This window comes from Bacillus sp. SN32 (assembly GCF_002837495.1).
Taxonomy (GTDB): Bacteria; Bacillota; Bacilli; order Bacillales; family Bacillaceae; genus Bacillus; species Bacillus subtilis.
This window is the reverse complement of the sequence record NZ_PJCT01000005.1, coordinates 57672-173014: the sequence shown is the minus strand read 5'-3', so window position 1 is coordinate 173014 and position 115343 is coordinate 57672. Positions and strand designations below refer to the sequence as shown.

The following is a 115343-nucleotide window of genomic DNA, read 5'->3' as shown; positions in this document are numbered from 1 at the left end:
TATAAAAATAAACATCAAAAGATGTTTATTTTTACACCATACATATCGACATATTACGATGTGTTTATTTTTTATAATAACATATCGATAATTCGTGATATGTTTATTAATAATTAAGGAGTGAATGTTTTATGTCTAACACTTGGAAAATTTATATTTTAGCCATTGTCAGCTTTTTAGTTGGAACCTCAGAGTACATCATTTCCGGAATTTTGGATCAAATTGCTCATACTCTCGGGATCACTTTAGCTGCCGCGGGCCAGCTTATTACCATTTTCTCACTTGTATATGCTCTTTCTACACCCGTACTTATGGCGTTGACAGCAAGTATGGATAGACGCAAATTGATGATGTATGCCCTAGGTTTGTTTGTGTTCGGTAATGTCCTGGCTTTTGTACTGCCTGGTTATGGATGGTTTATTGCAGCGCGGATCATTATGGCGATGGGAGCAGGTGTGGTGGTTGTCACCGCCTTAACGATTGCCGCTAAAATTGCATCGGAAGGGAAGCAGGGAAGTGCCATCGCTACGGTCGTGATGGGATTTACCGCTTCTTTAATCATTGGTGTTCCGCTTGGAAGAATGATAGCAGTAGCATTAGGCTGGAAGTCTGTATTTGGAGCAATTGCTTTGTTGGGATTGATCGCAATGGTCGTTATTTTCTTTACTCTTCCGCATACTGAAGGGGATAAGCCTGTGCCTTTGCTTCAACAGCTTGCTCTTTTCAAAAAACGGAAAGTGGCTATGGGATTATCAATCACTTTCTTCTGGCTCGGGGGATATTCTGTTGCTTACACTTATTTGTCACCGTATCTCTTGAACATCTCAGGTATAAATGGCAAGCTGCTCAGTGGTGTTTTGCTTATATTTGGAATTGCCAGTTTGGTTGGATCAAAGTTTGGGGGATATAGCACCGATAAATGGGGAGTGTCCTTTACACTCGTTGGCGGGATGACGTTGCATATCGTCACACTGATTCTTCTGTCACTTGTTACTCATTCCTATATCGGAGTGTTGGTGATTCTCATATTATGGTCGTTTGCCGCATGGTCTACCGGTCCGACACAGCAATTTCACCTGGCTACAATAGAACCGGAAATGTCAGGTGTTTTGCTTAGCATGAATCAGTCAATGATGCAATTTGCCATGGCAATCGGCGCAGGTATAGGAGGGGTTTTTGTGGAAAACGTATCATTGGCCTCGATTACCTGGGTTGGTGCGTTAGGGGTTATGATTGCCATTATTGCATCATTAATGATTTTTCATTCACAACCGAAACAGGCGCTAAAGGATATCAATCAATAACACACTGGCTTGTTTTACTTCTTAAAATTCAATAGGATCTAACATCCGCTCGTCAATACAAGCGGGTGTTTTTTTATAAGCTGTTCAAAGTCCGTCCATATGCCTTCCAAGGGAAGACATCGTTCTGTATGTGTCGAAGGCGCACTGAAGCTGAAAGAGATTTCTTAAGGCTTTGCCGGCGGACTGCTGAAGTACGGCACGATTGCCTTGATCGAACAAGGTAATCAGTATTCTCACTGGCAACACAAGAGCATGTAAACCTAAGCATCCGCGGAAACGGCAAGGGAGTTGCCACTCGCGGAGCAAACACTTTATCATCTCACTGAAAGGTCTAGACGATGCGGATAACAGATTCGTATTGTGGAAGTAACCCAGCGCTTGCTTTGTTGGTTTCTGTTGTTCCACTGCGGCTGATCGCTTACTATGATGCGCTGTATCGCGGATTTGATGTTGATAAGCCGCGTAACCTTGCGAAGAGTAAATTTAAAAATAAAAGAATGGAGAATAAATTCTAAAAATGACTTACTTACTGCGTTTGCATCAAATAAATACTGATCGAATGTACAATATAGAGAATTTATTAGAAATCACGAAGAAGTATAGTATCAGCGAGATATGCAAAAAAACAACTTTTTATAATGAAGAAGAGGTCTTTATTTCTACTAGAGACTTTATTTCTCACCCATTATTTAATAAAGGACTGTGGAACAAGCAAATAGTCGTAGTTACAGTTCATTTAACTACGACTATTTTAATTTGTGCAAATTTGGCATATTGGTAATAATTTAGTATGGTATACTGCTATTATATGAGATCAAATATACCTAAAGGAGAGTACTAAGATGAAATTCACAAAGTTATCTATTGAAAATTTTAGAAATTTCGAGAGTGCTACTATCAATATAGATAATAAAAATGTGATTTTCGGTATGAATGATATTGGTAAGACAAACTTTTTGTATGCGTTAAGATTCTTATTTGATCCGGAACTGCGCAGAAATGGTTTTGGGCCTTCGGATTATAACAATCATAATGTAGACAAAAACATATCAATAACTATAACAATTGATCTTAGTGACTTTAATCAAAGTGAAGATACAAAAAAACTTGTTGCCGCAATACACGGTGCACACACCTCGCCTCCGTTAGAAGAGGATTTGTTTTATATCCAACTAAAATCCGAGTTTAATAAAAAAGAGGAATATGGAAATATTGTTCTGTTTTGGGGTAGCGATTACGAAAATTTAGTTGAGATTCCGTCTAGAGGTAATGTTAGTGCTTTTGATAAAGCATTTAAAGTTTTTTACGTTAATCCTTTAGTAAACTTGGACCGCTTATTCAATAAGAACAAAAAACTCTTCTTTGAACAATCAGAAGGACAAAGTGCCGATCAAGATATAATCGATACGATAAAAGGTTTAACTTGTAATGTGAATGATGAAATCGGAAAATTGACTACGATTAAAAAATTCCAAGAAGAAATAACTAAAGAATATAAAACATTAAGAAGAGAAAATGTTAGCGTCGAGTTAAAATCTGAAATGGCGATTAAAGGATTTTTCTCAGATGTAATCCCTTATATCAAGAAAGATGATGACAATGATCGTTATTATCCGACTTCTGGCGATGGTCGGAGGAAGATGCTCTCCTATTCAATTTTTAATTATTTAGCCAAGAATAAATATGAGGACAAGATTATTATATTTTTAATTGAGGAACCTGAGATAAGTTTACATAGATCTATGCAAATATCTCTTTCTAAAAAGCTATTTGAAAACGACACTTATAATTACTTCTTTCTTTCTACGCATTCTCCAGAGATGCTCTATGAAATGAATAATACAAGGCTTATTAGAGTTCATTCTCCAGAGAAAATTAATTGTTGCTCGTATCTATATAACGTAGAGGAACCGTATACAAGTGTTAAGAGAAAGCTAAATAGATCCTTAGCATCCGCATTATTTGCGGAAAGAGTATTATTAGTTGAGGGACCGTCAGAATTAACATTATTTGAAAAGGTACTCTCTATGGTGAAGCCTGATTATGAACTAGAAGGTGGATTTATACTACAAGTTGGCGGTATCTATTTTAAACACTACACAAACGCGCTGAAAGAATTAAATATACATTATATAGTTAAAACTGATAACGATTTAAAGAGGAAGAAAAAAAAGAAAGGAGAATATGAACTAATAGGTCTGAATAGATGCTTATCTCTAATTGATGAGACGAAGTTAGATAATGAATTTATTGATATACCAGAAGGAATGCCAGATAAAGAAGAAAAGATTTTTATCAAAGAAGAAGTTCAACGAAAAAAAGAAGAATTATACTGTAAACATAGTGACATCATAGAAACTCTAAAACAAAATAGCATTTACTTGTCTAGGATAGATTTAGAGAATGACCTATATAAAGTAATAGAAGATAAGATGAAAGAAGTATTTGGTGAAAACCCTGTTAAGCAGTTACAGGATAGCAAATTGTTTAATATGGTAGATTTAGTTATAGAGCTAGATAAACAAGAGTGTGAGGATATATATAATGATGAAAATTTTTATTGTCTCGTAGAATTAACCAATTCTACTAAGCAAGAAGGTGAAGATAATGTTATCTGATAAGGAAATTAGAGAACAAATTTTAAAGGACAATGGAAATGTAATTGTCTCTGCTGGAGCAGGTTCAGGTAAAACCACGTTACTTGTTAAAAAAATTCTTGAAGAGGGAAAGGCAAAAAATAGCCACTATGGTATAGCTGCAATTACGTTCACTAATAAATCTGCTGCTGACATAAAAGAAAAGTTAGGGAGTTATGATCGGTTTAAAAACTTTGTAGGTACTGCTGACTCTTTTGTTGAATCTGAAGTGATAAGACCCTTTATTGTAGATGCATTCGGGAAACATTATTCTGACAATTTTAAGGTAGATTATTATCGAAACAAATTTAGATCTGCAAAAAAGGGTTTAGAGATCTTAAGAAATAAAAATGTCTTAGGCACCTTTGAAAGAGATAGGGATCAGGATAATCATTTTAATAAAATGAACTTTAAATTTCAAGTAGCGGTATTAATATTAGAAAACTCTTTAGCTGCTCGTCAATATATAAAAGCTAAATATCGTAGATTGTATGTTGATGAGTATCAAGATACAGATTTAGATATGAATAAGTTTTACCTGTATTTGAAGGATAAACTAGGGATTAAATTATTTTTTGTGGGTGATTTAAAGCAATCAATATATAAATGGAGAGGTGCAGAACCGGAAAATTTTAGTAATTTACTTTCGGACGATAGTGATTTTAATAAGTATGAACTAACTGTAAATTTTAGATGTGCTCAAGATATCCAAAATTATTCAAAGTTATTTATTGAAAACGAGGTTATTGAAGAAAAAGACGAAATTACTAGTGTTTTAGGAATTTATTCTGATTTTGACTTGCCAGATGTAGTTAACAATATAATGTATAACAAATTGTTAAAGAAAAAGACTTTCGCTATATTAGTACGTAATAATAACCAGGCAAAACAATATAAAGAGGAATTAACGGCATTGGGTAAAGATTTTACATATATACCGCCCAACCCACTTGATGTTACTACTCCAAATGTTGTTTTCTTAAGAGAGCTCGTTAAATATATAAAAAATGAGAATTACTCATTATACGAACTGCAGAATAATATTTATAGGGAATTAAGTAAGGATGAGCGTACCACACTAAAGACAATGGTTGAAAAACTTGAGACCTGTAAAGATAAGGACTCTATTGATGATTGCTTAATAGAGATATATGGACTTCTTGGAATGGGAATCTATGAAGGAGAACTCGATAACTTTTCAAGCGTATTACTTACGGACGAATACGATTCTGCCTTTGACACTCGAGAGAAGTCCTATTATATAATGACTATACATTCTGCAAAGGGATTAGAATTTGATAATGTTTTATATGCTGCGGGGGATCTAAATCTCTGGGAAGATGATTTCTCTAATTTACATTATGTAGCAATTACCCGGGCGATAGAAAAGTTATTTGTCATTATTGATAGTAGAGAGTACGAGAGGGAAGTAAATAAGTTAATTAGAGAAAAAGAAATAGAAAAAATAATGAATGTGATTCAAATATAGAAAGCAACCTTATTTAAGGTTGCTTTTTTAATAGATAGTAGTATAATTCTTCGCTTATCAGGCCCGAATAAATGGTGAAAGCGAGGTTATTACTATGACTCAACCACAGAAATCTATATAAAGGTGTAACTTTTTATATTGTAATAGCTAGATTTACTGCATTGACGGGAAATTGATGCAATACCTGTTTTGGTTGAGGCCTTAAAAGAGGAAGGTTCTTTGCGTAATATCGCGTCTGCCGTTTTAGGTGAGTTTGGGGAAGATGCGGGTGAAGCGGCGGAGGAGCTGGATGTTTATTAAAAAGTCATGCCGAAGATACAAGGATGGCTGCGGCCATTTCACTTATGAGAATCGTGAAGGCCAGTCTGCCCTTTGGCATCAAAATCGCTCAAGAAAGTGAAGGGCAATCATGTTTTTGGGCTTCTTGGTGTATTGCATGGATCGATCCTTCTTACATTGAACCGAAGATGTATGAATGCCTAAAACGCGAGCATGAACACCCTTCAGGAATGGTTGCTCCGTTTGCGGCTGAAGAGGCATTAGGAAAGCTGATTGCTTTTCAGCTTAAAGATAAGGAGGATTGAAAGGATGAACGCTGAACAAATAATAAAAGAATGGCCCTTCATTTGCCCTGGTTGAATCAATCACAGAATGATTTGACATTCTTGTCAGTATGTATGGCAAAAAGGTCCTTCCTATAAGCAGGAAGGTTTTTTTAATCATGAAATATTTTTTTATTAGTGGGCATATTCATCAAATGTTCTGCTATGCTCCAAATGTACACCTTTCCGTAAGGGCAAAGTTAAATGTGAAAATAAAACTGTTCCAAAGTTAATCAGAAATTTATTTTCATATTGTATCCTTTCAGTATCACGTGAAAGGAGCATCATATGAAAACATTAAGGAAAGTCCTAAAAATTGTTTTTGTCAGCTTGGCTGCTTTGGTTTTGCTTGTATGCGTCTCGGTATTTATTTATCACCATTTCCAGCTAAATAAGGAGGCGGCACTCCTTAAAGAAAAAGGCACATTAGTCGAAGTTGATGGTAAAAAGATGAATGTGTATCAAGAGGGAAGCGGGAAGGATACGTTTGTGTTTATGTCTGGTTCGGGGATTGCTGCGCCTGCTTATGAAATGAAGGGGCTGTACAGCAAGTTTTCAAAAGAAAATAAGATTGCTGTTGTAGATCGGGCAGGTTATGGATACAGTGAAGTGTCTCACGATGACAGAGATATTGATACGGTATTGGAACAGACGAGGAAAGCGCTTATGAAAAGCGGAAATAAGCCTCCTTATATTTTAATGCCTCATTCGATATCCGGGATTGAAGCAATGTATTGGGCACAGAAATATCCTAAGGAAATCAAGGCCATTATTGCGATGGATATTGGATTGCCCCAGCAGTACGTCACGTATAAATTGAGCGGAGTTGACCGATTGAAAGTGAGAGGGTTCCACCTGTTAACCTCGATTGGTTTTCATCGATTTATACCTTCCGCTGTATATAATCCTGAGGTGATTCGGCAGTCGTTTTTAACTGATGAAGAAAAAGAAATCTATAAAGCCATTAACTTTAAGCAATTTTTTAATGCAGATATGGAGCATGAGCTTTTGCAGTCTTACCAAAACGGCAGCAAATCTGTGAATCTGCCGGCGCCAAAGGAAACTCCCGTCTTGATTTTAGATGCAGTCTCTGACCAAAATAGACATTCAAAGTATGCTATACAAAACCGAAAAGACTATGAAGCGTTTGCGGCTCAATTCAATACTGCCGATATAAAGGAACTGAGGGGAACACACAGTATTTATTTATATCAGCCTGATCAAATATATAAACTGTCCATGGAGTTTATGAGAAAGGTTCGCTAGGATGAAGGGTTATCATATTTTAATCGTTGAAGACGATGTGATGATTGGTGATTTGCTGCAAAAGATTTTGCAGCGTGAGGGATATCGTGTGATATGGAAAACAGATGGAGCGGATGTGCTTTCGGTGATTCAGAAGGTGGATTTGGTCATTATGGATGTGATGCTGCCGGGTGAAGACGGGTATCAAATGTCTGCAAAAATCAAAGAGCTGGGGCTGGGCATTCCGGTTATTTTTCTCTCGGCCCGCAATGACATGGACAGCAAGCTTCAAGGTTTGCAGATCGGCGAGGATTATATGGTAAAGCCCTTTGATCCGAGAGAGCTGCTATTAAGAATGCGGAATATGCTTGAGCATCATTATGGGACCTTTACGCAAATCAAACATTTGTATATTGATGCGGTAACGAAAAAAGTGTTCAATGAAAGCCTGCATGATGAGGTATTGTTTACTGCGATTGAGCGGAAAATTTTCTTTTATTTATATGAAAATAGAGACAGTATCCTGACAAAGGAACATTTCTTTGAATATCTATGGCAGCTCGAAGATAGAAACCCGAATATTGTCAATGTGCATATTAAAAAAATCAGAGCTAAAATCAATGATCAAGCGGGTGAGATGATTGAAAATATATATGGAGAAGGGTATCGGCTGAATACCGTTGTGAAGAAATGAAGCTCAAGACAAAATATCAGTTGTTATTGTTTACGGCCGTCATTAGTGTTCCGATGCTATTGCTGGCGGTCAGTGTTTTGATGTCTGTGATTTATGACAGCATGTTTAAAACGATGAATCATGGTATGCCCTTTCACAGGTCGTTTGCGTACCCGGCAATGATCGTTGTATTTTTGATATCGCTCTTATTGTTAGCTTTTTTATTTTCAAAGTCGATTCATTCTCTGTTGCATAAAATCAATCTATTAAATCAAACCATTCGGCATTTGGCGAGTGATCAAAGGGTGCCCGATAAAATTGAAGTGAAGCGTGCGGATGAAATCGGGGAACTGATCAAGTCGGTCAATTTGTTAATTGAACGGACGACATATCGTGAACTGGAGCTGAGACAGCAGGAGGAAATCAAAAAGGAGCTTTTGCAAAAACTGCGGCATGACATTAATACACCTTTAACGGCTCTCAGACTGCAGTTATTTTATTTGGAAGACCAATGTCATGGTCAGGCTGTATTCGAATCATTGTATCAGCAAATCGAATATATCTCGGAATTAACCAATGAATTCAATCTATATTCCGCTGAGACGCTGGAAAGCTCTTATATTGTAAATGAAGAAGTGCATCTAAACGAGCTATTAGAAACAGCGGTGAAAAAGTGGGATTATTTATACAGTATGAGTGGGATTGAGCTGCACTATAAGCCGGCAGATCAAGATGTGATATGGATGAGCAACGCGTTATGGCTGGAAAGGCTGTTTGATAATATTTTTCAAAATACGTTAAGGCATTCAAAAGCTAAAAAGATGGAAGTCACGATTGAACATGGCGATGTTTTTATTCGTGATGACGGTATTGGATTTGATCGGAATGAGAGCAGTGAGGGACTTGGGTTAAAGATTATTGAGGATACATGCAGGCTGCTTGCGATTACTTATGAGCTGCATACAAATGATAACGGAACGGGGTTCTTGTTTTCAAAAGAGTGACCCCGCTGATGTTTTTCTTTCTCCTATAAAATTTATATAATAGGGAGAAAGAAATGGGGTGAACAGCATATGTTTAAAAAAATCATCAAAACGATTAAGTACCTCTCAAGCAGTTCTAGTGACCGATATCGCAGACACCGGCATTACAGCAGCAGTCGGCGCAGACATTATCGCAGCTACAGCAGCAGTTCGGGCAAAAGAAGACACTACGACCGTTATGGCGGCAGTCATCGTTACAAACGCCGGAGCTACAGCAGCAGTTAATCCAAAAAAAGTTCTTGTTCCGCTTTTGGGACAAGGGTTTTTTTATGTGACCGATTGAATGGCCCGGTTTAGATCCTCGCGAATGGAAGCGGTGTGCTGATACTCTTCCTCAATGCCCAATAATCTTTTCAGCAGCAAGGTTACTTCCTTTGTCAGTGTTAATTCCTCCAGCCAAGTGCCGTTTTTCTTCTTTTTTCCTTTATATTGAGAGTACAGCAGGAATAACAGCGTTTCTCCGAGATCGAAGAAGTCATCCTGTTTTCGTACCTTTATTTCCTCCATTTCTTCAGGAGTCAATTGTTTGGCAAGGCCGAAATCGATGAGGCAGAGCCTGCCGTCATTGATGATGATATTAGGCGTTCTGATGTCGCTGTGGAAGATAAGGCGATCATGCAGGTATTCTATAATCTCAAGCAGCTGCGAAATCAGTTGTAATGCCATAAGCTCTGTGAACGGCTGTTTTCGAAAAAATAATAATTCTTCTATATTCTCTCCCTCAATGAACTGCATGACATAATAAGCCTGTCCGTCTATGATGAACTCATCTATGAAGCCCGGAATTTGCGGGTGGTGAATGCTTTTGAGAAGTTTTATTTCCTGCTGGAACCGGACTTTTTCTTTTTCCTTTTTCGCTTTTGTCGGCCGAAGCTGTTTTAAGACATAAGGTGTTTGAGTTAGGATATCGGTGCACAAATAAACCAAACCGTAGCCTCCCATACCGAGGCACTCTTCGATTTTGTATTGATTTAAGATAACGCCGTTCTTTAGAGGGCGGTCAAATAGCAGTTTTTTTAGAAGTTTTAATGCCATGTCTGCACTTCCCTTGGTTGTACTGACTATAGTTTACCTTCTAGACTGAGAATAAAAAAGAGCCGGATAACCGGCTCGGTATAAGTTAAAACTGCTTTGTCACGTCGTATTCATAATCTATTTTTGCTTTTACGTTGCTCATCGTCGATCTGGCTGTCGCTAATGTATTATATTTAAAACTCCATACCTTTGCCACACTGAGTTGATCTGACAAAGAGATATCATAAGACCCTGAAGTCGAGCTGTTTACAAGAGCACGGCGCCATTCGTTGTTTTCGCTCGTCATGATCAGGTGGCGTGTATTTCCCTGGCTTGGTGTTTGAGTGGCGGTTGTCTGAACTCTGGTTACAATGGCATCACGCGGTATCCCAGATTGGTTTGTTAAATCAACCTTGATCACGCTGGAGTCAGAACCTGAGGGGCTAAGGCTTGTATTTCCTTTATTTTCAGCAACGCCGCTGAATTGGAACGTTCCGCTGCCTGATTTGATTCGGTCTTCAATTGAAAGTGTAAAATACATGTTTCCGGTATAGGTGCCTCGTGACACTTTCACATAAAAGGTATCTGTCGTGTTTTGGGCGTCTGCATTTGCATAAATAAAAGAAGAAAACGTATTAGGGTTAATGACTTCTGTCCCTTGAAAAACAGGTATTCTATTCTTATCATAAATTTCAATTTTCATCCCTGTATACGCGCTCTGGTATGTACTCCTCACGTATACTTTTTCTCCCTTATTAGCCGTAAAAGTGAAATAGGCTTCGTCTTGACCAGCTTCCAGTATTGTTGTATCGATATTTTTATATTTCCAATAACCGATCGGCATTGCGGTATCAAATGAATTGTTTCCTGTGATAGCAGTAACTCCGACAGCTGATGCCGAATACGTAAAGGTAGATAAGACAGACAGCATAACAGCGAATGGAATAAGCCATTTTTTCACCATGCAAACAACCTCCTTTTATTTCCATCATACATAATAACGATTTAGGTGTAAATAAATGTTTTTTGAGGTTAATATATACATTATCTTTGCCGATAAAAAAGAATAAGAGAGAATACTCGGGAGGGAATTCAATGCGTCTGAATCGGCAATTTATCCGCACTCAGCTGATGGCACAGAACATATTGAGCAAGAATGCGCCTGCCAAACGGGAGAATGCGACTGAAAATCCAGCGGCAGTGCTGGAAAAGGCATACAGCAGGCTTAAGTCACAATCTTCAACTGGGGGAATCAATCAGTTCAATTATTCTAAAACCAGCGTGTCGGGAAGCAGCGGGACGTTCAGCAAAGTGTATCAATCAGCGAATGATCGAACAGTGACAGACACAGGGGAAGAAACAGTGATTCAATCCCAAAACCCCTATGAATCTGAGAGTGATATCAGAATCAAAATACTAGATGAAAAATACAGCAGGATGAATGCGATTAATAAAACAAAGTCTGATCCATTAGGCTATATTAAGGATAAGTACCAAAATTCAAAGTCTCCTTATTTCAGAAGTGATCTGTCAGCTGCAGAAAGACAGGCCGCTTACGATAATGAAACAGAATGGCTATTCAAAGGGAAGGCGCAAAACTATAACCTCCAGGATGCTGCGTTTCGGAATGTCACATTTCATGGGGAAGTGGAAGCTGAGAATGAAAAGGTGTATCAGCGGGGACAGGTTAACCAGCAGCTACAAGTGCTGTTGAATCGAAACCATATTTATATTCCAGAGGGGACAGAGCTGACGTTTACAATCACACCGATTGACTATCAGGTGCGGGTGAGCGGGACAGACGATCAGGCACTGATTAAGCAGATTGAGCAAGTGCTGCAATCTGGGGACAACAGCAAAGAGCTATTTTTGCATATCATGAAAAGCCAGAGTCCTGATTCAGCACAATTTTCTGAAGAGGCCTATCAAAAGTATCAGGCTGCTCGTGAGATGTATGAAGTTACAGGCTACCATTTGAAGGATTTAGAAGTCATTGATGGACGGTACGTCACGCCTGATGGACGTGACTTAATAGATGTATATAAGGAAGAGCTTGAAAAAGATCCAGTGCAGAAGCAAACGGCTTCTTATGCTTTATCTTACTATCGTTCAGAGCTCAGTAAAATCGCGGAAGCCGGGTATAATGCCATTCCGGATTTCATCCTATCAATTGATTACAGCAATGGATCTCTGAGAGATGTGGGACAAAGCAAGAGCTATGGGACCGGAGATACCGGGTGGCTTGAAGCATTAAAGCGTCAAACGGGTGTGAATTATTAAGTAAGCTGTTCATGTAGAACAGCTTATTTTTTATGAGAATCTAAGGGGTGTATTAATTTCAATATTCAAATAATTTTATTATTTTTATATAAAAGATTTTAAAAGAAGTGAACGATTCAAAACTCTGAACAAAGGTGTTTACCTGAAAAAAACAATTGTATTTTCCAGAGAAATTTATTATGATGAAATAAGTAATTTAGGAGATTATATAACAATTTTAAGTTTGAATTTTCTGATTGTTATCACTGATTCATGTGAAGGCAAGCAGGTCTGCTGTTTTCTCATTTATGAGTATTTTGTTAGGAGGAGGAAGAGGAGTGGCAAATAAAGAATTAAAGAGGGGCCTGGGTGCGCGCCATATTCAGATGATCGCCTTGGGCGGTACGATCGGTGTTGGCTTGTTTATGGGTTCTGCCAGCACGATTTCATGGACTGGTCCATCTGTCCTTCTGGCTTATGCAATATGCGGAATTTTTATCTTTTTTATTATGCGTGCGATGGGTGAAATGCTGTATGTCGAGCCGAGCACAGGTTCTTTTGCGACGTTCGGCCATCAATATATTCATCCGATGGCAGGTTATATAACAGCATGGAGCAACTGGTTCCAGTGGATTATCGTCGGCATGTCAGAAATTATCGCTGTCGGTTCTTATATGAAGTATTGGTTCCCGGATTTGCCTGCTTGGATACCTGGTATCGTGGCAATGGTGATTCTTGGTGCGGCGAATTTAATTTCTGTTAAGTCGTTTGGGGAATTTGAGTTTTGGTTTGCGATGATTAAAATCGTGACGATTATCTTGATGATTATTGCGGGAATCGGAATTATTTTCTTCGGTTTTGGCAACGGCGGAGATGCGATCGGTTTGTCGAACCTGTGGTCTCACGGGGGCTTCTTTGCAGGAGGTTTCTCAGGTTTCTTCTTTGCACTGTCTCTTGTCATTGCGGCCTATCAAGGAGTTGAGCTGATCGGGATTACAGCGGGTGAAGCGAAGGACCCGCAAAACACGCTAAGAAATGCGATTCAAAGTATTATCTGGCGTATTTTGATTTTCTACATTGGTGCTATTTTTGTGATCGTGACGGTGTATCCTTGGGATGAGCTCAACTCACTCGGAAGTCCGTTTGTGTCTACGTTCTCGAAAATCGGAATTACGGCAGCGGCCGGCATTATTAACTTTGTCGTGATTACTGCTGCAATGTCCGGCTGTAACAGCGGTATTTTCAGCGCGGGCCGCATGCTGTATACACTGGGTGTCAATGGACAAGCACCGAAATTCTTTAAGAAGATTTCACGCAATGGTGTGCCGCTGTATGGCACAATTGCGGTGCTGATCGGTTTGGCTGTCGGTGTTGTGCTGAACTATATCGCTCCGCCGAAGATCTTTGTCTATGTATACAGCGCAAGCGTGCTCCCAGGGATGATTCCTTGGTTTATCATTTTGATCAGCCATATCGGATTCAGAAAAGCGAAGGGCGCTGCATTAGATAAACATCCATTCAAAATGCCGTTTGCTCCTTTTACAAACTATTTGACGATTGCTTTCTTGCTGATGGTTCTGGTTGGCATGTGGTTTAACGATGATACTCGTATCTCCCTGATTGTAGGCGTAATTTTCTTAGCGCTTGTGGTCATTAGTTATTATGTGTTTGGGATTGGCAAACGCACGCAGGCCAATTTGACAAAAAGCGAACAAGCAGCTGAATAACGATAAAAAAAGAGACATTCACGGATGTCTCTTTTTTTATTTTTCGCGTATGGATTTTCCCTATTTTAGCAAGCTATAGGGTAAAGATAGCAGAAGGAAAGGTGTTCATGAAATGGATGTTACACTCGGTTATTTGCGCGAATCACTTTCGAATCATCTAGAAAATGAAGTCTGCCAGCGTATTTGCAAGAAGATGCTGGCGAAGCGTTATGCAAATGAAGGGGAATTTGTAAAAGACTTAGATGATAATGAAATGTCTTTTTTGAACCATGTATTAGAAAAAGAAATTAAGTATGCCCAGAATGAACAGGATCAAAAACGGGCCAAGGAATTAAACGAGGTGTATGAATTACTGCTTTGAGAAAGGCGGGTAAGAAATGGGAGCAATTGAACGAAGCGGATATACATTTCAGCCGGAGTTTAGCGTTGTCCGTCAAAACGGAGCCATCCATGTGTACCATCAAGGAGAATTTGTGGAAGAAATCGAATTTGAATTTAACGGGGAATATCCCGATCATGATTTGATTGAAGAGCTTGTGAATCATTATTGTTTTGAGCATGAGATTTAGAGCCCTGCCGTGCAGGGCTCTTTTATTTAGGATGTGATCAGGCCATACTTTTTCAGGATATCCACGGTGATGTTTTTGGCTTTTGTGCCGGAATCATCGACATTGGTGACAAAGACATAAGAGCCATGCTCTGTTTTGATGAATCCGACAAACCATCCTAATCCCATATCAGTCAGGCGGGTTCCGGTTTTCCCGTAGAGCGTGTAATGATCGCCTTCCTCTTGAATCATCATGCGCTTGACGGTTTTCATTACCGGCTTGTCAAATGGAAGCTCCTCTTTAGCCAGTTTCTCCAAAAAAGTTTCTTGTTCCAGCGGAGATATTGTAAGCGAGCTTTGCAGCCAAAACTGGTCGATTCCCCCGCTGATATCCTCGTTGCCGTAAGATAGTGTATGAAGCCATGATTTCATCCTTTCCTCACCGATATCCCGCGCTAATGCCTGATAATACCAGATTGCGGATTCGCGCATGGCCGAGCCAAGCGTATGGTCGCGGTTCCATGATTCGAATTCACGCTTGACCCCGTCCCATCGTTTAACATCGTATTCATCTCTTACAGCTTTGACCTGCAAACCGATTAAAGCGTTCACGACTTTAAAGGTGGATTGCGGAGTTTGTCTTTGATTTGCCCGTTTTCTGTTATAGACAAATGTCTGATCCTTTTGTAAATCGTGAAGAATGAAGGTTCCATCCGTATCCTTGAATTCGTCATCGACATTCATTCTGCTGACATTCAAGTGTTTTTCATGAGCAGATGATGCTGCGTGGACGGAGAAGCCGCCGATCCCTGCAATACTCAGCACAAGCACAATATATATCCATTTTTTCATTTTGTTCTCCCCTTTGTTTTGATTAACTACCTTTTCTCTCTTTCGTTTGTTCTTCCTTTAAAAAATAATCAAAAAGCGCTTAAATTTGGTTTTGTAAACAAATACTGTTACTGGGTTTATAGTCGGAAGATAACGTGAAAATAGAGGGTAAAAAGGAAGGCAGGGTAAGCGGATGAATGAGCAGATTCCACATGACAAAAGTCTCGATAACAGTCTGACACTGCTGAAGGAAGGGTATTTATTTATTAAAAACAGAACAGAGCGCTACAATTCAGATCTGTTTCAGGCCCGTTTGTTGGGAAAAAACTTTATTTGCATGACTGGCGCTGAGGCGGCGAAGGTGTTTTATGATACGGATCGATTCCAGCGGCAGAACGCTTTGCCTAAGCGGGTGCAGAAATCGCTGTTTGGTGTTAATGCGATTCAGGGAATGGATGGCAGCGCGCATATCCATCGGAAGATGCTTTTTCTATCATTAATGACACCGCCGCATCAAAAACGTTTGGCTGAGTTGATGACAGAGGAGTGGAGAGCAGCAGTCACAAGATGGGAGAAGGCAGATGAGGTTGTGTTATTTGAAGAAGCAAAAGAAATCCTGTGCCGGGTAGCGTGCTATTGGGCAGGTGTTCCGTTGAAGGAAACGGAAGTCAAAGAGAGAGCGGATGACTTCATTGACATGGTCGACGCGTTCGGTGCTGTGGGACCGCGGCATTGGAAGGGAAGAAGAGCAAGGCCACGTGCGGAAGAGTGGATTGAAGTCATGATTGAAGATGCTCGTGCCGGCTTGCTGAAAACGACTCCTGGAACAGCGCTGCATGAAATGGCTTTTCACACACAAGAAGATGGAAGCCAGTTGGATTCCCGCATGGCAGCCATTGAGCTGATTAATGTATTGCGGCCTATTGTCGCCATTTCTTACTTTCTGGTGTTTTCAGCTTTGGCGCTTCATGAGCATCCGAAATATAAGGAATGGCTGCGGTCTGGAAACAGCCAGGAAAGAGAAATGTTTGTGCAGGAGGTCCGCAGATATTATCCGTTCGGTCCGTTTTTAGGGGCGCTTGTCAAAAAAGATTTTGTATGGAATAACTGTGAGTTTAAGAAGGGCACATCGGTGCTGCTTGATGTATATGGAACGAACCACGACCCTCGTCTATGGGATCATCCCGATGAATTCCGGCCTGAACGATTTGCGGAGCGGGAAGAAAATCCGTTTGATATGATTCCTCAAGGCGGGGGGCACGCCGAGAAAGGCCACCGCTGTCCAGGGGAAGGCATTACAATTGAAGTCATGAAAGCGAGCCTGGATTTCCTCGTCCATCAGATTGAATACGATGTTCCGGAACAATCACTGCATTACAGTCTCGCCAGAATGCCGTCATTGCCTGAAAGCGGCTTTGTAATGAGCGGAATTAGACGAAAAAGTTAAATTAAAAAGCTCTCTTCCTTTATCGAAGAGAGCTTTTTGATTACTTCTTTTTTTCATCGTAGTATTGGACGGGATACATGGAGCCTTCTGAAACCATTTTGTTGTCCTCGATATCTTGCGGGTCAGGGTGGCCGGCTTTATCAACTGGGAACGTTTCCATGTCTGGCTGTTTTGTTATTTTCATCTTCATGCTGTGAATGAATTCTCTTGCCTTTTGGCGATTTGACGGGTCCTTTAATAGATAAGAAGTGATGCCGACAGTTGAAACAGCGAGACCTGAAAGTAACAGCTTTTGTTTCATGGTGATACTCCTTTCTATTTTAAGAATAGTGTTTCCTGTATCATTCCCGTTTTGGAAATAGCTAAACCTATTGTGTTTTTATCATTGGAATTCACAGTAAATTCCATTTAAGAAGAAATTAGTGACTTCATTCCTGTATTGGAAGGTAATATACATTGACTTATTATAGTTTCAGTCAAAATTCGATAAATATTGACAAAGTAAAGTAATCAGAATAATAATATAATTAGCAAGAGAATGTCATCATACATGAAAGGTGTTTACGATATGAATCAATTGCATCGAAGAATGGGAACGTTTTCCCTCATGATGGTCGGGCTCGGGTCGATGATCGGTTCAGGCTGGCTGTTCGGGGCTTGGCGTGCGGCTCAAATAGCAGGACCAGCTGCTATTATTTCATGGGTTATTGGAATGGTCGTCATTTTATTTATTGCTCTTTCTTATAGTGAACTAGGTTCTATGTTCCCTGAAGCGGGGGGAATGGTAAAATATACGCAATATTCACATGGTTCGTTTATCGGTTTTATTGCGGGCTGGGCCAACTGGATTGCGATTGTGTCCGTCATTCCGGTTGAAGCGGTGGCCTCCGTTCAATATATGAGTTCTTGGCCTTGGGAATGGGCGAAATGGACAAGCGGTTTGGTGAAGAATGGAACGCTGACTGGGGAAGGACTAGCATTTGCCTCTGTATTGCTTCTCATTTATTTTCTGCTGAACTACTGGACAGTCAATCTATTTTCGAAAGCGAATTCATTAATTACGATTTTTAAAATTATTATTCCGGGTCTTACGATTGGAGCTTTGCTGTTTGTCGGATTCCACGGAGAAAACTTTACTGGCGGTCAAAGCATTGCGCCGAATGGCTGGGCAAGTGTGCTGACGGCGGTTGCCACTTCAGGTATCGTTTTTGCGTTTAATGGTTTCCAAAGCCCGATTAATATGGCGGGTGAAGCAAAAAATCCGGGGAAATCAATCCCGATTGCGGTTGTTGGCTCTCTTTTCGTTGCGACAGTGATTTATGTCCTGCTGCAGATCGCCTTCATTGGAGCTGTGAATCCTTCTGATATTGCTCACGGCTGGAGCCATCTGAATTTTAATTCTCCTTTTGCTGATCTGGCGATTGCGCTGAATATTAACTGGCTAGTTATTGTGTTATATGCAGATGCATTTGTATCACCGTCTGGAACGGGGATTACGTATACGGCGACAACGTCCCGAATGATTTACGGAATGGAAAAAAACAAATACATGCCGAGTATATTCGGGAAGCTTCATCCGATTTACGGCGTTCCGCGACAAGCAATGTTCTTTAACTTGATTGTGTCGTTCATCTTTTTGTTCCTGTTCAGAGGGTGGGGCGTATTAGCGGAAATTATTTCCGTTGCTACGTTAATTTCTTATATCACCGGCCCGATCACAGTGATGACATTGAGACGGACGGGGAAAGACCTGTACAGGCCTCTTCGTTTAAAAGGCTTAAACGTGATTGCGCCGCTTGGATTTATCTTCGCGTCACTGGTGCTGTATTGGGCGCGCTGGCCGTTAACAGGGCAGGTCCTGTTTATTATCCTGATCGGTCTTCCGATTTATTTCTATTATCAGGCGAAGGCGAAATGGAAAGGGTTTGGCCGGAACTTTAAAGCCGGCGTCTGGATGGTGTTTTATCTGCTGGCCATGATGGTCATTTCTTATTTGGGCAGTGATAAATTCGGCGGCCTGAATGTCATTCATTATGGCTGGGATATGGTTCTGATTGCGATGGTATCACTTGTATTCTATGTGTGGGCGCTGAAGAGCGGCTACCAGACAGAATACTTAAAGGATGCGAAAGAGATAAATTCTCAGCTGCTTAATGGACAGTCAGAAGCTGCTGCCGGAAAAGAATAAAATATAGAAGAAAACCTTGCGATAGTTGTCGCAAGGTTTTTTGCTTTTAATAACTCTTTTTTACTTTGTGGAAAAGATCAGGATAGTTGGTGAACACTCCTGTTACGCCCCAATCAAGCAGGCGATGCATATCAGATTCATTATTGACTGTGTAAGGGTGAAGCAGGAGGCCGTGGCTGCGGATCATACGGACGTTTTCTTGATTTAAAGCTTTATAATCCGGGCCCGCACCGACAGCGTATGTTTTGATTTCTTCCAGGGCAGCATCTGTCATTGACGCCATTTGTTTGGCTTCCAGCAATTGAACGGTCGGCAGGTTTGGCTGTAATTGATGGACTTTTACCAGGCTTTCTTTGCTGAACGATTGAATGATCACCTGGCCTGGCTTAGAATGCTTCCCCAGTAATTTATGTTTCTGCAAAGAAGCGATCAGTTTTTCTTCCATACCTGGGTAGGTGTCAGGCGATTTTGTTTCAATGTAGTAGTTCGCGTGCTTTCCGAAACGGTCTAATACCTCTTCTAATGTAGGAACTTTAAGGCCGACGTACTGCGGCTTTGCTTTTTCCGGATAGGCTTCATTAAACCAAGAACCGGCGTCAAGCTTCTTAATGTCTGCGAGCGTATGGTCTTTCACCCAGCCCGTTCCGTTTGTGGTACGGTCCAGTTTTTCATCGTGCATGACAATCAATTTCCCGTCTTTTGTCATTTGCAGATCTAATTCAATATAATCTGCTTTCATTTTCTGAGCGGTTTCGTAAGACAGAATCGTGTGCTCAGGCACATATCCAGAAGCCCCTCTGTGCGCGACGGTCAGGATACGGTCAGGTGACAGCAGGTTTCCTTTTGACGCTGCCGACACTGGCGTTACCATAAATGAGAGTAAGCCCAGCGACAGAACAAACAAGGCCAGTATTCTATTTTTTCTCATGATTTTTCCTCCTTATAGATAAGCACTACCTGTCTTTCATATTAAAAAACGGATGTAAACGGCGTGTTGGAAAACTATTAATCTTTTATGTGTCTTTCTTAAACATGCTCTGCCCGTTTTCCTGTATTCCACGTCAAAGCCAAGAAGACGATGGCAAGAATGCAGGAAGAGATCAGCATGATAAAGCCGCCGTTCCAATTAAAACGGTCAACGACAAAGCCCATAATGGCGTTTGCGAAAGCGGATCCGCCGATGTATCCGAAAAATCCGGTCAAACCGGCTGCAGTTCCGGCTGCTTTTTTCGGTGCTAGATCGATCGCTTGCAGGCCGATCAGCATAACAGGTCCGTAGATTAAGAAGCCAATGCTGATCAAGGCGATATTGTCTACGAGCGGATTGCCGGCCGGATTCAGCCAGTACACCAATACGGCAATGAAAACACCCGCCATAAACAAAACGCCTGCCGGTGCCCGGCGGCTTTTGAAGAATCGGTCACTGATCCAGCCGCACAAGATCGTCCCCGGTATGCCTGCGTATTCGTAAAGAAAATATGACCAGCGCGAGTCTTCAGGAGAAAAGCCTTTGGCTTCTGTTAAGTAAGTAGGCGCCCAGTCAACCACGCCGTACCGCACGAAATAAACAAATACATTGGCAAAAGCGATGTACCAAAGAAATTTGTTGTTCAGCACATATTGAAAAAGAATTTCTTTTGTTGTTAATTCTTTTTCCTGATTTTTAAAAGCGTGTTTTGGATAGTCATTCCGATACTCTTCAATTGGCGGGAGTCCGCAGGATTGAGGCGTATCACGAACCAATAAAACAATTAAAAATGAAATGATAATGGCGATGATGGCAGGGAAGAAAAACACGCTTTTCCAAGTGACGAACATCGCGATCCCAAGAGTGACAAGCGGAGCAAGAATACCGCCGCCTATGTTATGGGCGACATTCCAGATCGACATTTTTGTGCCGCGTTCACTTATAGAGAACCAATGGGCCATCGTCCTGCCGCATGGCGGCCAGCCCATTCCTTGAAACCATCCGTTGATAAACATAAAAATAAACATGATGGTGACGCTCGAAGTCACCCAAGGCATTGAAACGAATAGAATATTAACGACTGCTGATAAAAATAGGCCTGTCGCCAGAAAATATCTCGGATTACAGCGGTCAGACACCATTCCCATGATGAATTTGCTGAAGCCGTACGCAATGGACACAGCGGCCAGCACCAAACCCAGTTCTGTTTTCGAAAATCCCTGTTCCTGCAGATAAGGAATGGCAAAGGCAAAGTTTTTCCGCAGCAGGTAGTAGCCTGCATAGCCAATGAAAATACCAATGAATACTTGCAGCCTGAGCCGTTTGTATGCCGCATCCATCTTTGAATCATCCAGTCTCTCAATGTGAGGAGCCGGTTTAAATATATTAAGCATTAACAATTATCCCCCTTTGCTGTTTGTGCTGGATGTGTGGCGTGCCTCCTTTCCCGAAAAACAAAAAGAGCCAGAAAACACCCCTTGTCAAAAGGGGTTGGATTCCTGGCTCTCCTCATCTCCATCCAAGCTATTAACTTATCATGATAGCGCTTTCTTAAATTATCATAGTCCGGAGCGAATGTAAACGGGTAATTTTCAAATTGGGCCTTAGGGAAGTAAATATTATCCTTTTACTAAATACAGTTATGTTTTTTTACTAGTAACATAAAAATCTGGAGGGAGGCTGTTTAAAGGTGGATGAATTAGATATCGCATTCTTTATTTTACCGTTAGGAATTATGCTGCTATCGATTGTCGGGACCTGTATTTGTAAAAACCCGTATCTGATGCCAATGCTTAGTTTGGTGATTTCTCTTGTGCTCACCTTTACCATTTTTAATGAATCATTTTTGGGATGGGCTGTTGTCTATAGCTTGGTTTCTCTGGCTTTATCCTATATCACATTGATTGTGGTAAGGAAAAGGAAGGAATCAGGAAATTAAAAAGACCTCACTTTCTAATATATTGTTGACTAAAGCAACTATATGTGATTATAATTGCCTTAGTCAACGATATTAGAAAGTGGGGATTGATTTGAAAACAAGAGAATCATCTGTCGGGTTAAAATTCAGAAAGTTCAATCGATTTTATACAAACGTCCTTGGTTTCCTTAATGAGCACATTTACGACAGCCCGTTTTCCTTAACAGAAACACGGATTTTATTTGAGATTTATAATACGCCTAATTGTACGGCAAAAGCTCTTCAGGATAAACTGGGGCTTGACCGGGGATATGTCAGCAGGATTGTGAAGCAGTTTGAAAAAGAAGATTTGATCTATAAACAGAGGAGCAAAGATGACGCCCGCCAACATTATATTTTTGTCACAGAAACAGGAAAAACGATTTATAAAAAGCTGGAGGAGAAAGCCAACGAACAAGTAGAACTGATGCTGAATGAAATCAACCAAAAGGAGCAGCACAAGCTTGCCGAGGCGATGGCAGAGATTGAAGCGATCCTTTCACAGTCGCTTTCTGCCAGATCATCAGAGATATCGATTAGAGATTATTTTCTTTCGGAGGATCTTCAACTCCTTATTGAGAAACAAAGACAATTTTACGCGGAGGCTCACGGTTGGGATGACACGTTTTTAGCTTATCTTCAGGAGACATTTGACGCTGACATCGAAAAAATATGGATTGCGGAAAGCGGCGGGAAATTTGCCGGCTCTGTCGGGTTGGTCAAGCATGATGAAAAGACAGTCCAGCTCAGATGGTTTCTGGTTGATGCGGATTTTCGGGGCAGGGGGCTCGGCACGCAATTGCTGGAGCATCTGGTTGCATACTGCCAAGACATGAAGTTTGACCGCATTTTCCTTTGGACGGTGAGTACCATGGCTGAGGCTCGTCCGCTCTATGAAAAATTTGGATTCAAGATAAGTGAAGTGAAACAAGAAGCGCCATTATGGGGACAGCAGCTGACAGAAGAACGGTGGGATTTGGAGCTGTCATGAAAAGACTGCATTATGCTTGGGTCATCGTCTCCGTCACCTTCTTGATCTTATTGGCGGTTCAGGGGGTGCGGCTGTCGTTTGGTGCGTTTGTGGAGCCGTGGGAACGGCAGTTTTCAATGGATAGAAGCACCATCTCGCTGATTTCGACGATGAGTTTTATTGTTTATGGCATATCACAGCCTGTGATCGGTCGGCTTGTGGACAAATGGGGTGCCCGGGCTGTTTTGGCATGGAGTGCGTTACTGACAGGAGTCAGCATTTTCTTAACATACCTAGTGACTTCGCCTTGGGAGCTGTTTTTGCTTTATGGGCTGGGTGTCTCGCTTGGAGTGGGCGGAGCATCGAATGTGGCGGCAAGTGTATTGGTCGTCAATTGGTTCAGCAAAAAGCGGGGACTAGCCTTTGGGATCATGGAAGCAGGCTTTGGCGCGGGGCAAATGCTTCTCGTTCCCGGCTCACTCATGTTGACCCATTGGTTTAGCTGGAAGCTGACGGTTGTGGTGTTGGGACTGCTGTTAATCGTGATTGTCTTTCCGGCTGCGCTGCTGATGCTGCGGAACAATCCTTCAGAAAAGAATACAGAGCCGATAGGCGGACTGGCTGCATCAGAAAAAGAAACAGCACCCAAAACAACAGCTCTTTCAGTGGCCGGGATGTTTCGTATGAGGCAATTCTGGTTCTTGATTTTTCCGTTTTTGATCTGTGGTTTTACGACCGTGGGGCTGATGGATACCCATTTGATTCCGTTTTCTCATGATCATGGCTTTTCAACGACAGTCACGAGTGCTGCTGTCAGTCTTCTGGCAGGCTTTAATATTGCTGGCATCTTGCTGTCCGGAATTGTAGCGGATCGGTGGAGCAGCCGGAAAATCCTGTGCTTTTTATATGCGGTGCGGGCGCTGTCGATCGTGATTCTTATTTACAGCCACGAGCCCTACTTGCTTTTAGCCTTTGCGATTCTGTTTGGATTAGTGGACTTTGCAACGGTAGCACCGACTCAAATACTCGCCACCCAGTACTTTCAAAACTACTCGATCGGCCTCATGATTGGCTGGCTGTCACTCGCCCATCAGATCGGATCGGCACTAGGTGCGTATGTGCCCGGCGTCATCTACACGGTAACGGGTGAGTATACACTGGCTTTTTATTTGTCGATTGGAATGCTCGTGCTTGCGAGCGTAATGAATGTGATGCTGAGGGAGCCAGCGGCGGTTACGCGAGACAGTGCGTCTGTGGTAGAGAAGTGATGAGAGCAGAGGATAAGCATCTCTGATTTGGGATTATTCAGAGATGCTTTTTTTGTATTTTTGTTCTAATACGAAGTCGATCATACCGACTATGCGGGCGTTTTCGGATTTTTATTTGAAGCGTTCTGAACGATTATATTAGCGTAAAACCTCAAACATCTATTGGGAAGTTGAGACTATTTAACATATTTTCACAATAGTTGATTTGTAACGCAGCGTGAGATGTCTGTCGTCTACCCATAAACTGTAATTTAGACATTAAGCATCCATTTTACATCCATTCTCCAACAGCTTCGCTTTCGGTTTCATCTCCGAGATGTAGAGGCCTAAAAGCGTAATGGCGCCTCCTAGAAGAGCGATCCATGTCATGTTTTCATGCAGGATCAGGACGGAGGCGGCGATTGTGATAACCGGGACCAGGTATATATAAGCACTGGATTTGACGGCTCCGAGCACGCCAACTGAATAATTCCAAGTGGCGAAGCACAGGGCCGAAGCGCCAATCCCTAAGAAAAGCATGTTGAGTATATTTGAAGCAGATGAAAATCGGCTTAGGTCAAAATGGAAGTCGAACAAAAATAAAGCGGGAACCATAAACAATAAACCATACAAAAATACTCTCTGTGTCAGCTCGATGATGTGGTGTTCGTAAGCGCTTAATTTTTTCATGAATATCGAGTATCCGCCAAACACGAGAGCAGCCCCGGCAGCCATGATGTCTCCGAGCGGATTTAGACGCAGTACGATATTGCCGTTGAACGTAATCAATAAAAGCCCGATCAGTGCCGAGCCAAATCCAATGAAAAAAGTCAGCCGCAGTTTTTCGCCTTCAAGCAGAAAATGGGCCAGCACCGCAGTGATCATCGGAATAATGGCCACGATCATGCCGACATTGGATGCGTATGTATAGGTGAGAGCTATATTTTCTAATAGAAAGTATAAGGTTATGCCAAATAAACCAGCCCCGGCAAATAACAGCTCCTGCCGCCAATTCCTGAACGGAATCATGTTGGGACGGACGAGGATAAGAGCGATAAAGCCCATCAAAAACCGATAAAATAATATTTCCATTGGAGAGAAGTCAGCCAGCAGAACTTTTGTCGAAATAAAGGTTGTCCCCCAAATCAGAATGGTCACAATGGCTGCGATATGCCCCGAAGTTTCTCTTTGTATGTTCATCTGTGAAGCTCCTTTTCAAAAATCTTCATGTATTGCTTCGGCGTCAGCCCCACCTGCCGTTTAAAAAACTTCGTCATATGGCTCTGATCGCTGAATCCTGTCTGAAATGCCGCATCAATCGGCCTTACCCCTTGTTCAAGAAGTTTTTTCGCTTGATTAATCCGGATTGTTTCCATGTAGCTATTAGGGGTAATGCCTTTTTGTTTTGTAAATGAACGCAATAAATGATACTTGCTCCAGCCTGTTAATTCACTCAAATCATTGAGTGTGACATTTTCGGCATAATGCTCTTCTAAAAATTCACAAACCATTTTGACTTCGTCTGATGGTTCTGGAACGCTGCTAAGGAACGTGACATCTGAATAACGGCGGATCAGCTCTTCTAATAGATGAAGAAACAGCTCCTCTTTACGCAAAGCTTGTTTTTCCTCGGATATCAAAATATGCAATTCCTGCAGGCTGGCTGTCAGCTCATGGCGGAATAACACATGCTGGGAGAAATAAGGGAGATGCCCGCAGCCAGTAATCTCTTTCACCGCCTTCTCCATGATATCCGGCATAACATTGATACACCGATAATCAAGCGTCCGGCCGTCAATCTGTTCACAGCTATGCGTGTCACGGGGGTTAAAGAGGAGAAGATCACCTGGATTGATGATATATTCTTGATCCTGACAGGCCAGATACCGTTGCCCTTTTTCAATAAATCCAATCACATAATAATCGTGAAAGTGGTTCGGGAACTTTTGCATAATTCCCTTGAAACGGTAGGCTTCTATATGAAGGTGTGGGTCAAGCTGTAGTGTGCGGGTTTCGTTTTGCATGGGATGCCTCCTGTCGGTGTGGTGGTCTTGGATTAAGTGTAGCATGATTTAGGGGGATTTCTTGTATGATGTTGCTGTTTAGGAATAGAGAAAGCAGACCGTTATTGGTCTGCTTTCGTTACCTTGTATGATTAAGTATTTTAACGTAAATCTAAATATTCCCATATTGCTCGATAATCGCTTTATCTGCACAATACTGATAAAATTCTTCTATTAATTTATCAACATCTTGCTTACGAGCTATTTTTTCTAACCAATCTCCTGGGATCCCATCTAGCTTATAATACATACCTGCTATCGATCCTGTTATTGATGCTACAGTATCAGTATCTTCTCCTAAGTTCACTGCTGTTAGTACAGCCTCGGTAAATGAAGATGTAGTGCCGAAACACCAAATTGCCGCTTCTAAAGTATGAACGACATACCCGTCTGATCGAATTTCTTCTCTTGGTGTATTCAAAAAGCTTTTTTCAAAAATTCTTTTATAATGTGTTAACTCTTTATGGTATATATGTTCTTTTTTGAAATTCTCGTCGAAAAGCTCTTTCACTTCTCTTAAAGATGTATCAATTGAATTGTTATAATATAGCCTTAGTAATAGTTCAACATAAATAATGGAACCAACTATAGCACGCGGATGGGCATGGGTTATTTCAGTGTATTTCTTGATCATCTCCGCTTTTTTCACAAAATCGAATTCCTTATGCAAAATAAACACTAATGGTGAAATTCTCATTAATGCTCCATTTCCGTTATCAAATTCTGACTGACCGCCGCATTTTTCTGGCAGAACACCTTTCCTAAATCGGGTAATTGCTTCAACGGTCGTCCTGCCAATGTCAAACATTTCACCATACGGCGTCCAGTAACCTTCATCTTGATACTGTTTAAATTTCTGCATTAAATCATTTATGTTCCCTTTTTCAATCATATTCTCCATCTGGCACAAGGTCAGAGATGTATCGTCAGACCAGGTTCCAGGAGGTTGATTATAGGTGCCGTATCCTACCATATCCTGCACATGAAAATCTCCTCTTTTTTTGAATTCAACAGGGACTCCTAACATATCTCCTATAATGCCACCGTATATTGTTGGAAGAACTTTGTTTTTTATATTAAGTTTAAGAAAGCTCTTATTGTCATCTTCCCATCTATCTATCATTCTTCTGCCTCTCATTTTTTCACCCACTTAAATTAAGTCTAAAATAATATGTAACTTATTGTTGGTATCAACATGTGCGCTTTTAATAACCATCTCTTGCCCAAAATTTAAAAGTAACTCAGCTTCATTAGGAAAGTGGCTTATCTTTCCGAGATAGGCTGCATTGGTTCCTGCTGGAACATTTATTTCCCATGAGACTTCCATGTGATCAAAGGATGATTCTTTAACAATTGCTGTACTAACAAAACCATTGTCTCTGAAAATCTTTCCAATTAATGATTCAGCATTAATGTCTCCATATTTGTTAATTTCAATTAATGACTCTAAAGGTCTTAGGTCTGTTCCTCTAAAAACTTGTAAATTGTGTGGAACTCGCGCTTTATCCAACCCATTCTTTATATTATAGATTGTATCTAAATCAATGCCATCTAAAGAATCACTAATTCCTCTTAGATAATCATTTATTTTTTTGTAATCATCACCAGTATATTGCTTAATTGCATCTTGTTCACTTGGGGTTAATGATTTAATCCAATCGTCATAATACTTGCTCCCCCATTGGTGTGCTTCCTCTACGGTTTTAATATCACATGTAATTTTAGAATTTTCATTTGGTCCTACGCCACCTGATTTGCTATGGTCGCTGCTATTCATCTGGACAAAGTTTTCAAGTTTCTTATCAAAATCCTTCTCTAGTTTCGGAATAGGGCTTTCAATGTTCCCAACTCCTTGTATTGCAGATTCTAGTTGATTGTTACTTGGCAATTTGAAATAAGGTTTTGCTTTTTCAGTAATGTTCTTTGCTATAGATTTATGATCGTCCACAAAAGCCTTTGTTTCCTTTGTCACGAATTTCCCTGCTTTTGTTGCAGATGCCACTTTTCCGAGTCCCTTGGCGCCAAAAAGGGAAGCAACTGCGTAGGTGATGTAGTGGGAGCGGCTATAGACATCACCATGAACCATATTGTCGTTCCAAGATTTTTTAAATGAATCGACCATGTATTCAAAAGTTTCGGGAGCGCTATAAATGATATTTTGGAGTTCCTGTCCGGCTTTGACTTGTTCTTCGATGCCCATCTTGCCCTGTGCTCTATACGACCATATAGCAAGATCGTAAGCACCGACTGCGAGGTCGCATGCACCGGTAACGATATCCTTTCCGGCATCCCAAAGCCCGACAATTACACCTTTTCCTCCTTCGACAAGCATTTTTCCTGTTTGCTGCTGTGCTTTCATTTGAACGATGCTTGAATAATATTGTAATTGCTCAGCGCTCAGGTTGTCAGTGCCAATCTTTTCTGCAACTTTCAGGTATTCATCAGGATCAGTAGTTTTGTCGAGTTTTTTCTTGAGATACTCGATTTCTTCCTGTTTTTTTGCTTTGATGAACTGCTGAGCTTGTTTGTGTATATCCGCTTTGTTTTGATAAACATCTGTTTCGTGAAAGGCTTTTGCATTAAAACTTATTGGGTTGGTACTTCCGCCTTTGCTGGTGGCACCGGTCAGCGCTTCGAAAAATGCCCGAACCTCATGTTCTACAACTTCGGAGGCCTCGTAATCACTGTTCAGTTTCTCATCAAGGTTATGCAGATGTGTAATCGTTTTTTTTCGTTTTTTATCTGCTTTATCCAGTTTATCGGTGACTGTGGAATTGTCAAAGAGGGACAGCGGTAAAATGTCATCAATAGAATTCAGAATTGATTTAATTTCTTTTTGCTGTGCCTCTATAATACCGTCTGCTTTGACTAGACCATTATACAGTTCGTTATCGAGATAAGATTCCTCGATATATGCATCGTCATCAAATGTTGCTGCTTCAATAGCGGATGGAATATTTTTGAAAAAAGCGATTCTCATGTCAATGAGGTCCAGCCACAGATCCGCCCCTGTCGCTTGTTCCTTATAGAAGGCTTTAATTGCGTTAGCTCCTTTGCCTGTCATGGCATCATCCAAGTTTGCCATCTTTTTGAACTGTTTTTTCAATGTAGCCATGTGCTCTCTCAATGTTTGGTAGACTTTAAGGCGCGTTTCGGCAGTTTCTAAAATCGTACTTACTTCAAGAATCTTCATTTAATACATGTCCTTTCGCCTGAATTTTCCTGTAAATATGGTACCATGGTGAATTTAGGAAAGGAGCGGAAACTGAGAAGTCAAGGAAAAACAGTACTTTTTTACTGATTCTAATTATTCATTTTACTCGCAGATATAAAATCTACTGGAATCAGCTGTCGTACCCATTCTTGGTGGCTTCAAGATCTCAGTTTTTATATTGAAGATTTCAGGTGGTACTGTACGGTATGTGCGGAGTTCGCCAGCCATTTTTTTGTGGAAAGCGTTCTAATCATGCAACTCGTGATGAATTCTTATTTTATCTTTTTTAATAAAAATTTATTTTTCAAATATTTCAGTTATAATGGTTTGGAACAGATAGGAGGGGCAAAGATGTATCAATCAAAGAAGGTTTTATTGTTAGGTTCAGGTGAGTTAGGTAAAGAGGTAGTGATTGAAGCCCAGCGTCTTGGGGTACTGACGGTGGCAGTTGACAGTTACGAGCATGCTCCGGCAATGCAGGTCGCGCATAACAGTTATGTCGTTGATATGCTGGACCCAGAGCAGATCAGAACCATTATTGAGAAAGAAAAGCCGGATTTGATTGTGCCTGAGGTGGAGGCGATCGCGACGGATGAATTGCTGAAGCTTGAAGAAGAAGGGTTTCACGTCATCCCGAATGCCCGTGCGGCCAAGCTGACGATGGATCGGGAAGGCATCAGACGGCTTGCGGCGGAAACGCTTGGACTTGCGACGGCTGGCTATGAATTTGCGAATACATATGATGAATTTATACAAGCGGCAGCACAGATCGGTTTTCCTTGTGTCGTTAAACCATTGATGAGTTCTTCTGGAAAAGGCCAAAGTATCTGCCGCTCTGAAGCGGATTTAGAGAGCTGCTGGGAGACGGCGATGGAAGGCGGACGGGTGAAAAACGGCCGCGTGATCGTTGAGGAGTTTATCCCATTCGAATCAGAAATCACACTCTTAACCGTACGTGCGGTTAACGGTACGGCATTTTGCGAGCCGATCGGTCATGTGCAAAAGGACGGGGATTATATCGAATCATGGCAGCCGCATGATATGACAGAGCAGCAAATAGAAGAAGCGAAGCATATTGCGAAAACGATCACGGATGAGCTTGGCGGATACGGCCTGTTTGGTGTTGAGCTGTTCCTTGCGAAAGATAGGGTATATTTCAGTGAGGTATCTCCTCGTCCGCATGATACGGGTCTTGTCACGCTGGTGACGCAAAATTTGTCAGAATTTGCGCTGCATGTCCGGGCGGTTCTCGGCTTTCCGATTACAGAAATCACACAGCTTTCTCCTGGCGCCAGCAGGCCCCTCAAAGCGCCGGAAGAATTAGCGGATTACTCTGTTGAAGGATTGGAAAACGCACTGGCAGTCCCAAAGACTCAAGTGCGCGTCTTTGGAAAGCCGATAACGAAAGCCGGACGTCGTATGGCAGTTGCGCTTTCTGCTGCTGATACAGTTGAAACGGCAAGAGAGATTGCTAAGAAAGCGTTGGACCAGCTAACGATAAAATAGAGTTTGAGCAGGCCTTGTCATGGTACAAGGCCTGTTTTTTTCTTCCTCCATAAAAGTTTTATCATAAGAATCAGAAACCTGATTATAATGTAAAAGTCTTCCATCAATACGGTGGTTGACACTAAAGGAGGGAGATGACAAAATGAAATTAGTTCCAAGATTCAGAAAACAATGGTTCGCTTACTTAACGGTTTTGTGTTTGGCTTTGGCAGCAGCGGTATCTTTTGGCGTACCGGCAAAAGCGGCAGAGAACCCGCAAACTTCTGTATCGAATACCGGTAAAGAAGCTGATGCTACGAAAAACCAAACGTCAAAAGCAGATCAGGTTTCCGCCCCTTATGAGGGAACCGGAAAAACAAGTAAATCGTTATACGGCGGCCAAACGGAACTGGAAAAAAACATTCAAACCTTACAGCCTTCGAGCATTATCGGAACTGATGAACGCACCAGAATCTCCAGCACTACATCTTTTCCATATAGAGCAACCGTTCAACTGTCAATCAAGTATCCCAACACTTCAAGCACTTATGGATGTACCGGATTTTTAGTCAATCCAAATACAGTCGTCACGGCTGGACATTGTGTGTACAGCCAGGATCATGGATGGGCTTCGACGATAACCGCCGCGCCGGGCCGCAATGGTTCGTCATATCCGTACGGCACTTATTCAGGCACGATGTTTTACTCCGTCAAAGGATGGACGGAAAGCAAAGACACCAACTATGATTACGGAGCTATTAAATTAAACGGTTCTCCTGGAAACACGGTTGGCTGGTACGGCTACCGGACTACAAACAGCAGCAGTCCCGTGGGTCTTTCCTCGTCAGTGACAGGATTCCCGTGTGACAAAACCTTTGGCACGATGTGGTCTGATACAAAGCCGATTCGCTCCGCTGAAACGTATAAGCTGACCTATACAACCGATACGTACGGCTGCCAAAGCGGCTCGCCTGTTTATCGAAACTACAGTGATACAGGGCAGACAGCTATTGCCATTCACACGAACGGAGGATCGTCATATAACTTGGGAACAAGGGTGACGAACGATGTATTCAACAATATTCAATATTGGGCAAATCAATAAATACAGCAAACTAGCCATATTCATGTCTATTTTGTTTTTATGCGGATGCAGTTCGCAGACGCATTCTTCTCAAAAAGAAACGACTATTCCTGTCACTCTTCATGTGGAGGATGCTAAGGGGCTGCCGGTCGAAGGGGTTCAAGTGACGATTGTCAAAGCGCCTGCTTCAGATGAGGAGCCGAGTACAGAGATTGGCGAGATACTCGGTAAAACAGACAAAAACGGAGATATCAAATGGGATACCGGCAGAAAAGGCGATTACTCAGTCGCGTTGACGAAGGGTGAAACATCAGTAACCCATCAGATCTCGTTAACAGAGGATAAAAAAGATCATGCCATTCCATTAGTCTTCAAAGAATAGCAGTTTCCTTGATTTTAAGGGAACTGCCTTTTTTATTTATTGCAGGAAACCAAACTATATACTGGAAATTTATTATGTGAGATAATAAGAAATAGGTATTTTTTCTTACGAGACAAAAGGGGCGTTATCCTTTATTTTATATCAATCAAACCCGGAGGAAAAAGAAGAAAATGATACAAGATTCAATGCAGTTTGCCGCGGTTGAAAGTGGTCTGCGCTTTTACCAGGCATATGATCAAAGTCTTTCTTTGTGGCCGATTGAGTCGGAAGCATTCTATGTTTCTACTCGTTTTGGAAAAACACATATCATTGCAAGTGGGCCAAAGGACGCACCTTCGCTCATTTTGCTTCACGGGGGCCTTTTCAGCTCTGCGATGTGGTATCCGAATATCGCGGCGTTGAGCCGTCAATTTCGTACATATGCGGTCGATATAATAGGAGACAAAAATAAAAGTATACCATCAGCAGCCATGGAAACGAGAGCTGATTTTGCAGAATGGATGAAAGATGTCTTTGATTCTCTTGGACTTGAGACGGCACACCTGGCCGGCCTTTCGCTTGGCGGCTCCCATATCGTGAATTTCTTACTCCGCGCGCCCGAAAGAGTAGAGCGGGCGGTTGTTATGAGTCCCGCTGAAGCGTTTATTTCATTTCATCCGGATGTCTATAAATACGCTGCAGAGCTTACAGGGGAAAAAGGAGCTGAATCATATATCAAGTGGATCACAGGCAACAGTTATGATCTGCATCCTTTACTGCAAAGACAAATTGTGGCGGGCGTGGAATGGCAGGATGAGCAAAGGAGCCTGAAGCCGACAGAAAACGGCTTTCCGTACGTGTTCACAGACCAGGAATTGAAATCGATACAAGTCCCGGTACTGCTGATGTTCGGTGAGCACGAGGTCATGTACCATCAGCAAATGGCCTTTGAGCGGGCTTCGGTATTGTTGCCGGGAATTCAGGCTGAAATCGTAAAGAACGCCGGACATCTGTTATCTCTGGAGCAGCCAGAGTACGTCAATCAACGCGTCTTGTCCTTTTTATGCGGGGGGATAAAATAGTAAGGAACATGAAAAGATTGGCATTCGTTTTTCAAAAGGTAACAAATGTTGTATAATAATAGAATTTGAATGCTGCTTTTTTGGGAGCATTCTATGTTATCATGCTTATTGGAGAAAAATTTTTCCTGTAACGCTATTCGATCACTATCGTCAAATAATATAGATGGTTTTACAATTGGAGGTTTGGTTACACTGTGAATTACATCCCCTGTATGATTACGATAGGAAACTTCATTTGCGGATTGCTGGCGATTCATTCCTTGCTATATCACAACATTCATTCAGCAGTGCTTTTTATTTTTACAGGCATGTTCCTTGATTTCTTTGACGGGATGGCTGCTCGTAAGCTGAATGCCGTTTCTGATATGGGGAGAGAACTGGATTCGTTTGCCGATCTGGTTACCTTTGGGGTGGCTCCTTCTATGCTTGCTTACAGTGTCGCGTTGTATACCCTGCCATTTATCGGGATCTTATGCGCATTGACGTACAGCATTTGCGGAATGCTTCGCCTCTCTAAATTTAACATTGAACAAAGCAAGCTCCCGACATTTATCGGTATGCCGATTCCGTTTGCGGGCATGTGTCTCGTTATTTTAAGCTTCACCTATAACCCGATCCTTCTGGCAATCGGCACTTGCGGACTTTCATATTTAATGGTGAGTAAAATAAAATTCCCTCATTTTAAAAAACATGCGGCAGAAAACCTGGAGTCCGGGAGATGGAATTAGTTCAGCAGCTCATAGCGGATTACGGTTATCTCGCTATTTTTTTGATGTTGGTATTAGGGATTGTAGGATTGCCGATTCCAGATGAAGTAATGATGACCGTTGTTGGCTATTTCACGCATACCGATGTATTGAATTATGAGCTTTCGATATTGATCAGTTTTGTCGGGGCTTTGTTAGGTATGCTGATCAGCTACATGATTGGCAGAAAAGCCGGACGCCCGTTTATCGATAAGTACGGCAAGTGGGTCGGCTTAAAAGAAAAGAGAATGATGAAAGTGGAAAAATGGATGAAGAAATACGGTCCATATTCTCTTATTTTAGGTTATTTTATTCCCGGCGTCAGACATGTGACGTGCTACTTTTCGGGGATCGGCAAAATGGATCTGAAAACGTATGTTGCGTTTGCTGCAATCGGCGCCTTTTTATGGTGCTTTGTTTTTATTACAATCGGAAGGGTTATAGGGATTATTCATGTTTAATACGGCTGTAAAGATTCTGTATCGATCATTGATAGAGCTGACGAATCATCGTCTGTCATCCTATCTGATTAAAGGATTTTGCGAGTCGAAAATCAGCAAACCGGTCATTCCGCTTTTCTCAAAACATTTTCGGCTGAATTGGGATGATGTGGACGGTACGGCTGCTGATTATGGATCGCTGTCCGAATTGTTCATTCGACAAATAAATCTGGAGCGGCGCCCTGTGTCAAAAGAGGCGCATGCGGTGGTCAGCCCTGTTGATGGTGTAGTTCAGACGGTAGGAATCATCAACCCGAATCAAACCTTTACGGTGAAGGGAAAAGATTACTCATTCGCTGAGCTGACCGGCTGTAAAAGCGCAGACCATCAATACAATGGCGGTTACTTCGTCGTGCTGTATCTAAGCCCGAGGCATTATCACCGTTTCCATTCTCCGATCAGCTGCAGGTATCAAAAGCTGGCCGAGCTCGGAAATCGCTCATACCCGGTAAATCAACTAGGCTTAAAATACGGGAAAGATGTGCTGTCGAAAAATTATCGGTTTGTGTACGAGCTGAATAGCGGCAGCCGAAATGTCCTGATGATTCCTGTCGGCGCGATGAATATTAATTCTATCGTGCAGACGAGCACCCGTGCTGAATTGGAGATCGGCGAAGAGCTGGGATACTTTTCATTTGGCTCAACCGTCATTTTGATTTTTGAAAAAGACGCGTTCCAGCCGTCCGCCCATTTAGCAGAAGGCCAAGAAGTTCAAGTCGGAGAACTGATAGGTTACGAAGAGTAAGAAGAGGAGCTTGCATAAACGCAGCGCCTCTTTTTTTGAAGAAAGGTGAGACTTATGGAGAAACAAATCATCAGCTGGATTACAGATTATCAGAACACCGGAGATGAAGCCGTCCTGCGGCAAGTGCGAGAAGTGTGCTGGCCGATCGTTGAAGCGGTTTTGCAAGAGAAGGCAATAGATGATGAACAAGCGAACAATTTGCGCGAAAAAGGAATCGAGCGGTTTCCATTCATCATCAGCAAATACCAAGCGGATGTGCAGCTTCCGGTTGAGACATTTTTACGAAATACGTATCGGTTTTACTTTCATCAGGTGATGAGAGAATCCAGCTAAAGCTTCTTTCAACAGAGAAGCTTTTTTTGTTGGCAGGAAAAGGAAACTTTTTCTATATCTATCTCGTAATGACTAGAGAACCTAGCAGAAAAGGAGAGATAGAATTGAAACGAATGATAGTGAGAATGACCCTGCCGCTGCTGATTGTCTGTCTGGCGTTTTCTTCTTTTTCAGTCTCGACACGTGCTGCTTCTGAAGAAAAACATTGGGAGCGCTGGATTGAACGACATGCACAGCCACTGGATGCTTCCAATGCTTCAAACAAAGACCTTCGATTTCTAAAGAAGGTGCTGAAAGGGAAACGAATCGTTCAGTTAGGGGAAACGACACACGGCGCTGGTGAAATCAACGCCACAAAGGTCAGAATGATCAAATATCTCCACGAAGAGCTGGGATACGATGTATTGGCATTTGAGTCTGGCTTTCCTGATACAAATGCATCCTACCTTAATATGGACCAATTAACCCCTAAAAGCACGATGAAAAACTCCATTTACGCTGTATGGCACACAGAAGATGTCGTTGAATTGTTTGATTACATGAAAGAGCAAAAAGAGAAAGGCGATCCGCTGATCCTTACCGGTTTTGATATTCAAAGCATGAAGAATTCATTCAATGATGCTGCGACTCATTGGGTAAAAGCGGTGGACCCTGAGAAAGCAGAGTTGCTCTCCCAATCAGAAAATGATTTTTCAACATTAGTGACAGACAGCAATACGTTTGATGAATTTTCGCAAAAGAAGGAAAAGCTTGTGAAAAACTATCAGAAGCTGATCAAGTTCACTAAAACACATGCTTCAGAGCTAAAAGAAAACCTTCCAAAAGAGCCGAAAGCTTATGAGATGTTTATGCATTCTCTTCAGCTGAGAATTGACGTAATGGAAACGTATATGCTGGAAGAAATGAAAGAAAAACTAGAGGAGTATCCGGAGAATATTGAGGATTTTTCATTCTTTATGAGAGACCGCATGATGGCTGAACAATTTCAGTGGGTAGCTGACACCCTTTATCCGAAAAAGAAAATCATTGTCTGGGGCCACAATTACCATCTACGCAAACAGAATACGAAGATGATAAAGGACTGGGTACAGCTAAACGGCCCTAACATGGGTGATTATTTGCCGGAGCAGCTGAAAAAACAAACATATACGATTGGCATTTATGCTTACTCAGGTGCGAGTCTTGATAGCTCCGATAATAAGACTGTTAAGCCGGTTACAAGCCCGCCGCCGTCTGGGAGCCTTGAAGCTTTGCTGAAAGCGGCGGACCGACCGGCTGTTTTTGTTGATTTTCTCCATACCAAAAACAAGAAAGGCACTTCGTGGATGTATACCCCCCGCACAGCACTCTATTGGGGATTCACAGAAGAGCAGATGATCCTTAAGGAACAATATGACGGTGTCATTTGGCTGGAGCATATCACGCCATCTGTCATTATCAAGTGAGCGGTGTCCCCTGTGCTATAACAGATGGAGTTCACCTTTTGTTTGATAGTTATCAGATAACTACATCGATTAGTAAATGAATGGAAAATACTTGTGTACCGTGAGAAACCCTTGTGCCGCTTAGGTTTGTAAGAGCTTGGATATTTTTATCAGTCTGGGCGGATCTGTTCATCTTTGCGGCATTTTCCTGTATGATATAGTAAGAGTGTGCATAGCAACTAACTATAATTGAACAGGGTGTTTAAAACATGGAAAAACAATACAGAGTATTACTTTACTATAAATATGTTCCGATTGAAGATCCAGAGGCGTTTAGAGAGCAGCATCTGGCTTTTTGTAAGGAGCTTGGTTTGTTAGGCCGTATCCTTGTTTCTTCTGAAGGAATTAACGGTACGGTATCAGGTAAGGTTGAACAGACTGAAAAATATATGGAAACAATGAAAGCTGATCCTCGTTTTGCGGACATGGTATTTAAAATTGATGAAGCAGAAGGCCATGCCTTCAAAAAAATCTTCGTCCGCCATAAAAAAGAGCTTGTAACGCTTCGTCTTGAAGATGATGTCGATCCGAACGAAACAACAGGCCAGCATTTGAAGCCTGCAGAATTTTATGAGAAGATGCAGGATCCAAACACAATTGTCATCGACGCGCGTAACGATTACGAGTATGACCTTGGCCATTTCAGAGGTGCGGTCCGTCCTGACATCGAAGCCTTCCGCGAATTACCTGAATGGATCGAAGAACACAAAGATATGCTTGAAGGCAAAAAGATTTTAACGTACTGTACAGGCGGCGTACGCTGTGAAAAGTTCTCAGGATGGCTGGTGAAGCAAGGCTTTGAAGATGTAGCACAGCTTGACGGCGGAATCGTGACATACGGAAAAGATCCAGAGGTGCAAGGCAAGCTTTGGGACGGCCAGTGCTACGTATTTGATGAAAGAATCAGCGTGCCTGTCAACCGTGTCGAGCATGTGATTGTCGGTAAGGACTACTTTACAGGAGAACCGTGTGAGCGTTATGTGAACTGCGCAAATCCATCTTGCAATAAAAAAATGATATGCACACCGGAAAATGAGTATAAATATATGCGCAGCTGCAGCCACGAATGCCGCACGAACCCAAGAAACCTGTATGTGAAAGAGCATAATATGACAGAAGAAGAAGTAAACGCAAGACTGGCAGCGATTGAAACAGAAGATCACGCTGCTGCTGAATAAAAAAAGAACACCTCGGATTGAGGTGTTCTTTTTTTCTATATGCTTTCGGTTTGGCTGTTTGCGGAAACCCATTCTTTTTGGCGGAAAGCCTTTTCCCATTTTGATACCACGATACAGGCGATCGCATGTCCCGGTACGTTCACGCCCGTTCTCGCCATGTCCATGACGCGGTCAACACCCGCGATAATGGCAACGCCTTCAGCCGGCAGTCCTACAGCATTGGCAGTCGCCAGAAGAACTACAAGCGATCCTGAGGGTACAGCTGCAATGCCTTTACTGGTCATCACAAGCACAAGCATCATGAGCAGCTGCTGGGACAATGTCATGTCTACTTGAAAGGCCTGTGCGAGAAAGATACAAGAAACTGATAAATATAAGCTGGAGCCGTCACAGTTCAATGACAAGCCGGAGGGAACGACAAATGATACCACTCGTTTGGGACAGCCGTATTTCTCCATTCTATCCATCAGCTGAGGGAGAATGGTTTCAGTGCTGGTGGTGGAAAATGCAATTAAAAACAGATCCCATATCATTTTCAATACTTCGAAATACTTAATCTGAAAGATGAGACCGACAAGCGGAAAGAGGACAAAGAGGATCAGGAACAGGCCAAGGAATACGGTGCCAACCAGCTTAAACATAGGGAGGAGGAGTTCAATGCCATATTGGCCCACAGAAGCTGCCATCAGGGCTAACACGCCGATAGGAGCAGTGACCATGACGATTTGCGTGAGCTTGAACATAATCTGAGCGGTAGATTCAAAGAACTTCATTACTGGTTCAGAAGCTTTGCCGATACCAGCGGCGGCGACACCAAATAAAATGGCGAAGAAAATAACAGCAAGCAAATCATTTCTGGCCATGACATCAATAATGTTTGTAGGGATAATATCCAGGATCATTTGCTTGAAATCAACAACTTTGTCTGTGTAGCCGGAAAGTTCATGAATATCTTTTTTTGCCAAATGGGAGAGGTCAAGCCCGACACCTGGTTTTAAGACATTCGCTAATAAAAGTCCAAGCCCTAATACCAACGTTGTAATCACTTCGAACCAAATGATCGTCTTGATACCGAGGCTGCCCATTTTTTTCATGCTTCCGCTTCCTGCGGCTCCAATGACAATGGTAGAAAACACAATCGGCACAACAATCATTTTAATCAGGCGGATAAATCCATCTCCGACAGGCCTCAGTGCCATCCCGAAATCAGGAAAAAAGTGGCCGATCACTGCGCCGACAGCCAAAGCGATTAAAATTTGAAACGCGATTAATTTTTTCAAATGAATCCCCCTTTAGAACGATAGAATTTAGGCATATTCATATCATTCGTGATTCAAATGCAAACACCTTTTTTCAAGTTATTTTATTTTGACAGCGCTTTCATTATGTTGGCGAAAAAGTCCCCCGCAGCAGGGGGGACTTTTTTACTTCATTTGAATGTGCTTTAGATCTTCTTCAGAGGTATTTGTGAAAATAACCGGTGTTATGGCTGAAGCGGCATGCTGCTTGATGTAATCGAGATCAAAGGTGAGAAGCAGTTCGCCTTGTTTGACGGCTTGTCCGCTTGTGACATGTGCTTCAAAGCCTTCCCCATTCAGTTTGACGGTATCAACGCCGACATGAATCAGGATTTCAGTGCCGCCGGCGCTCATAAAGCCGATGGCGTGTTTTGTCGGAAAAATCGAGACGATCTCGCCGTCCGCAGGTGCAACGACTTTTCCTTCTGATGGTATAATCGCAAATCCCTCGCCCATCATTTTTTCTGAAAAGACTTGATCAGGCACATCCCCTAAAGAGACTGTTTCTCCTTTAATCGGATAGATAAAGGTCTCACCGGAATCGGGCTTCTGCTGTTTGTCAGTTACCGTGTCCAGCGCGGCGGCGGTGGCAGGGACGCCTCCGGCCATGATTGTTTTGATGTCGTCTTTTAAGGCATCGGACTTGGTTCCGAATATTGCCTGGAAGTTGTTGTTGACCTCCAGCACACCTACTGCACCAAGCCGTTTTAATTCATCCTTGCTGACTTGGCTTGGCTGATGAACGGTCACACGAAGCCTTGTGATACATGCATCCAGGTTAGCGATATTTTGCTGTCCGCCCAAGGCCTGCAGCACGTGAAAGGCAAGCTGGTCTTTTGCAACTGGAGCTTTCTCCTCATTCTGACCGTCTTCATCTGTCTCACGGCCGGGCGTTTTCAAATTCCATTTCAGAATCGCAAATCGGAACAAATAATAATAAATGAAAGCAAACACGATCCCGACAGGAATGACAACCCAGCCGTTTGTAGACAGTCCGTAGTTCAAGACGTAGTCAATTCCGCCGCCTGAGAACGTATAGCCGTGGCGGACATGGAATAAATCACAAACGACAAAGATGACGCCGGCAAGAATAGAGTTAATCAAATAGAGCACAGGCGCAACGAACAAGAAAGAAAACTCAACCGGCTCTGTAATTCCGGTCAGCATAGATGTGAGTGCCGCAGAAATCATCACGCCGGAGATCATTTTTTTCTTTTCCGGACGCGCGGTATGGATAATGGCAAGAGCAACTGCCGGCAGACAGAAAATCATGTAAGGGAAATCCCCCATCATAAAGCGCCCGGCTGTCGGGTCTCCCGCGAAAAACCTTGTCAGGTCGCCGGTTACGGTGTTGCCTGTTGATGGGTCTGTGTATTCTCCCATCATAAAATAGAAAGGCGTATAAAAAATATGATGCAGGCCAAAAGGAATCAGCAAACGATAGATCGTTGCATAAAAGAACAGGCCGACTGTTGAATCGGCAATTAAACTGCTGGCTGCGTTAATTCCGTTTTGGATCAGCGGCCAAACGAATGAGAAAAAGACGCCGATCACCAATGAACTGACGGAAGTAATAATCGGGACAAAGCGTTTTCCAGAGAAAAATCCAAGGACCGGATGCAGCTCGATTGATGAAAACCGCTTATATAAATAGGCGGCGAGAAGCCCGATAATGATTCCTCCGAAAACCCCCATATCAATCAGGTGCTCGGCTCCTTCATACGGAGGCTGAAGGCCGAGTAATTTTCCCATATTGTCGAGGGTGACGGTTAAAATTAAGTATCCGATGACAGCGGCAAGTCCGGCTACACCTTCTCCGCCGGCTAATCCGATCGCGACCCCCACGGCGAAAATCAGCGGGAGATTATCGAATACAACGCCGCCTGCATCCTTTATAATAGGGATGTTCAGTAAATCCTTGTCTCCGAAACGGAGCAAAAGACCTGCTGCCGGCAGGACGGCAACCGGAGTCATCAACGCGCGGCCAAGCTGCTGCAGAATTTGAAATGCCTTTTTAAACATGACAGTCTCCTTTTATTGTTTTATGAGCATGGAGCACTCTTTAATTTTTGAGCTGCTTTATAATCGGCGATAACGGTTACATGATTGTGTTTTTGAAGAATGGAGGCTGGTACTTCTGTCGTGACAGGACCTTCAGCCATCTTTTGAATAGCGTCTGCTTTTTCCTCGCCGCTTGCTAAAAGCACAATATGTTTGCTGAATTCCATGATGGTTTTAATGCCCATTGAAATCGCGAGTCTCGGCACCAGCACCGGATCACCGCCGAAGAATCTGGCATTTGCCTGTATCGTGCTTTCCGAGAGCTTCACAACACGTGTCCGGTCCTCAAAATCAGATCCCGGTTCATTGAAACCGATATGGCCATTGGCGCCGATGCCGAGAATTTGGACATCAATGCCTCCCGCCTGGCGGATGAGATCCTCGTATACTTTGCATGCCGCCTCAAGCTGCGGATTGTCTCCTTGCGGGATATGAATATGATCAGGCTGCATATTGATATGCTGAAAAAGATGCTCATGCATAAAATGGTTATAACTTTGCGGATGAGATGGAGAGAGACCAGCGTATTCATCCAAATTAAATGTAGTAACCTTTGAAAAATCAATTTCGCCTGCCTGATAGTCTGAAATCAACTGCTTATACAAGCCGACCGGTGTGCTTCCTGTTGCCAGGCCGAGAACGGCATCTTTCTTAGCTTGTATTTGTTCTTTAATAATGGCAGCGCTTAACTTACAGAGTTCTTCGTAGTGCTCGGCGATCAGAATCTTCATGTGACACCCCCTCAAAGAGATAGACAAGCACCTTATTTGTCATGACCAATTTATGATACTTGTCATTACGAATTTAGCACCGCCCTTATCAAACTGTCAATATTAATTTCAGAAAATTTGTTATAAAAGAAGGATACAAATCTTTCATATTGGGATGGCAAATGGTATTATGGTCTCAATTAAAAAGAACGGAATGCATACAGAATGGGGAGAATGAAATGACAGCTTTATATTCTGTTATCAAGTTTAAAATCATTGAGTTAATTAAATCGGGCAAATATCAGGCGAATGATCAGCTGCCGACGGAGAGTGAGTTTTGCGAACAATATGATGTCAGCAGAACAACTGTGAGGCTGGCTCTGCAGCAGCTAGAGCTTGAGGGATATATTAAAAGAATTCAAGGAAAAGGGACATTTGTATCGGCGGCAAAAATACAAACGCCGATTCCGCATAAGATTACGAGCTTTGCAGAACAAATGAGAGGCCTTCGTTCTGAATCAAAAGTGCTTGAGCTTGTGGTGATTCCTGCCGATCACTCCATTGCCGAGCTGTTGAAAATGAAAGAGAATGAACCTGTCAACAAGCTTGTCAGAGTCAGATACGCCGAGGGGGAACCTTTGCAGTATCATACCTCATATATTCCCTGGAAGGCGGCACCGGGGCTGGCGCAGGAGGAATGCACCGGCTCGCTGTTTGAATTGTTAAGGACAAAATACAATATTGAAATCAGCAGGGGCACGGAATCGATCGAACCGATTTTAACGGATGAAACGATCAGCGGCCACTTATTAACCAATGTCGGAGCGCCTGCGTTTTTATCAGAATCCCTTACCTATGATAAAAATGAAGAAGTGGTGGAATATGCGCAAATTATTACCCGGGGAGACCGAACGAAATTCACCGTTGAACAGTCATATCATTCATAAAGCAATGTGTTTTAAGAAGGGAATGGTGGTTCTATGTTTTTATTGACGAATGGAAAAGTGCTGTGGGGAGCAGTGATTGCTGCATTCATCCTTTCAATTGTATTTTACCCTTCTCTGCCGACGCAGATGCCGATTCATTATGATGTTGCGAACAGTCCGGATCTGACGGTTAACAAGCTGGCGGGGACTGTGATGCTGCCTGTTTTGATGGTGGTGTTTGCATGGGCGCGGAAGATCAATTGGCAATTAGTGTTCGCAGTGTATATTTTGCTGATTTGCCACATTGTCGTCCTTTGTTTAGCGGTCTAAATCAAACAGCCAGAATAAAACTGGCTGTTTTTCTTTAATTTCAGCTTCATCTGACAATGAATGTGGTGTATAATAGCTGATGATCCTAAAGAATATTCTGAAATTTATAGGTGTGAAGCGGCGTATTATTAAAGGAAAGGCTGTATACTTTTTGCAGCTTTAAAAAGACTGAATATTTAAACAATTATGTGAAAGGTGTGCTGATTAGATTGAATAAGCTTATTGAACGAGAAAAAACTGTATATTATAAGGAAAAGCCCGACCCGTCTTCCTTGGGGTTTGGACAATATTTTACAGATTATATGTTTGTGATGGACTACGAAGAGGGGATTGGATGGCATCATCCGAGAATTGCGCCGTACGCACCGCTTACGCTTGATCCGTCTTCATCTGTTTTTCATTACGGCCAGGCTGTTTTTGAAGGATTAAAAGCATACAGAACAGACGACGGCAGGGTGCTGCTGTTCCGTCCGGATCAAAATATCAAACGGCTGAACAGATCGTGTGAGCGCATGAGCATGCCCCCTTTAGACGAAGAGCTGGTGCTTGAGGCATTGACGCAATTAGTTGAGCTGGAGAAAGATTGGGTTCCAAAGGAAAAAGGAACGTCACTGTATATTCGTCCTTTTGTCATTGCCACAGAACCGAGTCTCGGTGTGAAGGCATCCAGGAGCTATACATTTATGATCGTGCTTTCGCCTGTCGGCTCCTATTATGGCGACGATCAGCTGAAGCCGGTTAGAATCTATGTCGAAGATGAGTATGTGCGGGCGGTCAACGGAGGAGTCGGGTTTGCAAAAACGGCTGGAAACTATGCCGCCAGTCTTCAGGCACAGCGGAAAGCGAATGAACTGGGCTATGATCAGGTACTGTGGCTGGACGCCATCGAAAAGAAATATGTGGAAGAAGTAGGGAGCATGAACATCTTTTTCGTCATAAACGGGGAAGCTGTCACACCTGCTTTAAGCGGAAGCATTTTAAGCGGGATTACACGTGCGTCTGCGATTGAATTGATTCGAAGCTGGGGCATTCCGGTTCGTGAAGAGAGAATATCGATTGATGAGGTGTATGCGGCCTCTGCACGCGGAGAATTGACAGAGGTCTTCGGCACAGGCACGGCAGCCGTCGTTACGCCTGTCGGTGAACTCAACATTCATGGAAAAACGGTGATTGTAGGAGACGGGCAAATCGGGGACCTCTCGAAAAAGCTGTATGAAACGATAACAGATATTCAGCTTGGCAAGGTGAAAGGCCCGTTTAACTGGACAGTGGAAGTGTGAAAATCGAAAAAGAACCTGCCCGGAGGCAGGTTCTTTTTATTTTGAATGAGTCATATCAGCAGTCGGCTGGCTTTTGCGGTTTTTCACATAATACATTGCATAGCAAATGGCCATAAACGGAACGCCGCAATACAGTGCGATTCTTTGATTCGGATCAAAGGCAATGCCAATGACGGAAGCCAGGCATAACAGAAACGCTGCAATCGGCACGAACGGATACAAAGGGGTCCTGTATTTCAAATCAGTAACCTTGTTTCCCGCTTCGATATAACGTTTTCTGAACATGAATTGAGAAGCAGCGATACCCATCCACACGACTACGACGGCAAAACCGGAAATCGACACGAGCACAACGTATACAGTGTCTGGCGCAAATACGCTGGACAGCAACGACAGAATGCCGCCGATCATGCTGAACACCAGCGCGTTAAACGGGGTTCCTTTTGACGTCAGCTTTGCAAATGTCGGATGAAGCGTTTTTTCTTTTGATAAAGACCACAGCATCCGGGAAGAAGCGTAGAGTCCGGAATTAGCCGCTGACAGGATCGCTGTCAGGATAACAAAGTTCATGATATCAGCTGCGTATGGTACACCGACTCTGTCAAAGACAGCGACAAACGGGCTTTTGATGACACCTGCATCTTGAATCGGAATCAGCCCTGACAGTACAAAAATTGTTCCGACAAAGAAGAGTGAGAGACGCCAGACCGTTGTTTTAATCGCTTTTGGTATCGTCTTGTCAGGATCAACGCTTTCACCGGCTGCGATTCCGATTAGTTCCGTTCCCGAAAAGGCAAAATTGACGGACAGCATCGTCATCAAAATCGGGACAAATCCATTTGGGAAAAGCCCGCCTTCCGCCGTGAAGTTAGACAGCATCGGAGCGGCTTCTCCGCCTTTGATCGGAATGATGCCGAACATGGCAGAGCCGCCTAAAAGAATAAATAATACAATGGCTAATACTTTGATGCTGGAAAACCAAAATTCTGATTCAGCGAAAAATTTGACCGAAAATGCGTTAAGCAAGAAAATGAACAGCGCAAAGACGGCACTCCACATCCAAACCGATGTATGGGGGAACCAGCGCTGCATTAACAGGCCGGCTGCTGTGAATTCTGATCCCAATGCCACCGTCCATGTCAGCCAGTACAGCCAAGCGACCGTAAATCCGGTGCCCGGCCCTATGTATTTGGCTGCATAAGTGTGAAAGGCGCCGGTCACAGGCATGGCGACTGACAGCTCACCGAGGCATAGCATGACCAGATAGACGATGCCGGCCCCGACTAAGTAGGCAAGTATCGTTCCGGCCGGGCCTGCTTGCTGAATAGTATAACCTGAGCTTAAAAACAGCCCGGTTCCGATGACACCTCCCAAGGAAAGCATAAAGAGGTGCCGGCTTTTCATGCTTCTCTGAAAGTTTGTCTCATTCTTGTTGTGGGCAGAGTTCATCTTTCTCCAACTTTCTATCAGCGATTTATTTCCTCCTAATAAAAAATCTCATGTCAGGAAGTGACACGAGACTCCGGCGAACCGGCTTTAAGTTAGAATATACAAACTATTCCGATAAGTCAAGTTGTTTTTAAAGAGCGGGCCCAAGCCGCGATTTCTTGAATATCTTCGGGTTTTGTCCGGCAGCAGCCGCCAATCAGTCTCGCCCCTTTTTCATGCCAGGTGCGGGCGCTCGCCCCGTAAGATTCTGCGCATGCTGCGCCGTTCCACGTTTTTGATTCCGGATCATATTGCTCACCTGAATTCGGGTAGACAATGATCGGTTTTGACGTGTTCTTTTTTAACTCCTCTATCAAGGAAGGGATATGCTGAAGCGGCGTGCAGTTGATGCCGAGTGCTGCAATTTGGCGGTGTCCATCAAGCCACGATGCGCAGTCAGCGGCAGGTGTTCCGTCACTGATATGCAGGCCGTCTTTAGCACTGAAGCTGATCCACGCATACGTTTCAGGAAATTCCTTCAACAGCTGAACAATCGCTTTGGCTTCAGTCAGACACGGAATCGTTTCGCATGCCAAAACATCAGCTCCGGCTTCAATCAGCGCCTTCATCCGGGGACGATGAAATTCAATCAGTTCATCTTCTGGTATTGCGTAGTTGCCGCGATATTCAGACCCGTCTGCAAGATAAGCGCCATAAGGGCCTACGGAAGCCGCAATGATCGGTTTTGGCCGATTCAAACGGTTCTCTTCAAGCGACCAAAATTCATCGCGTGCTTCAGCTGCTATGCTGACGGACAACTCGATGAGCCGGCGTGCTTCCGCTTCGCTCAGCCCGCGTGCGGCAAAGCCTTCAAATGTAGACTGATAGCTGGCGGTGATTGCACAATCGGCGCCTGCCGCGAAATAATCAGTATGAACTTGTTTAATCAGCTCCGGCTCTTCCATCAGGATTTTTGCCGACCACAGACTGTCGTTCAAATCACAGCCCTTGCGTTCAAGCTCGGTCGCCATGGCGCCGTCTAGCACAATAAGCGGGTATGTATCTAATATGTGTTGGATAGGATTCATAGAATGTACCGATGCCTTCTTTCAGATTTTTTTGAAAAAGATATGAAAATCGTAATGGAGGCTTACGTGTTTGTCAATAAACGCAAAAAGAGAAAGGTGTTCAGCCCATATGTCTGAACACCCTTTTCTTATGATATTTGTTTGTTGTGCGTGTCAGTCTTTGTGTCTGAAACCGGCCAGCACTCAATGCCATTGTGGTTTTTGAGCACATCTTTATAAAAGACCGGATCCTTGCCTGCTTTTTTCTGGCGTGTATAGTCTTTCAGCGCCGTAAAAACGACCTTTGATAGTAAGAAAATCGCGATTAAATTCACGATGACCATCAAACCCATGAACAAATCAGCAAGATCCCAGACGAGCTGGACTTTGGCAACACAGCCAAACACGATCATTGCCAGCACGCCGATACGGTAGACAAAAATCAGTTTTTTGCTTTTGTTCAAAAAGCCGATATTGGTTTCGCCATAATAATAGTTTCCAATTAGAGCACAGAATCCGAATAACAAAATCAGAATCGCGAGAAAGCCTGATGCCCATGATCCGACATGGGAGCTGAGGGAGGCTTGTGTCAAGGCGATTCCGCTCAGACCCGGAGTATGATAGGCATCCGAAAACAGGATGATAAAGGCGGTGCTTGTACAAATGACCAGTGTATCTGTCAGTACACCAAAAGCTTGGATCAGCCCCTGTTTGACGGGATGGCTTGTTGTGGCGGTGGCAGCGGCATTCGGTGCGCTTCCCATTCCCGCTTCGTTTGAAAAGATTCCCCGTCTGACGCCTTGCATGAGTGCCGCGCCCAAAGCCCCGCCGGCGGCCTGATCAAAACCAAACGCATTTTTCACGATTAGCGCAAGCACACCTGGCAGCTGCGTAATGTTGGTGAAAATGACGAAAAATGCAACTCCGATATACAGGACAGCCAATACGACGACAATGGATTCAGCCAGCTTTGCAATGCGCTTGACTCCGCCAAAAATAATCGTGCCGAATACAGCAATTAAAATGAGTCCCAATGTCAGGCGGTTTGTGCCAAACGCGTTTTCAAAGGCAAGGCTGACTGTATTGGATTGAACCGAGTTGAAGACGATACCGAACGATAAGGTGATTAACACAGCGAACAGCGCGCCCATCCACCTTTTGTTCAGCCCTTTTTCCATGTAATACGCCGGCCCGCCGCGGAAGCCGTTTACATCTTTTACTTTATAAATCTGAGCCAGTGTGCTTTCCACAAAGCTGGATGCTGATCCGATAATGGCGATAATCCACATCCAGAAGATTGCACCGGGCCCGCCGAGTGCAATGGCGATGGCAATGCCCGTAATATTTCCCGTTCCGACACGGGCCGCCATGCTGATGCAAAAGGCTTGAAACGGAGAAATGGTGTTTTTCGACCGGGAAGCAGCACCTTCTCTTAATACCCTGACCATTTCTTTCAGCATGCGAACCTGTAAAAACTTAAGCCTGAACGTAAAATAGATTCCCAGAGAAAGGAGCAAAACAATTAATAGCTTTGACCACAAAAGATCATTTGCGATACCCACGATATGTTCCAGGATTTGCTGCATAGAATCACCTCTTTTTTCATATTTAAAAAATGCTGAGCTCCCACTCCTGCGCCATATGCTTCAGCAGCATACCGCCAGTGAGGCTGTTGCCGTATTCATCAATGGCAGGCCCGTAAATGCCGATGCCGCATCCGGATTGAAAAGGCTGTTCTCTTCTGGCGCTTGGAGGCACCAGCGCCATGATGCCGCCGGAGACGCCGCTTTTGGCCGGCACGCCGACAAACGCCGCATATTTGCCTGAAGCGTTGTACATGCCGCACGTCAGCATTAATGCCTTGGCCAATTTTGCCACATCTTTTGGAATCACCTGCTCGCGTCGAATCGGATGATACCCGTCATGAGCAAGGATCAGGCCGATCAACGCAATATCTTCTGTGGTGCTCTCCATAGCGCATTGCTTCAAGTACACCTCAAGTGTTTCTTCTACTTCAGCTTCTAAAAAGTTTGTTTCTTTTAAATAGTAGGCCAGCGCTCTGTTGCGGTGGGCGGTTTCCCATTCAGAACGGAATACTTCCTCATGAATTCTCGGCCGTTTTCCTATCAAAGTTTCCATCACCGAGTAAAGAAACTCTAGCTTTTCGTATGCCGATTCTCCGGGAAGAATCGAAGCGATGGTGAGGGCGCCCGCGTTGATCATGGGATTGAAGGGCTTTCCCGGCTTGTTGATTTCGAGCCGAATGATTGAATTAAAGGCGTCGCCTGTCGGCTCGACATCTACGCGGTCCAGCACATAGGGAATGCCGCGGCTCATGCAGGCGGCAATAAAGCTAATCACTTTTGAAATGCTTTGCAGGGTAAAAGAGACGTTCCAGTCGCCGGCGTGTATCATCGTTCCATCAGGCTCCAATACACAGATGCCGAGCTGTGAATCATTGACTTTTCCTAAAGCGGGGATATAGTTTGCGCTTTGTCCATTGGCGGCAAAAGGGCGATAGTATTCAACCCAATCATGAAGCTGTAACGCCGGGTTTATGTCTTTCTGGTGCTCTTTTATCAATTCTTTCATCGAATTCCTCCTCACTGATTTTTTTCTTAAAGGACTGAGGTGTATCAAAACGAAGGCTAAAGGGGCGTTAAACGCTTTCATAATAGCGGAAGGTATAATTACTGTATAATGGAGACTACAGAATCATACAAAATACGACAAAAACATTTTGAAAATAAGCAGTAAGATTTATAAAAACCTCATGTTCTGGGTCAAAAGCAATTTGCAGGTTTTCTCCCGATTCCCCAAAATAAAAAGCGAGGATGTGATCAACATAAAACTGGAACGGTTTATTGAAAAAGACGGATATATACTGGCCCTCATGCTGATTACGGTGCCGCTGGCCGGTGAACTGAAATTTTATCCCCTCAATGAAGAATTCCGGGTCAGCTTTGGGGCACCGGTTTTTTTCTTCTTTTTATCATTGTTGCGGCATGTGCCCGCTGTGCTGCCGGGTTTTCTGACTGGAGCGGCTGTTTTCATCTTTCGCGTCTTTCTGGAATTATGGGGCGGAGGACACAATGGGCTGACTCCGATTCTGTATGATCAAGCGTCTGGCTTTTTCTTTTATATGACTTACGCCTGTCTGTTTTCCATATTAAAGGCCAATCGTTTCCGTGAACGGCCGATTATGCTCGGTTTCATTGGGTTTATGATTGAAGTTGTGTCAGATTGTGTCGAGCTGGCTGTGCAATTTCTCATTTTTCATACGGTTGTCACGCCTGAGAAAATCACTGACATTGCGGTGATTGCGATTTCTCACACATTTATTGTGATGAGCTTTTATAGTGTGCTGAAGCTGTATGAAACACAATCGAGAGAAAAACAGACAAGGCAGCAGCACGAGCACATGCTGATGATCGTTTCCAATTTATATGAAGAAACGGTGCACCTAAAAAAGACATTGAAAACGACAGAGAAAGTGACAAACGATTCGTATCAGCTCTATCGGGAAATGAAGGGCAAGGATGTTCAGCTGAGCGGCAGAATCTTGAGACTGGCCGGAGAGATTCATGAAGTGAAAAAGGACAACCAGCGGATATTCGCAGGGCTTTCAAAACTGATTTCGAATGAGAGTTTGAGAGATTATATGAGGGCTTCTGATTTGCTGCAGCTCGTGATTCGAATGAATGAAAAGTACGCTGAAGCACTAGGGAAGCAGATTGATTTTTACTGCTCGATCGAGGGAGAGCATGACGAATATCACGTATTTATCGTGCTTTCGATCATTAATAATCTAACAGCAAATGCTGTAGAGGCTATGGATGAAGAGGGAATGGTCAGCCTGAGGCTCCGTAAGCCAAATGAGAGTATGGTAGAATTCCAGGTGGAAGACAATGGCCCCGGGATTTCCGAGAAAATCGGAGACATTGTGTTTGACCCGGGCTTTACTTCAAAATATGACGAATTTGGCACGCCTTCTACAGGTATCGGACTTTCCTACGTAAAGGAAATCGTGACAGAGCTAGAAGGGGATATCACGTTTGATAATCAGCAGCGGGGAGTGGTGTTTGCCATCAGGCTGCCTGTCCGGCATTTGATTCAGAAAGGGTGAACCAAAAGCTATGCGTTTTTTTATTGCAGATGATGACCGTGCGGTGCGGTCAATTTTAAGGCAGATCATTGAGGACGAAGATCTCGGGGAAGCTGCTGGTGAAGCAGACGACGGAAGCCAAGTGGAAGGGCATATGCTGCAATTTAAGCAGATTGATATTTTATTAATCGATCTGTTAATGCCCGGAAGAGATGGCATTGAGACGATTCGTCAGATCCAGAATACGTACTCCGGCAAAATTGTAATGATCTCTCAAGTGGAGGCGAAGGAAATGGTCGGGGAAGCGTACTCGCTCGGCATCGAATATTTTATCCATAAGCCGATTAACCGCATTGAAATTGTCACGGTTCTCCAAAAGGTGAAGGAGCGGATCGAGCTTGAACACTCGATTGGAGCCATTCAGCATTCTCTAAGCCGGCTTGTCAATCGGACTGAACGGAAAGCGCGTCCCCAGCAGAAGAGTGACAGCGGTTTAAAAGAGGCAGGAACATTCCTGTTGTCCGAGCTGGGCATGATGGGAGAAGGCGGCGCACATGATCTCATGGCGGTCCTGCAGTATTTAGCAGAACACGAGCAATCCGAGCCGCACGAAAAACAAAGCCCTTCGCTAAAACAAATATTCACCCAAGTAGCGGTACGGAAGCTGGGGACAGGAGCCTCACAGACGGAAGTCAATCGCGAAATGAAAGCCTCGGAGCAGCGTATCCGCAGAGCGATTATTCATTCGCTGCACCATTTTGCTTCACTGGGCACAACTGATTTTTCGAATCCAAAATTTGAAACCTATGCATCGAAATTCTTTGATTTTCCGGTTGTCAGCCAGAAAATGAAAGAACTCCAATCCAAGGATGCAAAACCCCTTGCACCTGCTAGAATAAATATGAAAAAATTCATCCACGTGTTTTTTTTGGAAGCAAAGCTTTTGCATGAGACGATGAAACAAAGAAGGATATAAACCAAACAGCCGGCTGACCTGGCTGTTTTTTTGCTGCGCAGAATCCCGGCCGGACAGTGATTTACCGCTTTTTTATAAAATATCAGAAAATAAAGATATTGACTTATTGTTTATTTGTCTTACAATTAAACAAAAGGATATATGGGGAAGGAGCGGATGTGAAAGGAAAATTAATAAAAGCGCTTACAGATAGAGGCTGTATACACAAATAACAGGAGGTTATGTTGATGAGCCGTATCAGAAAAGCACCCGCTGGAATTTTAGGTTTTCCGGTTGCTCCTTTTAACACACAAGGAAAACTGGAGGAAGAAGCTCTTTTTCAAAACATTGAGTTTTTGCTGAATGAGGGCTTGGAAGCGATATTTATCGCTTGCGGGTCTGGTGAATTCCAATCTCTCAGCCAGAAGGAATATGAGCAAATGGTGGAAGTCGCAGTCTCGGCAGCCGGAGGAAAGGTGCCGGTCTACACGGGGGTGGGCGGCAACCTCAGCACAGCGCTTGATTGGGCGCAGCTGTCGGAGAAAAAAGGCGCCGACGGCTACTTGATCCTGCCTCCGTATTTGGTGCATGGCGAACAGGAGGGGCTGTACCAGTATGCGAAAACGATTATTGAAAGCACTGACTTGAACGCAATTCTTTATCAGCGCGATAACGCCGTTCTCTCTGTTGAACAGATCAAACGTCTGACCGAATGTGAACAGCTTGTCGGTGTCAAAGACGGGGTAGGAAATATGGATTTGAATATCAACCTCGTCTATACGATCGGCGACCGCTTAGGATGGCTCAACGGAATGCCGATGGCTGAAGTGACGATGCCGGCTTATCTGCCGATCGGGTTCCACTCTTACTCTTCAGCGATTTCAAATTATATCCCGCATATTTCGCGAATGTTCTATGATGCATTGAAAAACGGAAATGACGAGCTTGTGAAGGAACTCTATCGGCATGTGATTCTGCCGATCAACGACATTCGCAAACAACGAAAAGGCTACGCCGTATCCTTAATTAAAGCCGGTATGGAAATCATGGGTTTGAATGTAAGGAATACAGCCAGACCGCCTGTCGGCCCGGTTGAAAAAGATCATTATCAGCAATTGGAAGCAATTTTGAAGCAGGCGGCTGACCGTTTTCCGAAAAAAGCCGCGACGGTTTGACCAGAAAAAACACGAAAGGGGCAATGGGCATGTCTGTGATCACGGAACAAAACACGTACCTCAACTTTATTAACGGAGAGTGGGTTAAGTCTCAATCAGGCGATATGGTCAAGGTCGAAAACCCTGCCGATGTGAATGACATTGTCGGATATGTACAGAATTCAACGGCTGAAGATGTGGAACGTGCCGTCGCCGCCGCCAATGAAGCCAAAACGGCTTGGAGAAAGCTGACGGGTGCCGAGCGCGGCCAATACTTATACAAAACAGCGGATATCATGGAGCAGCGCTTGGAGGAAATCGCCGCCTGTGCAACGCGTGAAATGGGTAAAACATTGCCGGAAGCGAAGGGAGAAACAGCCCGTGGGATTGCCATTCTGCGCTATTACGCCGGAGAGGGCATGCGAAAAACGGGTGACGTCATTCCGTCTACTGACAAAGACGCACTCATGTTTACCACCCGTGTTCCGCTCGGTGTGGTCGGCGTGATTTCTCCGTGGAACTTCCCAGTGGCGATTCCGATTTGGAAAATGGCGCCGGCATTGGTATACGGCAATACCGTTGTCATCAAACCGGCGACAGAAACAGCTGTGACATGCGCGAAGATCATTGCCTGCTTTGAGGAAGCGGGGCTCCCGGCAGGGGTCATCAATTTGGTGACAGGCCCGGGTTCTGTTGTCGGTCAGGGGCTTGCTGAGCATGACGGTGTAAACGCCGTTACGTTTACCGGTTCAAATCAAGTCGGAAAAATCATCGGGCAAGCCGCTTTAGCGAGGGGAGCCAAGTACCAGCTTGAGATGGGCGGCAAAAACCCTGTCATCGTAGCTGATGACGCTGACCTTGAAGCTGCGGCCGAAGCTGTCATAACGGGGGCCTTCCGTTCAACCGGCCAGAAATGCACCGCGACAAGCCGTGTCATTGTACAAAGCGGAATTTATGAGCGCTTTAAAGAAAAACTGCTCCAGCGCACAAAAGATATTACAATCGGAGACAGCTTAAAAGAGGATGTCTGGATGGGACCGATTGCCAGCAAGAATCAGCTTGATAACTGCCTGTCATACATTGAGAAAGGCAAACAGGAGGGGGCTTCCCTTTTAATAGGAGGAGAAAAGCTGGAGAACGGAAAGTATCAAAACGGCTATTATGTTCAGCCTGCCATCTTTGACAATGTGACATCTGAGATGACAATTGCCCAGGAGGAAATTTTCGGTCCGGTGATCGCCTTGATCAAGGTGGACTCGATGGAGGAGGCGCTAAACATCGCTAATGATGTGAAGTTCGGATTAAGTGCATCCATCTTCACGGAAAACATCGGCCGAATGCTTTCTTTCATTGATGAAATCGATGCCGGGCTGGTTCGGATCAATGCAGAAAGCGCAGGTGTTGAGCTGCAGGCGCCTTTTGGCGGCATGAAGCAGTCGAGCTCCCACTCCCGAGAACAGGGTGAGGCAGCGAAGGACTTTTTCACAGCGATCAAAACCGTTTTTGTGAAGCCGTAATGGTGCTGGAAAGAGGCATGCGTCTCTTTCCCGGCTTTATCACAGCCAGCATATGATTCTCTACTTTGAAAAGGAGAAGATACTATGAAAAAAGACTTTGCGAATGTTACACCGGCGGGCAAAAAAACGTCCGTGCGCTGGTTCATCGTGTTTATGCTGTTTCTTGTGACCTCTATTAACTACGCGGATCGAGCGACGCTTTCCATCACCGGAGATTCCGTCCAGCACGATTTGGGATTGGACTCGGTCGCCATGGGATATGTCTTTTCTGCCTTTGGCTGGGCCTATGTCATCGGACAGCTTCCGGGCGGCTGGCTGCTGGACCGTTTTGGTTCAAAGACTATCATTGCGTTAAGCATCTTTTTCTGGTCGTTTTTTACGCTGCTGCAAGGGGCGATTGGCTTTTTCTCCGCCGGCACAGCGATTATCCTGCTGTTTGCACTGCGTTTTCTGGTTGGTTTATCAGAAGCGCCTTCATTTCCCGGAAACGGCAGAGTTGTTGCCTCATGGTTTCCAAGCTCCGAGCGCGGGACAGCTTCAGCCTTTTTTAATTCAGCACAATACTTCGCAATCGTCATTTTTTCTCCTTTAATGGGCTGGCTTACCCACTCTTTCGGCTGGCATTCCGTCTTCGTTGTCATGGGTATTGCAGGCATTCTTCTGGCTGTCATCTGGCTAAAAACGGTGTATGAACCGAAAAAACACCCAAAGGTTAATGAAGCTGAGCTTGCGTACATCGAACAGGGCGGCGGGCTGATTTCCATGGATGACAGTAAAAGCAAACAAGAAACAGAATCGAAATGGCCGTATATCAAACAGCTGTTAACGAACCGCATGCTGATTGGTGTGTACATCGCGCAATACTGTATTACGACTCTCACCTATTTCTTTCTCACATGGTTTCCGGTATATTTGGTTCAGGCCCGCGGCATGTCTATTCTTGAAGCTGGGTTTGTCGCTTCCCTGCCGGCGCTGTGCGGATTTGCCGGCGGCGTCCTTGGGGGCATTGTGTCAGACATCTTACTCAAAAAAGGCCGTTCACTGACCTTTGCAAGAAAAGTGCCAATCATTGCCGGCATGCTGCTGTCTTGCAGTATGATTGTCTGTAACTACACAGATTCAGCATGGCTCGTCGTTGTCATTATGTCGCTCGCGTTTTTCGGAAAAGGCTTCGGCGCATTGGGTTGGGCTGTCGTGTCGGACACGTCTCCGAAAGAATGTGCAGGATTAAGCGGCGGTTTGTTCAACACTTTCGGGAATATTGCCTCAATTACAACACCGATTATTATCGGATACATTGTCAATGCTACTGGATCTTTCAATGGCGCGCTTGTGTTTGTCGGCGCTAACGCGATTGCGGCGATCCTCAGCTATTTGCTGCTGGTCGGGCCGATCAAACGGGTCGTGTTAAAGAAACAAGAACAAGACCCCGATCAATCGTTGCCTGTCTAATATTTATGAAAGCGCTTTATAAAGGGAGGAAAATGCATGAGTTCACCGATACAAGAGCAGGTTCAAAAAGAAAAAAGATCGAATATTCCCTCAATTTCTGAAATGAAGGTGATTCCTGTTGCGGGACATGACAGCATGCTGCTGAATCTAAGCGGAGCACACAGCCCGTTTTTTACCCGGAATATCGTAATCTTAACAGACAGCAGCGGAAATCAGGGAGTCGGCGAGGTGCCTGGCGGAGAGCATATTCGCCGCACACTGGAGCTGTCAGAGCCGCTTGTTGTCGGAAAATCTATCGGTGCGTACCAGGCGATATTGCAAACGGTCAGAAAGCAGTTTGGCGATCAGGACAGGGGAGGGCGAGGAAACCAGACGTTTGATTTGCGCACCACTGTGCACGCCGTCACCGCACTGGAAGCGGCTTTGTTAGATTTGCTTGGAAAGTTTCTTCAGGAACCGGTCGCGGCTTTGCTGGGCGAAGGGAAGCAGCGTGATGAAGTAAAAATGCTCGGTTACCTCTTTTACATCGGCGACCGAAATCGGACGACCTTGCCGTATCAAAGCGATGAGCAGTCAGATTGTGCCTGGTTCCGTCTGCGCCATGAGGAAGCGCTGACGCCGGAGGCCATTGTGCGTCTTGCCGAATCCGCACAGGAGCGCTATGGCTTTCAGGATTTCAAATTGAAAGGCGGGGTGCTGCGGGGAGAAGAGGAAATCGAAGCTGTTACCGCATTATCGAAACGTTTTCCAGAGGCAAGGATCACTCTTGATCCGAACGGGGCATGGTCATTAGAGGAAGCTATTGCATTATGCAAAGGAAAGCAAGATGTGCTCGCGTATGCGGAAGATCCATGCGGGGATGAGAATGGCTACTCCGCTCGTGAAGTAATGGCTGAATTCCGCCGCGCGACAGGGCTTCCGACTGCGACAAATATGATTGCGACTGACTGGCGGGAAATGGGTCACGCGATTCAGCTCCACGCGGTCGATATACCGCTGGCTGATCCGCATTTTTGGACGATGCAAGGGTCGGTGCGGGTTGCGCAAATGTGTCATGATTGGGGTTTGACATGGGGCTCGCACTCCAACAACCACTTTGATATTTCCCTAGCGATGTTTACCCATGTAGCAGCAGCGGCTCCGGGGCGGATCACGGCGATTGATACCCATTGGATCTGGCAGGACGGGCAGCGATTAACGAAACAGCCTTTTGAGATTTCTTCTGGCTGTGTCAAGGTGCCGGATAAGCCTGGACTAGGCGTCGATATTGATATGGAACAAGTGGAAAAAGCGCATGAGATCTATCGGAAAATGAATTTAGGCGCACGGAATGACGCGATCCCAATGCAGTTTCTGATCCGCAACTGGGAATTTGACCGGAAGCGCCCGTGTCTTGTGCGATAAGTTTGATTGTAAATATTGTCATATCCGCTATTTTGTCTTACAATTGAACAACTGAAGGGAGAGTTGTTCGTGTACGAAGGTTTAGAGGATTTGAAAGTCGATACAGTCAATCGGAAAACATTAGCCAAGCAGGTCATCGAACGGATTGTCCATTTATTATCGAGCGGACAGTTGAGGGCCGGAGACAAATTGCCGACAGAAATGGAACTGATGGACATTTTGCATGTCAGCAGGCCGGTGCTTAGGGAGGCGCTCAGTTCACTTGAAACGCTGGGCGTCATTACGAGAAAAACACGAGGGGGCACATATTTCAACGATAAAATTGGCATGCAGCCATTTTCAGTCATGCTTGCTTTGGCCACTGATAATCTTCCGGCTATCATTGAAGCGCGGATGGCGCTAGAACTCGGGCTCGTGACAATTGCCGCGGAAAAAATCAATGAGGAAGAGCTTCAGCGTTTGCAGAAGACGATCGACGATATTGCCAACAGCACTGACAATCTTTATGGTGAAGCGGATAAAGAGTTCCATCGAATTATTGCGTTAAGCGCCAATAACCCCGTCGTTGAAGGGATGATTCAGTCCCTGCTGATCACCCATGCGAAAATTGACAGCCAAATTCCGTACAGGGAGAGAGATGTAACGGTCGAATATCACAAAAAAATCTACGACGCCCTTGCCAAAAGAGATCCGTACAAAGCACATTACCACATGTATGAACATCTGAAATTTGTCCGTGACAAAATTCTAAAAGGAATGGATGAAAAATAATGGTGAGCAACCGCAGTTGAAACGTAAGAGCTGCGGTTTTTTTAAAACCAATTTAGAAAACGCTTACTAAGATATGAGGAGTGATTTTCATATGGCGATGAACCTCAGGAAGAACCAAGCCCCCCTTTACATCAAAGTGCATGAAATAGATAACTCCGCGATTATTGTAAATGATGGAGGACTGCCAAAGGGCACTGTTTTCTCATGCGGGCTCGTACTTGAAGAGGATATTCCTCAAGGCCATAAGGTGGCCCTCACCGATCTCAATCAAGGGGACGAGATCGTGCGTTACGGAGAGGTGATTGGATTTGCTGATGAGACGATCAAACGCGGGAGCTGGATACGGGAAGCCCTCGTGAGAATGCCCGCTCCTCCGGCGTTAGACGATCTTCCTCTCGCAAACAGAGTGCCGCAGCCGCGGCCCCCTCTTGAAGGCTACACGTTTGAAGGATACCGTAATGCGGATGGCAGTGCGGGGACAAAAAATATCCTCGGCATCACGACAAGTGTTCAATGTGTTGTTGGCGTTTTGGATTATGCAGTCAAACGAATAAAAGAAGAGCTGCTGCCGAAATACCCAAATGTCGATGACGTTGTGCCGCTGCATCATCAATACGGATGCGGTGTGGCGATCAATGCGCCCGACGCTGTCATTCCGATCCGCACGATTCAAAATCTCGCGAAGCATCCGAACTTCGGCGGAGAAGTAATGGTAATCGGATTGGGATGTGAAAAGCTCCTCCCGGAAAGAATTTCCTCCGAAAATGATGATGACATTCTATCGCTCCAGGATCACCGAGGTTTTGCGGCGATGATCCAATCCATTTTGGAAATGGCGGAGGAACGGTTAATCAGGCTGAACAGCAGAACCCGGGTGTCATGTCCTGTTTCGGATCTGGTTATCGGCCTGCAATGCGGCGGCAGTGATGCGTTTTCCGGCGTGACGGCGAACCCTGCCGTGGGGTATGCGGCTGATTTATTGGTTCGCGCAGGTGCAACGGTTTTGTTTTCTGAAGTGACAGAGGTGCGGGATGCCATTCATTTATTAACGCCGCGGGCTGTCAGTGAAAAGGTCGGACAATCACTGATCAAAGAGATGAAGTGGTATGACAGCTATCTTCGGCGGGGAGACGCAGACCGAAGCGCAAACCCGTCACCAGGCAATAAAAAAGGCGGATTATCCAATGTGGTGGAAAAAGCGTTAGGCTCGGTAGCGAAATCAGGCACAAGCCCCATCTCCGGCGTGCTCGGCCCTGGTGAAAGAGCAGAGCAAAAAGGCCTGCTGTTCGCGGCGACACCGGCAAGCGATTTTGTGTGCGGCACCCTGCAGCTGGCTGCGGGCATGAATCTGCAGGTGTTTACGACAGGGAGGGGAACACCATATGGCCTGGCTGCTGCACCGGTGCTGAAAGTATCGACTCGGCATTCCTTATCAGAGCATTGGGCTGATTTAATCGATATCAATGCCGGCCGAATCGCGACAGGAGAGGCCAGTATTGAAGACGTAGGCTGGGAAATCTTCAGGACGATTTTGGATGTAGCAAGCGGCCGCAAACAAACGTGGGCAGACCGTTGGGGCCTTCATAATGATTTGTGCTTGTTTAATCCTGCTCCAGTGACTTGATTCATGTTTTTATAGCAGGAAGATGGAATATGCTGTAAAATGAAAATCAGCGTATAGGAAATGGAGGGGTTATAGCATGGCATTCATTAGATTCCGAGTGACACGAATTCAATAGTGAACAACTCTCGCCTGAATGCGGGAGAATCGGGATGAATCCGCCTATGTATAAGCCCTTATATGGTTATCAAAAAAGAGGGTGGCGTGCCTGCCCTTTTTTGTGCCTTCAAGCATCCCTTCTCTCTACTGCAGGCCTGAGCATGAGAAAGGGGAAATGGGATGACAAACCTTAACGAAATACAGCTTATCACTGAGATTGTCGGGCTTGCACGCAGCCAAGGTTTGACGGTTCATTCTGAGAACGCGCAATTGAATGAAACCGGAATGGACTTTCAAGTTGTATTTGCCAAGGACGACACAGGTATGCCATGGGTGCTGCGAAAACCGCGGCGAAGTGATGTTGTGGAAAGAGCATCTGCAGAAGGCATAACGCTTGCCTTTCTCCGCGCGAATCTGACTGCTGATGTGCCGGATTGGAGAATTCATACATCGGAATTGATCGCTTACCCCATGTTAAAAGGAACGCCGGCTGCTGGAATTGACTTGGAACAAAAGCAATATGTATGGAATATGGATCATCAGCCGCCGTCAGACGACTTTGTCCGCACACTTGCCGACATACTGGCTGAATTACATGGCACGGATCAAATATCTGCTGGGCAATCCGGAATAGAAGTGATAAGGCCAGAAGATTTCAGGCAAATGACAGCAGACTCTATGGTTGATGTGAAGAATAAGCTTGGTGTATCTAGTCAGCTTTGGGAAAGATGGCAAAAGTGGATAAATGATGATGCATACTGGCCTGGTTTTTCTGCACTGATACACGGCGATCTCCACCCGCCGCATATTCTTATCGACCAAAATGAACGTGTCACAGGACTTCTGGATTGGACAGAAGCGAAGGTTGCCGATCCAGCCAAGGATTTTGTTCTTTATCAAACCATTTTCGGGGAAAAAGAAACTGCCCGTTTACTTGAATACTATAATCAAGCAGGCGGCCGGATATGGGCAAAAATGCAGGAACACATTTCAGAGATGCAGGCGGCGTATCCGGTGGAAATCGCCAAGCTCGCTCTGCAAACACAGCAGGAGGAGCACGTTCATATGGCGCTGGAAGCACTCGGTGTAATATCGGATTAAGAATTGACTTCATTTCATGAACCAAGTATTATAAACTTTACAAATAATAGAACGGAACAACAATCGTGAGGAAGAGCAAGTACGCATCAGAATGGAGGTTCAGAGAGTCGGTGGCAGGTGTGAACCGATCCTCCCCTGATGCCGAATGGGCTTCTGAATTGCTTTGCTGAACGGATAGTAGGCGATGCCGGGTTTCTCTCCCCGTTACCAAGAGAGGAGTATCGAAACATAGGTTTTCTGTACTTAGAGTGAACGGCTGTATAGCTGTTAATAAAGGTGGTACCGCGAGACCCTCGTCCTTTGCATAGGACGGGGGTTTTTGTGTTTCTTAAAGGAGGTGACGGCCAATGGACGATGGCTGGTGGTGGCATAGCAGATGAGTTAGAAAGGAGGATATCAAATGGTCATTGCAACTGATGATCTTGAGGTCGCATGTCCTAAATGTGAAAGAGCGGGAGAAATCGAAGGAACACCTTGCCCGGCCTGCAGCGGAAAAGGTGTTATTCTGACTGCTCAAGGATATACGCTTCTGGATTTTATCCAAAAGCATTTGAATAAGTAAAGGAGAAAAGCTGAGATGAGATGAGAGCAGAAGAGCAGAGTAAGATTCGTGAGGCCGCAGCAGGTACGATTTTTTTGCTGATCGGAACAGTTTGTTTTGCGTCTAAATCGATTTGGATAAAATGGGCATACCAAATGGGTGCTGAGCCAGATGCCGTGCTGCTATACAGGCAGCTGCTGGCTGTTCCGCTGTTTTGGCTGATTTTTTTAATATACCGTCCTCCAATGCCAGACGGTAAGAAAAAAGGAGACCTATGGAAGGCTTGTGGCGCGGGAGTGTTTTGTTTTTTTCTGTCTCCCTTGCTTGATTTTATCGGGCTGAACCATGTATCCGCAATGGTTGAACGTATATTGCTGATGAGCTATCCGTTGTTTGTGTTTGGATTCACCGCGTGTCGTGACCGGAAAAGGTCCTCAATTCAGGACCTCTTCGCAGTTCTGGCGGTCATGTTTGGGCTTTTCTTGGCGCTGGCCGGCTGGAATGCTGAGCTTTTCCAGGCGAATATGATTGGAGCTGTATTCATTTTGTTATCTTCGGCCGTCTATGCTGGTTATCTTGTCCTTTCCGGGCATCTCGTCCATCAAATCGGGGGGATCCGTCTCAATGCATACGGGATGACAGCTGCTGGAGCTGCCATGATGCTTTACACAGGGATCAAATCGGGCTGGCATGAATACGCCAATGGCAGCATATCCGCTTTCTATGTATGGTTTGTTCGCGGTAATTGCAGTCGTTACCACAGTGATTCCATTTGTGCTAATGCTTGAGGGCATAAAACGAATCGGGGCACAGCGAGCCGCCGCCATTTCAATGGCAGGGCCTATCCTGACGATTTTCTATGGAGCTTTATTTCTCGGTGAACGGCTCGGGCTTATTCAAGTCATTGGATGCGCTGCCGTATTCTTTGTCATTACGGGCATGGAATACAGGAAGCTGAAAACAGGAAAAAAAGAATAATTTATATAAAACACACACGTTTTTCAATTACAATAAGTGTAATTACGTGTGTGTTTTTTGATTTTGTAAAGGTTAGGTGAGAAGATGCAGCGCATATTGCTTGTAGAAGACGACCACTCAATCAGTGAAATGGTGGATCATTATTTAACAAAAGAAGGCTTTGGAATTGTGCATGCCTTCGACGGAGAAGAGGGCATCCGGCTGTTTCAGCAGGGTTCATACGATTTGGTCCTCCTTGATATCATGCTCCCGAAGCTGAACGGCATGGATTTTCTGAAAATCATCCGGGAAAAAAGCAATATACCGGTCTTAATGATTTCGGCAAAAGACGGAGATGTGGACAAGGCATTGGGACTTGGCTTTGGGGCGGATGATTATATCGCCAAACCGTTTTCGATGATTGAGCTGACAGCTAGAGTAAAAGCCGCGATACGGCGGGCAACGCAATATTCGGCAGAGGAGCCGGCTGTGAATAAGGTGATCCAGATTCACCAGCTTGCGATAGATATAGACAATGTTTCCGTTTTGAAAAACGGAGAGCCGCTCCAGCTGACGTCAACAGAATGGCAGCTGCTGTGCTTATTTGCATCAAATCCTAAAAAAGTGTTTACGAAAGAACAAATCTACCGTTCCGTTTGGAATGAAGAGTACTTTGATGATCAGAACATCATTAACGTACATATGCGGCGGCTCAGAGAAAAGATTGAGGATGACCCCTCCTCCCCTCAATATATTAAAACGTTATGGGGCATCGGTTATAAATTAGGAGAGTTTTAGAATGACAGTGCTATGGGTGGCCGCTGTCATCGCTCTGGCGTGTCTGAATGTGATTCAATTCATAATGAAAAAGAAGCGGGACGGGAATCTGGCTTACACGGCTGACCAGCTTAGCTACATGCTCAGCCGGGATTCGGCAGGACAAATTTTGCTTCCTACAGACGATCATGCGCTCAAAAGCTTGCTTGTTAATATCAATCTTATCGTTGAGAATCGTCAGCAGATCAGCGCCCAATTTGCCAAAACAGAGCAATCCATGAAGCGGATGCTGACCAATATGTCTCACGACCTGAAAACGCCGTTAACGGTCATTCTCGGTTATATCGAAGCCATTCAAAGTGACCCGAACATGCCGGACGAAGAGCGGGAAAGATTGCTGGGGAAGCTCCGCCAGAAAACAAATGAACTCATTCAGATGATCAACTCCTTTTTTGATTTAGCGAAATTAGAATCTGAAGATAAAGAGATCCCGATTACCAAAGTACATATGAACGACATATGCAAACGAAATATCCTGCACTATTATGACGCTGTTCAGTCAAAAGGCTTTCAAGCAGCCATCGATATCCCGGATACGCCGGTGTATGCGCAGGCGAATGAAGAGGCTCTGGACAGAATCCTGCAAAACCTATTGTCCAATGCGATTCAATATGGCGCGGCCGGCAAGTTAATCGGGCTGACGCTGTCTTATGATGAAAGGAACATCGCCATCACCGTATGGGATCGCGGAAAAGGGATTAGTGAAACCGATCAGCAGCGGGTGTTTGAGAGGCTGTACACACTTGAAGAATCCAGAAATAAAGCATTTCAAGGAAGCGGACTGGGTTTAACCATCACAAAACGGCTTACAGAAAAAATGGGAGGCACCATATCCGTCCAAAGCAAGCCGTACGAACGGACTGCATTTACGATCACCTTGAAACGCATGACATATTAATCGTAAGAATTTCTTAAGGTTTGAGAAATAAAAATGACAGGGCTCGCCGCTACAATAGAAAACAGGAAAAGAGAGGGAAGGAGAAACAAAGTTGACTTATATCGTACAAACAAACGGGCTGACCAAAACATATCAGGGCAAAGAGGTCGTATCCAATGTCAGCATGCATATTAAAAAAGGTGAAATCTATGGCTTTCTCGGCCCGAACGGCGCGGGGAAAACAACCATTATGAAAATGCTGACGAGCCTTGTCAAACCGACAAGCGGTGAAATCATCATTCTTGGGAACAAGTTCACCCACACGTCATATGAGGTGCTGGGGAACATCGGCAGCATGATTGAATATCCGATTTTTTATGAAAACCTGACAGCTGAAGAAAATTTAGATCTGCATTGTGAATATATGGGATATCACAATAAAAAAGCCATACAAGAAGTGCTGGATATGGTGAATTTAAAACAAATCGACAAAAAACCCGTCAAAACCTTTTCCCTCGGGATGAAGCAGCGCCTTGGAATTGCGCGTGCCATCCTCACGAAGCCGGACCTGCTCATTTTGGATGAGCCGGTGAATGGTCTTGACCCTATCGGCATTAAAAAGATCAGGCAATTGTTTCAAGTGCTGAGCAAAGAGTACGGGATGACACTGCTGATCTCAAGCCACCTGCTGGGTGAAATCGAACAAATCGCGGACACAATCGGCGTCATTCGGGACGGCAGGCTGCTTGAAGAGGTATCAATGGAGGATGTCAGGGGCCAGAACACTGAATACATCGAGCTTGTTACATCGAATCAGACAAAGGCCTGCTTTGTTCTTGAGAAAGAGCTGCAATTAACCAACTTTAAAATTTTAAATGAGAAAACAATCCGAATTTACGAAGCCGAAGCCTCACAGCCTGCTATATCCAAAGCGCTGATTTTAAATGATGTAGACATTGAATCAATGAACAAAAAGTATACGTCGCTGGAGGATTATTTTATCAAATTGATCAACGGCAATAGCATCAGTGCGTAAAGGAGGAGAGACACGTTGATGAATTTGATCAGAATCGAATTAAGAAAAATGAAAATGGGCTGGTATATCAGAGGTGCCCTCATTGCCAACGTGATCATTATGGGTTTTATGTGGCTGATCAGTTATTCCGAAAAAGCCGATGGCGGGGTTTCGTTCCAAAGTACGGATGAAGCATTCCTCATCATCGGCACCTTCGTCAGAGCGGTATTTATCGTATTTGGCGCTGTGCTGATCGTAAAATTGGTGATTTCGGAATATAAAAACAAAACCATTCTTGTGATGTTCACGTACCCGATCAGCCGTAAAAAGCTGCTCACCGCTAAGCTCATGATCGCGGGCGGACTGACGTTTATCACGATTTTACTTTCAAATATACTCATAGCCGCCGGTTTCTTTTGGCTGAACTCGATCTACCATTTCATACCAGGAGAGCTTACTTTCGAGATCATTTCTCAACAGGCGGTCAAAATGGCGGTTTTCGCTTTTGGCGCCGCTGGAACCAGTTTAGTTCCCATCTTTTTTGGGATGCGTAGACACTCGGTTCCGGCGACCATCATTTCATCTGTAGTAATTGTGATGCTCATCAGCTCAACAAGTCCGGGCTTCTCGATTTCATCTGTTGTGTATATCCCGTTATCGTTAGCGGCATTCGGATTGTTCTTTTCCTACATGGCGATCAGGAATGCGGACAAGCAGGATGCGTAAACAAAGGCGCCCAATAAGTATAAAAGGCCGATGCTGTCAGCACCGGCCTTTCCATTATGAGTCTGTTCTTGTTTCAAGATAATGCTTCTTGCCAATCTCTTTGCTCATCATATAGAAATGGAAGCAATATTCACCGATTGCCATGACGATCGCGCCGAATAAAGCCGCCAACGCAACTTCACCGCCAGTCATCCCCAGGGAAAGCGGCATGCCCATCAGCCAGATCACAAGAAAGGCCAAGCCAAAATCAGCCAAAGTTGCAATCATATTATTCCATCTCGGCAATACATACAGATCGCCCAGCAAATAAGAAATAACCCCTAACACAATCGTCATTAGCAGCGTATCACCAAACGTGAAACCAAAGCCCAGACCAAGCACCAGATACAACACAATAATCGTCATAATACCTTTAATAGCGAGCGCTTTCACATGTGTCATTACAATTCCTCCTTTTGTCATTTGATTTGTTATGTATAATTCCTCAAATGTAAAAAGTTAAACCTTATTTCTTTTCGGAGGCGGGTGCAAATCTGCTGGGGAGGGGTCAATGATGTGAATCCAGGAATTGAGGCTGCGGCGCTTCGACAGCGGAAACGTGAAGCTTGTACTGCACCGGACGCTGCTTTGATGCCCAACAGCCCATTATGTTTGCTGTTTTTAGATGAATAAATTTAAAAACTTCTCCTGTCCCTCCGTCATCACTTCTGAAGTAATGAAATATGATGAAAAGAGATCAAGGGGAGGTGACGTGATGGCGGTCGTGAGAGCAACGAGTGCGGATGTCGATTTGATGGCAAGGCTGCTCAGAGCGGAAGCGGAAGGCGAAGGCAAGCAGGGGATGCTGCTTGTCGGCAACGTTGGAATTAATCGGCTGCGGGCGAATTGCTCAGATTTTAAAGGCCTCCGCACCATCAGGCAGATGATTTATCAGCCACACGCGTTTGAGGCTGTGACTCATGGATATTTTTATCAAAGGGCGCGAGATAGCGAGCGTGCCCTTGCACGCCGGTCGATTAATGGTGAAAGGCGCTGGCCTGCAAAATTTAGTTTATGGTACTTCAGGCCGGAGGGGGACTGTCCAGCCCAGTGGTATAACCAGCCGTTTGTGGCCAGATTTAAGTCACACTGCTTTTATCAGCCGACGGCGGAGACGTGTGAAAATGTATATAACACATTTTAGAGACAGGACACCGTTCAAATTGAACGGTGTTTTTATTTGAAAAGATGCAATGGAAAATATTCCTGTGAGATAATCGAAGAAAAAAGAGCTGACGGAGATGACAGAATGGCAACAATTGACCTGCAAAAGAAAAGTGTAAAGATCGTACTGGAGAAAAAGCAGTTAACGAAGGTGACGGCTCGTGTCGGACTGGTTCTTGATATTACGGGATCGATGAGACCGCTCTACAAAAACGGGACGGTTCAAAATGTGGTGGAGCGGATTTTGGCAGTGGCTGATCAGTTTGATGATAACGGTTTGCTGGATGTATGGGTGTATGATAATGAATTTTCCCGATTAAAGCCAGTTTCAGAAAAGGAGTTTTCGGGCTATGTCGATCGTGAAATTTTAAATAATGACCGCTTGCATAAATTCGGCAGAAATGATGAGCCGCCAGTCATGAAGGACGTGCTGCGCAAATATGTTGCGGAGGAACCGAGCTCGTATCCTGCTTTCATTGTTTTTATCAATGACGGGGGCTGTAAAAAGTCAATCAAACCGATAATTGAAGCTTCTTCTGATAAACCGGTGTTCTGGCAGTTTGTCGGCATCGGAAACGGAAACTTTGATTTTCTCAATAAACTGGATACGCTAGAAGGGCGTGTCGTTGATAACACGAACTTCCTGCATATCGAAGAGATTGACCGCATTTCTGATGATGAGCTTTATGATGCTCTGCTTGCTGAATTTCCATTTTGGCTAAAAGAAGCGAAGGAAAAAGGGATTGTAAGAGAACAAGAGCCTCCTGCTGAAAAGCCGAAAAAGAAGGGCTTTTTCAGCAGATTGTTTTCGAAATAACTGATAAGGCACTGAGTCATTCTACGAAATGGCTCGGTGTTTTTGTTTTTTTAAGATCATGTGAAGAAAAATAGTCCGAATGGGCGGCTTGCAAATGACAGGATATGCAGAAAACGCGTCATTCAGCCAGCTTTCGGCATGTTTCAGCGGCAGGCTTGTGAGGGAAGACCTGTTTTTGATGTTCAGCGCTTACAATCGGTTCACACTTCTTCACAGTCGTTTAACAATGATTTCCTATAATGGAGACGATCAATGAGGAGAGAGGGGATCTTGAATGGCATACGACAGTCGTTTTGATGAATGGGTACAGAAACTGAAAGAGGAAAGCTTTCAAAACAATACGTTTGACCGCCGTAAATTTATTCAAGGAGCGGGGAAGATTGCAGGACTTTCTCTTGGATTAACGATTGCCCAGTCGGTTGGGGCCTTTGAAGTAAATGCTGCGCCTAAATTCTCAAGCTATCCGTTTACATTAGGGGTAGCGTCAGGTGATCCGCTTTCTGACAGTGTCGTGCTTTGGACACGCCTGGCACCAGATCCGCTGAACGGCGGAGGAATGCCGAAGCAAGCAGTGCCTGTCAAATGGGAGGTCGCAAAGGATGAGCATTTCCGCAAAATCGTAAGAAAAGGCACTGAAATGGCGAAACCGAGTCTTGCCCATTCCGTTCATGTGGAAGCGGACGGGCTTGAGCCGAACAAAGTGTACTATTACCGTTTCAAAACCGGCCATGAACTAAGCCCTGTCGGAAAAACAAAAACACTGCCTGCCCCTGGCGCCAATGTGACGCAAATGACCTTTGCATTTGCTTCCTGCCAGCAATATGAGCACGGATATTATACGGCCTACAAGCATATGGCAAAGGAAAAGCTTGATCTTGTCTTCCATCTCGGTGATTACATATATGAATACGGTCCAAATGAATATGTATCAAAAACAGGCAATGTCCGCACGCACAACAGCGCGGAAATCATTTCGCTGCAAGACTATCGGAACCGTCACGCTCAATACCGTTCTGACGCCAATCTTAAAGCTGCACATGCGGCATTCCCTTGGGTTGTAACTTGGGATGACCATGAAGTTGAAAACAACTATGCCAATAAAATACCTGAAAAAGGACAGTCGGTTGAAGCATTCGTGCTCCGCCGCGCGGCAGCATACCAGGCATACTATGAACATATGCCGCTCCGCATTTCCTCTTTGCCGAATGGCCCAGATATGCAGCTGTACCGGCACTTTACGTACGGAAACCTGGCGTCCTTCAATGTACTTGATACCCGCCAGTACAGGGACGACCAAGCCAATAACGACGGCAATAAGCCGCCTTCTGATGAATCGCGCAATCCGAATCGGACCCTGCTTGGAAAAGAACAGGAGCAGTGGCTCTTCAACAATTTGGGCAGCTCGACAGCCCACTGGAATGTGCTGGCGCAGCAGATTTTCTTTGCCAAGTGGAATTTCGGGACAAGCGCAAGCCCGATCTACAGCATGGATTCGTGGGACGGCTACCCGGCTCAGCGCGAACGGGTTATCAATTTCATTAAAAGCAAAAATCTGAATAATGTTGTCGTACTGACAGGTGATGTACACGCAAGCTGGGCATCGAATTTGCATGTCGATTTCGAGAAAACAAGTTCAAAAATATTCGGAGCCGAATTTGTCGGAACCTCGATCACTTCCGGAGGAAACGGCGCCGATAAGCGGGCGGATACGGACCAAATTTTAAAAGAAAATCCGCACATCAAGTTCTTTAACGACTATCGCGGATATGTCCGCTGTACAGTGACGCCTCACCAGTGGAAAGCCGATTATCGGGTCATGCCGTTTGTGACCGAGCCGGGCGCAGCCATTTCCACGCGGGCTTCATTCGTTTACCAGAAAGACCAAACTGGGTTGAGAAAGGTATCATCCACAACAATCCAAGGCGGGGTGAAGCAATCCGATGAGGTCGAAGAGGATCGTTTCTTTGCGCACAACAAAGCCCACGAAAAACAAATGATTAAGAAGCGGGCAAAAATCACGAATTAAGGAGTGAAAATTATGTTTTCAAACATTGGAATACCGGGCTTGATTCTGATCTTCGTCATCGCCCTCATTATTTTTGGCCCTTCCAAGCTGCCGGAAATCGGGCGTGCCGCCGGACGGACACTGCTGGAATTTAAAAGCGCCACAAAATCACTTGTGTCTGGTGATGAAAAAGAAGAGAAATCAGCTGAGCTGACAGCGGTAAAGCAGGACAAAAACGCGGGCTGAATGCTGATGAGGCAGACACCGGGTCTGCCTCTTTTTTTATGAAAGGGAGGGCTTTTTTGAATGGATAAAAAAGAAACCCATCTGATCGGGCATTTAGAAGAGCTTCGCCGCCGGATTATCGTCACCCTTGCGGCATTTTTTCTATTTCTCATCACGGCTTTTTTGTTCGTACAGGACATTTATGACTGGCTGATCAGGGATTTGGATGGAAAGCTGGCTGTGCTTGGGCCGAGTGAAATCCTCTGGGTGTATATGATGCTTTCCGGCATTTGTGCCATTGCGGCTTCTATCCCTGTTGCCGCGTACCAGCTGTGGCGTTTCGTTGCACCGGCGCTGACGAAAACGGAGCGCAAGGTGACGCTCATGTACATACCAGGTTTATTTGCGTTGTTTTTGGCGGGCATCTCCTTCGGATACTTTGTCTTGTTTCCGATCGTGCTCAGCTTTTTGACTCATTTATCCTCCGGCCACTTTGAAACGATGTTTACGGCTGACCGCTACTTTAGGTTTATGGTGAATTTGAGCCTGCCGTTCGGCTTCTTGTTTGAGATGCCCTTGGTGGTGATGTTTTTAACAAGGCTGGGCATCTTAAATCCTTACAGACTGGCCAAAGCGAGAAAGCTTTCCTATTTTCTGCTGATTGTCGTGTCCATATTGATTACACCGCCTGATTTTATTTCTGATTTTCTCGTGATGATCCCGCTTCTTGTCCTGTTTGAAGTGAGTGTCACCCTATCGGCGTTTGTCTACAAAAAGAGGCTGAGGGAAGAAACAGCGGCGGCCGCTTAGTGCAGCGTACCGCCCGGTGACTTCACATCCTCATCATATTGTGCGGCCGTAACAGCGGCGATTCTCAATGCCCGGACAATCGTGTCCAGGCTGAGGCTCGGCGCTGTTTTGTCGATTGTTTGCTGCGGAATGTAAGGAATATGAATAAAACCGCCGCGAATGTGCGGGGATGTCCGGCTAATGTGATCCATTAACCCGTAGAACAAATAGTTGCATACAAAGGTCCCCGCTGTGTATGAAACCGCAGCTGGAATGCCGTGTTCCTTCATCTTAGCAGTCATTCGTTTCACGGGAAGCCCTGTCCAGTAAGCGGCGGGCCCATCTGGAGAAATCTCTTCATCAATCGGCTGATGCCCTTCGTTATCGGGGATTCGCGCATCTGCAAGGTTGATCGCCACTCGTTCCGGTGTAACCTGCATCCGTCCTCCTGCTTGGCCGACACAAATTACGATATCCGGCTGATGTGTTTGAATGGCTTGGCGCAGAGTGTCCAGAGCGGATCTAAAGACGGTTGGAATTTGTTCCGCTGTAATAATGGCTTCTTCTGTCTCGAAGCCATTAAGCCGTTTCGCTGCTTCCCATGATGGATTGACGGTTTCTTTGTCAAAAGGGTCAAAGCCTGTGATCAGCACTTTTTTTCTCATTCTCCCATCTCCTTTTTCTTTTATTCTATTGTTTATTTATGGGTTTTTCATCAAAATAATGTAAAGGAGTGAATCATAATGGAGCATTTGCCGCAGCAGTATCGTCATTTATTCCCAATCTTGCAGACGCATACGATGCTTGCCAGCTGTTCTCAGAGCGCATTGGCAGAGCCTGTATCAAGGGCGATCCAGGATTATCATGACAGCCTGCTGTATATGGGGACGAACTGGAAAGAAGCGATCGAAAAAACAGAGTTTGCGAGAAACGAGTTTGCAAAGCTGATCGGGGCTGAACCGGATGAAGTGGCGATTGTGCCGTCAGTTTCTGATGCGCTGGTTTCTGTAGCATCGTCCTTAACTGCATTTGGAAAGAAGCACGTTGTATATACAGATATGGATTTTCCGGCGGTGCCTCATGTTTGGCAGGCACACTCCGATTATACCGTATCCGTCATTCCATCAATAGACGGTGTGATGCCGCTCGAACAGTATGAAACGGATATTTCGGATGAAACAGTACTGACGTGTGTTCCTCACGTTCATTATCGTGACGGCTATGTTCAGGATATAAAAGCGATTGCCGAGATTTCTCAGAGAAAGGGCTCTTTATTGTTTGTAGATGCTTATCAATCAGCCGGGCATATTCCCATTGATGTGAAGGAATGGGGCGCAGATATGCTGGCGGCAGGCACCCGGAAGTATTTGCTCGGCATACCGGGTGTGGCGTTTCTTTATGTGAGAAAGGAGCTGGCTGACGCACTGAAACCGAAAGCATCAGCTTGGTTCGGCAGAGAGAACGGATTTGATGGGGCTTATGCGAAAGGCGCGCGCCGTTTTCAAACGGGCACCCCAGCTTTTATCAGCGTATCCGCAGCTGTAGCGGCTTTATCGCTGCTGAATTATATTGGGGTTTCTCATATCCGGGATCATGTGAAAACGATCTGTGTCGATGCAGTTCAATATGCCGCTGAAAAAGGCCTGAAGCTGGCGGCGGGACAAGAGGGGATTCAGCCGGGCATGGTTGCGATCCGGGATGAGCGGGCATCGGAAACGGCGGCGTTGCTGAAGAAGAAAAAAGTGATTTGTGCGCCGCGGGACAATGTCATCCGTCTCGCTCCCCATTTTTATAATACGAAGGAGGACATGCGGCACGCGATTGATGAAATCGCGGCGAAAACGATCCACAAGTAAACATAAAAAAAGCCCCTGAACACTAGTCAGGGGCTTTTCATATTAATGATCTACCTTCACGCGCTTCATAAAGAAAGCGCCAATTAAACCGATAATGGCAACAATCATTGCAAACACAAATGCGTGCTGTACGCCTGCTGTCAAAGCTTGCGGGATGACTGCCGGATCGGCAGGGTTTTTAACTGTATTCATATAATCATGCTGGCCTGCAGCCATAATGCTGACCGCAACCGCTGTTCCGATAGCGCCGGCCATTTGCTGCAGCGTGTTCATAATGGCGGTGCCGTCTGGATAAAATTCGCGCGGCAGTTGGTTTAAACCGTTTGTCTGTGCAGGCATCATGATCATAGAAATCCCGATCATCAAGCAGGTGTGCAGGATGATAATCAGCACAGCCGTTGAAGTGGTCGTGACATTTGAGAAGAACCATAGTACAACAGTGACAATCACAAATCCCGGAATGACAAGCCATTTCGGCCCGTATTTATCGAACAAGCGGCCTGTAACAGGAGACATAAATCCATTTAAAATACCGCCCGGCAAGAGAACAAGACCAGATGCAAATGCAGTCAGGACTAAGCCGCCTTGCAGATACATCGGCAGAAGCAGCATAGATGACAGAATGACCATCATACAAATGAACACCATGATAACACCCAAAATAAACATCGGGTATTTGAACGCACGGAGGTTCATCATCGGCTGCTTCATTGTCAGCTGGCGGATTGAAAATAGGATAAGGCCGACAACGCCGACAATCAGCGACACGATAACAGTCGGGCTGGACCATCCCCCGGAGCCTTCACCCGCGTTGCTGAATCCGAACACAATGCCGCCGAAGCCAATCGTCGACAGGATGATAGACAATATATCGATTTTCGGCTTTGTCGTCTCAGATACATTCTGCATATATGCGATACCGAACACAAGCGCCAGCACAAGGAACGGAAGAGAGATCCAGAAAATCCAGTGCCAGTTGAGATGCTCCAGAACCAATCCTGAGAAAGTTGGGCCGATGGCGGGCGCGAACATAATGACAAGACCGATCGTTCCCATTGCGGCGCCCCGTTTATGAGGCGGGAAAATCACCAAGATTGTGTTAAACATTAGGGGCAGTAAAAGACCGGTTCCAAGTGCCTGAACGATCCTTGCCGCTAATAAAAACGAGAAGCTCGGCGCAAGCGCCGCAATGAATGTACCTAAAATTGAAAAGATAAGTGACACGGTAAATAGCTGTCTTGTTGTGAACCACTGCAACAGCAGTCCTGAAACAGGAACAAGGATACCGAGTACAAGCAGGTAGCCCGTCGTTAACCATTGGACGGTTGCCGCTGTAATGTTCAATTCCTTCATAAGGTCGGTTAACGCAATATTCAGCGCTGTTTCACTGAACATGCCGATAAAACCGGCCAACAGCAAGGAAATCATAATCGGCATCACTTTGTATTGCTGAGATGCTTTAGCTGTTGTTTCCAAAATCATTTCCCCTCTCTATCAACTGCATGTAGTATGTCGTTTTTTATCTCTTCAGCAGGTCAGGAATGCAGCTGGAGATATGAAGGAGCGGCGTACTGTTTTTTGCCGTCAAAGATAAAAGGATGCCGCCTTCAATCATCGCGTTAACCACAGTGCTGGCTTCTTTTGCACGGCTCTCGCTGCAGCCAGTCTGCCGCAGTTTTTCCTCATACACAGAGGCCCATTCTTTGTAGGCTTCATGACAGGCTTCGCGCAACGGTTCGCTTTTCAATGACGTCTCAGCCGCTAGCAAGCCCACAGGCAAGCCTTCAATGTCTTCCGTACATGAAAACTGGCAGGAGAGCTCCTTCAAAAAGGCTTGAATGCCTTCCGCTGGATCGGTGCAGGATTCCATGCAGTCCGCGATTTTCTGACGGATATACTCCTTCATCTCATTCACGGCTTCGATCGCAAGCTGTTCTTTACCCCCGGGAAAGTGGTAGTAAAGAGAGCCTTTAGGCGCGCCGCTTTCCTTTATAATCTGGTTCAGCCCCGTGCCGTAATACCCCTGCAGCTGAAAAAGCCGGGTAGCTGCCGAAAGGATTTTCTCACGGGAATCTCCATAACTCATAACATTCCCACCTTACTGAATTGCAATCAAAAATATAGTGACTGGTCTATTATCTTGATTCAATCATCAATTGTCAAGAAAAATTCATTGTATGAAAAGACAAAAAAAGAAGGATATGACAACAAAAAATACTGAGAGAAAAGCTGACTGATCTTTTGACTGAATAGATAAAATGTTCAATGATTAATCATCATATGGATGTAAGGAGAGAAATAGATGAAAAAACAACGAATGCTCGTACTTTTTACCGCACTATTGTTTGTTTTTACCGGATGTTCACATTCTCCTGAAACAAAAGAATCCCCGAAAGAAAAAACGCAGACACAAAAAGTCTCTTCGGCTTCTGCCTCTGAAAAAAAGGATCTGCCAAACATTAGAATTTTAGCGACAGGAGGCACGATAGCTGGTGCCGATCAATCGAAAACCTCAACAACTGAATATAAAGCAGGTGTTGTCGGCGTTGAATCACTGATCGAGGCAGTTCCAGAAATGAAGGACATTGCAAACGTCGGCGGCGAGCAGATTGTTAACGTCGGCAGCACAAATATTGATAATAAAATATTGCTGAAGCTGGCGAAACGCATCAACCACTTGCTCGCTTCAGATGATGTAGACGGAATCGTCGTGACTCATGGAACAGATACATTGGAGGAAACCGCTTATTTTTTGAATCTCACCGTGAAAAGTGATAAACCGGTTGTTATTGTCGGTTCGATGAGACCTTCCACAGCCATCAGCGCTGATGGGCCTTCTAACCTGTACAATGCAGTGAAAGTGGCAGGTGCCCCTGAGGCAAAAGGGAAAGGGACGCTTGTTGTTCTTAACGACCGGATTGCCTCAGCCCGATATGTCACCAAAACAAACACAACCACAACAGATACATTTAAATCAGATGAAATGGGCTTTGTCGGAACAATTGCCGATGATATCTATTTTAATAATGAGATTACCCGTAAGCATACGAAGGACACGGATTTCTCGGTTTCTAATCTTGATGAGCTGCCGCAGGTTGACATTATCTATGGATACCAAAATGACGGAAGCTACCTGTTTGACGCTGCTGTAAAAGCCGGAGCAAAGGGGATTGTATTTGCCGGTTCTGGGAACGGGTCTTTATCTGACGCAGCCGAAAAAGGGGCGGACAGCGCAGTCAAAAAAGGCGTCACAGTGGTGCGCTCTACCCGCACGGGAAATGGTGTCGTCACACCAAACCAAGACTATGCGGAAAAGGACTTGCTGGCATCGAACTCTTTAAACCCCCAAAAAGCACGGATGTTGCTGATGCTTGCGCTCACCAAAACAAATGATCCTCAAAAAATCCAAGCTTATTTCAATGAGTATTGAAGAAAAGAAGGCGAATAAGCCTTCTTTTTTTGGCTTTTTAGGACCAATAATGACCTATGAATCTTAAAATTTCTTTAAAAATAAGCCAAAATTACCCTTTACTTAATTAATTTGGTAACGTAATATATTTGGAGAATTTGTTACAAAAAAAGGAGGATATTATGAAATTTGTAAAAAGAAGGATCATTGCACTTGTAACAATTTTGATGCTGTCTGTTACATCGCTGTTTGCGTTGCAGCCGTCAGCAAAAGCCGCTGAACACAATCCAGTCGTTATGGTTCACGGTATTGGCGGGGCATCATTCAATTTTGCGGGAATTAAGAGCTATCTCGTATCTCAGGGCTGGTCGCGGGACAAGCTGTATGCAGTTGATTTTTGGGACAAGACAGGCACAAATTATAACAATGGACCGGTATTATCACGATTTGTGCAAAAGGTTTTAGATGAAACGGGTGCGAAAAAAGTGGATATTGTCGCTCACAGCATGGGGGGCGCGAACACACTTTACTACATAAAAAATCTGGACGGCGGAAATAAAATTGCAAACGTCGTAACGCTTGGCGGCGCCAACCGTTTGACGACAGGCAAGGCGCTTCCGGGAACAGATCCAAATCAAAAGATTTTATACACATCCATTTACAGCAGTGCCGATATGATTGTCATGAATTACTTATCAAGATTAGATGGTGCGAGAAACGTTCAAATCCATGGCGTTGGACACATCGGTTTATTGATGAGCAGCCAAGTCAACAGCCTGATCAAAGAAGGGCTGAACGGCGGGGGCCAGAATACGAATTAATGAAAAACAAAACCTTGAAGAATGCTATTCTTCAAGGTTATTCTGCTTTCAGCACAATGGTTTTCGCAGCCATATCATGAACGGTTTGTTTTTTCTTCGTAAATGCGGCAGTCAAATAGATCAGGCGGGAGAACACATGCACCCACGCTATCAGGTAACGGACAATGGCTTGCGGGAAGGTTATTTTTTTATATGTTTCGTCCCTCACGATTTGCAGCCCGATGATTTTTTTGCCCAGCGTGCCCTTCCAATTTGTCAGCGGCATCAGCAAAGGGTACACAATCAGCATCAATATGGCGACAATAATGACACCGGCGGACCCATCGCCAAACGTAAATCCGGCTGCCAAAATCACTGCTGCGGCAATGATTACATCAAGTAAAAGAGCGCAGGCGCGCAGCATGAAACCAGCTAGTTCCAATAGAAACACTCCTTAAAATGTTAAATAAATACCTAATGATTGTAAAAAAGAAGGGCCTAAAGTGGGAATAGGTGATAAGCCTTAAATCACAAAAGTTGGTGAAAATGTCATAGGTAAATTGGCATAATCAACCAGCTTATCACATTACCAAATTCTTTTTTAGCCCGAAACCAAGCCCTCAGAAGTTATTTTTGTTAAAATAGAAAAGTTACAACAGAATTCGGAGGGTTTATTGTGGGAAAAGTGAAACGAAATGCCCCTTGCCCATGCGGCAGCGGCAAGAAATATAAAAAATGCTGCGGAAGTAAAGTTGTCGACTTCCCGGCGGAACTAGCGGCAAAAGAAGCGAAACAAATTCAGGAAGACTTAGTGGAGTATGCCTTCACAGTACATAGAGAAAGCATTTCAGGCTTTATCAACCAGCATGATTTTCTTTCTGCTATGGACAGACAGACGAAAGACATCAGCGTATTTAACTTAGGAATCTGGGGAATCTTCTTCCACCCGCTTGCTGGTGAGAAGACAATCTTCGAAGAGTACCTTCAGAAAAAAGGCGATTCGATCACTCGTCCGAAAACGCGTGAGATCGTAGAATCATGGCAGAGCATGACGCCTGCTTTATTGCTGCTGAAGGACCTGAAGGAAGGCATCATTCACTTTGAAGATGTCATTACGGCAAAACAATTCGAAGTGGAAATGGACGCCAGCAATCAAGACCTTCCTCCAGTGGGAAGCCTGATTCTTGGATACCCAATCCACGAAGCGGAAAAAGCAGAATTCTTCATGCAGTTCACGATCTTCCCGGTGAAGAGAACAGAAGCGCTGATCAGCAAGGTGAAGAAATATGCGGATGCCGCTGTGAAGGACGGCAAAACGCCGGAGGACTTCATGAAGCAGGAATTCAACAACGTTCTGTTCGCGTTGTTAGCTGAGAAAGATGAAGAGCCACAAGCAGAGAAAGCGGAAGTAAGCACTGTTGAGTGGGCAAACGACTTGGAGAAAGAAACCGCTGCGGCTATTGAAGAAGGCATGAGCGGGGAAGAGTATCCGACTGAATTGATCCCAGCTGTTATTGACATCTGGAAAACATTCTGCGAGAAAAAATCACCTGTCATCAGAAAGCCGGAAGCTTTTGCAGCGGCAGTTGAATATTATGTAAACGCGATTTCTCTTAACGGCGCGTCCGTTTCCCAGGCTAAACTGGCGAAAAAATACGGCGTTAGTGCATCAACGATTTCCAGCCGTTACAAAGAAATTGAAAGCACGCTGCAAGATGAAGCAGATCGTTTTGCACAAGCGTTATCCTCATAATGAAAAAAACCTTGAAAAGCTTGGCTTTTCAAGGTTTTTTTATTTCTGAAACGGAATTTTGATTTCTAACCGGAAGACGGGGTGGCGGTAGGTAAAATCCAGCCTGCCAAAAGCGCTCTTCACCAGTTTTTGAATGATATATGTGCCCATGCCTTCATGAGCGCCGTTTTTCGTTGAGCGGCCAAACGATTGATAAATTGTATCGAGCACTTTTGGGTCCATCCCGGGAGTGCTGTTTTCACAAGTCAGTACATAAAGCCCGCTGCGCAGTGAAGTCTCCAGTTTAATCTCTGCTTTTTCTCGGGTCTCCGCCGCGCTGTCGAGCGCATTTTCTAATATGTTGCCGACCAAGCTGACCTGATCAGCAGGCGAAAACGGAAGGGAAGAAAGCGGTGTATGCATATGCAGCGAAACACTCACATTCGAGGCGCGGGCTTTTTCTAAAAAATCATAAAGCACCCCTGCAACGTACGCGTTCTCTCCTTTCAAAAAACGGTCATATTGACTGAATTGATCCGCCCAGTTTTGAATATATGCTTGTGTATCTGCCTTGGGCTGAGCTGATTTGATTGCAGTGATATGTTTCATTGTGTCATGATTCCGGCTTCTGACATCAATCAGCATTTGATTGGCGTGCTGTTCAGCTTGAGTCAGCTTATCAATTTGATCAGAAAGCCTTGCCTGCAAAGCAGACTGTCCGATACGGAGCCCTTCACACCCTGCAAATATCGCGATTACACATAATGCCGGCATGATGTCTGTGCCGATCAGCACTACTCCCGCCGACATCACTTGAATCACGGCAATCCATGCACAAAGCCCTGAGGAACAGTGTTTCCACACCCGCTTCGTATTCCAAATGTACAATCCTGCAGCAGCTGCGCCTAAAACAGCGGTGAGCCAAGAGGCGGCTGTACTGTGTGAAAAAGCAGCAGCTCCCTGATAACATATGAAACTAAATAAAATCAGATAAAGACATTGAAAAAGGGTAATCACGTACTAAACTCCTCAAAAATAGTAGTTTTGAAAATAATCAAGCTGCTGCTTAGTGATCATCGCTTTTTTAGACGTTCCCTCAAAGGAAACTGTGAATGAATGCTTGGTATAAGCGGAAAAATGCTTTATGTAATGAATGTTGATAATAAAGGAACGATGCGAACGAAGAAAATCTTTTTCGGGCAGGTCGCCTTTAATATCATTTAATGTTTGATACGTTTGCACCTCTTCGGCGGTTGTCACAATCGTCGTCGAACGCCCCGTCCGTTCTGCGAAAATAATATCCTTCTTTTGCAGGACGTGCATTTCAGACTTTTGCTTTATCAATATACGCCCATTCAAACTCGTTTCCGTTTTCTTTTTCAAGTAGCGGTCGAAGGAAGCGGCCAGACGGTCGGCATAGTACGGCTTCATAATATAATCATGGACGTTCAGGTCAAAGGCGTGAACCGCATAACCGCCGTGACCGGTAACAAAAATCACATCCACATCAAGTGAATGGGATTTGATCAAATCAGCAAGCTCGTAGCCAGACATATGGGGCATCTCGATATCGGCAAGCAGCAGATCAATGTCTCCGTTCTTTACCCGCCTGTAGGCTTCCTTCGCTGAATCGGTGGAAAAGACAATTTCGACGTCCTGCATTCTGGACACGATCGCTTCCAGCTTCTCTAAATCTACTCGATAATCATCTACAAGTCCGACTTTTACCATTATCATTCCCCTAGTTACATAGAATCATCTTTATTCTATCCCATTTCGCGACATAAAAAGAACTCTTTGCGACAACTTTATCCAACTAATCCAGCTTTTCGTATATAGTCATTACTAGAAATAAAGATAAGGGAGATTGTGACATGATTACACTGACCGATTGCAGCCGCAGGTTTCAGGATAAGAAAAAAGTAGTCAAAGCGGTGCGAGATGTAAGTTTAACAATTGAAAAAGGAGAAGTCGTCGGCATTCTCGGAGAAAACGGTGCCGGCAAAACGACGATGCTGAGAATGATTGCTTCCTTGCTTGAACCATCACAGGGTGTAATCACAGTAGACGGCTTTGACACGGTCAAGCAGCGTGCTGAAGTCAAAAAAAGAATCGGTGTCTTATTCGGAGGAGAAACCGGGCTTTACGACAGGATGACCGCTAAAGAAAATCTCCAATACTTCGGCAGGCTGTATGGGCTGAACCGCCACGAGATCAAAGCAAGAATAGAAGATTTATCGAAACGGTTCGGCATGCGCGATTATATGAACCGGAGAGTGGGCGGGTTTTCGAAAGGCATGAGGCAGAAAGTCGCCATTGCCAGAGCGCTGATTCACGATCCGGACATCATTTTATTTGATGAGCCGACAACTGGGCTTGATATTACGTCAAGCAACATCTTCCGCGAATTTATACAGCAGCTGAAAAGAGAACAAAAAACGATTCTTTTCTCCAGCCACATTATGGAGGAAGTGCAGGCGCTCTGTGACAGTGTCATCATGATTCACAGCGGAGAGGTGATTTACCGAGGGGCGCTTGAATCACTATACGAGAGCGAGCGCAGTGAGGATTTGAATTACATCTTTATGTCTAAGCTTGTCAGGGGGATTTCTTAAATGCTGAGCCATATTTATAAAAAAGAAATGATCGACGCTTTGCGCGACAGAAAAACGATTTTACTCACAATCTTAGTGCCGATGATTATGATGCTTGGACTTGTCTTTTTTTATGAAAGCATGCTGTCCGACAAAGGGGAGCAGTACACGCTGGCTGTCGGCCATTCGCTTCCGCCCGCACTGGAAAGCAAGCTTAATGAGATTGACGAAATCAGCGTAAAAACATTTGCAAAGCCTGAAGAGGCAGTTGATGAAGGAAAAGCAGATGCCTATCTGAACGTCCCGAAAGAGTTCGACTCATATGTCAACAGCATGACACCTTTTAAGGTTGATGTTTACGGCAATTCAATCGATCAAGGGTCTTCAAATGCCATGCAGCTTGTGCAGTCTGCCTTAGATCAGTACAAAAATGAAATTGTGCAGCAACGTTTAACAAATAAGCGCATTGATCAATCGGTCATCCAGCCATTTACGATTCAGCAAAAGGAAGCGGATGAGGAGAAAGGGACTTCCGCTATTATGCTTTCCGCCATTCTGCCCATGCTGATTCTGACTTCCATTGTTTCCGGCGCAATGCCGATCGCTCTTGATATCATGGCCGGTGAAAAGGATCGGAAGTCAATCGAGGCGCTGCTATTAACGCCAGTCAGCAGAAACAAAATGCTGGTCGGCAAGTGGCTTGCGGTTTCCACTTTTGGCGTGGCTTCAGGTGTATTGGCTTTGGTGTTTTTGATTTTGTCCACCGTGTTATTTACCGAAAATTTAAAAACGGCCTTCCAGCTGGGAGATCATATGTGGAGTGTAATCGGCGCTTCAGCCTTAATCATTGTGCTCTCTGCATTGCTGATATCTGCGATGGAGCTTTTCATCAGCATCATGTCCAGCTCGGTAAAAGAAGCGCAAAGTTATATGTCTCTCGTCGTCTTTTTGCCTGTATTCCCGATGTTTTTCATCTTCAGCAAGGCACCGAACCAATTTGACTTATCATACTTTCTCATCCCGTTTCTGAACCTGCATGCGTTATTTAAACAGCTCTTATTCGGGATGGTTGATCCGGCTGCCATTTTATATACGTCGGGAACCATCGCCGTGCTCATCGCCATCTTCTTTTTACTAGCCAGAGCCTGTTTCCTGAAAGACAAATGGGTTCTTCCAAAATAAACTTGCGAAAGGAGAAATACACTTTCTCCTTTTTGTATATCCTGAAAAAAGAAGGAAAATAGAAAAAGGATATCTAATACAAAAAGTGACCCTGCACTATTTTTCATCAAAATTGGTTTCAAAGGAGAAGGAACAATGGATCAAACACGTACACTCGGCAAAACGAAGCTGAAGGTGAAGCGGATCGGATTCGGCGCGAATGCGGTCGGCGGGCATAATCTATTTCCAAATCTAAATGATGAAACAGGGAAGGATTTAGTGCGCACGGCATTGGATGGCGGCGTCAATTTTATCGATACCGCCTTTATATATGGATTGGGGCGATCTGAAGAATTAATCGGCGAAGTCGTACAGGAACGCGGCGTGCGGAATGAGCTCATCATCGCCACCAAAGGAGCTCATAAAGAAGTGAACGGCAGCATTGAATTAGACAATAGCCGGGAGTTTCTTCGCAGCGAGGTCGAGAAGAGCCTGAAGCGGCTGAAAACAGATTATATTGATTTGTATTATGTTCACTTTCCGGATGGAAAAACACCTCTCGCTGAAGTGGCGGGCACTTTGAAAGAGCTGAAGGATGAGGGGAAAATCAAAGCAATCGGCGCTTCGAACCTCGATTATCAGCAATTGCAGGATTTTAATGCTGATGGCTATTTGGAGGTCTTCCAGGCCGAATATTCTCTCATACAGCGTGATGCCGAGAAAGAGCTTCTTCCATACTGTGAACAACAAGGCATTTCCTTTATTCCTTACTTTCCGCTTGCGTCCGGACTGCTGACAGGAAAATTCACGCAAGACACAGTCTTTGATGATTTCAGAAAGGATAAACCTCAATTTCAGGGTGAAACGTTTATCCACAATCTCAAAAAAGTAGATAAGCTGAAAGCAGTAGCGGAGGAAAAACAAGCGGATACGGCACATGTCGCCTTGGCGTGGCTGTTAACGAGACCGGCGATTGATGCCATTATTCCAGGAGCTAAACGACCTGAGCAATTACAGGATAACCTGAAAACCTTGAACATTGAACTCACCGAAGATGAAGTGAATTTCATCAGCGACATTTTCAAATAAAAAAGGAAATAGCCTCCGAGGCTATTTCCTTTTGGTGTTTTATTCTTTGATGAATGCTTCGACTAATTCTGCTGCTCTGTAATCATCCATATCAAGCTGCCATTGGTCGATGTCATTTTTCTTCATTTTTACTTCGACTGTTTTTTCAGATGAAGCAGGTCCAAGCTTTTTAAATTCCTCAGGGTAGACTTGAAGCGCGTATTTCACTGCCTCTTCATAGCTGGCACTAGAGTTTTTACTGTAGTAGTCTTTCACTTTGTCTTCGATACGGTCTGAAAGAGAAGATGCATCTACAGGCTTAACTGTGGCTTCAACAATTGCTTCGTCTTTAGAGATTGAAGTCGTTTTTGCTTGAATGGAAGAGTTTTTGCTTAATCCCTCTTTAATGCCGTTCACGATATTATCAAGCGCTTTGCTGTCCGCATATGTGCTGGAAAGGCCGGAAGCTGAGAGATAACCGTCTTTGGCTGATTCATTAAAATCATTTACAATTTCATTTTTGTTAGCACCGGTGATTTTTTCGAAATCGGCGTTATCTTTGCCGAAAAGAAGGACATCAACATAAGCTGATAACGCTTTTGCAGAATCTTGGAGCTTATCTGCCGTCGCCAGAATTTTTTTGTCTTTTCCGTCAATTTTAAAAGTAACTGATTTTGGCTTTTTATCACCGTAAGATTCCGGCGTATAGTTGAGCTCGTATTGCTTGCCTTTATCTACAACGAAGAAAAGATTTCCTTCAACGGATTTGTCAGCGTTAATCGTGCTGCCTTGAAGCTTTTCGCTATAGTCTTCAGGGTCTGTGTCAGACATTTTGGTATCACCTTGATACAATGTGAAATCCATACTGTCTACATTTAGCGGGTCTTTTCCTGTGTTTTTCACCGCGACATTGACTTTTAACACAAGCTGGTCATCAGAAGTGGACTTATCATATTTAGACGGAAGCGTATAAGAGACATCCTTGATTTTGACTTGAGCTATATCTGAGCTTTTTTCTGTTTCTGATTCTTTCTTCTCCGCGCTTGTTTTGCTGCCGGAACAAGCAGCTGTAAACATCATCAGCAGAAGAATTAGGAAAACAGCGTACGTTTTTTTCTGAAACATTCATTTTTCCTCCTCAAATGGTTTAGGAAAGGGGAGTCTTTTGTCTTTGAGAAATGGATCTTTTTGAATGGATTAGCATCATATAACCAAAAAAATCAGTTCTTTTCTCACGGTTTTCACCGGATTTTCTGGAAACTCCGCCCTCCTTTGTCATGAATGGACCTATAAAAAGTTACAACGGAATTAATTTTAAGATTATTAGCTTTTATATTGAATAGGTTCATCATCCTATTTTTGGTGAAAAATGTTCTGGTAAAACTGGTAAACTCAGAAAACTGTGTATTTTAGACTATTACTTTTTGATTAGTTGAAGGGAACATAAGAAGGATGAAAGGGGCTGCCTTTGTGAAGAAAGAGGAACTGAAACAAAAAGCACTGGAAATCGGCAGGGTGCCGACACATTTAAAACTGGAAATTGAAGATTATGGCGGTGATGACAAAAGAGCCTATTTTTGTTGGACAGATCCTCAGGATGAGAATATCGGCATTATCGTGGAACTGGGACCGGACGGGGAGCTGGAATCCCTTTCCCGTGATATTGAGCCTGAAAGCGGAGAAAGGCTGTCTGAGGAGAAACTAGAGGATATCATGCGCCAATTTGTCGAGACTCATCATCCGGGGGCACTCTCTGCCTTTGTTCGTGAAGAAAATGACCGTGCATACGGCGATAAAGTGAGATTTTCATATGTTCAAATGGAGGCTGGGCTTCCTCTCCCCATGAGCGGACTTATGGCTGATGTTTCCTTATCAGGTGAGATCGTTTACTTCCGCTATTACGGCGAAGCGGGCAGCATCATCAAGCCAAAGAGGGTCGCGGATGTTGAAGAGGCACTTGCCTTTATCAAGAAGGACGTGGAGTTCGACCTTTTGTTTGAGGTTCTCCATCGTTCTGTTTACAAAAACGGAGATGATCAGCCGCATTTGGTGTATGAGCCTGAATGTAGGGCGATTACCGTACCTGCGGATTTGGTTCAAGAAGAACAAGGAGGAGTTGATGATGACGATGATTACAGGGAGCCGGAGAGCTTTCCTCTCCCTTTATTCGAGGGCATCCGCGAAAAGGCCGATCCTGACAGTATGATTGGTATTGAAAATGGGTTTGTCAAAGAGCGGGAAGCGGATTTGGGAGATGGGAGAATCGGAATCGTTTGGCGGAATCCGGATGACCCTGTGTATCAGCCGGCGGATAAAAGCATGGACAGCTGGTTTAAGGGACGGACTCATCAAGTGCTGAAAACCATCTATAACAAAGAAACCGGAAAACTCGAAGGCGTCATGTCATTTATGGAGAAAAAAGGGCCGCTGACAGTAACCTTGGCAGAGTGTGAAAAAATCGCGCTTCGCTTTCTGTTTGCTTTATTTCCGAATGCCGATCAATATTTTAGGATCAGATACGACGAAAAGGATGAAGAAGAAAACGCAGTCGCTGGTTTTACGTTTGAAGCGCATTGTCACGGAGTTCCGATCCGATTTGGGCAGATCAGAATTTGTGTCAGCCGCCAGACAGGGGATATCACCGTTTATATGGGACCGGATATTGACCCAAATAAGCTGGCAGCCATTGATCCCATTCCGGCCATTTCAGTTGAACAAGCCAAGGCTATCTTTTGGCAGCATTTTAAAGTTGAGCTTGGCTGGGAAAGAGAGTACGGAGATGATGAAGAACACAGCTACCGGCTCGTCTATAAGCCAGTGTATCCGCGTTTTATCGATGCACATACAGGAGAGCCTGTCTTCAGCTCATGGTAAAACAGCCAAAAGTCACGCAATTGCCTCAGGTATAGAAGAGAGTATGTGATGAAAGTAACAGAAAGAATCTCGAAAAACAATGACAATAATAGAAAAGGACCTTTCTTCACTTTAAATGAAGAAAGGTCTTTTTATATAATAAACAGGATTCTCTTTGTCGTAGACTCTTTGAAAGGGATGACTTCATTGGTTAATAAACAGCTGAAAAAGAAGGCGCAGGAGATCGGAAATGTACCGACGCATTATGAGCTTGAGATAGAAGATTACGACCAAAAGCAAAAGAAGAACGGGCAGGCATATTTTATCTGGAAGGACCCTAAAGATCCGGAAAAGCACATTACAGTTGAACTTAGAAATGACGGCGCTTTGCTCACCTTTTCAACAACTGTCCGCTCCGAGACAGACAAACAACTTCCAGATGCTGAGCTGAAGCTGACGGCTCTTCAGTTTGCCGCTGCCAATCATCCCGGCACATTTATGAATTTTCATTTTCAAGGCAAGGAAGAACGGGGGCAGCACATCCGGTTTGTCTATACCAAAATGGAGCTGGGGCTTCCGATTCCCAATTCAGGCTTTTTAATTGATATGACACGCAGCGGTCAGATTGTCCACTTTCTATATTACGGGGAAGGGCATAAAGCCGAAGTTCCGACGGAATTTGTAGCAAAAGAGAAGGTTGTGTCCCATTACTTAAACACAATGTCTTTTGAGCTGATGTACGATGTCATTGATGGCGAACAGGAACCAAGGCTTGTATATGAACCGATTCTCCCGGGATACAGCTATCCCGCAGATGTAGACGAAATTGTGCCCGACCAGCATATCGCAGATGAAAGAATAGAAAACACGGCGCCACTGCCGCCGCTTCAGTACAAGGAAGAAGTTGATATATTTGCCTTGCTGGGTTTTACCTATGATATGCAGAAAGTCAGTGAAAGAGACTTTGGGGAACAAATTGGAAGCACGTGGCGCAGGGGCGCTGCGCCGGAGCGTAAGGATTTAAGCATAGGAAGCTATTTTGAAACGAGAAATAAAAACACAATCAAAATGAAGACGGATAAAAGAACCGGAAAATTAAAAGCAGCGCTTTCTTTTATGGAGCGGCAGAACAACCGCCAATGCTCCACGGAAGAATGCCAAGAGATAGCGCTTCAATTTTTGTATGCCCTCTATCCGAGAGCGGCGGAGTTTTTCAGGGTGAATCCCGTCCGAATTGATGAAAGAGGGAGAGTCCGCAACCATTTTTCTGTCTGGTATAAAGGAGTGCCGCTGCGGTTCGGCGCTGCCCGCATCATTGTCAATCCGGAAACTGGGTTGATTGACGCTTTTATGGCGCCTGATATTGAACCTGAACAATTGGAAGCGATAAATCACAGGCCGGATGTTTCCGCTGAAGAAGCGAGAGAAGCGTTTTTAGCCGCTTTTGATGTGAAGCTGGAATGGCAGCCTGACTTTACTGCAGGCAGTGACCAGCACTACAAACTTGTCTATAAGCCGGTTTACCCTTCCTATATTGATGCGCACATAAGGAAAAAGAAAAGGCTGTGAGGGGTGTCTAGTTAGGAATCATCTCCAAGTGGGGGTAGTCCTTGAATCGTTTCCAATCCCCGCCCCATTCAAAACCGAGTGTCTTAGCAATCTCGACAACCTCCAGCCAATCTGATTTTCCGTTTTGATTGCCGTCATATTCCATATCCCATATGATGCTTCCATCCTTTTTTTGAAGGGCGAAATCAATCGCTAAACCATAGTTATGATACGATTCCCCTCCTCTTGCATAGGTGACAATATTCCCTTTTTTTGTACGTCCCTGTTTATATAATTCATCTTGTTCCTTAAAGGACCTGAATCCTTCAGTAATGACGACGGTAATGCCTTTATTCGCTGCAGCGGCTTTGAGTGCATCGGCATTCTGCTTCACAATCGGATGAAGATCCGAGGGGACAGGCATGTCCTGCAGGGCGTTTTGAGAATGCCATTCATGCCGAATATAACTAAAACAAAGATCTAGAAGAAATAGAATACATAAGATAACAAATGTTTTTGCGGGTAACTTCATATCGGTCTCACTTTCTCAAGATGTGCTGAATGTTAACGCTTTTAAGTGATTGACTCTCTCTAAAAGCGAACAGCTATGATAAAATATAACATAAATAGTAGCAGGAGGAAGGAGGCAGACCGATGAGAGCAAAGATTCCATCAGAAGAAGTAGCAGTAAAGCTGAATGAATGGTACAAGCTCATTCGCGCATTTGAAGCAGATCAAGCAGAAGCGTTAAAGCAGGAGATTGAATACGATTTAGAAGATATGGAAGAGAACCAGGACTTGCTTTTATATTTTTCTTTGATGGAATTCCGGCATCGAATCATGCTTGATAAGCTGATGCCGGTGAAAGACAGCGACACCAAGCCTCCGTTCTCTGATATGCTGAACGAAATTGAAAGCAATCAGCAAAAACTCACGGGCTTATTGGAATACTACTTTTATTATTTCAGAGGAATGTACGAATTCAAGCAGAAAAATTTCATATTAGCGATCGACCATTATAAACATGCCGAGGAGAAGCTCGAGTATGTCGAGGATGAGATCGAAAAAGCTGAGTTTCTTTTTAAAGTCGCAGAAGTATATTATCACATCAAACAAACGTATTTTTCCATGAATTATGCGAGCCAGGCGCTTGATATCTATACGAAATATGAACTGTACGGTCGCCGCCGGGTTCAGTGTGAATTTATCATCGCCGGAAATTTGACCGATGTGTATCATCATGAAAAAGCACTGACCCACTTGTGCAGCGCTTTAGATCATGCCAGGCAGCTTGAAGAAGCATACATGATCGCCGCTGCCTATTATAATGTCGGACACTGTAAGTACAGTCTGGGTGATTACAAAGAAGCGGAGGGCTATTTCAAAACAGCCGCCGCCATTTTTGAGGAGCACAACTTTCAGCAAGCTGTTCAAGCTGTATTTTCACTGACCCATATCTACTGTAAAGAGGGAAAATACGACAAGGCAGTAGAGGCGTATGACCGCGGGATAAAGAGCGCGGCTGAATGGGAGGATGACATGTACTTGACGAAATTCCGCCTCATTCATGAGCTGTATCTTGGAAGCGGCGACCTGAACGTGCTTACAGAATGCTTTGACCTGCTGGAATCCAGGCAGCTTCTTGCCGACGCCGAAGATCTGCTGCATGATACAGCGGAACGTTTCAATCAGCTGGAACATTACGAGTCCGCCGCTTTCTTTTACCGCAGGCTGATGAATATTAAAAAGAAGCTTGCTGAGCAGCGTTTTCAATAGGAAATGGCAGAGAACTACAGGTTCTCTGCTTTTTTTGTGCTGTTTTCAACTCGGAAAAACAGGGTATTTTCCACTGCATAGTGAGAAACAGAGGAGGATATCAAGTATGTACAAAGATTTAACCGGAAAAACAGCGATTGTGACAGGGTCTTCAAAAGGAATCGGGAAGGCCATTGCGGAACGGTTCGGACAGGAGAAAATGAATGTTGTTGTAAACTACCACAGCGACCCGTCTGGAGCCGATGAAACCCTGGAAATCATTAAGCAGAACGGAGGGAAAGCCGTCGCAGTTGAGGCGGACGTGTCAAAAGAAGAGGGGATTCAGGCGCTCTTGGACACAGCATTAGAGCATTTCGGCACGCTCGATGTGATGGTAAACAACTCCGGTTTTAACGGTGTTGAGGCGATGCCGCATGAGATGAGTCTTGAAGATTGGCAGAGAGTGATTGATGTCAATGTTACCGGAACCTTTCTGGGAGCGAAAGCAGCACTTAACCACATGATGAAAAACAATATCAAGGGCAATGTGCTGAATATCTCAAGTGTTCATCAGCAGATTCCGCGCCCTGTCAACGTTCAGTATTCCACATCCAAAGGCGGCATCAAGATGATGACGGAAACGCTGGCGCTCAATTATGCGGATAAGGGAATCCGCGTCAATGCGATAGCGCCCGGCACCATTGCCACAGAATCAAATGTTGATACGAAAAAGGAAGAGAGCAGGCAAAAACAATTGAAAAAAATCCCGATGAAAGCCTTCGGAAAGCCTGAAGAAGTGGCGGCAGCAGCGGCTTGGCTCGTATCTGAGGAAGCAAGCTATGTGACCGGCACAACACTTTTCGTCGATGGCGGGATGACACTTTATCCGTCTCAGCTTGAATAGAACACAAAACAGGGGGATTGCGGGATGAAAACAGACTGGTGGAAGGATGCAGTGGTGTACCAAATTTACCCGAGAAGCTTTCAGGACAGCAATGGAGACGGAATTGGGGATTTGCGGGGGATTATTTCCCGTCTTGACTACATAAAGGAGCTCGGGGCAGATGTGATTTGGATTTGCCCGATCTATCCTTCTCCGAATGTTGATTACGGCTATGATGTGACAAACCATAAGGCGATTATGGATTCTTACGGAACAATGGACGATTTTCACGAGCTGCTGGACCAGGTGCATCAGCGGGGATTAAAGCTGGTGATGGACTTTGTGTTAAATCACACCTCGGTCGAGCATCCGTGGTTTAAAGAAGCGGAGCTGGACAAAAACAGCAAATACCGCAGCTATTATTATTGGCGTCCCGGCACAAAGAACGGCCCGCCGACGGACTGGCTCTCAAACTATGGGTGCCCGGTCTGGCAATACGAAGAGCACACCGGAGAATACTATCTCCATATGAATGCCGTCAAACAAGCTGATTTAAACTGGGAAAATCCCGAAGTTCGCCAGGCGGTGTATGACATGATGAAATTTTGGCTCGATAAAGGGGTCGACGGTTTGCGAATTGATCAGCTCCATCTCATTTCTAAGAAAGAATATCTTCCTTCGTATGAGGACTATATCAATCAGCAGGCAGAGCCGAAGCCCTTTCAGCCAAATGGCGAACGAATCCATGACTATTTAAAAGAAATGACAGATGAAGTGTTTTCCCAATATGATGTCATGTCTGTCGGAGAGGTCGGCAGTGTCACACCGGAAGAAGGCCTGAAATATACGGGAACAGATAAGCATGAGCTGAATATGATTTTTCACTTTCAGCATATGGAGCTTGATCAGCAGCCCGGAAAAGAACATTGGGATTTGAAGCCCCTTGAGCTTTCTGATTTAAAATCGGTTTTGACAAAATGGCAAAAGAAGCTTGAACATCAAGGCTGGAATACATTGTTTTGGTGCAACCATGACCAGCCCCGGATTGTGTCCAGATTCGGAGACGATGGGGAATACCGCAAAACATCAGCGAAAATGCTGGCAACCGTACTTTATTTTATGAAGGGCACGCCGTATATTTATCAGGGAGAAGAAATCGGGATGACAAACGCGCCGTTTACCCGGATTGAAGACTACAAAGATATCCAAACGATCAATATGTATCATAAACGGGTGTTTGAAAAAGGCTATGATCCAAATGATGTGATGAGATCGATCTTAGCCAAAAGCCGGGATCACGCCCGGACCCCGATGCAGTGGAACAGCGGCAAAAATGCCGGATTTACTGACGGCACGCCTTGGCTGAAGGTCAATCCAAACTTCACCGCAATCAATGTGGAGGAAGCGCAGGGAGATCCTGATTCGGTCTTAATCTATTACAAAAAGCTGATCAGCCTGAGAAAGCAGTACGCTGACCTCATGAAAGGGAGCTTTGATCTTTTGCTTCCGGATGATCCGCAGTTGTTTGTATACATGAGAGAAAACAGTAAACAGCAGCTTTTGTCGGTCAATAATTTTTCAAAAGAGCAGGCTGTTTTTCAGTGGCCCAAGAACTGCGGCAAAGCTCAGGCCTCTCTGCTTCTCAGCAATTATAACAACGATGATCTTGCTGACGAAATGGTGTTCCGGCCTTATGAGAGCAGGGTCTATCTTTTGGACAAAACAAACTAATGATTGAAGTAGCCCGGCATTCTTAGCCGGGTTTTTTAGTACATATATTCGCTCTGCAGGCGGGAAGAATAAATGAAAATGAAATTTATTCTTGCAAAACGTAATGACTTCGGTTTATTATGATATAGGATTACAAAATCGTTATCATTTTGATTTAAAGTTACTGAAAAAGAGGGGATATACGATATGTTTAAAAAATGGAGCGGTTTGTTTGTGATTGCAGCGTGCTTTTTATTGGTTGCAGCATGCGGTAACTCATCAACAAAAGGGTCGGCGGATTCAAAGGGTGATAAACTGCACGTTGTCACAACGTTCTACCCGATGTATGAATTCACAAAACAAATTGTAAAAGACAAAGGCGATGTGGATCTGTTAATCCCATCTTCCGTTGAACCGCATGATTGGGAACCGACGCCGAAAGACATTGCCAACATTCAGGATGCTGATTTGTTTGTTTATAATAGTGAATACATGGAGACATGGGTTCCGTCAGCTGAAAAAAGCATGGGCCAAGGCCATGCCGTTTTCGTTAATGCAAGCAAAGGCATTGATTTAATGGAAGGCTCTGAAGAAGAACACGAAGAGCATGATCATGGGGAACATGAGCACAGTCATGCAATGGACCCTCACGTATGGCTCAGCCCTGTTCTGGCACAGAAGGAAGTTAAAAATATTACGGCGCAAATCGTGAAGCAGGACCCGGATAACAAAGAATACTATGAGAAAAATAGTAAAGAATATATTGCAAAACTGCAGGATCTTGATAAACTATATCGTACAACCGCAAAAAAAGCGGAGAAAAAAGAATTTATCACGCAGCATACAGCTTTTGGCTATCTGGCAAAAGAATACGGCTTGAAGCAGGTTCCGATTGCAGGGCTTTCACCTGACCAAGAACCGAGCGCAGCCAGCTTGGCAAAGCTGAAAACATATGCCAAAGAACATAATGTAAAAGTCATTTACTTTGAAGAAATTGCATCCTCAAAGGTCGCAGATACGCTCGCCAGTGAAATCGGCGCGAAGACAGAAGTGCTGAATACACTGGAAGGCTTGAGCAAAGAAGAACAGGATAAAGGTTTAGGGTATATCGACATTATGAAACAAAACCTCGATGCCCTGAAAGATTCACTATTGGTTAAATCATAAGATAGTGTGCGCCGGAGGGTGCACACTATTTCTTTGTGAGAAAGGAAGATTAACATGAATCTCGTCTCATTGAAAGATATCGTTTTCGGCTATTCCCATACGCCTGTTTTAGATAAAGTATCACTTGATATTGAAAGCGGTGAGTTCGTCGGCATCACTGGACCAAACGGCGCATCTAAATCGACGCTCATAAAGGTAATGCTCGGCATGCTGAAACCATGGGAAGGCACAGTGACGATCAGTAAAAGGAATACAGAAGGGAAACGCCTGACCATAGGGTACGTCCCGCAGCAAATTTCTTCATTTAATGCCGGCTTTCCGAGCACGGTGCTGGAGCTTGTTCAGTCAGGCCGCTATACAAAAGGGAAATGGTTTAAACGTTTAAATGAAGAAGATCATCTTGAAGTAGAAAAAGCACTGAAAATGGTGGAAATGTGGGAGCTCCGCCATCGTAAAATCGGTGATTTATCAGGCGGACAGAAACAGAAAATCTGTATCGCCAGAATGCTCGCCAGCAACCCGGATCTGCTGATGCTGGACGAACCGACGACAGCTGTTGATTACGACAGCAGAAAAGGATTTTACGAATTTATGCATCACCTTGTGAAAAATCACAACCGCACAGTTGTGATGGTTACTCACGAACAAAACGAAGTACAGCAATTTTTAGATAAAGTGATTCGATTAGAGAGAGGAGAAAAAGGCGGATGGAAATGTTTGACTTGGAATTCATGCGACGAGCTTTTCTAGCAGGCGGCATGATCGCCGTCATGGCTCCGATACTAGGAGTGTATCTCGTTCTCAGAAGACAGGCCTTAATGGCTGACACACTTTCACATATCTCATTGTCAGGTGTTGCCATCGGCTTTTTTCTCAGCACCAATATAACCGCAGCAAGCATAGTCGTCGTGACCATTGGCGCGATCGGAATTGAATACATGCGGCGGGCGTATCGGACTTATTCAGAAGTGTCCATTGCCATCTTAATGGCAGCTGGTTTGTCCTTCGCGATGTTTTTAATCAGCCTTTCCAAAGGCACAGCCAATATGAGCATCGATCAATACCTATTTGGATCGCTTGTGACAGTAAACCAGCAGCAGGTCTATATTATCAGTATTATCACACTGCTGATCCTGCTTTATTTTATCGTACTGAGAAGGCCGCTCTACCTGCTGACGTTTGATGAAGCAACAGCCAAAACATCGGGAATCAATACAAACGTTCTCTCGTTGTCATTCAGTATTGTCACAGGCCTTGCGATTTCAGTCATTATTCCGATCATCGGGGTCCTTCTTGTATCAGCCCTGCTCGTATTGCCGGCAGCATTCGCCATCAGAATTGCAAAAGGCTTTAACATGGTTTTCATTACAGCCATACTCATTTCGTTATTCAGCGTATTTACGGGACTGACATCATCCTATCAGCTCGGGACGCCGCCAGGTCCGTCTATTACCCTGCTATTGATTGTTTTGCTATTAATCGGATTTGCAGTTCAGGGAGTTTGGACGTTTATCAAAAAAGAAGCTCAGCGCAAAAAAAGGCGCTGATAACATAAAAAGCAGTTTTCCCTAGGGAAAACTGCTTTTTTTATAGAAACAATCCGGCAAGGCGCTCATACGATTCTTTTTTCGCCTCAAAATCAAACACATTGCACAGAACCATGATTTCATTTGTTTCATAGCGGTCTGTGAGGTCTAACAGCTGTTGTTTGACAGTGGTTGGAGAACCGATCACCATCCGCTTTCTGTTTTCTTCTATGAGTTTTTTATCGGACGCTGTATAGGGATGGGCTTTAGCCTCCTCGATGCTTGGCACGCGGCTGTCCAAGCCTTTCCCGACGCGAAGAAGCCACAAATCCTGGCTTAATGCGAGTTCTTCTGCCTCTTCATCTGTTTTCGCGCAAATGACAAAAATCGTAAAAAGTGCGGACGGATTCGAAAAATGGGCTGAGGGCCGAAAGCTTTCCCGGTAGATGCGGAATGCATTTTCTCCTCGCTCGGGATTAATGAAATGCCCAAACACATATCCAATCCCCTGGTGCGCCGCGCGTCTTGCGCTGTTTTCACCAAGACCAAGCACCCATAGCTCGGGTGCCGTGCCAATAAGGGGCGCCGCTTTGATTCCGGCATACGGATGGTCGGGAGGAAGGGAATCTGTTAGAAAATAAGAGACATCCTGCAGCTGTCTGTTAAATTCGGTTAAGCTTTTTTTCACCCCGTCCGTTAACGCAATCCTGGTTTTTGTCGTGCCGCCGGGGGAACGGCCGACGCCGAGGTCAATCCGGTTTGGATACAGGGCCTCAAGCTGGCGAAAGGTTTCAGCCACTTTAAATGGGCTGTATTGGGGCAGAAGCACGCCGCCTGATCCGACACGAATGGTGTTTGTCTGTGCTGCGATGCGGGCGATCATGATTTCAGGCGCTGTGCTTGCCAGTCCTTTCGTGCTGTGATGCTCGGCAAACCAATAACGCTTATAGCCCCACTGTTCGCTTAATTGGGCAAGCTCAACCGAATGCTGAAGAGTTGTCACAGGGCTTTCTCCTTTAGAAACAGGTGCCTGATCAAGTATGCTTAAATGAATCAAAAGGCCGCTTCCTTTCTGTCTGTTTTTAGATGGTGACACAAGAATAGGCAAAATGACTTGCCCGCGTCAAATGGTTTGTTTAAGAAGCGCACTTTATAGCATTTGCAAATCATATATCAAATATGGAAGTTTTTTTTCGAGGTTTTTCGTCAATTATTCTTAACTTTTACGAAACTTTGATATAATAACAAACGTATATATTAGTAATTTACGGCTTATTTTCCTTGTGAGCGTAAAAATAAATGTGACTATCTTCACATTTTGATGAGTAGGAGTGAATCGTGTGGCAATTTCTTTAGAAAAAGGTCAACGAATTGATTTAACAAAAGGAAAAGCCGGTCTGTCAAAATTGATGGTCGGTCTCGGCTGGGACCCAGTGTCCTCAGGCGGAGGGTTCTTCAGCAAACTGCTTGGCGGAGGCGGTCCGAATATCGACTGTGACGCTTCAGTGCTGATGCTGGAAAACGGAAAATTCACCGAAAAGAAAAATCTGATTTATTTCGGCAACCTGAAAAGCCGCTGCGGCGGTGTACAGCATACAGGCGACAACCTGACGGGTGACGGTGCGGGCGATGACGAGCAAATTATGATAGATTTAGATAAAGTGCCTGGAAACATCGATAAGCTTGTATTTGTAGTGAACATTTACGATTGTGTCAGAAGAAAACAAGATTTCGGCATGATTCAAAATGCGTTTATCCGCGTAGTTGATCAATCTAATCACGAGGAAATGCTCAAGTACAATTTGAGAGACAATTACGCCGGCAGAACAAGCCTGATTACAGCAGAAATCTACCGCAGCGGCAGTGAGTGGAAGTTTGCGGCGATCGGTGAAGGCACAAACGATACGAGATTAGAAGATATTATCAGCCGATACGTATAAAAGAAAAGGAGTGGATGAAACATGACAATTTCATTGGCAAAAGGACAAAAAGTAGATTTAACAAAAACAAATCCGGGTCTTTCAAAGGTTGTTGTCGGTTTAGGCTGGGATACGAACAAGTATGACGGCGGGCACGACTTTGATCTTGACTCAAGTGTGTTTCTGTTAGACGCTGCAGGCAAATGCGCATCTCCAAACGACTTTATTTTCTACAACCAGCTTGAAGGCGGCAACGGTTCAGTCGTTCATTCAGGCGACAACCTGACTGGTGCTGGCGAAGGCGATGATGAGAATGTAAAAGTAAATCTCAGCGCTGTACCGGCAAACATTGATAAAATCTCATTTGTTATTACCATTCACGATGCAGAGGCGCGCAGCCAAAACTTTGGACAAGTATCAAACGCGTTTGTCCGCATCGTAAATGAAGAAACAAATGAAGAGCTCATCCGTTACGATCTTGCAGAAGATTTCTCTATTGAAACGGCAATCATTGCAGGGGAGCTTTACAGACATAACGGCGAGTGGAAATTCTCCGCAATCGGCTCAGGCTACCAAGGGGGCCTTGCCCGCATTGCAACAGACTACGGTTTGCAAGTCGGTTAAGACAAATACGAAGAGCAGAAAGGAGAGAGGCAGTATGGCCATTCAATTATCAAAAGGACAGCGCATTGATTTAACGAAAACAAATCCGGGACTGACAAAAGCGGTGATCGGCTTAGGCTGGGATACAAACAAGTATTCCGGCGGACACGATTTTGACCTGGATGCTTCGGCCTTTTTAGTTGATGCGCATGATAACTGCGTAAATGATCTCGATTTCGTCTTCTATAATAACCTTGAACATCCGAGCGGCGGTGTCATCCATACGGGTGACAACCGCACGGGTGAGGGCGACGGAGATGATGAGCAGATTATCGTTGATTTCTCAAAAATCCCTGCTCACATTGAGAAAATCGGCATCACAGTGACCATTCACGACGCTGAAGCACGCAGCCAAAACTTTGGACAAGTTTCCAATGCATTTGTCCGCGTTGTGGATGAAGAAACGCAGAATGAGCTTCTTCGCTTCGATTTGGGAGAAGACTTCTCCATTGAAACAGCTGTTGTCGTTTGTGAGCTTTACAGACACGGCGGCGAGTGGAAATTCAATGCGATCGGCAGCGGATTTTCCGGCGGGCTGGCTGCATTGTGCCGGAATTACGGTTTGCAAGTGTAAGCGAGTGACAAATAGAGAAGTCACCGTTTCAAATTAATAGGAGGAAAAAACTTGGACTTTTTACATCATATTTTGTCTACGTATGCTTCATTTTTCGATTGGAAAATGTGGGGGGAAGTTCTGACCGATCCTGTTTCCTGGGGTTTGATCGGTTCCCTTGTTGTTTTGGAAGGCCTTTTATCGGCCGATAACGCGCTTGTTCTTGCGGTCATGGTTAAACACCTGCCGGAAAAACAGCGGAAAAAAGCGTTAACGTATGGTTTGTTTGGAGCTTATATTTTCAGGTTTATTTTCATCGGGCTCGGTATGCTTCTCATTAAATTCTGGTGGATCAAGGTGCTTGGCGCGCTTTACCTGGCTTGGCTCGTCATTAAGCACTTCTGGATAGGCGAAAAAGAAGAGGAAGCGGACGGCATGAAGAAAAACTCTTGGATGGTCCGTACGTTCGGGATCTTCTGGGCGACTGTCATTTCAGTAGAATTAATGGATCTTGCCTTCTCTGTGGACAGCATCCTGGCCGCGTTTGCAGTATCTGAAAAAGTATGGGTGCTTCTGATTGGCGGTATGCTTGGTATTTTAATGATGCGTACAGTGGCAAAAGTGTTCCTTGTGCTGATTGATAAAATTCCTGAGCTGGAAAACACAGCATTCGTCTTAATCGGCATTATCGCGCTGAAAATGGCGGGGAGCGCTTTCCATTACGAAATGCCGCACTCTGTATTCTTCATCATCATTATCGCTGCATTTGCGGTAACATTGATCATTCACTACATCAATAAACAAAAGCAAGTGCGCGAACAAACAGCCGCTTCAAAAGAAGAATAAAACAAAACAAGGAGGGAGGTTCAATGTCCTTCCTTTTTTGTTACCGAAATATCGTTCAATGACAAACCGGAAAGGAGGATATGATGAGACAAGAAGAACTAACCATTCATAAAGCACTTCCGGCTGATGGCGATTGGAAAAGCCTGCTGTTTCAGCCATTGCCGGAGCGGGATCACTATGAAACTGCACAAGGCCTTTCTTTTTCTCGTCTTGCCGGACAGATATTGGGCACGCCTATTGATGAGACGGACTACTATAACGAGCTGTATGAGCTGTCTGTAAACGACCGCATAACGATTTTGAGTGAAACGCTTGATAAAACAATCGAACCGGAAACATTTCAAAAGCTTCAGCATATTCATTCCATCAATCAGAAAGAAAAAGGGCTGTCAGTCAGCCGCTTTGTTGCCTTTCTGGACGGGGAAAAGCTGATTGCGAAGCACTCAAATCCCTTGATGCACCGCCATTTAAGAAAAGCGCTGATGACGCTTTTACATACCTTTGCGGACAGTCATGAAAAGGGGCTGAATCATCCTGATTTTCGCAGAGTGCTGCTTGATGTCTCGAAGTTTTCCTTAAACCATCTGAACCCTTGGCTGGAAAAAACCGATATAGAGCGGGAGATGCCGAAGGTTGTTTGGTATGGAGATGCGACGAAAAGCCAGCTCTATTTCTTATATTATCTGATGCTAGTCGGCTGTGATGTACTACTGTTCCATCCGGCGGGAACGGATCAGCTGGCGCTTGTCGACCCGAAGCAGGAGCTCGGTTTTACGGAAAAGCTCCCGGATGTTTCTGAGCTTCAGCCGTTTCCGAAAGAAAAACCTGACCGGAAATCAACAGTGGCTTACCGCTCAACAAAGGAAATTGAACATGTGCTGAATCACGAGGAATCCATGCTGTATAAGCCGTGGCAGTTCAGAGATCACACACCGGTGTCTGTTACGCTGAAAACGACCTATGATGAATTGTTTTTAATCACGAAAGAACGCGCCTTTATTCGGCCGAATTTCAAAGCAGATAAATATTCCATTGAGATTCCGAATGTATTCGCCAAAATTATGGGCGTGTCGAAAGACAATAAGGAATATTGGAACAGGCTTCATACTCTAGCGGATTATCAGGAAACAGAAATGGTCAGAAGCTTTCCATTTACAGAAGAAATAAAGTCGAACTATCAATTTCACTACAGCCACGCACTTGATCAAGAAGGGAACATTGATCCGGACAAGCTGATGGCAAGCAATGTGTGGCAGTACAAACAGCTGCCGGCAGGCGTTCAGACTGCCATTGCCAAAACGATTTCGAGAATGTGCAGGCACCCGCGGCTTAAGGCTTTGCATCAGGAACAAGTCAAGGATGTTCAAATCTATTTGTTTAAACAAACAACAAACCTGCCTGCTAATCTGCTGAAATTGATTCAAATGTTCGACTATGCGCAAACTGTTCCGAAACTCGTTTTATATCATACGGAAATGAGCGGCGGACTCGCGCGTTCGGATGCTGCCGCCCTGCTGTTCCTGAATGAAATCGGAATCGATATCATCATTTATAATCCGCCCGGACACCAAGATATTGAGCAGTTTATTGAAGAGGACCAGTATGATATCCACTGGCTGGATGACATGGTGTTTCAGCAGGACTACAAAGAGCCTTCGCTTGTGAAAAGGCTCTTCAGAACCATTACCCAAAAATAAGGAGAGAAGAAAAGCATGACAACAGAAAATCAAAATCCGCTTGTTCTCGATAAAAATGAAGAGATTTCCCAGCAAAAAGCTGACGATATCCGTCTTCAGCTCCGTCAGGAACCAGAAGTGAAGCGGCTTGCTCAACAAATTGACGTCAAAAACCAAATGGAGCTGCTTGAGTACGGCAAGGAGCCGGCCGTTGAAATATCCAAGTTCTCTGACCGCATCTTAGGGATGATGAAAACAACAAGCGTGACAGACTCCGGCACAATGCTGACTCAGCTTGGGAAAATCATGGACCGCTTCGACAAAAATGATTTTGATGAGCCAAAGGGATTAATGGCGAAAATTTTTAAACGCGGCGGCAGCATGATTGAAAAAATCTTTAAAAAGTATCAGACACTTGGCGGAGAGATTGAAAAAATCCACGTTGAGATTTCAAAATACAAAGATGAGATGACGAAGACGAACTACACGCTCGATGAAATGTATGAAAACAATATCAAATACTATATGGAGCTTGAAAAATACGTCGTTGCCGGGCAGATGAAACTGGAAGAGATGCAGTCGATCCTTCCTTCATATGAGGAAAAAGCGGCAAGCGGAAACCAGCTGGCGCAAATGCAGCTCGATACATTGCGCAACGGCATTCAGGCGCTTGAGGAACGGGTGTATGATCTGGACATGGCACGGATGGTGGCGCTTCAAACCGCACCTCAAATCCGTCTCCTGCAGCGAGGAAATGCAAAGCTGATCGGGAAAATCAACTCCGCGTTTATCATTACCATTCCGATTTTCAAAAACGGCATTATTCAGGCTGTTACGGTAAAGCGGCAAAAGCTTGTGGCTGATTCCATGAGCGAGCTTGACCGCCGGACAAACGAGATGCTGAAACGAAATGCTGAAAACATCTCGAGCCAAAGTGTTGAAATTGCCAGAATGGCCGGCAGACCGAGCATAGATATTGAAACGATCGAATCGTCTTGGAACACGATTGTCAGCGGCATGCAGGAAACAAAACAAATCGAAGAAGAAAACAAGCGCCTCCGCGAAGACGGCGCGAGACGAATTGCACAGCTTCAGGATAATATTAAAAAAGCAGCATTGCAGCAATAATAAAAACCCCGCTTGTGGAACATAAGCGGGGTATTTCAATTACATCATTTAGTTAATGACAATGTGTAAAGACAGGTGTAAACTTAAACGGTAATCATTTTGCATATCAGAGGTGTTGGCAATGGGAAAACAACAGCCTATATCCCAGCGTAAACTGCTGGGCGTCGCCGGTTTGGGGTGGCTGTTTGATGCAATGGATGTCGGAATATTATCGTTTATTATCGCCGCGCTCCATGTAGAGTGGAATCTGTCGCCCGAAGAAATGAAATGGATCGGAAGCGTCAATTCCATCGGCATGGCTGCGGGTGCGTTTTTGTTTGGTTTGCTTGCTGATCGAATCGGCCGCAAAAAAGTGTTTATCATCACCCTTTTATGCTTTTCCATCGGAAGCGGCATTTCCGCTTTTGTGACAAGTTTATCGGCATTTCTAATCCTTCGTTTCGTGATTGGTATGGGACTTGGCGGCGAGCTTCCAGTCGCTTCAACACTCGTTTCGGAAGCGGTTGTGCCTGAAAAGCGGGGCAGAGTGATTGTGCTTTTGGAAAGCTTTTGGGCCGTGGGCTGGCTCGCAGCGGCCTTGATTTCTTACTTTGTGATACCAAGCTTCGGCTGGCAGGCTGCCCTTCTGTTAACTGCGCTGACTGCTTTTTATGCGCTGTACCTGCGGACGAGTTTGCCTGATTCGCCGAAATATGAATCGCTTTCTGCCAAAAAGAGGTCGGTGTGGGAGAATGTAAAAAGCGTCTGGGCAAGACAGTATATACGGCCGACCGTGATGCTGTCGATCGTTTGGTTCTGTGTGGTGTTTTCTTATTACGGCATGTTCCTATGGCTCCCGAGTGTCATGCTGCTGAAAGGCTTCAGCATGATTCAAAGCTTTGAATATGTCCTGCTGATGACGCTTGCTCAGCTACCTGGCTATTTCTCTGCCGCATGGCTGATTGAAAAAGCGGGCCGGAAGTGGATACTCGTCATTTACTTGATTGGCACAGCAGGAAGCGCCTATTTCTTCGGAACGGCGGATTCCTTAAGTCTTCTGCTTACGGCTGGCATGCTGTTATCGTTTTTCAATCTCGGTGCATGGGGCGTGCTGTATGCTTATACCCCGGAGCAATACCCGACTGCGATTCGAGCAACAGGTTCAGGAACGACAGCAGCGTTTGGAAGAATCGGCGGCATCTTCGGGCCTTTGCTCGTCGGAACTCTGGCAGCCCGTCATATTTCATTTTCGGTCATCTTTTCAATCTTTTGCATTGCAATCTTACTCGCGGTTGCTTGTATTTTGATTATGGGGAAAGAAACGAAACAAACTGAGCTAGAATAGGAAAAGCACCTCTTGAAAGAGGTGCTTTCAGCGTGTCGACAAACCCTCGCATTCGTTGTCAGGACTGCGCTTCGGTGCTCAATGCGAAGTGGATCAACGGCTAAATTCTCAGGCGTCCTGCCTAAACGCCGTCGTCATCACATCCTGTGAATGTCCGCTCCTATGCTCGTCCTTCCTAGACTTCAAGGGTTTTCAATCACGCTGAAAAGATTTTGTCAACAATCTGAGGCACCTCTTGAATGAGGTGCTATTTTTACATTTGCGCCCGGGCTGCGGATTGGCGTTTCCCGGTTTTACTGATTGCCTGGTAGAGCGTCATAGAAAGTATGAACAAAATGGCAGTAAATCCTGTGACAGCTCCGAAATGCTGTGTGCTTTGATATAAAAAACCTGCAATACTTGTACCGACAGTGGTCCCGGCATACATAGCGGCATTGGAAAGGGAAGCGATGGTTCCTCGCGCATTTGGTGCAATGGATTGAAAGACACCCATCATTAACGGAAAGATGATGCCAGCTGTAAAGAACGTGAGAAAAAAGCCGGCTTCTACTAAAAACAAGTTTGGAAAGAACGGAAGAGCGAAATAGAGAGCGCCCATTAGCAGCATCCCGCTGATCAGTGTTTTAAACATGCCCAGCTTTTCTGAAACCCGGCTGCCGATAAGGCTCCCGAGCATATTTCCCAGTCCGAGTACAAGCATAGCTGCGCCAATTTGTGACACGGTTAAATGATAATCCGCGGAAAGCCAAGTACCCAGAAAGCTGAACGAAGCGAAGTTTCCGGTTTGAAACAGAAAATAGGCAAGCAGAATGACCGATGTTTTCGGCAATGAAAAAAGCTCCCGGTAGGGGTTGACAATTGATGGTCGCGCCAATGGTTCAGAAGGCAGGATATCAGGCATGACCGCCGCCAGGATCAATAGAAGAATAAGCGAGCACGCTGACAAAACGAAAAATGGCGTATGCCATGTAAAGGAAGCGAGAAACCCTCCAATAGGAAGTCCGAGCATTTGTGAAGCGGCCAAACCTGCTGTCGCAATCCCCATGCCTTTTATGATCTGAGAAGGCCGGACAATGATTGGGATGGACGCCCAAATTTGAGGCGTCACAAACGCAGCGCTAACGCCTGCGGCAAAACGGAACAGGCACATGGCGGCAAAAGAGGGAGCGATGCCGCATAAAAACGTGGATACGATAAAGCCTGCAAGTCCCCACAGCATGACTGTTTTCCTGTTCAGCCGGTCTGAGATTGGGCCTGCAATGAAAGCGAAGAGCGCATAACCGAGTGCATAAGCACTGACCATCCAGCCTGACAAATCAGTAGAGACATGAAACTGATCCTGTAAAAGGGGGAGAAGCGGCGAAAGCAAAAAGGTATCTGTGCCAATGACAAACATGACACTGAAGAAAAGCCAAATGCGATTCAAATTTTATCACTCCTATTGTTTTATAACTTTGAAACTATGAAACAAATATGTATAGAGAAAACCCTTTGTTAGAGGGTTTCCAAAAAGCCAGGCAGGTATGTGTGAAAGGTGTCTTCACGCAGACTGACGTATTTTGTCCGCGAATCTTTCCGGGTTGCCGTCAATCCCGCTTCACGCAGCGTTTTAAAATGATAAGATGCCGTGGTTTTGACAATATTGCACTTTTCACCTACTTCACCGCAGCTGAGTTCTTTTCCGCTGACATAAAGCGTACGAATAATGGCAAGCCTTGATTCATCAGACAGTGCTTTAAAAATTTGCGCTCTGATTTGATCATCTGATTGTTTCATAGTCATGAAACTATAATACATAATTGATGTTGAAAAAGCAACTTATTTTTCCAGTAAAGGAGAGGGAAGTCATAAGAGGAAGAAGGAATTCAATTCCAATAAAAGCGTTTTCAACTAAAGATAGGCGAAAAATCACCCGTAAAATACAATCATATAGGAGGATTACAGAGCATTTAGAAGCATAAATAAGATCATGTGGTCACATGGATGTTTATAAAGAAATGGTACAGAATAAAAGAGAATATGCTGTTTGTGTGGGAAGTTACATAAATGTTACGGTAATAAAGATTGCTTAATATGGAGGGAAAATATGAGTGTAGATGAGAAACCAATTAAGATAAAAGTCGAGAAAGTCTCTAAGATTTTTGGGAAACAAACAAAGAAGGCAGTTCAAATGCTTGCCAACGGAAAGACAAAAAAAGAGATCCTGAAAGCAACCGGATCAACCGTTGGGGTTAATCAGGCAGATTTTGAAGTATATGATGGTGAGATATTTGTCATCATGGGTCTATCAGGGAGCGGTAAATCAACTTTAGTACGGATGTTAAACCGGCTTATTGAACCGACTGCCGGAAATATTTACATTGATGGTGACATGATAACAAATATGTCTAAAGACCAGCTCCGGGAAGTCCGCCGGAAGAAAATCAGCATGGTCTTCCAAAAGTTCGCTCTGTTCCCGCACAGAACGATACTTGAAAACACAGAATACGGACTGGAACTTCAAGGTGTAGACAAACAAGAGCGGCAGCAAAAAGCGCTTGAGTCTCTTAAGCTCGTCGGGCTCGAAGGATTTGAACACCAATATCCAGACCAGCTTTCCGGCGGGATGCAGCAGCGTGTCGGCCTTGCCCGCGCGTTGACAAATGATCCGGACATCCTTCTGATGGACGAAGCGTTCAGTGCGCTTGATCCACTGATTCGTAAAGATATGCAGGATGAGCTTCTTGATCTTCACGATAATGTCGGAAAAACAATTATCTTTATTACGCATGACTTGGACGAAGCGTTGCGGATCGGCGACAGAATTGTCCTAATGAAGGACGGCAACATCGTTCAAATCGGCACGCCTGAAGAAATCCTGATGAATCCATCTAACGAATATGTTGAGAAATTCGTCGAAGATGTTGATTTGTCTAAAGTCCTCACAGCAGGCCACATTATGAAACGCGCTGAAACAGTGCGGATTGATAAAGGGCCTCGCGTAGCATTGACACTGATGAAAAACCTTGGAATTTCTTCAATTTATGCAGTGGATAAACAAAAGAAATTATTAGGTGTTATCTATGCGTCTGATGCGAAAAAAGCGGCTGAGTCTGATTTGTCACTTCAAGACATCTTGAATACAGAATTTACGACTGTACCAGAGAATACGTATCTGACTGAGATTTTTGACGTTGTGTCCGATGCGAATATTCCAATTGCGGTTGTGGATGAGAAGCAAAGAATGAAAGGAATTGTCGTAAGAGGCGCGCTGATTGGCGCACTTGCCGGCAATAACGAGTATATCAACGCTGAAGGCACTGGCGAACAAACACAAGATCCTTCTGTACAGGAGGTGAAGTAAGATGGATAGACTGCCTAGAATACCTTTAGCAGATATCATTGACCGTTTTGTTGACTGGATTACGATGACGTTTGGCGGATTCTTCGACGGAATTGCAAACGGATTGGCCGCTTTTGTAAATGGAATTGTCACCGGTCTTGGATTTATTCCATCTATTTTGTTAACGATTATTTTCGCCGCACTTGCGTGGTGGATCAGTACAAGGGGAATTGCGTTATTTACGTTGATTGGATTCCTCCTGATCGATTATTTAGGATATTGGGACCCAATGCTGCAAACATTGGCGCTTGTTTTGACATCTGTGATTATTTCGATTGTGGTCGGGGTTCCGATCGGAATTTGGGCGTCTCAGAAAGAAACGGTTCGCCGTATTGTAACGCCAATTCTTGATTTAATGCAGACAATGCCTGCTTTCGTATATCTATTGCCGGCGATTTTCTTCTTTAACATCGGTGTTGTGCCGGGTGTTGTTGCATCTGTTATCTTCGCGATGCCGCCGACAATCCGCATGACTGTTCTCGGTATTAAACAAGTGCCGGCGGATCTGATTGAAGCGACTGAGGCATTCGGTTCTACAACAGCTCAGCGTTTGTTTAAAGTTCAGCTTCCGCTTGCGACAAAAACGATTTTGGCCGGAATTAACCAGAGCATCATGCTTGCGTTATCAATGGTTGTTATCGCCGCAATGGTCGGTGCACCGGGACTTGGTTCTGAAGTATACAGTGCCGTTACACAGCTGAAAACCGGGGTCGGAGTAGAGGCCGGTATCGCCATCGTTATCGTTGCCATTACCCTGGACCGTATTACTCAAAATATTAAAGTGAAGAAGAAAAGCAGGGGGAATGCCTGATGCTTAAAAAAATCATCGGCATCGGCGTTTCCGCCATGCTGGCGCTCTCACTTGCGGCTTGCGGTTCAGAAAACGATGAAAATGCATCCGCAGCAGAACAGGTGAATAAGACCATCATCGGGATTGACCCCGGTTCAGGGATTATGTCCCTGACTGACAAAGCGATGAAGGATTATGACCTGAATGACTGGACATTGATTTCAGCGTCAAGTGCTGCGATGACCGCTACGCTTAAAAAGTCATACGACCGTAAGAAACCGATTATCATTACAGGATGGACACCGCACTGGATGTTCTCCAGATATAAGCTGAAATATCTCGATGATCCGAAACAATCTTATGGCAGCGCAGAGGAAATCCATACGATCACACGCAAAGGCTTCAGCAAAGAGCAGCCGAATGCCGCAAAGCTTCTGAGCCAGTTTAAATGGACGCAAGACGAAATGGGCGAAATCATGATCAAGGTGGAAGAAGGCGAGAAACCTGCTAAAGTTGCTGCTGAGTACGTCAATAAACACAAGGATCAGATTGCCGAATGGACAAAAGGCGTTCAAAAGGTGAAGGGAGACAAAATCAACCTTGCCTATGTGGCGTGGGACAGTGAGATTGCAAGTACAAACGTCATAGGCAAAGTCTTAGAAGACTTGGGCTATGAGGTAACACTTACTCAGGTAGAGGCTGGGCCGATGTGGACTGCAATTGCGACGGGAAGTGCGGATGCATCCCTTTCCGCATGGCTGCCGAATACCCATAAAGCATACGCCGCTAAATATAAAGGCAAATATGATGATATTGGCACCAGTATGACTGGTGTGAAGATGGGGCTTGTTGTTCCTCAATATATGAAAAATGTCAACTCAATTGAAGATTTGAAGAAGTAATCAAAAAAGCAGCCTGTGACAGGCTGCTTTTTTTGCGTTATTTTACGTAAGCGGCAGCGGGTGAATCAGCCTTTTGAAAAGTTTTTAATACGGCATTCGCTAAAATGTGAATGCCGTTGAACATCGCATTTCTGTCAAAGGTCATGTGCGGATGATGGAGCCCCGGCTGGAGCCCGCAGCCTAGTCCGAGCATCGTTGTTTTCAGATTCGGCACCTTCACGGCGTAAAAATGGAAATCCTCTCCGCCGGTAGTGACAAGCGGGTCATCAAGCCGCTCAGCCCCGATGATATCTGTAATGGCTTCTGCCATGATCGCTTCAGCTTCTTTGTTTTGTGTTGCCGCAGGAAGGCTGTGTTCTTTTTGCAGCTCGATTTTTGCGCCGAATGCAGCGGCGGCCGCTTCACAGGCTCTTTCTGTCTCGGCGATTAACGCCTCCATGGCTTCATTGGTCTGTGCGCGCAAATCAAGGCTGAACGATGCTTTTCCTGGAATGATGTTAGAGCTTTCACCGCCGGCTTGAAGTTTTGTCATTTTGACGGTATGCGGGATTTGCGGGTCAATATGAATGAGTCCGAGCTTATGTACAAGAAATGCCGCAATTTCAATGCTGTTTTTCCCGAGGTGCGGACGGGCGCCATGAGCCTCTTCCCCGATGATCGTTCCCTCAATGTGCTGGCTTGATCCGTGCAGAATAGACGGAGCGCAGCGGCCGTTCTGTGTTTCCTGAATCGGACGGACGTGAACGCCATACAAATAGTCGATATCATCAAGCACGCCTTCTTCTATCATTTTCAAGGCGCCGCCGCCTTTTTCTTCTGCCGGCTGAAAGATAAAACGGATTGTGCCCTTCGGAAGCTCAGGTTGTTTTTTGAGCAGCATTAACGTGCCCAATGCCATTGTCATATGTGAATCGTGTCCGCAGGAATGGTTGGCGCGAAATGTGCCGTTAACCTCCTGCCACAGCGCGTCAATATCAGCGCGTACCGCTACAACAGGTGAGCCTGAGCCGATTTCGCCGACAACCCCGGTGCAGTCTGAAAACGTGCGCGTCCGGCACCCTAAATCCTCAAGCTTTTGTTTCAAAAATGAAGTTGTCTCATATTCCTTCCAGCTGACTTCAGGGTTCGCGTGCAGATGCTCGAAGATGTCCATAATGGTTTGTTTCATGTCTTCTGAAAGCTTTTGCATGGTAAGAAATACCTCCTTCTATCAGAATGAATTTTTACCTTCTTTACTTTATTTATATTGAAACAGGAAGATAGGCTGTATATAATATAGCACATATTGCTACTATTCAGAATAATTAATATTTTCAAACAGAGGGGATGGATCGAAATATGAGTATGCCAGCAGCCGAAACACAGCCTAAGAAAAAACGAATGACATTTAAAATGCCTGACGCCTATGTCCTCTTATTTATGATTGCTTTCATTTGTGCAATCGCTTCATATATTGTGCCGGCAGGTGAATTTGACCGCGTGACAAAGGGGGATGTCACGACCGCTGTTCCGGGAAGCTATCATTCCATTGAACAGTCTCCGGTCAGCTTGATCAGCTTTTTTACTTCTCTACAGGATGGAATGGTTGGATCAGCACCCATCATCTTTCTGATCTTATTCACAGGCGGCACCATTGCTATTCTAGAAAAAACGGGTGCCATCAACGGCCTGATTTACAATGTCATCAGCAAATTCCGCACAAAGCAATTATTATTTATTTGTATTGTCGGCGCATTGTTCTCCATTCTCGGAACAACCGGGATTGTCGTGAATTCAGTTATCGGTTTTATCCCCATCGGCCTCATTGTGGCACGATCCTTAAAATGGGACGCAGTCGCGGGAGCCGCTGTTATTTACATCGGCTGCTACGCTGGATTTAACTCCACCATATTATCACCGTCACCGCTCGGTTTATCACAATCAATCGCGGAGCTCCCTCTTTTTTCTGGAATCGGCCTGCGAGTTGTGATATACATATGCTTTTTGCTGTCTTCTATTATTTATATCTATTTGTATACGAGAAAATTAAAAAAATCCAAAGATGCCAGTGTGTTAGGAACAGATTGGTTCCCTGCGGCAGGAATGGGCGAAGCCGGTAAAGAAGAAGATCAGTCAGTGCCGTTTACCGTTCGCCATAAGCTGATTTTGGCTGTGGCGGGACTCTCACTTGTCGGATTTTTATACGGCGCTTTGAAGCTTGGCTGGTCAGATTCCCAAATGGCTGCGACATTTATTTTTATTTCTGTCCTTGCCGGTTTAATAGGCAGGCTTGCGGCGAACGATATTGCCAAAACCTTCATTACGGGCTGCCAAAGTCTTGTATACGGGGCGCTGATTGTCGGGATGGCACGAAGCATTTCCGTTATCCTTGAAAATGGAAAGCTCCTCGATACTGTCGTCAATGCTTTGGCTTCACTTTTGGACGGATTCAGCCCGATTGCCGGGGCAATCGGCATGTATATCGCCAGTGCGCTGCTTCATTTTCTCATCTCTTCAGGGTCTGGCGAAGCCGTTGTATTTATTCCAATCCTGGCGCCGCTCGCTGATTTGATGGGAATCACGAGACAGGTTGCGGTGGAGGCAGTTATGCTTGGAGAAGGGGTCGTCAACTGTGTGAATCCGACATCCGGCGTTCTCATGGCGGTGCTTGCCGCCAGCGGTATTCCGTATGTCAAGTGGCTGCGGTTTATGGTGCCGCTTGCTCTGATTTGGTTCTTGATCGGGCTTGTCTTTATCGTGATCGGCGTCATGATCAATTGGGGGCCGTTTTAACGATTGCTGCCCGCCGGCTTGTACGGCGGGCTTTTGAGTTATTCATTGCAGAAGCGCAGGCTGTTATTGTAACATGTAAGCCATAAGCCATTCGTAAAAGTGCGGGAGGAAGGTCATGAATAATCTGCGTAATAGACTTTCAGGCGTGAATGGGAAAAATAAGAGAGTAAAAGAAAAAGAACAAAAAATCTGGTCGGAGATTGGGATGATAGCGGGAGCATTTGCGCTGCTTGATGTGATCATCCGCGGCATTATGTTTGCATTTCCGTTTAAAGAATGGGCTGCAAGCCTTGTGTTTTTGTTCATCATTATCTTATATTACTGCATCAGGGCTGCGGCATCCGGAATGCTCATGCCGAGAATAGACACCAAAGAAGAACTGCAAAAACGGGTGAAGCAGCAGCGAATAGAATCAATTGCGGTCGCCTTTGCGGTAGTGGTGCTTACGATGTACGACAGGGGGATTCCCCATACATTCTTCGCTTGGCTGAAAATGATTCTTCTTTTTATCGTCTGCGGCGGCGTTCTGTTTCTGCTTCGGTATGTGATTGTGAAGCTGGCTTACAGAAGAGCGGTAAAAGAAGAAATAAAAAAGAAATCATCTTGAAAAATAGATGGTTTCTTTTTTTGTTTGGAAACAGTTTACTATATCATCAGCGATTGGACTCACATACAGAAGCTTTGATGTAGATGATCTTATATTAAATACACTAGGCTCTACTATTGGATACTTATTTTATAAACTCGTTTATCCAATGGTTAGACAGGAGCTATTTGAAGTGGACAGCACTAGCAAGACGTCTACGAAACAAAAAGTACGCAAACATATATAAGAGCCAATTATGGCTGTAAATCAATGAGAACCAGGAAGCCACTGGTTCTTTTTTATGACCTAATATTTATGTCTCACCAATTCCAGATTCCAGACATCGATCTTTTCCTTCAGCTGCACCTGGTTCAATCCTGGACCTTTAGTACAAGAAAGTTTTGCCAAGATAAAACACGCCCGGATCTTTCCGGACATATTTTATTTTGGCAACTCTTCAATTAGCTTATGAAGTTTTTTATAAAGATGATAGTAATCCTTAAAGAATTGCTCTATGTGGCCCGTATCTTTTATTTCTATGAGACCGGTGATTTTGTCCGTGTTTCATAAAAGCACAAAAGGATCGCTAATTTTTGTAAACAGGCAGCTGCCACAAATAAATTGGTCTTAACAATCCGTAAAGGGCTGGAGAACACCCCTTTACGGATATTAACCTTGTGTGCTTTTTGGCTGTTATAAGAAGGTAACACTGATTCACAGGAATCCAGGAATGATTATCAATTCCTCACATAGAAAATAAATATCTTTGAAAATCTCTTGCAGCAAAAACTTGGATATATTCCTGATAGTCTATATGATTCTTTTCTTAAAAAGTACCTGGATAAGATTAAGAACGGTAAAAAGACCAATGAAAAAATGAAGATATACTCCAAGTAACATACCTGGTTTACATATCTCAACGCTATGTGTATCATTAAATACAATCAATCTTTGTGCTTGAGGATTGGTTTCTACCGGCCTCGGAATTAGACCCTCCGGGGTTATTTTTTGTTAGGTGACATATAAATTTCTATTTGATAACATCATAAATAGCTCAAGGTGCTACAGTTTGGCGCCGTATTATAGTTTTGCTAACTCATATAAAGGACGGGCGGATAACGTGGAATATAAAACGGTGACTGTAAAGAAACAACGGTTTGGCGCAAGTCGAATAGTATGTTTGATAATCGGTATCTTACTCGTTTTTGTTGGTTTCCTCTTAAGCCTAACGATAATCGGAATAATTGCGGGTGGTATGCTAATCATCTTCAGTTTACCGTTTTTTGCAGTCGCGAAAGGCGGCGCAAAGTACACGTGCCCTAACTGCGGTTATAAACACAACGGAGTAGCTTCGGGCAGCGTAAACGCAACTTGCAGACGATGTAAGCAAAACATCGCTGTAGATTGGATCGAACCTCCGGATAAAGTAGTATAAACGAAACCAGCCCCATCCTTAACCGGATGGGGCGTTTTTTTGAAAGCAATAGCTTGTTGATTTTATTTCTGGATATAAATGGATATATGATATAATTATATTGAGCTCTTTAAATAAGAATTCTTTTTAAAGTAGCCTGAGTATAATATCATGAAAACCAAAAACGTGGGGGAATTTGTTGTGGGAAAAGTAAATTTACAAGAATGGTTGGCGCAAAAAAAGGTTCAAGAATCCATCAAAGAGAAGATTAAGGAAATTGAGAGTTATGATATTCAAGTTTATCATGAGGATTTTTCGTCTGCGGAAGTTACTTCTGCTATTGCAAATAAAATCGAGAGTTATGATTCCACAATTTTAAGCACCGAAAAAGATGGGGACGATACTGTAATTGAGTTTAGTGTGGATATTGAATACGAACTTGAGATTTCTGCTGAAGAGTTAGATGCTGATTCAACTCCTTATGATAGTGAAACGAAAGATTACGCATGGGAGACGTACGAAACAAATACATATACTAGCACATTATCTTTACCTACAACAGTGTGTGCGACAATCACAGATAATGAAAACTATAGGATAACATATGTCCAAGTAAACAACGGGGAGTCAATAACAGACTACAAAAAGCCTTCTGATCTATAAAAACGACAGGGGAGAGAAAGTAGAAGGAAAACACGTTTTTTTCCTTTGATTGAAAAAGCCGGTATCGAACCGGCTCAAAACACAAAACCTAGTGAAACCTTTATTTACTTGTGATTCTCCCAAATATCATCATGTAAATTCCATATAAAAGTGTAAAGATTGAAAAACCACAAGTAATTGTTTTTGCATTTAAAAAATCTTTAAAAATAGCAGAGATAATAATTCCTAGCCAAAGAATTACAACATAATCACTTAATCCAATAGCCAATTTACTCACTGAATATTTTCTTGCTTGCAGTAGGAAAAACTTTTTCTGTATAGGTTCTATTTTTGTAAACAACTCAGAGTGTTTGTTGATTTCTTTGTTTTCAACCTTGCTTTCCCAATTCTCTTGCCAAAATTTTGAACCACGATTAACTAATGTCCAACATAAAGAACAAATAAATCCGAAATCAGCAATAATAATTGATAAGTAAAAATTTTTTCCGTATAAACTAGAAAAACCAACAAATGCTGAGGCTATAAACCCCCAAAAAAACAATGATCTCTTCCAAAACAACTCGATTTCAAAATTACGAATCTGTAAACTAACATCAAATTGTTTTGTGTCACTATTATTATTTTTTGAATTATTCACCGATTATCCTCCCATCTAATAAGTACTACTAATTTATATTCCAATTATTACTGTAACATTTGTGGGATTGTCAACTCAGACTTGTTGGAAAAACCCCATGGGTTGTTACCCTACAGGTCTTTTCGCAAAGGGATAAAGGGAATGGTGTTCCCTATCTAAATATGGTTTGAGAGAAAGGATTAGAGAGGCCATCGTCTAAAAAAAGCAAACTCAGCATATGAAATCGGATAACGCTCTGAACTGATTAATGTCATTAACTATGATTTTAATGAAGTGCTATAACCGGCTACACACTTTAAGATATAAAATTTCTGCTGTCTTCCCAAGATGGTAC

General features: G+C 44.3%; 112 protein-coding genes, 3 pseudogenes and 1 other annotated feature (1 of these 116 only partly in view). Of the genes and pseudogenes, 82 read left to right on the top strand and 33 right to left on the bottom strand.

Annotated elements, in window-relative coordinates:
* The 10 genes and pseudogenes from CW370_RS18025 to CW370_RS17975 form a co-directional block, all read left to right on the top strand.
* Positions 1–5, top strand: partial view of an ArsR/SmtB family transcription factor gene (locus tag CW370_RS18025; protein ID WP_003234907.1) — the end only. The gene continues 298 nt to the left of window position 1, outside the view; only the last 5 of its 303 coding nucleotides appear in the window; the start codon falls outside the window, past its left edge; it ends in the stop codon at positions 3–5.
* Positions 6–131: 126 nt separating this feature from the next.
* Positions 132–1304: an MFS transporter gene (locus CW370_RS18020; protein WP_024572811.1), complete on the top strand. Its 1173-nt coding sequence runs from the start codon at positions 132–134 to the stop codon at positions 1302–1304.
* 120 nt (positions 1305–1424) lie between these two features.
* Positions 1425–1819, top strand: a pseudogene (locus tag CW370_RS18015) (glutamine--fructose-6-phosphate transaminase (isomerizing)); the annotation flags it as partial.
* A 327-nt stretch (positions 1820–2146) separates the two neighbouring features.
* Entirely contained in the window at positions 2147–3922 is a 1776-nt protein-coding gene (locus CW370_RS18005) for an ATP-dependent nuclease (protein ID WP_024571607.1), read from the top strand.
* A complete protein-coding gene (locus tag CW370_RS18000; protein ID WP_024571606.1) occupies positions 3912–5429 on the top strand; it encodes a UvrD-helicase domain-containing protein in 1518 nt (505 codons plus the stop codon). The genes CW370_RS18005 and CW370_RS18000 overlap by 11 nt, the downstream gene beginning before the upstream one ends.
* Positions 5430–5603: 174 nt before the next feature.
* Positions 5604–6013 (top strand): annotated as a pseudogene (locus tag CW370_RS17995) (HEAT repeat domain-containing protein); the annotation flags it as partial.
* 306 nt (positions 6014–6319) lie between these two features.
* Positions 6320–7297, top strand: a complete 978-nt coding sequence (locus CW370_RS17990) for an alpha/beta hydrolase (protein WP_024571605.1) — start codon at positions 6320–6322, stop codon at positions 7295–7297.
* A gap of 1 nt (position 7298) precedes the next feature.
* Positions 7299–7970 (top strand): two-component system response regulator YbdJ, encoded by a 672-nt coding sequence (ybdJ, locus tag CW370_RS17985; protein WP_015382624.1) that lies wholly within the window; start codon positions 7299–7301, stop codon positions 7968–7970.
* Positions 7967–8953, top strand: coding sequence for a two-component system sensor histidine kinase YbdK (ybdK, locus tag CW370_RS17980; RefSeq protein WP_199878755.1), 987 nt, complete (start codon positions 7967–7969; stop codon positions 8951–8953). The genes ybdJ and ybdK overlap by 4 nt, the downstream gene beginning before the upstream one ends.
* Positions 8954–9011: 58 nt before the next feature.
* Positions 9012–9275 carry a hypothetical protein gene (locus CW370_RS17975; protein WP_024571603.1) on the top strand — a complete coding sequence of 88 codons (264 nt, stop codon included), beginning with the start codon at positions 9012–9014 and terminating at the stop codon, positions 9273–9275.
* Here CW370_RS17975 and CW370_RS17970 read toward each other — a convergent pair.
* Positions 9260–10027: a serine/threonine protein kinase gene (locus tag CW370_RS17970; RefSeq protein WP_101169889.1), complete on the bottom strand. Its 768-nt coding sequence runs from the start codon at positions 10025–10027 to the stop codon at positions 9260–9262. The genes CW370_RS17975 and CW370_RS17970 overlap by 16 nt on opposite strands.
* A gap of 85 nt (positions 10028–10112) precedes the next feature.
* On the bottom strand, positions 10113–10970 hold the full coding sequence (locus CW370_RS17965; RefSeq protein ID WP_101169888.1) for a hypothetical protein: 858 nt from the start codon (positions 10968–10970) through the stop codon (positions 10113–10115).
* 131 nt (positions 10971–11101) lie between these two features.
* Here CW370_RS17965 and CW370_RS17960 point away from each other — a divergent pair, with 131 nt between their 5' ends.
* The 4 genes from CW370_RS17960 (at position 11102) to CW370_RS17945 (ending at position 14561) form a co-directional block, all read left to right on the top strand.
* Complete coding sequence (locus tag CW370_RS17960) at positions 11102–12286, top strand: DUF4885 domain-containing protein (protein WP_101169887.1); 1185 nt, start codon at positions 11102–11104, stop codon at positions 12284–12286.
* Between the two features lie 317 nt (positions 12287–12603).
* A complete protein-coding gene (locus tag CW370_RS17955) occupies positions 12604–13992 on the top strand; it encodes an amino acid permease (RefSeq protein WP_015252942.1) in 1389 nt (462 codons plus the stop codon).
* 112 nt (positions 13993–14104) lie between these two features.
* Positions 14105–14353 (top strand): sigma-G-dependent sporulation-specific acid-soluble spore protein CsgA, encoded by a 249-nt coding sequence (csgA, locus tag CW370_RS17950; RefSeq protein WP_024571599.1) that lies wholly within the window; start codon positions 14105–14107, stop codon positions 14351–14353.
* A gap of 16 nt (positions 14354–14369) precedes the next feature.
* Positions 14370–14561 carry a DUF5370 family protein gene (locus tag CW370_RS17945; protein WP_003234886.1) on the top strand — a complete coding sequence of 64 codons (192 nt, stop codon included), beginning with the start codon at positions 14370–14372 and terminating at the stop codon, positions 14559–14561.
* A 26-nt stretch (positions 14562–14587) separates the two neighbouring features.
* Here the strand turns inward: CW370_RS17945 and blaOXA are convergent, their stop codons facing one another.
* Positions 14588–15391, bottom strand: a complete 804-nt coding sequence (gene blaOXA / locus CW370_RS17940; protein WP_101169886.1) for a class D beta-lactamase — start codon at positions 15389–15391, stop codon at positions 14588–14590.
* Positions 15392–15563: 172 nt separating this feature from the next.
* Here blaOXA and cypC point away from each other — a divergent pair, with 172 nt between their 5' ends.
* Positions 15564–16817 (top strand): fatty-acid peroxygenase, encoded by a 1254-nt coding sequence (gene cypC / locus CW370_RS17935; RefSeq protein WP_086343388.1) that lies wholly within the window; start codon positions 15564–15566, stop codon positions 16815–16817.
* Between the two features lie 40 nt (positions 16818–16857).
* On the opposite strand, the gene CW370_RS17930 is transcribed toward cypC, so the two are convergent.
* Entirely contained in the window at positions 16858–17118 is a 261-nt protein-coding gene (locus CW370_RS17930) for a hypothetical protein (RefSeq protein ID WP_003234883.1), read from the bottom strand.
* Positions 17119–17385: 267 nt separating this feature from the next.
* Between CW370_RS17930 and CW370_RS17925 the strand changes: the two genes are divergently transcribed.
* Complete coding sequence (locus CW370_RS17925; RefSeq protein WP_003246447.1) at positions 17386–19005, top strand: APC family permease; 1620 nt, start codon at positions 17386–17388, stop codon at positions 19003–19005.
* Between the two features lie 46 nt (positions 19006–19051).
* On the opposite strand, the gene CW370_RS17920 is transcribed toward CW370_RS17925, so the two are convergent.
* Both CW370_RS17920 and glpT read right to left on the bottom strand, forming a co-directional pair.
* Positions 19052–19933: a glycerophosphodiester phosphodiesterase gene (locus tag CW370_RS17920; protein WP_101169885.1), complete on the bottom strand. Its 882-nt coding sequence runs from the start codon at positions 19931–19933 to the stop codon at positions 19052–19054.
* Between the two features lie 98 nt (positions 19934–20031).
* Positions 20032–21366 carry a glycerol-3-phosphate transporter gene (glpT, locus tag CW370_RS17915; protein ID WP_017694971.1) on the bottom strand — a complete coding sequence of 445 codons (1335 nt, stop codon included), beginning with the start codon at positions 21364–21366 and terminating at the stop codon, positions 20032–20034.
* A 296-nt stretch (positions 21367–21662) separates the two neighbouring features.
* On the opposite strand from glpT, the gene CW370_RS17905 reads away from it, so the two are divergent.
* The 3 genes from CW370_RS17905 to CW370_RS17895 all read left to right on the top strand — a co-directional run bounded on the left by CW370_RS17905 (position 21663) and on the right by CW370_RS17895 (position 24167).
* Positions 21663–21911, top strand: coding sequence for a YbeF family protein (locus tag CW370_RS17905; RefSeq protein ID WP_015715167.1), 249 nt, complete (start codon positions 21663–21665; stop codon positions 21909–21911).
* Between the two features lie 91 nt (positions 21912–22002).
* Positions 22003–22920, top strand: a complete 918-nt coding sequence (locus CW370_RS17900; protein WP_076458346.1) for a bifunctional helix-turn-helix transcriptional regulator/GNAT family N-acetyltransferase — start codon at positions 22003–22005, stop codon at positions 22918–22920.
* On the top strand, positions 22917–24167 hold the full coding sequence (locus CW370_RS17895) for an MFS transporter (RefSeq protein WP_101169892.1): 1251 nt from the start codon (positions 22917–22919) through the stop codon (positions 24165–24167). The genes CW370_RS17900 and CW370_RS17895 overlap by 4 nt, the downstream gene beginning before the upstream one ends.
* A 258-nt stretch (positions 24168–24425) precedes the next feature.
* On the opposite strand, the gene CW370_RS17890 is transcribed toward CW370_RS17895, so the two are convergent.
* The 4 genes from CW370_RS17890 to CW370_RS17875 all read right to left on the bottom strand — a co-directional run bounded on the left by CW370_RS17890 (position 24426) and on the right by CW370_RS17875 (position 29402).
* Entirely contained in the window at positions 24426–25346 is a 921-nt protein-coding gene (locus tag CW370_RS17890; protein WP_101169884.1) for a DMT family transporter, read from the bottom strand.
* Positions 25343–26170, bottom strand: coding sequence for an AraC family ligand binding domain-containing protein (locus CW370_RS17885; protein WP_101169883.1), 828 nt, complete (start codon positions 26168–26170; stop codon positions 25343–25345). Before CW370_RS17885 ends, CW370_RS17890 begins: the two co-directional genes overlap by 4 nt.
* Positions 26171–26321: 151 nt before the next feature.
* A complete protein-coding gene (locus tag CW370_RS17880; protein WP_101169882.1) occupies positions 26322–27347 on the bottom strand; it encodes an ADP-ribosylglycohydrolase family protein in 1026 nt (341 codons plus the stop codon).
* 12 nt (positions 27348–27359) lie between these two features.
* The gene (locus CW370_RS17875) at positions 27360–29402 is read right to left on the bottom strand and encodes a T7SS effector LXG polymorphic toxin (RefSeq protein ID WP_101169881.1); all 2043 of its coding nucleotides are present in this window, start codon (positions 29400–29402) and stop codon (positions 27360–27362) included.
* A gap of 348 nt (positions 29403–29750) precedes the next feature.
* Here CW370_RS17875 and purT point away from each other — a divergent pair, with 348 nt between their 5' ends.
* The 10 genes from purT to trhO all read left to right on the top strand — a co-directional run bounded on the left by purT (position 29751) and on the right by trhO (position 38421).
* Positions 29751–30929, top strand: a complete 1179-nt coding sequence (purT, locus tag CW370_RS17870; RefSeq protein WP_267892365.1) for a phosphoribosylglycinamide formyltransferase 2 — start codon at positions 29751–29753, stop codon at positions 30927–30929.
* Positions 30930–31071: 142 nt separating this feature from the next.
* Positions 31072–32013, top strand: a complete 942-nt coding sequence (mpr, locus tag CW370_RS17865) for an extracellular metalloprotease Mpr (protein WP_003246370.1) — start codon at positions 31072–31074, stop codon at positions 32011–32013.
* On the top strand, positions 31976–32374 hold the full coding sequence (locus CW370_RS17860) for a YbfJ family protein (RefSeq protein ID WP_101169879.1): 399 nt from the start codon (positions 31976–31978) through the stop codon (positions 32372–32374). Before mpr ends, CW370_RS17860 begins: the two co-directional genes overlap by 38 nt.
* Before the next feature lie 170 nt (positions 32375–32544).
* Positions 32545–33435: an enantioselective carboxylesterase CesB gene (cesB, locus tag CW370_RS17855; RefSeq protein WP_101169878.1), complete on the top strand. Its 891-nt coding sequence runs from the start codon at positions 32545–32547 to the stop codon at positions 33433–33435.
* Positions 33436–33629: 194 nt separating this feature from the next.
* On the top strand, positions 33630–34163 hold the full coding sequence (pssA, locus tag CW370_RS17850) for a CDP-diacylglycerol--serine O-phosphatidyltransferase (RefSeq protein ID WP_009966430.1): 534 nt from the start codon (positions 33630–33632) through the stop codon (positions 34161–34163).
* Entirely contained in the window at positions 34154–34642 is a 489-nt protein-coding gene (locus CW370_RS17845; protein WP_003234861.1) for a DedA family protein, read from the top strand. The genes pssA and CW370_RS17845 overlap by 10 nt, the downstream gene beginning before the upstream one ends.
* Complete coding sequence (locus CW370_RS17840) at positions 34635–35426, top strand: phosphatidylserine decarboxylase (RefSeq protein ID WP_003234858.1); 792 nt, start codon at positions 34635–34637, stop codon at positions 35424–35426. The genes CW370_RS17845 and CW370_RS17840 overlap by 8 nt, the downstream gene beginning before the upstream one ends.
* Before the next feature lie 54 nt (positions 35427–35480).
* Positions 35481–35759: a hypothetical protein gene (locus tag CW370_RS17835; protein ID WP_021481898.1), complete on the top strand. Its 279-nt coding sequence runs from the start codon at positions 35481–35483 to the stop codon at positions 35757–35759.
* Between the two features lie 104 nt (positions 35760–35863).
* Complete coding sequence (locus CW370_RS17830; RefSeq protein WP_101169877.1) at positions 35864–37204, top strand: erythromycin esterase family protein; 1341 nt, start codon at positions 35864–35866, stop codon at positions 37202–37204.
* A 248-nt stretch (positions 37205–37452) separates the two neighbouring features.
* Positions 37453–38421: an oxygen-dependent tRNA uridine(34) hydroxylase TrhO gene (gene trhO, locus CW370_RS17825; RefSeq protein ID WP_101169876.1), complete on the top strand. Its 969-nt coding sequence runs from the start codon at positions 37453–37455 to the stop codon at positions 38419–38421.
* Positions 38422–38456: 35 nt separating this feature from the next.
* Here the strand turns inward: trhO and gltP are convergent, their stop codons facing one another.
* From gltP to nagB, 3 genes are all read right to left on the bottom strand, one after another.
* Positions 38457–39701: a glutamate-aspartate/proton symporter GltP gene (gene gltP, locus CW370_RS17820; RefSeq protein WP_003234847.1), complete on the bottom strand. Its 1245-nt coding sequence runs from the start codon at positions 39699–39701 to the stop codon at positions 38457–38459.
* A 144-nt stretch (positions 39702–39845) separates the two neighbouring features.
* A complete protein-coding gene (gene ptsG / locus CW370_RS17815; protein WP_101169875.1) occupies positions 39846–41741 on the bottom strand; it encodes a glucose-specific PTS transporter subunit IIBC in 1896 nt (631 codons plus the stop codon).
* Positions 41742–41761: 20 nt separating this feature from the next.
* Positions 41762–42511, bottom strand: coding sequence for a glucosamine-6-phosphate deaminase (gene nagB / locus CW370_RS17810; RefSeq protein WP_046380750.1), 750 nt, complete (start codon positions 42509–42511; stop codon positions 41762–41764).
* A 218-nt stretch (positions 42512–42729) separates the two neighbouring features.
* On the opposite strand from nagB, the gene gamR reads away from it, so the two are divergent.
* The 3 genes from gamR (at position 42730) to CW370_RS17795 (ending at position 45026) form a co-directional block, all read left to right on the top strand.
* Positions 42730–43437 carry a transcriptional regulator GamR gene (gene gamR, locus CW370_RS17805; RefSeq protein ID WP_003234841.1) on the top strand — a complete coding sequence of 236 codons (708 nt, stop codon included), beginning with the start codon at positions 42730–42732 and terminating at the stop codon, positions 43435–43437.
* Between the two features lie 33 nt (positions 43438–43470).
* Positions 43471–43746, top strand: a complete 276-nt coding sequence (locus tag CW370_RS17800; protein WP_024573649.1) for a DUF1648 domain-containing protein — start codon at positions 43471–43473, stop codon at positions 43744–43746.
* Positions 43747–43955: 209 nt separating this feature from the next.
* The gene (locus CW370_RS17795; protein ID WP_042977330.1) at positions 43956–45026 is read left to right on the top strand and encodes a branched-chain amino acid aminotransferase; all 1071 of its coding nucleotides are present in this window, start codon (positions 43956–43958) and stop codon (positions 45024–45026) included.
* Between the two features lie 36 nt (positions 45027–45062).
* Here the strand turns inward: CW370_RS17795 and mmuP are convergent, their stop codons facing one another.
* The 4 genes from mmuP to CW370_RS17770 form a co-directional block, all read right to left on the bottom strand.
* Complete coding sequence (gene mmuP, locus CW370_RS17790; RefSeq protein WP_101169874.1) at positions 45063–46475, bottom strand: S-methylmethionine permease; 1413 nt, start codon at positions 46473–46475, stop codon at positions 45063–45065.
* Between the two features lie 119 nt (positions 46476–46594).
* Positions 46595–47542, bottom strand: coding sequence for a homocysteine S-methyltransferase (gene mmuM, locus CW370_RS17785; RefSeq protein ID WP_024573646.1), 948 nt, complete (start codon positions 47540–47542; stop codon positions 46595–46597).
* Between the two features lie 128 nt (positions 47543–47670).
* Positions 47671–49107, bottom strand: coding sequence for an alanine/glycine:cation symporter family protein (locus tag CW370_RS17775; RefSeq protein ID WP_046160011.1), 1437 nt, complete (start codon positions 49105–49107; stop codon positions 47671–47673).
* A gap of 22 nt (positions 49108–49129) precedes the next feature.
* Positions 49130–50113: a glutaminase gene (locus CW370_RS17770; RefSeq protein ID WP_014475676.1), complete on the bottom strand. Its 984-nt coding sequence runs from the start codon at positions 50111–50113 to the stop codon at positions 49130–49132.
* A 301-nt stretch (positions 50114–50414) separates the two neighbouring features.
* Between CW370_RS17770 and glnK the strand changes: the two genes are divergently transcribed.
* The 15 genes and pseudogenes from glnK to CW370_RS17690 all read left to right on the top strand — a co-directional run bounded on the left by glnK (position 50415) and on the right by CW370_RS17690 (position 66653).
* Positions 50415–51647 carry a two-component system sensor histidine kinase GlnK gene (gene glnK, locus CW370_RS17765; RefSeq protein ID WP_072692859.1) on the top strand — a complete coding sequence of 411 codons (1233 nt, stop codon included), beginning with the start codon at positions 50415–50417 and terminating at the stop codon, positions 51645–51647.
* A 10-nt stretch (positions 51648–51657) separates the two neighbouring features.
* The gene (gene glnL, locus CW370_RS17760) at positions 51658–52602 is read left to right on the top strand and encodes a glutamine utilization two-component system response regulator GlnL (RefSeq protein WP_003234824.1); all 945 of its coding nucleotides are present in this window, start codon (positions 51658–51660) and stop codon (positions 52600–52602) included.
* A gap of 227 nt (positions 52603–52829) precedes the next feature.
* Positions 52830–53756 carry a 5-dehydro-4-deoxyglucarate dehydratase gene (kdgD, locus tag CW370_RS17750; RefSeq protein WP_003246372.1) on the top strand — a complete coding sequence of 309 codons (927 nt, stop codon included), beginning with the start codon at positions 52830–52832 and terminating at the stop codon, positions 53754–53756.
* Positions 53757–53785: 29 nt separating this feature from the next.
* Positions 53786–55252: an alpha-ketoglutaric semialdehyde dehydrogenase GucD gene (gene gucD / locus CW370_RS17745; RefSeq protein WP_080528874.1), complete on the top strand. Its 1467-nt coding sequence runs from the start codon at positions 53786–53788 to the stop codon at positions 55250–55252.
* Positions 55253–55336: 84 nt separating this feature from the next.
* On the top strand, positions 55337–56704 hold the full coding sequence (gene gudP, locus CW370_RS17740; RefSeq protein WP_014475680.1) for a glucarate transporter GudP: 1368 nt from the start codon (positions 55337–55339) through the stop codon (positions 56702–56704).
* Positions 56705–56740: 36 nt separating this feature from the next.
* Positions 56741–58108: a glucarate dehydratase gene (gene gudD / locus CW370_RS17735; protein WP_101169873.1), complete on the top strand. Its 1368-nt coding sequence runs from the start codon at positions 56741–56743 to the stop codon at positions 58106–58108.
* Positions 58109–58177: 69 nt separating this feature from the next.
* On the top strand, positions 58178–58879 hold the full coding sequence (locus CW370_RS17730; protein WP_003234813.1) for a FadR/GntR family transcriptional regulator: 702 nt from the start codon (positions 58178–58180) through the stop codon (positions 58877–58879).
* A 91-nt stretch (positions 58880–58970) separates the two neighbouring features.
* Positions 58971–60503: a galactarate dehydratase gene (garD, locus tag CW370_RS17725; protein WP_101169872.1), complete on the top strand. Its 1533-nt coding sequence runs from the start codon at positions 58971–58973 to the stop codon at positions 60501–60503.
* Positions 60504–60779: 276 nt separating this feature from the next.
* Positions 60780–61700: a macrolide 2'-phosphotransferase MphK gene (gene mphK, locus CW370_RS17720; RefSeq protein WP_101169871.1), complete on the top strand. Its 921-nt coding sequence runs from the start codon at positions 60780–60782 to the stop codon at positions 61698–61700.
* 56 nt (positions 61701–61756) lie between these two features.
* Positions 61757–62004: a binding site (T-box leader), on the top strand.
* A 96-nt stretch (positions 62005–62100) separates the two neighbouring features.
* Positions 62101–62262, top strand: coding sequence for an anti-TRAP regulator (gene rtpA, locus CW370_RS17715; protein ID WP_003234807.1), 162 nt, complete (start codon positions 62101–62103; stop codon positions 62260–62262).
* Positions 62263–62282: 20 nt separating this feature from the next.
* Positions 62283–63219, top strand: a pseudogene (locus tag CW370_RS17710) (DMT family transporter).
* A 96-nt stretch (positions 63220–63315) separates the two neighbouring features.
* Complete coding sequence (gene ycbL, locus CW370_RS17705) at positions 63316–63996, top strand: two-component system response regulator YcbL (protein WP_101169891.1); 681 nt, start codon at positions 63316–63318, stop codon at positions 63994–63996.
* A gap of 1 nt (position 63997) precedes the next feature.
* Positions 63998–64933 (top strand): two-component system sensor histidine kinase YcbM, encoded by a 936-nt coding sequence (gene ycbM, locus CW370_RS17700; RefSeq protein WP_101169870.1) that lies wholly within the window; start codon positions 63998–64000, stop codon positions 64931–64933.
* Between the two features lie 91 nt (positions 64934–65024).
* Positions 65025–65948 (top strand): ABC transporter ATP-binding protein, encoded by a 924-nt coding sequence (locus CW370_RS17695; protein ID WP_024572520.1) that lies wholly within the window; start codon positions 65025–65027, stop codon positions 65946–65948.
* An 18-nt stretch (positions 65949–65966) separates the two neighbouring features.
* Positions 65967–66653 (top strand): ABC transporter permease, encoded by a 687-nt coding sequence (locus CW370_RS17690; RefSeq protein ID WP_080262631.1) that lies wholly within the window; start codon positions 65967–65969, stop codon positions 66651–66653.
* On the opposite strand, the gene CW370_RS21355 is transcribed toward CW370_RS17690, so the two are convergent.
* On the bottom strand, positions 66614–66748 hold the full coding sequence (locus CW370_RS21355; protein WP_130573404.1) for a hypothetical protein: 135 nt from the start codon (positions 66746–66748) through the stop codon (positions 66614–66616). The two genes, CW370_RS17690 and CW370_RS21355, sit on opposite strands and share 40 nt — an antisense overlap.
* Positions 66708–67094, bottom strand: coding sequence for a YndM family protein (locus CW370_RS17685; RefSeq protein WP_014478718.1), 387 nt, complete (start codon positions 67092–67094; stop codon positions 66708–66710). Before CW370_RS17685 ends, CW370_RS21355 begins: the two co-directional genes overlap by 41 nt.
* Positions 67095–67407: 313 nt before the next feature.
* Here CW370_RS17685 and cwlJ point away from each other — a divergent pair, with 313 nt between their 5' ends.
* The 6 genes from cwlJ to tatC all read left to right on the top strand — a co-directional run bounded on the left by cwlJ (position 67408) and on the right by tatC (position 71713).
* Entirely contained in the window at positions 67408–67836 is a 429-nt protein-coding gene (gene cwlJ, locus CW370_RS17680; RefSeq protein ID WP_015715185.1) for a cell wall hydrolase CwlJ, read from the top strand.
* 105 nt (positions 67837–67941) lie between these two features.
* The gene (locus CW370_RS17675; RefSeq protein WP_024572522.1) at positions 67942–68673 is read left to right on the top strand and encodes a vWA domain-containing protein; all 732 of its coding nucleotides are present in this window, start codon (positions 67942–67944) and stop codon (positions 68671–68673) included.
* 79 nt (positions 68674–68752) lie between these two features.
* Positions 68753–68929: a hypothetical protein gene (locus CW370_RS17670; protein ID WP_032679897.1), complete on the top strand. Its 177-nt coding sequence runs from the start codon at positions 68753–68755 to the stop codon at positions 68927–68929.
* Positions 68930–68947: 18 nt separating this feature from the next.
* Positions 68948–70699: an alkaline phosphatase PhoD gene (phoD, locus tag CW370_RS17665; RefSeq protein WP_101169869.1), complete on the top strand. Its 1752-nt coding sequence runs from the start codon at positions 68948–68950 to the stop codon at positions 70697–70699.
* Positions 70700–70711: 12 nt separating this feature from the next.
* Positions 70712–70924: a sec-independent protein translocase protein TatAD gene (gene tatAD, locus CW370_RS17660; protein WP_003223835.1), complete on the top strand. Its 213-nt coding sequence runs from the start codon at positions 70712–70714 to the stop codon at positions 70922–70924.
* 60 nt (positions 70925–70984) lie between these two features.
* Complete coding sequence (gene tatC, locus CW370_RS17655; protein WP_014475692.1) at positions 70985–71713, top strand: twin-arginine translocase subunit TatC; 729 nt, start codon at positions 70985–70987, stop codon at positions 71711–71713.
* On the opposite strand, the gene pcp is transcribed toward tatC, so the two are convergent.
* Positions 71710–72357: a pyroglutamyl-peptidase I gene (pcp, locus tag CW370_RS17650; RefSeq protein WP_086343405.1), complete on the bottom strand. Its 648-nt coding sequence runs from the start codon at positions 72355–72357 to the stop codon at positions 71710–71712. The genes tatC and pcp overlap by 4 nt on opposite strands.
* A gap of 78 nt (positions 72358–72435) precedes the next feature.
* Between pcp and CW370_RS17645 the strand changes: the two genes are divergently transcribed.
* Entirely contained in the window at positions 72436–73548 is a 1113-nt protein-coding gene (locus CW370_RS17645; RefSeq protein WP_101169868.1) for an aminotransferase class V-fold PLP-dependent enzyme, read from the top strand.
* A 42-nt stretch (positions 73549–73590) separates the two neighbouring features.
* On the opposite strand, the gene lmr(B) is transcribed toward CW370_RS17645, so the two are convergent.
* Both lmr(B) and lmrA read right to left on the bottom strand, forming a co-directional pair.
* Complete coding sequence (gene lmr(B) / locus CW370_RS17640) at positions 73591–75030, bottom strand: lincomycin efflux MFS transporter Lmr(B) (RefSeq protein WP_029878389.1); 1440 nt, start codon at positions 75028–75030, stop codon at positions 73591–73593.
* Positions 75031–75067: 37 nt separating this feature from the next.
* Complete coding sequence (gene lmrA / locus CW370_RS17635; RefSeq protein WP_101169867.1) at positions 75068–75634, bottom strand: transcriptional regulator LmrA; 567 nt, start codon at positions 75632–75634, stop codon at positions 75068–75070.
* Positions 75635–75850: 216 nt separating this feature from the next.
* Between lmrA and ansZ the strand changes: the two genes are divergently transcribed.
* Together ansZ and lipA are read left to right on the top strand one after the other, a co-directional pair.
* Positions 75851–76978 (top strand): asparaginase AnsZ, encoded by a 1128-nt coding sequence (gene ansZ / locus CW370_RS17630; RefSeq protein WP_101169866.1) that lies wholly within the window; start codon positions 75851–75853, stop codon positions 76976–76978.
* Positions 76979–77139: 161 nt separating this feature from the next.
* On the top strand, positions 77140–77778 hold the full coding sequence (gene lipA / locus CW370_RS17625; RefSeq protein ID WP_086343408.1) for a lipase LipA: 639 nt from the start codon (positions 77140–77142) through the stop codon (positions 77776–77778).
* 37 nt (positions 77779–77815) lie between these two features.
* On the opposite strand, the gene CW370_RS17620 is transcribed toward lipA, so the two are convergent.
* Positions 77816–78199, bottom strand: coding sequence for an RDD family protein (locus tag CW370_RS17620; protein WP_101169865.1), 384 nt, complete (start codon positions 78197–78199; stop codon positions 77816–77818).
* Positions 78200–78433: 234 nt separating this feature from the next.
* On the opposite strand from CW370_RS17620, the gene CW370_RS17615 reads away from it, so the two are divergent.
* Complete coding sequence (locus CW370_RS17615) at positions 78434–79510, top strand: helix-turn-helix domain-containing protein (RefSeq protein ID WP_003246276.1); 1077 nt, start codon at positions 78434–78436, stop codon at positions 79508–79510.
* Between the two features lie 39 nt (positions 79511–79549).
* Here the strand turns inward: CW370_RS17615 and natK are convergent, their stop codons facing one another.
* Together natK and natR are read right to left on the bottom strand one after the other, a co-directional pair.
* Entirely contained in the window at positions 79550–80506 is a 957-nt protein-coding gene (gene natK, locus CW370_RS17610; RefSeq protein WP_101169864.1) for a two-component system sensor histidine kinase NatK, read from the bottom strand.
* Positions 80507–80518: 12 nt separating this feature from the next.
* Positions 80519–81220, bottom strand: a complete 702-nt coding sequence (natR, locus tag CW370_RS17605; protein ID WP_003234759.1) for a two-component system response regulator NatR — start codon at positions 81218–81220, stop codon at positions 80519–80521.
* 143 nt (positions 81221–81363) lie between these two features.
* Between natR and natA the strand changes: the two genes are divergently transcribed.
* From natA to CW370_RS17590, 3 genes are all read left to right on the top strand, one after another.
* Positions 81364–82104 (top strand): sodium ABC transporter ATP-binding protein NatA, encoded by a 741-nt coding sequence (gene natA, locus CW370_RS17600; protein ID WP_042977288.1) that lies wholly within the window; start codon positions 81364–81366, stop codon positions 82102–82104.
* A complete protein-coding gene (gene natB / locus CW370_RS17595; protein ID WP_024571899.1) occupies positions 82105–83265 on the top strand; it encodes a sodium ABC transporter permease NatB in 1161 nt (386 codons plus the stop codon). It abuts the gene before it with no gap.
* A gap of 135 nt (positions 83266–83400) precedes the next feature.
* Positions 83401–84333: an aldo/keto reductase gene (locus CW370_RS17590; protein ID WP_101169863.1), complete on the top strand. Its 933-nt coding sequence runs from the start codon at positions 83401–83403 to the stop codon at positions 84331–84333.
* A gap of 39 nt (positions 84334–84372) precedes the next feature.
* Here CW370_RS17590 and CW370_RS17585 read toward each other — a convergent pair whose 3' ends face one another.
* Positions 84373–85437 carry a DUF4352 domain-containing protein gene (locus CW370_RS17585; RefSeq protein ID WP_003234750.1) on the bottom strand — a complete coding sequence of 355 codons (1065 nt, stop codon included), beginning with the start codon at positions 85435–85437 and terminating at the stop codon, positions 84373–84375.
* Positions 85438–85459: 22 nt separating this feature from the next.
* Positions 85460–85591 (bottom strand): hypothetical protein, encoded by a 132-nt coding sequence (locus CW370_RS21350; RefSeq protein WP_003246334.1) that lies wholly within the window; start codon positions 85589–85591, stop codon positions 85460–85462.
* A 173-nt stretch (positions 85592–85764) separates the two neighbouring features.
* Here CW370_RS21350 and CW370_RS17580 point away from each other — a divergent pair, with 173 nt between their 5' ends.
* Both CW370_RS17580 and CW370_RS17575 read left to right on the top strand, forming a co-directional pair.
* Positions 85765–87186, top strand: a complete 1422-nt coding sequence (locus CW370_RS17580; protein ID WP_101169862.1) for a YcdB/YcdC domain-containing protein — start codon at positions 85765–85767, stop codon at positions 87184–87186.
* Positions 87187–87372: 186 nt separating this feature from the next.
* Positions 87373–88734 carry a YcdB/YcdC domain-containing protein gene (locus CW370_RS17575; protein WP_024571896.1) on the top strand — a complete coding sequence of 454 codons (1362 nt, stop codon included), beginning with the start codon at positions 87373–87375 and terminating at the stop codon, positions 88732–88734.
* Between the two features lie 7 nt (positions 88735–88741).
* Here CW370_RS17575 and cwlK read toward each other — a convergent pair whose 3' ends face one another.
* Positions 88742–89245 carry a peptidoglycan L-alanyl-D-glutamate endopeptidase CwlK gene (gene cwlK / locus CW370_RS17570; RefSeq protein ID WP_017695036.1) on the bottom strand — a complete coding sequence of 168 codons (504 nt, stop codon included), beginning with the start codon at positions 89243–89245 and terminating at the stop codon, positions 88742–88744.
* 122 nt (positions 89246–89367) lie between these two features.
* On the opposite strand from cwlK, the gene rapJ reads away from it, so the two are divergent.
* From rapJ to znuB, 6 genes are all read left to right on the top strand, one after another.
* Positions 89368–90489, top strand: a complete 1122-nt coding sequence (rapJ, locus tag CW370_RS17565) for a response regulator aspartate phosphatase RapJ (RefSeq protein WP_015715201.1) — start codon at positions 89368–89370, stop codon at positions 90487–90489.
* Positions 90490–90595: 106 nt separating this feature from the next.
* The gene (locus CW370_RS17560; protein ID WP_015382686.1) at positions 90596–91372 is read left to right on the top strand and encodes an SDR family oxidoreductase; all 777 of its coding nucleotides are present in this window, start codon (positions 90596–90598) and stop codon (positions 91370–91372) included.
* A gap of 24 nt (positions 91373–91396) precedes the next feature.
* The gene (locus CW370_RS17555) at positions 91397–93082 is read left to right on the top strand and encodes a glycoside hydrolase family 13 protein (protein ID WP_101169861.1); all 1686 of its coding nucleotides are present in this window, start codon (positions 91397–91399) and stop codon (positions 93080–93082) included.
* 186 nt (positions 93083–93268) lie between these two features.
* Entirely contained in the window at positions 93269–94228 is a 960-nt protein-coding gene (locus CW370_RS17550; RefSeq protein ID WP_003234733.1) for a metal ABC transporter substrate-binding protein, read from the top strand.
* A 54-nt stretch (positions 94229–94282) separates the two neighbouring features.
* Positions 94283–94978 carry a zinc ABC transporter ATP-binding protein ZnuC gene (gene znuC, locus CW370_RS17545; protein ID WP_014475714.1) on the top strand — a complete coding sequence of 232 codons (696 nt, stop codon included), beginning with the start codon at positions 94283–94285 and terminating at the stop codon, positions 94976–94978.
* Complete coding sequence (znuB, locus tag CW370_RS17540; protein WP_101169860.1) at positions 94936–95775, top strand: zinc ABC transporter permease ZnuB; 840 nt, start codon at positions 94936–94938, stop codon at positions 95773–95775. Before znuC ends, znuB begins: the two co-directional genes overlap by 43 nt.
* Before the next feature lie 40 nt (positions 95776–95815).
* Here znuB and CW370_RS17535 read toward each other — a convergent pair whose 3' ends face one another.
* The gene (locus tag CW370_RS17535) at positions 95816–96811 is read right to left on the bottom strand and encodes an LLM class flavin-dependent oxidoreductase (RefSeq protein ID WP_101169859.1); all 996 of its coding nucleotides are present in this window, start codon (positions 96809–96811) and stop codon (positions 95816–95818) included.
* Between the two features lie 283 nt (positions 96812–97094).
* Between CW370_RS17535 and CW370_RS17530 the strand changes: the two genes are divergently transcribed.
* The 7 genes from CW370_RS17530 (at position 97095) to niaP (ending at position 103863) form a co-directional block, all read left to right on the top strand.
* The gene (locus CW370_RS17530; protein ID WP_014662676.1) at positions 97095–97694 is read left to right on the top strand and encodes a TerD family protein; all 600 of its coding nucleotides are present in this window, start codon (positions 97095–97097) and stop codon (positions 97692–97694) included.
* A gap of 21 nt (positions 97695–97715) precedes the next feature.
* Positions 97716–98297: a TerD family protein gene (locus CW370_RS17525; RefSeq protein WP_003234723.1), complete on the top strand. Its 582-nt coding sequence runs from the start codon at positions 97716–97718 to the stop codon at positions 98295–98297.
* Positions 98298–98331: 34 nt separating this feature from the next.
* Positions 98332–98910 carry a TerD family protein gene (locus CW370_RS17520; RefSeq protein WP_003241242.1) on the top strand — a complete coding sequence of 193 codons (579 nt, stop codon included), beginning with the start codon at positions 98332–98334 and terminating at the stop codon, positions 98908–98910.
* A gap of 51 nt (positions 98911–98961) precedes the next feature.
* Positions 98962–99735 carry a TerC family protein gene (locus CW370_RS17515; protein WP_003246458.1) on the top strand — a complete coding sequence of 258 codons (774 nt, stop codon included), beginning with the start codon at positions 98962–98964 and terminating at the stop codon, positions 99733–99735.
* An 83-nt stretch (positions 99736–99818) separates the two neighbouring features.
* Positions 99819–101432, top strand: a complete 1614-nt coding sequence (locus CW370_RS17510; protein WP_024571891.1) for a YceG family protein — start codon at positions 99819–99821, stop codon at positions 101430–101432.
* 15 nt (positions 101433–101447) lie between these two features.
* Complete coding sequence (locus CW370_RS17505; protein ID WP_003234715.1) at positions 101448–102539, top strand: toxic anion resistance protein; 1092 nt, start codon at positions 101448–101450, stop codon at positions 102537–102539.
* 121 nt (positions 102540–102660) lie between these two features.
* Positions 102661–103863 (top strand): niacin permease NiaP, encoded by a 1203-nt coding sequence (niaP, locus tag CW370_RS17500; RefSeq protein WP_015252880.1) that lies wholly within the window; start codon positions 102661–102663, stop codon positions 103861–103863.
* Between the two features lie 253 nt (positions 103864–104116).
* Here niaP and CW370_RS17490 read toward each other — a convergent pair whose 3' ends face one another.
* Together CW370_RS17490 and CW370_RS17485 are read right to left on the bottom strand one after the other, a co-directional pair.
* Positions 104117–105289 (bottom strand): MFS transporter, encoded by a 1173-nt coding sequence (locus CW370_RS17490; RefSeq protein ID WP_101169858.1) that lies wholly within the window; start codon positions 105287–105289, stop codon positions 104117–104119.
* A gap of 68 nt (positions 105290–105357) precedes the next feature.
* Entirely contained in the window at positions 105358–105660 is a 303-nt protein-coding gene (locus tag CW370_RS17485; RefSeq protein WP_076458377.1) for an ArsR/SmtB family transcription factor, read from the bottom strand.
* Between the two features lie 289 nt (positions 105661–105949).
* On the opposite strand from CW370_RS17485, the gene opuAA reads away from it, so the two are divergent.
* Genes opuAA through opuAC form a run of 3 tightly spaced genes read left to right on the top strand, consistent with a single transcriptional unit; the run spans position 105950 to position 108937 of the window.
* Positions 105950–107206 carry a glycine/proline betaine ABC transporter ATP-binding protein OpuAA gene (gene opuAA / locus CW370_RS17480; RefSeq protein ID WP_024571578.1) on the top strand — a complete coding sequence of 419 codons (1257 nt, stop codon included), beginning with the start codon at positions 105950–105952 and terminating at the stop codon, positions 107204–107206.
* Between the two features lies 1 nt (position 107207).
* Positions 107208–108056, top strand: a complete 849-nt coding sequence (opuAB, locus tag CW370_RS17475; RefSeq protein ID WP_003234703.1) for a glycine/proline betaine ABC transporter permease subunit OpuAB — start codon at positions 107208–107210, stop codon at positions 108054–108056.
* Positions 108056–108937 (top strand): glycine/proline betaine ABC transporter substrate-binding protein OpuAC, encoded by an 882-nt coding sequence (opuAC, locus tag CW370_RS17470; RefSeq protein WP_003246462.1) that lies wholly within the window; start codon positions 108056–108058, stop codon positions 108935–108937. The genes opuAB and opuAC overlap by 1 nt, the downstream gene beginning before the upstream one ends.
* A gap of 37 nt (positions 108938–108974) precedes the next feature.
* Here the strand turns inward: opuAC and CW370_RS17465 are convergent, their stop codons facing one another.
* Positions 108975–110126, bottom strand: a complete 1152-nt coding sequence (locus tag CW370_RS17465) for a M20 peptidase aminoacylase family protein (protein WP_032724871.1) — start codon at positions 110124–110126, stop codon at positions 108975–108977.
* Between the two features lie 149 nt (positions 110127–110275).
* On the opposite strand from CW370_RS17465, the gene CW370_RS17460 reads away from it, so the two are divergent.
* The 4 genes from CW370_RS17460 (at position 110276) to CW370_RS17440 (ending at position 114372) form a co-directional block, all read left to right on the top strand.
* Positions 110276–111709, top strand: a complete 1434-nt coding sequence (locus CW370_RS17460) for a YfcC family protein (protein WP_024572034.1) — start codon at positions 110276–110278, stop codon at positions 111707–111709.
* 115 nt (positions 111710–111824) lie between these two features.
* Entirely contained in the window at positions 111825–112316 is a 492-nt protein-coding gene (locus tag CW370_RS17455; RefSeq protein WP_024572033.1) for a DUF6773 family protein, read from the top strand.
* 7 nt (positions 112317–112323) lie between these two features.
* Entirely contained in the window at positions 112324–112542 is a 219-nt protein-coding gene (locus CW370_RS21845; RefSeq protein WP_080262600.1) for a VanZ family protein, read from the top strand.
* A 1368-nt stretch (positions 112543–113910) separates the two neighbouring features.
* Complete coding sequence (locus tag CW370_RS17440) at positions 113911–114372, top strand: hypothetical protein (protein WP_014475729.1); 462 nt, start codon at positions 113911–113913, stop codon at positions 114370–114372.
* A gap of 100 nt (positions 114373–114472) precedes the next feature.
* Here CW370_RS17440 and CW370_RS17435 read toward each other — a convergent pair whose 3' ends face one another.
* Positions 114473–115009, bottom strand: a complete 537-nt coding sequence (locus tag CW370_RS17435; RefSeq protein ID WP_024572031.1) for a RipA family octameric membrane protein — start codon at positions 115007–115009, stop codon at positions 114473–114475.
* Positions 115010–115343 lie beyond the last annotated feature (334 nt).

Excerpts from the sequence above, each read along its gene's own strand:
- tatAD (WP_003223835.1), top strand. The coding sequence starts at position 70,712 with ATGTTTTCAAACATTGGAATACCGGGCTTGATTCTGATCTTCGTCATC.
- CW370_RS17455 (WP_024572033.1), top strand. The coding sequence starts at position 111,825 with ATGAATAATCTGCGTAATAGACTTTCAGGCGTGAATGGGAAAAATAAG.
- phoD (WP_101169869.1), top strand. The coding sequence starts at position 68,948 with ATGGCATACGACAGTCGTTTTGATGAATGGGTACAGAAACTGAAAGAG.
- kdgD (WP_003246372.1), top strand. The coding sequence starts at position 52,830 with ATGAGCCGTATCAGAAAAGCACCCGCTGGAATTTTAGGTTTTCCGGTT.
- CW370_RS17550 (WP_003234733.1), top strand. The coding sequence starts at position 93,269 with ATGTTTAAAAAATGGAGCGGTTTGTTTGTGATTGCAGCGTGCTTTTTA.
- opuAA (WP_024571578.1), top strand. The coding sequence starts at position 105,950 with ATGAGTGTAGATGAGAAACCAATTAAGATAAAAGTCGAGAAAGTCTCT.
- mmuP (WP_101169874.1), bottom strand. The coding sequence starts at position 46,475 with ATGAACTCTGCCCACAACAAGAATGAGACAAACTTTCAGAGAAGCATG.
- pcp (WP_086343405.1), bottom strand. The coding sequence starts at position 72,357 with ATGAGAAAAAAAGTGCTGATCACAGGCTTTGACCCTTTTGACAAAGAA.
- mmuM (WP_024573646.1), bottom strand. The coding sequence starts at position 47,542 with ATGAATCCTATCCAACACATATTAGATACATACCCGCTTATTGTGCTA.
- mphK (WP_101169871.1), top strand. The coding sequence starts at position 60,780 with ATGACAAACCTTAACGAAATACAGCTTATCACTGAGATTGTCGGGCTT.
- cwlK (WP_017695036.1), bottom strand. The coding sequence starts at position 89,245 with ATGAAGTTACCCGCAAAAACATTTGTTATCTTATGTATTCTATTTCTT.
- gucD (WP_080528874.1), top strand. The coding sequence starts at position 53,786 with ATGTCTGTGATCACGGAACAAAACACGTACCTCAACTTTATTAACGGA.
- CW370_RS17835 (WP_021481898.1), top strand. The coding sequence starts at position 35,481 with ATGGAGAAACAAATCATCAGCTGGATTACAGATTATCAGAACACCGGA.
- CW370_RS17875 (WP_101169881.1), bottom strand. The coding sequence starts at position 29,402 with ATGAAGATTCTTGAAGTAAGTACGATTTTAGAAACTGCCGAAACGCGC.
- znuB (WP_101169860.1), top strand. The coding sequence starts at position 94,936 with ATGGAAATGTTTGACTTGGAATTCATGCGACGAGCTTTTCTAGCAGGC.
- cwlJ (WP_015715185.1), top strand. The coding sequence starts at position 67,408 with ATGGCGGTCGTGAGAGCAACGAGTGCGGATGTCGATTTGATGGCAAGG.
- rapJ (WP_015715201.1), top strand. The coding sequence starts at position 89,368 with ATGAGAGCAAAGATTCCATCAGAAGAAGTAGCAGTAAAGCTGAATGAA.
- opuAB (WP_003234703.1), top strand. The coding sequence starts at position 107,208 with ATGGATAGACTGCCTAGAATACCTTTAGCAGATATCATTGACCGTTTT.
- tatC (WP_014475692.1), top strand. The coding sequence starts at position 70,985 with ATGGATAAAAAAGAAACCCATCTGATCGGGCATTTAGAAGAGCTTCGC.
- csgA (WP_024571599.1), top strand. The coding sequence starts at position 14,105 with ATGGATGTTACACTCGGTTATTTGCGCGAATCACTTTCGAATCATCTA.
- CW370_RS17460 (WP_024572034.1), top strand. The coding sequence starts at position 110,276 with ATGAGTATGCCAGCAGCCGAAACACAGCCTAAGAAAAAACGAATGACA.
- CW370_RS17560 (WP_015382686.1), top strand. The coding sequence starts at position 90,596 with ATGTACAAAGATTTAACCGGAAAAACAGCGATTGTGACAGGGTCTTCA.
- CW370_RS17895 (WP_101169892.1), top strand. The coding sequence starts at position 22,917 with ATGAAAAGACTGCATTATGCTTGGGTCATCGTCTCCGTCACCTTCTTG.
- niaP (WP_015252880.1), top strand. The coding sequence starts at position 102,661 with ATGGGAAAACAACAGCCTATATCCCAGCGTAAACTGCTGGGCGTCGCC.
- CW370_RS17485 (WP_076458377.1), bottom strand. The coding sequence starts at position 105,660 with ATGTATTATAGTTTCATGACTATGAAACAATCAGATGATCAAATCAGA.
- CW370_RS17520 (WP_003241242.1), top strand. The coding sequence starts at position 98,332 with ATGGCCATTCAATTATCAAAAGGACAGCGCATTGATTTAACGAAAACA.
- CW370_RS17800 (WP_024573649.1), top strand. The coding sequence starts at position 43,471 with ATGTTTTTATTGACGAATGGAAAAGTGCTGTGGGGAGCAGTGATTGCT.
- ybdK (WP_199878755.1), top strand. The coding sequence starts at position 7,967 with ATGAAGCTCAAGACAAAATATCAGTTGTTATTGTTTACGGCCGTCATT.
- garD (WP_101169872.1), top strand. The coding sequence starts at position 58,971 with ATGGCGATGAACCTCAGGAAGAACCAAGCCCCCCTTTACATCAAAGTG.
- CW370_RS17465 (WP_032724871.1), bottom strand. The coding sequence starts at position 110,126 with ATGCAAAAGCTTTCAGAAGACATGAAACAAACCATTATGGACATCTTC.
- ybdJ (WP_015382624.1), top strand. The coding sequence starts at position 7,299 with ATGAAGGGTTATCATATTTTAATCGTTGAAGACGATGTGATGATTGGT.
- glnK (WP_072692859.1), top strand. The coding sequence starts at position 50,415 with ATGCTGATTACGGTGCCGCTGGCCGGTGAACTGAAATTTTATCCCCTC.
- CW370_RS17925 (WP_003246447.1), top strand. The coding sequence starts at position 17,386 with ATGAATCAATTGCATCGAAGAATGGGAACGTTTTCCCTCATGATGGTC.
- CW370_RS17775 (WP_046160011.1), bottom strand. The coding sequence starts at position 49,107 with ATGCAGCAAATCCTGGAACATATCGTGGGTATCGCAAATGATCTTTTG.
- CW370_RS17590 (WP_101169863.1), top strand. The coding sequence starts at position 83,401 with ATGGATCAAACACGTACACTCGGCAAAACGAAGCTGAAGGTGAAGCGG.
- gamR (WP_003234841.1), top strand. The coding sequence starts at position 42,730 with ATGACAGCTTTATATTCTGTTATCAAGTTTAAAATCATTGAGTTAATT.
- CW370_RS17685 (WP_014478718.1), bottom strand. The coding sequence starts at position 67,094 with ATGACACATGTGAAAGCGCTCGCTATTAAAGGTATTATGACGATTATT.
- CW370_RS17880 (WP_101169882.1), bottom strand. The coding sequence starts at position 27,347 with ATGAGAGGCAGAAGAATGATAGATAGATGGGAAGATGACAATAAGAGC.
- blaOXA (WP_101169886.1), bottom strand. The coding sequence starts at position 15,391 with ATGAAAAAATGGATATATATTGTGCTTGTGCTGAGTATTGCAGGGATC.
- ptsG (WP_101169875.1), bottom strand. The coding sequence starts at position 41,741 with ATGTTTAAAAAGGCATTTCAAATTCTGCAGCAGCTTGGCCGCGCGTTG.
- CW370_RS17990 (WP_024571605.1), top strand. The coding sequence starts at position 6,320 with ATGAAAACATTAAGGAAAGTCCTAAAAATTGTTTTTGTCAGCTTGGCT.
- CW370_RS17525 (WP_003234723.1), top strand. The coding sequence starts at position 97,716 with ATGACAATTTCATTGGCAAAAGGACAAAAAGTAGATTTAACAAAAACA.
- CW370_RS17510 (WP_024571891.1), top strand. The coding sequence starts at position 99,819 with ATGAGACAAGAAGAACTAACCATTCATAAAGCACTTCCGGCTGATGGC.
- CW370_RS17845 (WP_003234861.1), top strand. The coding sequence starts at position 34,154 with ATGGAATTAGTTCAGCAGCTCATAGCGGATTACGGTTATCTCGCTATT.
- znuC (WP_014475714.1), top strand. The coding sequence starts at position 94,283 with ATGAATCTCGTCTCATTGAAAGATATCGTTTTCGGCTATTCCCATACG.
- CW370_RS17920 (WP_101169885.1), bottom strand. The coding sequence starts at position 19,933 with ATGAGAAAAAATAGAATACTGGCCTTGTTTGTTCTGTCGCTGGGCTTA.
- CW370_RS17970 (WP_101169889.1), bottom strand. The coding sequence starts at position 10,027 with ATGGCATTAAAACTTCTAAAAAAACTGCTATTTGACCGCCCTCTAAAG.
- CW370_RS17770 (WP_014475676.1), bottom strand. The coding sequence starts at position 50,113 with ATGAAAGAATTGATAAAAGAGCACCAGAAAGACATAAACCCGGCGTTA.
- CW370_RS17945 (WP_003234886.1), top strand. The coding sequence starts at position 14,370 with ATGGGAGCAATTGAACGAAGCGGATATACATTTCAGCCGGAGTTTAGC.
- lmrA (WP_101169867.1), bottom strand. The coding sequence starts at position 75,634 with ATGAGTTATGGAGATTCCCGTGAGAAAATCCTTTCGGCAGCTACCCGG.
- natA (WP_042977288.1), top strand. The coding sequence starts at position 81,364 with ATGATTACACTGACCGATTGCAGCCGCAGGTTTCAGGATAAGAAAAAA.
- rtpA (WP_003234807.1), top strand. The coding sequence starts at position 62,101 with ATGGTCATTGCAACTGATGATCTTGAGGTCGCATGTCCTAAATGTGAA.
- mpr (WP_003246370.1), top strand. The coding sequence starts at position 31,072 with ATGAAATTAGTTCCAAGATTCAGAAAACAATGGTTCGCTTACTTAACG.
- CW370_RS17965 (WP_101169888.1), bottom strand. The coding sequence starts at position 10,970 with ATGGTGAAAAAATGGCTTATTCCATTCGCTGTTATGCTGTCTGTCTTA.
- CW370_RS17555 (WP_101169861.1), top strand. The coding sequence starts at position 91,397 with ATGAAAACAGACTGGTGGAAGGATGCAGTGGTGTACCAAATTTACCCG.
- gudD (WP_101169873.1), top strand. The coding sequence starts at position 56,741 with ATGAGTTCACCGATACAAGAGCAGGTTCAAAAAGAAAAAAGATCGAAT.
- CW370_RS17890 (WP_101169884.1), bottom strand. The coding sequence starts at position 25,346 with ATGAACATACAAAGAGAAACTTCGGGGCATATCGCAGCCATTGTGACC.
- CW370_RS21845 (WP_080262600.1), top strand. The coding sequence starts at position 112,324 with ATGGTTTCTTTTTTTGTTTGGAAACAGTTTACTATATCATCAGCGATT.
- CW370_RS17860 (WP_101169879.1), top strand. The coding sequence starts at position 31,976 with ATGTATTCAACAATATTCAATATTGGGCAAATCAATAAATACAGCAAA.
- cypC (WP_086343388.1), top strand. The coding sequence starts at position 15,564 with ATGAATGAGCAGATTCCACATGACAAAAGTCTCGATAACAGTCTGACA.
- natB (WP_024571899.1), top strand. The coding sequence starts at position 82,105 with ATGCTGAGCCATATTTATAAAAAAGAAATGATCGACGCTTTGCGCGAC.
- CW370_RS17675 (WP_024572522.1), top strand. The coding sequence starts at position 67,942 with ATGGCAACAATTGACCTGCAAAAGAAAAGTGTAAAGATCGTACTGGAG.
- CW370_RS17690 (WP_080262631.1), top strand. The coding sequence starts at position 65,967 with ATGAATTTGATCAGAATCGAATTAAGAAAAATGAAAATGGGCTGGTAT.
- natR (WP_003234759.1), bottom strand. The coding sequence starts at position 81,220 with ATGGTAAAAGTCGGACTTGTAGATGATTATCGAGTAGATTTAGAGAAG.
- CW370_RS18020 (WP_024572811.1), top strand. The coding sequence starts at position 132 with ATGTCTAACACTTGGAAAATTTATATTTTAGCCATTGTCAGCTTTTTA.
- CW370_RS18000 (WP_024571606.1), top strand. The coding sequence starts at position 3,912 with ATGTTATCTGATAAGGAAATTAGAGAACAAATTTTAAAGGACAATGGA.
- cesB (WP_101169878.1), top strand. The coding sequence starts at position 32,545 with ATGATACAAGATTCAATGCAGTTTGCCGCGGTTGAAAGTGGTCTGCGC.
- CW370_RS17885 (WP_101169883.1), bottom strand. The coding sequence starts at position 26,170 with ATGCAAAACGAAACCCGCACACTACAGCTTGACCCACACCTTCATATA.
- ycbM (WP_101169870.1), top strand. The coding sequence starts at position 63,998 with ATGACAGTGCTATGGGTGGCCGCTGTCATCGCTCTGGCGTGTCTGAAT.
- trhO (WP_101169876.1), top strand. The coding sequence starts at position 37,453 with ATGGAAAAACAATACAGAGTATTACTTTACTATAAATATGTTCCGATT.
- opuAC (WP_003246462.1), top strand. The coding sequence starts at position 108,056 with ATGCTTAAAAAAATCATCGGCATCGGCGTTTCCGCCATGCTGGCGCTC.
- nagB (WP_046380750.1), bottom strand. The coding sequence starts at position 42,511 with ATGAAGATTCTGATCGCCGAGCACTACGAAGAACTCTGTAAGTTAAGC.
- gudP (WP_014475680.1), top strand. The coding sequence starts at position 55,337 with ATGAAAAAAGACTTTGCGAATGTTACACCGGCGGGCAAAAAAACGTCC.
- glpT (WP_017694971.1), bottom strand. The coding sequence starts at position 21,366 with ATGCTTAATATATTTAAACCGGCTCCTCACATTGAGAGACTGGATGAT.
- lipA (WP_086343408.1), top strand. The coding sequence starts at position 77,140 with ATGAAATTTGTAAAAAGAAGGATCATTGCACTTGTAACAATTTTGATG.
- CW370_RS17580 (WP_101169862.1), top strand. The coding sequence starts at position 85,765 with ATGAAAGGGGCTGCCTTTGTGAAGAAAGAGGAACTGAAACAAAAAGCA.
- ansZ (WP_101169866.1), top strand. The coding sequence starts at position 75,851 with ATGAAAAAACAACGAATGCTCGTACTTTTTACCGCACTATTGTTTGTT.
- glnL (WP_003234824.1), top strand. The coding sequence starts at position 51,658 with ATGCGTTTTTTTATTGCAGATGATGACCGTGCGGTGCGGTCAATTTTA.
- CW370_RS17585 (WP_003234750.1), bottom strand. The coding sequence starts at position 85,437 with ATGTTTCAGAAAAAAACGTACGCTGTTTTCCTAATTCTTCTGCTGATG.
- CW370_RS17670 (WP_032679897.1), top strand. The coding sequence starts at position 68,753 with ATGGGCGGCTTGCAAATGACAGGATATGCAGAAAACGCGTCATTCAGC.
- CW370_RS21350 (WP_003246334.1), bottom strand. The coding sequence starts at position 85,591 with ATGACAAAGGAGGGCGGAGTTTCCAGAAAATCCGGTGAAAACCGTGAG.
- CW370_RS17930 (WP_003234883.1), bottom strand. The coding sequence starts at position 17,118 with ATGAAACAAAAGCTGTTACTTTCAGGTCTCGCTGTTTCAACTGTCGGC.
- CW370_RS17960 (WP_101169887.1), top strand. The coding sequence starts at position 11,102 with ATGCGTCTGAATCGGCAATTTATCCGCACTCAGCTGATGGCACAGAAC.
- CW370_RS17840 (WP_003234858.1), top strand. The coding sequence starts at position 34,635 with ATGTTTAATACGGCTGTAAAGATTCTGTATCGATCATTGATAGAGCTG.
- CW370_RS18005 (WP_024571607.1), top strand. The coding sequence starts at position 2,147 with ATGAAATTCACAAAGTTATCTATTGAAAATTTTAGAAATTTCGAGAGT.
- CW370_RS17505 (WP_003234715.1), top strand. The coding sequence starts at position 101,448 with ATGACAACAGAAAATCAAAATCCGCTTGTTCTCGATAAAAATGAAGAG.
- CW370_RS17645 (WP_101169868.1), top strand. The coding sequence starts at position 72,436 with ATGGAGCATTTGCCGCAGCAGTATCGTCATTTATTCCCAATCTTGCAG.